This is a genomic window from Tropicibacter oceani, from assembly GCF_029958925.1.
Taxonomy (GTDB): Bacteria; Pseudomonadota; Alphaproteobacteria; order Rhodobacterales; family Rhodobacteraceae; genus Pacificoceanicola; species Pacificoceanicola oceani.
Genome location: NZ_CP124616.1, coordinates 2,422,144 through 2,533,300, shown reverse-complemented (window position 1 = coordinate 2,533,300; position 111,157 = coordinate 2,422,144). Strand labels below are relative to the sequence as shown.

Here is a 111,157-nt window from a genome sequence, read left to right as displayed (position 1 = left end):
AAAATCGCGCGGGTTCGGCACCCCGGCCCAGACCGAGGGCAGCAGCACGCCGCGCTTGTCCCCGTCTCCAAGGATGACGCCGGTTTCATGCGGCACCAATGCCTCCAGCAGATCGGCCTCGGAGGTGATGGCAAGCGGCGCGGGCCGTGTCAGGACTGCGATCTTGATGTCCAGCGCGTCGATTTCATCACCGCTGATCGGCGCAAAGCGCGGGTCCTCGAACCCCGCCTTGACCGCATTGGCCGCCACATCCGCCGCCAGCGGCCGGTGCGGCGCCATCGAGCCGACACAGCCGCGCAGCTGGCCGCTCCGCTCCAGCGTCACGAAACTGGCCATCAAGGTGCGCAGCTGCACCGCAAAGCTGTTCACGTCGATTTCCGGCGAACAGCCGCGCGCCAGCCGCGACCCAAGCGCCGCGCGCGCCAGTGACAACAGCGCCGCGCGCGAGGCATTGTCCAGAATGTCGTCCTGCGGCGCAAAGAACCCCCAGGCGCCATAGCCAACCACCCGCGAGGCATCCTGCGTCGCGGTGAACGAGCTGTGCATGCCCAGCCGCAAGGGCCGGCATCCCGCCCCCGCCTGCGACGCCAGCCAGCCCGACAGCGCCCTTGCGCCGCAGGCATGGGCCGGGGTCAGCCGGGCGCCCTGCCCGGCCTCGATCAATCCGGCGGTCTGGGTGTCGATGCGCAGCGCCTGTTCCTGCGTCAGGAAATGGCTGAGGTCCGAGGACAGCACGAACAGGGTTTCGCCCTGCATCCGGCACAGCCGGTCGATGGCGGCGGCGACCTGGCCTTCGGTGGCATTGCCGATCACCATGGGCACCACGGGCACCTTGGGAAAATGATGCCGGGCAAAGGGCAGCTGGGTGTCGATGCCGTGTTCGCGTTCAAACGCGGCCTCTCGGCCATGCGCCATGTCCGACCGGATCAGCGCGGCGCAGGCGCGGCTGTCGATCCGCACCCGGCGTCGGGGCACTTCGACCGCGTCGTGGATGGTCGGGACCGCGATCCCGTCAAAGGCTTCGTGGTGCGAGGGCGACAGGATGGCGATGCGCGCGGGGTCCGCCCCCGACAGCGCCGCCCAGGCCGCCGCCGCCAGCTTGCCGCTGAAATCATAGCCCGCATGGGGCGCGATCACCGCCCGCGCCGCACTGGGCAGCCCGGCGCGCATGTCCTGCCAGTCGTTGTCATAACCGCCAAGCACGCGGTCCAGCGCCTGCTGATCGTTCGGAAAGAATGTCCCTGCAACGCGGGTCTGCCTGACAGCCATGTAACCAACCTTTTTCCTGCCATCTTGCACTATAACAGCAGTTTTTTCGAATGACGACGCCCCGTCACCGGGGAAATTTCGCGCCGGTTGCGGCATTTCACCCCGCACGGCCACGCCCCCTTGCGCAAAATGTCGCGCCGCAGCCCCGTTCGCGCAACTAATGCAAAGATTTTCCGCCTTCGCGGCAATCTTTTCTGCCTTTTAGCGGTTGACGCCCCGTTTCATGGCTCATAATCTCGCCCCGCACGCAATCGGAGGCCCCGAATGAGCACCCTGGTGGTAATCGTAGGCAAAAGGCGCATGGCCGGGTAACCCGGAACCATAAGGTTCACCCATGCGCCCCCGACCAAAATCGGGGGCTTTTTTGTGCGCACATGGACTGGTGTCGGAAATTGGAGAAGCACGATGACACGTCAGATGACCGGAGCGAAAATGGTGGTTCAGGCCCTCAAGGAACAGGGCGTGGACACGGTATTCGGCTACCCCGGGGGCGCGGTGCTACCGATTTACGACGAGGTGTTCCAGCAAAATGACATCCGTCACGTGCTGGTGCGCCACGAACAGGGCGCCGTGCACGCCGCCGAAGGCTATGCGCGGTCCACCGGCAAGCCCGGTGTCGTGCTTGTGACCTCGGGGCCCGGGGCGACCAACGCTGTGACCGGCTTGACCGATGCGCTGCTGGATTCGATCCCGATCGTGGTGCTGACAGGCCAGGTGCCGACCTTCATGATCGGTTCGGACGCCTTTCAGGAGGCGGACACCGTCGGCATCACCCGCCCCTGCACCAAACACAACTGGCTGGTCAAGGAGACCGAGCAGCTGTCGGCCACCATCCACGAGGCCTTTCATGTGGCGATCTCGGGGCGGCCCGGCCCTGTGCTGGTGGACATCCCCAAGGACGTCCAATTCGCCAGCGGCACCTACCAGCCGAAACCGGCGACCCGCACGCGGCACTACCAGCCGCAGGTCAAGGGCGACATGGAGATGATCGAGGAACTGGTCGAGGCCATCGAGACCGCCGAAAAGCCGGTGTTCTACACCGGAGGCGGCGTGATCAACTCGGGGCCCGGCGCCAGCCAGCTGCTGCGCGAACTGGTCGAGGCCACCGGCTTTCCGATCACCTCGACCCTGATGGGTCTGGGCGCCTATCCTGCGTCAGGCAAGGCCTGGCTGGGCATGCTGGGCATGCACGGTCTGTACGAGGCCAACCTTGCCATGCATGGCTGCGATCTGATGATCAACATCGGCGCGCGTTTCGATGACCGGATCACCGGGCGGCTGGATGCCTTCAGCCCGAATTCGAAAAAGGCCCATATCGACATCGACCCCTCCTCGATCAACAAGGTGATCAAGGCGGACATTCCGATTGTCGGCGACGTCGGCCATGTGCTCGAAGATGCGCTGAAGCTGTGGAAATCGCGCGGCCGCAAGGTCAACCGCGAGGCGCTGGCCAAGTGGTGGAAGCGCATCGAAGGCTGGCGTGCGGTCGACTGTCTCAAGTACAAGCCGTCGGAAACCACGATCAAGCCGCAGTATGCGCTGGAACGCCTTGAGGCGCTGACCAAGGGCATGGACCGCTATGTCTGCACCGAGGTCGGCCAGCACCAGATGTGGGCGGCGCAGTACCTTGGTTTCGAGGACCCGAACCGCTGGATGACCTCGGGCGGTCTGGGCACCATGGGCTATGGTTTCCCGGCCTCGATCGGTGTGCAGATGGCCCACCCCGAGGCGTTGGTGATCAACGTCGCGGGCGAAGCGTCCTGGCTGATGAACATGCAGGAAATGGGCACGGCGATCCAGTACCGCCTGCCGGTGAAACAGTTCATCCTGAACAACGAACGCCTTGGCATGGTGCGCCAGTGGCAGCAGCTGCTGCACGGCGAGCGGTATTCGCATTCCTGGTCCGAAGCCCTGCCCGATTTCGTCAAGCTGGCCGAGGCCTTTGGCGCCAAGGGCATCCTGTGCAAGGACCCCAAGGATCTGGACGACGCGATCATGGAGATGATCAACCACGACGGCCCGGTGATCTTTGACTGCCTTGTCGAAAAGCACGAAAACTGCTTCCCGATGATCCCCTCGGGCGAGCCGCACAACAAGATGCTGCTGGGCGACGCCAATGCCACCAATGCCATCGCCGGCAAAGGCGCGGTGATGGTCTGATCGACCCATGGGCGCGCGGCCCGTCTGCGCGCCCGCCACTCTATCCTCTTCCGTTTCATTCTGATCGGCGAACCCAGTCATGTCCCCCCGCCCCGCCCCCACTTTTGCGCCGCAGGTCGACCCGGTCGCCCATGCCGCAAAGCTGTCGGCCGCTGGCAAACCGGCCGAGGCGGCGGCGCTGCTGCGCCGGGTGCTGTCGCGCGACAGCCGCAATGCGGCGGCGCGCAAGGCACTGGCAGGATTGGGAAAACACGCAAGGCCCGCGCTGAACCTGACACCGCAGGACCGCAAGGATGCCAAGGCGCTGGAACGCGCCGTGTCGGGCGCGAAATGGCCGCAGGTCATCTCAGGGGCGCGCGCGCTGCTTGGCCGCCAACCCCTGATGGGCGATGCCGCCAACGCCCTGGGCACCGCCCTGCGCATGAGCGGCCAGTTGAACGACGCCATGCGCGCCTATGATCACGCGCTGCGCGCCGATCCGGCGCTGCCCGACAGCTATATCAACCTTTCTGCGCTGTTGTTGCAGATGAACCAGCCCGCCGCCGCGCTGGACGCCGCGCAGGCCGCGCTGGATGTGGCCCCGAAAATGGCCGAAAGCCATCTGGCGATGGGGCTCGCGCTCTATGATCTGGACCGGATTTCCGAGGCCGAAGGCCAGCTGCGTCAGGCCGTTGATCTGGGCCCGGAAAACCCGCTGAACTGGGATGCGCTGTGCCGCACGCTGGAACGGCTGAACCGGCTGGACGATCTGGGCCAGACCGTGCAGCAGGCGCTGAAGGCCTGCCCCGATCATCCGCTGCTGCAACTGCATGCCGCCGCCGCGCTCAGCCGCCGCAAGGACAACGCCGCGGCGCTGGCGCTGCTGGACCGGATCAAGGCTGACGCCCTGCCGCCGCACAGCCGCTCGGTTCTTGAGGAACTGCGCGGGCGGGTGCTGGATGCCCTGGGCCACTGCGACGAGGCCTTTGCTGCCTATACCCGGATGAACGATCTGCAACGCCGGTTGCATGTCAAACCGGGCAAGCCGAACAGCTATGCCGCCATGGTTGACGCGCGCCTTGGCGGCTTGGACGACCTGCCCGCCGCTTGGCCGCAAACCCTGGACAGCGGCCCGCAGCCGGTGTTTCTGGTCGGTTTTCCGCGATCGGGCACCACGCTGCTGGATACGATCCTGCGCGGCCACGACCATCTGGCCGTGGTCGAGGAACAGCCCCTGTGCGCCCATCTGTCCAAGGGCATCGCGCCGGACGGTGAAGCCGCGGCGCTGGCCGCGCTGACGCCACAGCAGATCGACCAGCGCCGCGCCGCCTATCTGGCCGATTTCGAACGCCACCTTGGCGCCCCGCTGAACGGCCGCCTGCCCGTCGACAAGATGCCGCTGAACCTGTCCGAGGCCGGCGCCATCGCGCGGCATTTCCCCGGGGCGAAATTCATCCTGGCCCTGCGCCACCCCGCCGACAGCGTCCTGAGCTGCTACATGCAGAACTTCAGGCCCAATGAGGCGATGAACAACTTTCTGGATCTGGAGCAGGCCGCGCGGCTGTATGACCGGGTCTTTACCCTGTTCGACGCATACCGCGCGCGGCTGGGCCTGGACGTGGTGGAAATCCGCTACGAAGACCTGATCACCGACCTGCGCGGCGCGGTCGAACCGGTGCTGACCCATCTGGGGCTGGACTGGCATGACGACATGGCCGATTACCAAAGCGCCGCCCGCGCCCGCCCGGTGATCCGCACACCAAGCTACAAACAGGTCACGCAGGGCCTGTACACCAGCGCGCAGGGACGATGGCACCGCTATCAGGCCCATATGACCCCCGCGCTGGACCATCTGAAACCATGGATCGAGCGCTGGGGCTATGACGCCTGAGCGCAGCACTTGAAATCAGCCAGCCACCCCGGTGGCGGTACTTACGGGAAAGGGAAACCGATGTCGGCGCTAAAGATCAAGAAGGGCTCGAACAAGCATTCCGCCTATAACCTGCGCCCGAGCTTTTCGGACGTGCAGGAAACCCACACCATCGCCGTTCTGGTCGAAAACGAACCGGGCGTTCTGGCGCGGGTGATCGGGCTGTTTTCGGGGCGCGGCTACAACATCGACAGCCTGACGGTGGCCGAGGTCGACCATCAGGGCCACCTGAGCCGGATCACCATCGTCACCACCGGCACGCCGCAGGTGATCGAACAGATCAAGGCGCAGCTGGGCCGCATCGTGCCGGTGCACGAAGTCCACGACCTGACGGTCGAAGGCAGCAGCGTGGAACGCGAGCTGGCACTGCTCAAGGTCGCGGGACAAGGCGACAAGCGGGTCGAGGCGCTGCGCCTGGCGGACATCTTCCGCGCGCATGTGGTGGATTCGACGTTGGAAAGCTTTGTCTTTCAGCTGACCGGCACCTCGGAAAAGATCGACGCCTTTGCTGACCTGATGCGCCCGCTTGGCCTGATCGAGATTGCCCGGACGGGTGTCGCCGCGCTGGCCCGCGGCGCGTAAATCAGGGCCGCGCTGGCCCGCGGCGCGTAAATCAAGGTCGCGCTGGCCCGCGGCGCGTAAATCAAGGTCGCGCTGGCCTGCGGCGCGGCGCATGGCCGAAAAACAACAAGGCCCCGCCTGGCAACAGGTCGGGGCCTTTGTCTTGCAGCGCCCAGCCGGGGATCAGCCGGGCGATGCCATGGTCAACGCCCGCCTCAGCAGGCCCGCGCCTTTGGAAAATTCACGACGTTTCCCGGCATCCCGATCTTGCCCGACCGGCGCAGTTTGTCCGGAAGCCCGGGGGCAAACCCGGAATCCACACGCTGCAGGTTTCGGGCCCGGCGAAAGTCATGCTCTTCGCGAAGATCGAATTGAATCAAATCCCCGGCGTCCAGCGGCTCTCCGTTGTGCGCGCTCGGCTCGGAGCCCGAGTAGAACGCCAGATTGCCATGATCCTCGCACCAGATCACTGCTTTTTTGTCCCGCGCGTCGGCCCACAGGACCACGCCATACATCCGTTCTTCCATAGCGAACCTTTTGGTTTCTGCTTCTTTAACGTGACTCAGACAGGTCGATTTCGACACGATTTTTACCGCGTCTACATCTTGATTTTTGTGTCGTGAAATTGCAGATTTGGCGCTATTAAGCGCCAGAACTGACGCTTAATAGCGTCACATTTGACGCTAACTAGCGTAACTTTTTCTCATAGCGAGTTTTGCGCTATCACTATACACTCTAGACGCGAGGTGAACATGCCAGCTGGAACGTCCAAGGCCCCGTCCCGCCGGCCAAGTCCTGCGGAATTGCGAAACATGCTCGGCGCGAACCTGCGTCAGCTGTCCAGTAACGCTGTCTCGATTTCGGCCTTGTGTCGCGATCTTGGTATCAACCGGACGCAATATAACCGCTACCTGGCGGGCGAAAGTTTCCCCAGACCGGACGTGTTGCACCGGATCTGTTCCTATTTCGGCGTCGATGCCCGGATTCTTCTGGAACCGGTCGAACAGATCCATTCGCCGCAGGCTGGGCTTTTCGAACACCCCGAGGTGGCCGATTTCGTCGGCCATTCCGCCGACACCCTGTCCGAGGAACACTTTCCGTCGGGCTTTTACCGTTTTGTCCGGCGCAGTTTTCTGCATGACGATCAATTCGTTCAGGGTCTGACCTATGCCTATCGCAAGGACGGCCACACCTTTCTGCGCGGATTTGAGGCGAAACAGGCCATGGCCGAACAGGGCCTGCCCACCGCCCCCGCGCAGCGCGAATTTCGCGCCGTCGTGATGCCCCAGGAGGACGGTGTCGCGCTTTTGGTCAGCCGACGCGGAGCGGCGACAGCCACCTTCAACTACATGGCGCGCGTGCCTTCGTTCGAAAACAACTTTTGGGTCGGCTATGCCACCCGCACGGTCCGCGAAGACGTGGCGGGCCGCCGTGTCGAACGCCAGGTGATGGAACACCTGGGCCGCAACACCCACAAGGTGCTGGCCGCCGCGCGCAGCGTCGGGTTCTGCAGCACCGACCAGCTGCTGCCCTACCTGCGCCAGATGCTGAAAAGCGGCGTGCCCTTTACCTGACGCGGCCCTGCGGTCTGGCAGGCGCCGGGCCGCTTGTTTGCGTCAGCCCATGTCGCGTTTCGACGCGCTGGCGCGGCTGCGGCGATGTTACGCGATAGGGTATCCAGGCAAAGGAGGCCCGATCATGGCGCAAAACGTCACCGACCTTTCCCAGGTACGCCTGCCCGTCGACCGGGCCAACGGCCTGCCCAATGCCCATTACATCGACCCCGGCATTCACGCCCAGGAACGCGAGGCCCTGATGGCCACGCAATGGGCCGGGCTGGCGGTGGCCGCCGACGTCCCCGAAATCGGCGATGCCCGTCCGATCGTCTTCATGGACATGCCGCTGCTGCTGGTGCGCGGCAAGGATGACGGCGTGCGCGTCTTTCAGAACATTTGCCGCCACCGCGGGATGATCCTGGTCGATGCCCCACGCAAGATCGAAGGCGCGATCCGCTGCCCCTATCATTCGTGGTGCTACGGCACCGATGGCCGCCTGGTCAGCACGCCGCATGTGGGCGGCCCGGGCCAGAACACCCATGCCGCCATCGACCGCGACAGCCTGGGGCTGGTCGAAGTGCGCAGCCATGTCTGGCGCGATGTCATCTGGATCAACCTGTCCGGCGATGCCCCGCCCTTTGAACAGGCCATGGCCCCGGCCATCGCCCGCTGGGCCGAATTCGACAAACCGCTGTACCACGGCGGCGCGGATTCGGTGATTACGATGACGGTGAACGCCAACTGGAAACTGGCGGTCGAAAACTATTGCGAAAGCTATCACCTGCCCTGGGTGCACCCCGGCCTGAACAGCTATTCGCGGCTGGAGGATCACTACAACATCGAACAGCCCGGCGCCTTTTCCGGCCAGGGCACGCTGGTCTATCGCCAGGTGACCAATGAAAACGGCGAGCCGTTCCCAGATTTCGACGGGCTCAGTGATACCTGGAACACTGCGGCCGAATACCTGGCGATCTATCCCAACGTGCTGCTGGGCGCGCACCGCGACCACGCCTTTGCCATCGTGCTGGTGCCCGAAGGCCCCGAACGCACGGTCGAGAACATCCACCTGTATTATGCCGCCCCCGGCACCGACAGCGGGCTGCGCCAGCGCAACACGCAGCTGTGGAAAACCGTCTTCGAAGAGGACATCTTTGTCGTCGAAGGCATGCAAAGGGGCCGCCATGCCCCCGGCTTTGACGGCGGGCGGTTTTCACCGGCGATGGACGGGCCGACGCATTGCTTTCACGATTGGGTGGCGGGCAAGGTCGATCACTGGCGCGCGCAGGCCAAGGCGGCCGAATGACGCCCCTGGACGACCGGCTGCTGGCGGCGCATGCGCGCGATGACCGCGCGGCGCTGGTGGGCCTGTATACCCAGGCCGCCGACAGCGCCAGCACTCTGGATGCCGCCTGCTTTTACCTGACCCACGCCTATGTCTTTGCGCTGGAACTGGGCGACGCGCGCGCAAGGGACCTGCACGCGCGCCTGGTGGCCGAAGGACGCGAGGCCTGAGGTGCCGAAACGGCCCTGTCGCCCTGACCGTCCTTATTCCTGGATGTTCTCCAGGTAGTAGGCGATCGACAGCACCTTGCCGCGGCTGTACAGCACGTCGCCATAGGCCGAGTCCGAGCCGCTTTCTTCGGTGAACAGCGCCCCGTAGACCGGCATCGGCCCGCCGTGCGACCGCAGCCCCGTGCGCCCGTCGATGATGTGGATCACCTCGAGCATCGGGAAGGCGCCATCGTTGTTGGCGCTCAGCTGTGTCAGGTCCGGCACCACCGAGGTCATCATCTGCGTCAAAGGCCCGTCGCCCTTGCCGCTTTGGCCGTGGCAGGTGGCGCAGTACTGGGAATAGTATGTTTCGCCATGTGCGGGATCCTGTGCGTACCCGGCCCCTGCGGCCAGAACGGCCGCCGCCAAGGTCAGACCTGCAATCGAATTCGTCATCTTCCCCTCCTTGAATATCGGGGCACCCGTGGGGCACCCTGACCCTTCCTGGTTCAGGAAGGGCAACGAGGGTATTCCAGCGCAAAACCGAATGGCGCGCATTTACGCAGGTTAGTGCGGTAGCAAATTCCTTTGACGGATCAATCGCCCTGGCACCCGGGCCGTCAGGCCACGGCGGCCTGTCCGGGTGCGCCGCGTTCGGGCCCATAGGCCAGCATGTCATACAGGTGCCAGGTGGCATGCCCCAACAGCGGCAGCGACAGGAACAGGCCCAGGAACAGCGGCACCATCGACACCAGCGTGAAGACCGCGACAAAGAACGCCCAGCCGAACATCGGTACCGGGTGGCTGGCGACATATTGGAACGAGGTGATCATGGCGGTGACAAAGTCGATTTCGCGGTCCAGCAGCATCGGCAGCGACAGCACCGTGATCATGTACAGCAGCGTCGAAAAGCCCGCGCCCACGATGGTTCCGACCGCCAGCATGGCAAGACCGTTGCCCGACAGGTAGACCTCGAACGAGGTCGAGACATTGGTCATCGTCGACAGCCCAAGGAACAGCGCAAAGACCATGTGCGCCAGGAAGAACCAGAACAAAAACACGACGATGATGATCGCACAGATCGACGGCAACTGCCGTTTCGATTGCCGCAGCACCACTGAAAATATCTGCATCCAGTCCAGCGGCCGCCCCTGTTCGATGCGGCGCGAGATGTCGTAAAAGCCGACGGCGGCAAAGGGCGCGATCAAGGGAAAGCCGATGGCGGCAAAGACCAGCCAATAGGTCTGTCCGGTCAACCAGGTGATCCAGGCCATGACCCAGCCGCCCAGCACGTAGACCCCGGCAAAGACCAGGGCAAAGCCCGGCGCGCGGCGCAGATCCTGCCAGCCGCGGCGCAGGGCCTCGCGCAACAGCGCGCTATCCACCGCGCCCAGATCGGGCACCCCCGGCTTTGGCGTATCTGGCATCGCTCCCTCCCCCTGAACTGATCCGACATTCAGTTAAGGGGATATGACGGGCGCAGGCAACATGCCTCTCAGATACAGCTTTGGATTATCTGGAAAAACCGCCCGCTCCGGACAGGGTCCGGGGGCCTTTGGGCCGATCAGCGCGAAAGGCCCCCGGACAAGCCCGGGGCGCGTGTCAGTCTTCGGCCTGCGCGTCGGCGCGGCTTTTGCCGGCGACCTGCATGGCCAGCGTCGCCTCCATGAAGGCATCCAGATCGCCGTCCAGCACGCCCTGAGTATCGGCGGTTTCGTAGTTGGTGCGCAGATCCTTGACCATCTGGTAGGGCTGCAACACGTAGGACCGGATCTGGTTGCCCCAGCCTGCGTCGCCCTTGGCCTCATGCAGGGCGTTGACCTCGGCGTTGCGGCGGTCCAGCTCCAGCTGATACAGGCGCGATTTCAGGGCCTTCATGGCGATGTCGCGGTTCTGGTGCTGCGACTTTTCCGAACTGGTCACGACGATCCCGGTGGGATGGTGGGTGATCCGCACGGCCGAATCCGTGGTGTTCACGTGCTGACCACCCGCGCCCGACGACCGGTAGGTGTCGATGCGGATGTCGGCCGGGTTCACCTCGATCTCGATGTTGTCGTCGATCACCGGATAGGCGCCCACGGCGGCAAAGGACGTCTCGCGCGTGCCCTTGCCAAAGGGTGAAATCCGCACAAGGCGGTGTGTGCCGCTTTCGGATTTCAACCAGCCATAGGCGTTCTTGCCCTTGATCTGGTAGGTGACGGATTTGATCCCGGCCTCGGTGCCGGGGGTCTCTTCCTGCAGTTCCACCTCGAACCCGCGCTTGTCGGCCCAGCGGACATACATCCGCGACAGCATCTGCGCCCAGTCGTTGGCCTCGGTGCCGCCGGCGCCGGCCTTGATTTCCAGAAAGGCATCGTTGCCGTCGGTCTCGCCGTTCAGCAGCGCCTCGAGTTCCTTTTGCGCGGCCTTCTTGACCAGCCCGCTCAGCGCGGCCTCGGCCTCGGCGACGATCTCGTCGTCGTCCTCCATCTCGCCCATCTCGATCAGTTCGATCTGATCCTCAAGCTCCTGCTTCATGGAGGTGTAAGTCTCCATCGCATCGACAAGCCCCTGGCGTTCGCGCATCAGCTTTTGCGCGGCGGCGGGATCGTCCCACAGGTTGGGGTCCTCGACCCGGGCGTTGAATTCCTCAAGCCGGTGCTGCGCGGTGTCCCAGCCCAGTCGCTGCCGCAACAGGTCCAGCGATTTGCGGATCTTGTCCGCGTTGTTCTGTGCTTCTGCGCGCATCGGAAATGGTCCTGTCTCGTGCCTGTGGGTGCCGCGTGATACCAAGGGCGGAAAGGCGGGGCAAGATGTCCGGCGCCGATCGCCGCAGCGCTTTGCGCAGGCCGCGCCCGCCCGGGTATTCTGCCACCCGGTCCACGGCCCGCGCCGGTGCAAGGCGGGTTTGACCCCGCCCTGCTACGCGATCAATACAGACCGCCCGAGGACAGCGTGCCAAACCCGGCCTTGGGCCCGACAACCGCTTTCTTCCCGGTCGAGGTGGTCACTTCGCGCGCGCCGCTCTCGCCATCGGGGCGGATCAGGTCAAAGCTGCCCGACACCGCAAAGCCGCCGTCGAACTGGATGCCAAAGATCGGCTCTTCGCCCTCGCGGAAACACTCGGACACGACGTTGTCGCCCGAGGCGCCATCGGACAGGCGCGCACCGGAAAAGCGGTCGATGTTGATGAACTGACAGCCCGGAGGCACAACGAATTCGCCGCCCCCGTATTTCGTCACGGCCTTGCGCATGAACCGGTCAAACACCGGCCCGCACATTCCCCCGCCCGAGGCGGCGTTGCCCATCGGGCGCGGCGTGTCGTACCCGATATAACAGCCCGCCACGATATTGCTGGTAAAGCCCACGAACCACACGTCCTTGGCATCGTTGGTGGTGCCAGTCTTGCCGGCGGTGGGCACCGGCAGGTTGACGGTGCCGGCCGCGGTGCCGCGCTCGACCACGCCGCGCATCATCGAGGTCAGCTGGTAGGCGGTCACCGGGTCCATCACCCGTTCGCGATCGTTGACGATGCGCGGGCTGCGGCCCGGCTGGATGCTTGGGTCGTCACAGTTCACGCAGACCCGCTTGTTGCCCTCGGCGGCGTCATGCGAATAGATCGTGTTGCCATAGCGGTCCTGGACCCGGTCGACCAGCGTCGGCTCTACCCGCTCGCCACCATTGGCGAACATGGCATAGGCCGCAACCATCTTGAACAGCGTGGTTTCGTCCGACCCCAGTGCGTTGGCCAGAACCCGGCCCATGTTGTCATAGACACCGAATTTTTCCGCATAGCGCGCCACCGTGTCCATGCCGACCTCCTGGGCCAGGCGGATGGTCATCAGGTTCCGCGACCGTTCGATCCCGGTGCGCAGCGGCGTCGGCCCGTAATACTGTTTCGACGCGTTCTGCGGCCGCCAGACACCCTGCGGCGTGTCGATCTCGATCGGGGCGTCGACGACGATGGTCGCGGGGGTATAGCCACTGTCCAGCGCCGAGGCATAGACAAAGGGCTTGAAGCTGGACCCCGGCTGCCGCAGCGCCTGCGTCGCGCGGTTGAACACCGAATGCTGATAGCTGAAGCCGCCCTGCATGGCGATCACGCGGCCGGTGTTGACGTCCATCGCCATGAACCCGCCCTGCACCTTGGGCACCTGCCGCAGGGTCCAGCGGATGAAGGCGCCGTTGCCATCCTCGACCATCTCGCGCACATGGATCACGTCGCCGGGCTTGAAATTGTCGAACAGGTTGCCCGAAAACCACGAGGTATCGGCGCGCGGAATGCTGTTGCCGCGCGGATCGCCCTGCTCCACACCTTCGATGCCGACCACCAGTTCCTGATCGCGCACCTCCAGCACCACCGCCGGCAGCCAGGGCCGCTCCAGGTCGATGTCGCGCGCGATGCGGGTGTTGGCCAGCGCCTCGCGCCAGGCCTCTTCGCTGGTCAGCGCTTCGGCCGGGATCGTCTTGCCCGATCCGTTCCAGCGCCCCAGCCCGCGGTCGAATTGCTCCAGCGCGATGCGCAGCGATTTCGCCGCCTCGACCTGCATCTCGGGGTCCAGCGTGGCGCGCACTGCGTAGCCCCCGGAAAAGAACTGGTCCTCGCCGAAATCGCTGCTCAGCTGGCGGCGGATCTCGTCGGTAAAGTAATCGCGCGGCGGCAGGGCTTCGGAATAGGGCGCATAGTCGCCGTTCTGCACGCTTTTCAGCGGCTGGGCGACCTCATGTTCATAGGTGGCCTGATCCAGGTACCCGTTCTCCAGCATCTCTTCCAAAACGAAATCGCGGCGCTGCAACAGGCGCTCCTTGCGACGCACCGGATGAAAACTCGACGGTGCCTTGGGCATCGAGGCCAGCATCGCCGCCTCATGCGGGGCAAGCTCGGACAGGGTCTTGTTGAAATAGACCTGCGCGGCGGCCGTGACACCATAGGCGTTCTGCCCCAGGAAAATCTCGTTCAGATACAGCTCAAGGATCTTCTCCTTGGACAGCGCCGTCTCGACGCGGCTGGCCAGGATGATTTCCTTGATCTTGCGCTCGGCCTTGCGGTCACCCGACAGCAAAAAGTTCTTCATCACCTGCTGGGTGATGGTCGAGGCGCCGCGCGTATTGCCACGCGCGGTGTCGATCGCCGCCGACACGATGGCGCGCGGATCGTAACCTGCATGGGTGTAGAACGATTTGTCCTCGGCGCTGATAAAGGCATGCTTGACCAGGTCGGGGATCTCGTTGGCCGGAGTGAACAGACGGCGCTCCTGTGCGAATTCGTCGATCACATGGCCTTCGGTCGAATAGATGCGGCTGATCGTCGGCGGCGTGTATTGCGCCAGGCTTTCATGGCTGGGCAGATCGCGGCCATACATCCAGAAAACCGCCCCGATGGTCAGGGCAATCATCATCGCCCCCAGCGTAAGCACACTGAAGATGGCGCCGAAAAAGGAAAAGATAAAGCGTGTCACGCGCGCCTGCCCCCAAGAATCCTGAACGCTCACTATACTGCAAGCCGCCGGCGGTCAAAACACATCCGGGCGAGTTTTCGCGCAGCCTTGCAAACCCTGCCTTGCCCCGTCCCGCACCCGGACCCAAGGGGGAAAAACCGCGCCCCTGCTTCTTTGTGCCGCAAATATCCCGGGGGGGCCGCCAAAGGCGGCGGGGGCAGCGCCCCCAAGTCCACGCGCGCCGCAGGAATCCGCCCCGTTATTGCCGCCGCAACCCCTTCAACGCCGCATCCTCCAGCGCCCAGGCTTCGATCCCGTCGCGCACCCCGGCGGCCATGCCGGCGCGCCAGATCGGGTCCTGCAGGTTCTTCAGATCCTGCTCGGTCGACAAAAAGCCCAGCTCGATCAACACCGACGGCACATCCGCCGCCTTGAGCACCGAAAACCCCGCCTCGCGCAGCGGGTCCTTGTGGACATGCCCCAGCGCGTTGCGGATCCCCGACACCAGGTGCTGCGCCAGCGCCCTGGATCGCGGCCCGTTGTCCAGGCGCGCCAGTTCCATCAGGACCTGTGCCACCCGGTCGTCCGCCCCCGACAGGTCCAGCCCCGCCAGCAGATCGTCGCGGTCGTGCCGTTCCGCCAGCGCCGCCGAGGCCGCGTCCGAGGCCTCCTGCGCCAGCGTATAGACACTGGCGCCATGCGCCACGCCCTGCTCGATCGCATCCGCATGCAACGACAGGAACAGGTTCGCCCCGGCCTGATGCGCCATCGCCACCCGCGCCTCGAGCGAGACGAACTCGTCGCGATCGCGGGTCAGGTAGACCTGGTAGTTGCCGGTGCGGATCAGCACCTCGGACAGCTCGCGGGCGAATTGCAGCATCAGCGCCGCCTCGCTGATCCCGCCGCGCTCGGCGCCGGGGTCGATGCCGCCATGGCCCGGGTCCAGCACGATCACCAGCGGCGCGCCGGGCGGCGGCGGCGCCGCCTGCCGGGCCGTGGGCGTCGGCAGATCCCATGCCGGATCGCGCGGCAGACCGGCCTGCGCGGCAAAGGCTTCGGGCGTCGTCTTGTCCAGCGTCACCGTCAGCCGGGCCCGCCCGGTCACGGCGTCGATGCCCAGCCCCGCCTGATCGATGCGCGCGGGCTGCGCCAGGTCGGCCACCAGCCGCGACCAGCCGGGGCGAAAGGCCCCCATGCGCACCGCGTCGATCAAATCGGACGCGTCCAGCGCCGCGCCCTCGGCGCCCTGCCAGTCGACTTCGCGGAAATCCAGCACCAGCCGCATGGGATCGTCCAGCGTGAACAGCCGCCAGGGCACCCCCTGGCTCAGCTGCAATTCCAGCGTCGTGCCGCCAAACATCCCGTCGCGAAACCCGCCCTGCTCATAGCGCGCAAGCCCCGAGGCCTCTTGCGCCAGCGCGCCGAACGACCAGAGGCAAAGCCCCAATGCTGCTGTGAATACCCTGCTCATCCGCCTCTTCCCGGCTTGTCTGTTCGTCACCCTACCAGCGGCGTCATGGATTCGCATCACCTGCCTGCGGGGCAAAGCCGCGCTCGGCCATGAAGCGCCGCAGCCGCTCCAGCCCTTCGGCGATGTCCCGGGTGGCGCGGGCATAGGAAAAGCGTAGCGTTCCGGACCCGCGCAGCGGGTCGAAATCCAGCCCCGGCGTCACCGCCACCCCGGCCTGGTCCAGGATCTCGCGGGCAAAGGCGCGGCTGTCGTCGGTCAGGTGGCTGACATCGGCATAGACATAGAACGCCCCGTCCGGCGGCGCGATCCGGTCAAAGCCCGCCTTGGGCAGCCCTTCCAGCATCAGCGCACGGTTCTGGCGGTAAACCTGCATGTTGGCCTGCAGTTCCTCATCGGCGTCCATCGCCGCCAGCGCCGCGACCTGGCTGGCATGGGGCGGGCAGATGAACAGGTTCTGCGCCAACCGCTCGACCTGGCGGATGTTGGCCTGCGGCAGCACCAGCCAACCGGCCCGCCAGCCCGTCATGCTGAAATACTTGGAGAACGAGTTGATCACGCAAACATCGTCGCTGATTTCCAGCGCGGTGACGGCGGGCTGCTCGTATTCGATGCCGTGATAGATCTCGTCCGACAAAAAGGACGCGCCCTGCCCCTGGGCGCAGTCGATCAGCGCCGCCAGTTCCGCCTTGCCCAGCATCGTGCCCGACGGATTCGCCGGGCTGGCCACCATGACCCCCTGGTAATCCAGCCCTTCCAGATCGCCGGGCACCAGCTGTAGGCGATTTTCCGCCCGTGTCTGCACCTCGACCGGGACCAGGTCCATGGCCTTCATGATCTGCCGATAGGACGGATAGCCCGGCGCGCCCAGGGCGATGCGGTCGCCCGCATCGAACAGCGCCGAAAACGCCAGGATGAACCCGCCCGAAGACCCCGGCGTGACCACCACCCGCCCCGGATCGAGGTCGACATCGTACCACTCTCCATAGAGTTTCGCGATCCGCGCCCGCAGCGCCGGAAGCCCCAGCGCCACGGTATATCCCAGCGCATCGTCCTGCATCGCCCGCGCCAGCGCATCGCGCGCGGCGGCGGGCGCCGGGGTGCCGGGCTGGCCGACTTCCATGTGGATGATGTGGCGGCCGGCCTCTTCGGCCTGCCGCGCGGCCTCCATCACATCCATCACGATAAAGGGATCAACTCCGCCACGCCTTGAATTCTGCATTCCGACCTCTCTACTCTGCCCGCCAACAGGCTTATGAGCGACAAAGGTGAAACGTCAATGATCCTTCCCCGCCGACCGGCAGGCTTTCGGGCCCTGCTGCTGCCCCTGATCATGCTGCTGCTGCTGGCGGTGGCCGCCCCGGTGCGCGCGGCGGGCATCTCGCTGCTGCGCGACGCCGATATCGAATACGCGCTGGGACGGATCGCCGCGCCGGTGCTGACGGCGGCCGGGCTGAGCCCTTCGCAGATCCGGCTGATCCTGGTCGATGACAGCAGCCTGAACGCCTTTGTCGCCGATACCTCGCATATCTTCATCCACAGCGGCCTGCTGATGAAACTGGAAAGCGCCGCGCAATTGCAGGCGGTCATCGCCCACGAGGCGGCGCATATCAGCAACGGCCACATCACCCGGCGGCTGGGCAACATGCGCAGCGCCCGCACCGCCGCCGGTCTGGGGATGATCCTGGGCGCCGCTGCCGCCGCCGCGTCGAACAACCCGCAGGCCGGGCTGGGCATCGCCATCGGCACCCAAAGCTCGGCGCTGCGGCTGTTCCTGTCGCACACCCGGGCCGAGGAAAGCTCGGCTGACATTTCCTCGGTGCGGTTCTTGATGCGCGCCGGGATCGACCCCAGGGGCGCGGTCGAGGTACAGGACCTGTTCCGCGGCCAGGAGGCGCTGTCGCTGCAACGCCAGGACCCCTACATGCGTTCGCACCCGCTGTCGCGCGACCGCTATCGCGCGCTTCAGGGGCTGGTGGCCGGGCATGACGCCGGCAAAAGCGATCCGGGGGCGGAATACTGGTTTTCCCGCCTGCAGGGCAAACTGACCGCCTTCAAACGGGCACCCAGCTGGACCTTGCGCCGCGCCAAGGACAGCGCATCGCAGGATATCGCGCTGATGCGCCAGGCGGTGGCCCATCACCGCCAGTCCGACCTGGCCAAGGCGCTGAAAAACATCGACGGCGCCATCGCGCTGCGCCCAAAGGATCCCTACCTGCTGGATCTCAAGGGGCAGATCCTGCTGGAATCGCGCCGCTTTCCCGCCGCCGTGCAGGTCTATGGCGCCGCCGCCAACATGGCCCCGCGCGATGCCATGGTGCTGGGCGGTCTGGGCCGGGCGCTGGTTGCCAACGGCCAGCCGAAACAGGCGCTGAGCGTTCTGGAAAAGGCCCGCAGCCGCGATTTTTCCGACCCGCGCATCCTGCGCGACCTGGCGGTCGCCTATGCGCAGACCGGGCAGAACGGCATGGCGTCGCTGGTGACGGCGGAACGCTATGCGCTGCAGGGGCGGCTCAAGGATGCCGAAGTCCACGCCAAGCGCGCCGACGGTCTGCTGCCGCGCGGATCGGGCCCATGGCAAAGGGCGCAGGATGTGCTAAGTGCCGCCAAGCGCGCCAAGTAACGCAATTCTTTTCACCAGCCGGAGACGACATGACCCACCTTACCTTTCGCCCCTTGCGCCCGCTGGCGCTGATCGCAGCGCTGACCCTTGGCGGGGCGGCCCAAGCCGAGGAAATCGACTTTGGCAACATGAGCCCCGAGCAGGAGGCCGCCTTTGGCGCGAAGGTGCGCGATTACCTGATGACCAACCCGCAGGTCATCATGGAGGCCGTCGCCCTGCTGGAACAGCAAGAGGCCCAGCAGCAAGCCGCCGCGGATGACGCGCTGGTGGAAACCAACGCCGAGGCCCTGTTCAACGACGGCTACAGCTGGGTCGGCGGCAACCCCGAAGGCGACATCACCATCGTCGAATTCATGGATTACCGCTGTGGCTATTGCCGCAAGGCCTTCCCCGAGGTCGAAGAGCTGATCAAGACCGATGGCAACATCCGCCTGATCGTCAAGGAATTCCCGATCCTGGGCGAAGCGTCCTTGGTGTCGTCGAAATTCGCCATCGCCACCCAGATCGTCGCCGGCGACGAAGCCTATGAGCAGGTGCACAACGCCCTGATGGCGCTGGAAGGCGGCCCCGGCAAGCCGGTCCTGACCCGTCTGGCAACCACGCTTGGCCTTGATGCCGACGCGATCCTGGCCGAGATGGACAGCGACGAGGTCCAGCGCCGCATCGCCGACACCCGCGCGCTGGCGCAGCGGATGCAGATCAACGGCACCCCCAGCTTTGTCATGGGCGGCGAGATGCTGCGCGGTTACGTACCGCTGGACGGCATGCGCCAGATCGTCGAGCAGGCCCGCGCCGAGCAGTGATGCGCCGCTGGGCCCTGCCCCTGATGCTTTGCGCCGCCGCCCCGGTGGCGGCGCAGGACGGCGGATTGCGCGACCGCCTGCGCGCCCTGGCGGACCGCGCCCCCACCGCGCAGGTTGATCCCTATGCCGCCGAGAAATCCGCCGACCTGGCCCGCATCGGTGCCGAGGCCGCCCAGCTGTTCGCCGCGCCCGGCGATCTGGGCCCGCCCGATGCACAGGTCCGCATTGCACTGTTCATTTCCAGCGATTGCCCCGACTGCGACCGCGCCTTGCAGGACCTGCGGGCGCTTTGTGCCAGGCTGGGGATTGCGGCGCGGGTCTTTGACACGGCAAAGGATGCCGACAGCGCGCAGGTGATGGCGCGGCTGGGGCTGGATCTGACGCCGTCCTATGTCATGGCCGACAGGCTGATCCGCGGCCAGATGCCCGGCTTTGTGCTGGAACGCTATCTTAGCCCGCCGCCTGCGGATCCTGCGCCGGAAGGTGAATGAACACGGTCGTTCCAACCCCGTAATCCGACGTCAGCTCCAGCTTGCCGCCCGATTGTTCTACGATGCCGCGCGCCATGGCCAGCCCCAGACCGGTGCCCTGCCCCTTGGCCTTGGTGGTGAAATAGGGCTCGAAGACCAGCGGTGCGATCTCGGGGGCGATGCCGCCGCCGGTATCGCGCAGCGCAATGGTCACGCCCGGCGCGCCGGCAACCTGGCTGGCAGTGACGCTGATCGTCAGCAGACCCTTGTCGCCCATGGCCTGCGCCGCATTGTCGATCAGACTGTTCATCACGGTGCAGAATTGACCGGGGTCCATGTAGACCATGGGCAAACCCGCCGGGATACGCTCGACCCGCAGTTCCTGCTCGGGGCGCAGCACAGTGTCGGTCCGGCTCAGGCAGTGGGACAGCATGTCCTCGACCTTCATGTGGCGCGGTCGCAGCTGCGCCTTGCGCGAATAGGCCAAAAGCTGGTTGGTCAGATCGGCGCCATGGCGCGCGGCCTTTTCGGCCTCGTTCAGAAGGCTGGCGCGTTCGACCGGGTTGGCCGTCAGGCGCAACAGTTCGATATTGCCCAGAACCGCCGTCAGCATGTTGTTGAAATCATGCGCGATGCCGCCGCTCAGCTGGCCAATGGCCAACAGGCGTTCGTCCGCGATACGGCGTTCCTGCGCCTGCTGCAAATGCCGCCGCGCCCGCCGGACGTTGCCGCACAAAAGCAGGAAATACAATTGCAGCGCCGCGGCGCAGAAGGTCAGAATGATCTTGTCCTGAAGGCTGATGTCGTCGGGTTGCCCGCCAAATCCCCAGCCTGTCCAAAGCCACTGGAACTGCAGGATCAAGATACCAAGCTGCCCGATCAGGTCATTGACGAAAAACAACCAGACCCGAAGCCGATCGCCAAGCGAATGCAGGTAGAACCCCGCGAACAGGATCATCGCGATGATCTGATAGCTGTCCAGCCCGCTGGTGCCGAAATACAGGATCGTCGCCGAATAGCCAAAGACGCTGATCGCGTCGATGCAGACGATCGCCAGAACCTGCCGCGCCGTGGCGCGCTGCGGCGCCCGCATCTGGACAATCCGCAGCAGCACCGATGTCATCACGTGAAAGGAAAAGAACAAGAACGGAATGGTATCGCCGTGCAGCAGGTACAAGGTCAGGCTGCCCAAAGCCAGAACCGCCATGCGCAGCCAGTATTCCTGGTTCCGAAAGCCATTGACCAATTTGACCACGTCCAGTTGGAACCGGGGATCGCTTTGGCGCAGGGATTGCAGAAGGGTTCCCATAGAAACCCGGTCCGCCGGAATACCCGAATTGTCCAGAGCGTCGTATGTGGCCTGGTCAAAGCCCACGGCGCTATTCCGCGGCTTTCGTGTCTTGGGCGGCCAGGGCGTCCAGCTGGGCGGCCTTCTTTTCGACCTGTTCGACGATGTGTTCGATCATCTGGTCGTTCGACAGCTTGTGGCTGGCCTTGCCCGCCAGATAGACCATGCCCGCCCCCGCGCCGCCGCCGGTAAAGCCGACGTCGGTCATCAGCGCCTCGCCGGGGCCGTTCACGACACAGCCGATGATCGACAGGCTCATCGGGGTCTTGATGTGTTCCAGCCGCTTTTCCAGTGCCTCGACCGTCTTGATCACGTCAAAGCCCTGACGCGCACAGGACGGGCAGGAAATGATGTTCACGCCGCGATGGCGCAGACCCAGGCTTTTGAGGATGTCATAGCCGACCTTGACCTCTTCGACCGGATCGGCGCTCAGGCTGACGCGGATCGTGTCGCCAATGCCCATCCACAGCAGGTTGCCAAGGCCGATGGCGCTTTTGATCGTGCCGGACATCAGCCCGCCAGCCTCGGTGATGCCAAGGTGCAGGGGGGCATCCGTCGCCTCGGACAGGGCCTGATAGGCGGCGGCGGACAGGAAAACGTCGGACGCCTTGACCGAGATCTTGAATTCGTGAAAATCGTTGTCCTGCAGGATCTTGATGTGATCCAGCCCGCTTTCGACCATGGCCTCGGGGCACGGTTCACCGTATTTTTCCAGCAGATGCTTTTCAAGGCTGCCGGCATTGACGCCGATGCGCATGGAGCAGTTGTTGTCACGCGCGGCCTTGATAACCTCGCGCACGCGGTCCTCTGACCCAATGTTGCCGGGGTTGATGCGCAGACAGGCAGCGCCCGCCTCGGCGGCCTCGATCCCGCGTTTGTAGTGGAAATGGATGTCCGCAACGATCGGCACCGGGCTTTCGCGCACGATTTCCTTCAGCGCGCGGGCGCTGTCCTGATCGGGCACCGACACCCGCACGATATCGGCCCCGGCATCCGCCGCGGCCTGCACCTGCGCGATGGTCGCGGCGATTTCTGTGGTGATGGTGTTGGTCATCGTCTGCACCGAAATCGGCGCATCCCCCCCGACGGGCACATTGCCAACCATGATCTGGCGCGATTTGCGACGTTCGATATTGCGCCAGGGGCGCAGGGGATTATGGGTCATTGATGTCTGTCCATCCGTCTGTGGCGCCGAAACCGTTCTGCAGGGCCTCAGCCCTGCACAACATTCACACCGTCGCTATTCAATCGTTTTTAAAAACATGCCCAGGAAAAACAGTCAGTCCTGGGTACTGGTCTGAACTGCATTCAATTCGGCGACAACCTTTGCCAATTCGCGATTTTGCGCAGGATCGGCGGCCGCCATGGTCTGGGTAACGGTGCTGACCGACAGGGCCAGGTTGTCCGCCACGGCACCGTTAGCGCCGTAAGGGCCGTAAGTCTTGCCATTGACCGCAAAGTATACGGCACCCGCATCGCCGGTCCGAATGGTCGGCGGGGTTTCGGTCTGCGGCACCTGATAGGTGTCACCGGGCTGCATGATCGCTTCGTAGATGGTGGCGCCCGAGGGCGCCTTGACCCGCACCCACGCCTCGCGAGAGGCGACAATCGTCACGCCGGGCGTCGAGGCGGCCAGAACCTGCGGTTGCGGCACCTGCGTGCCAACCGGCGCAGCGGCCAGTTGCGTCGTCGGAGCGGCAGCACCAGCGCCGGGCGCCAGCTTGGCCAGCACCGGGGCCAGGTCGGGGTCAGAGGCCGGGGCAACGGCATCGTAACCGGCCACGATCAGCGCCCCGTCCAGCGCCAGGTTGTTGGTCACGGCGCCGCGCGGCCCGGCGGGGCCATGCAGCTTGCCGTTCACGGCAAAATAGACAGCGCCGGATTCGCCGACCTTGATCACCGGATCGGCAGCGCCCTGCGGCACAGCCCAGGTATCGCCTGCGTTCATCACGCCGGAATACAGCACCGCGCCGGTGTCATCCTTGACCTGCACCCAAGCCGGGCGCGCGGCCACGACCCTGACCCCCTGACCAAATTCCAACGGCGCGGCAACCGGTGTCTGGGCAAGGCCCGCATCCAGCGCGGCAACCGCCAGGGCGCTGTCCTGCACCTGCGGCAGACCCGAGCCAGAGCCGGCACCGGCAAACAGCCCGCCACTGTCGGGATCAAGCGTCGAGATCGGCGCATCGCGCGCGATCAGCACCGGCACATCCAGCGCCTGCGGGCGGTAAAGACGGTCAAAGGCTTCGTTCGTCGGCGGTGTAAAGACACCGGCGGCGCCGCTGTCTGCCACATCGACCGCACCCTGCCCGGCGTCGGCCTGCGGCGCGCGGGCGGCATCCAGCGGGTCAAGCTCGCTCAGCACGATGGGGGTCTGTTCCACTGGCGCCAGCTGCACGCGCTGCACCTCTTGCAGGACGGTCCAGCCGCCGTAACCGATGCCCGAGATCAGCGCGATCAGCACCAGCGACGACCCGATCGCCCCCGGCTCGATGCGCGACAGGAAACTGTCACCAGCGGGGGCAAAGGCCAGCTTGGGCTCAGTCAGCGGATCGCGGGCCTTGGGGCGCGCGATTTCGCCGGGCTGCGGCTTGCGGATGGTCGAGGCATCCTTGGACATGCCATGCGCCACGGAAAACCCGCTTTCGGCGCAAAAGGCGGCAAAGGCCTCGTCCGGGTCCATGCCCAGATAGCGGGCGTAAGACCGGACATAGCCGGCGATGAACCCCGGCGTGTCAAAGGCAGAGGGGTCACAATTTTCGATGGCAGCGATGTAACTGGCCTTGATGCGCAATTCGCGCTGCACATCCAGCAGCGATTTCCCCATGGTGGCCCGCTCACCACGCATCACGTCACCAAGACGCAAAGCGAAATCGTCAAAACTCTGAGGAGAGTCCTGAATATCCACCGTTTTGCTTTGGGATTTGCGCCTGATCATGCGGCCTGCCCCATCCTGTCCATCGTTATAACCCTGCCTGCCCAATGCCGACCGTCACGATTCGTGTGCGGCGGTTATTTCCAGCAGGTTAACACAGCGCAAGCGATTTAACAGGATTTACAGTGGTTAACCGGCCATTTCGGCACGATTCAGCGCACAGTGGCTCCACAATTCATCCATTGCGTGAACAAGATGGTCCATCTCTTTCGGACCGTGTACCGGCGAGGGGGTAAAGCGCAAACGCTCGGTCCCGCGGGGCACGGTGGGGAAATTGATCGGCTGAACATAGATGCCATAGCCGTCCAGCAGCATGTCGGACAGCTTCTTGGTATGGACCGGATCACCCACGATCACCGGCACGATATGGCTGCCGTGATCGATGATCGGCAGGCCCATCCCCTTGAGCCGCAGCTTGAGGATGCTGGCCTGGGTCTGGTGCCGTTCGCGCAGCGCCTGATCGGTCTTGAGATGCGCAACCGATGCCGCCGCCCCGGCCGCAACAGCCGGCGGAAGCGAGGTGGTAAAGATGAAGCCCGGCGCATAAGACCTGATGGCATCACACATTTTTGCCGATGCGGCGATGTAGCCGCCCATCACGCCATAGGCCTTGGCCAGGGTGCCGTTGATGATGTCGATGCGGTGCATCAGGTTGTCGCGCTCGGCGACGCCGGCGCCGCGCGGACCATACATGCCCACCGCGTGCACTTCGTCGATGTAGGTCAGGGCGCCGAATTCATCCGCCAGATCGCAGATCGCCTCGATCGGGCCGAAATCGCCGTCCATCGAATAGACCGATTCAAAGGCGATCAGCTTGGGTGCGGCGGGATCATCCTCTTCAAGTTTGGCGCGCAAGTCCGCGACATCATTGTGTTTGAAGATCCGCTTGGCCCCGCCGTTGCGGCGCACGCCCTCGATCATCGAGGCATGATTCAGCTCATCCGAATAGATGATCAGACCGGGGAAAAGTTTCGGCAGCGTCGAAAGCGTCGCGTCATTGGCGATATAGGCGCTGGTGAACAGCAGCGCCGCTTCCTTGGCATGCAGATCCGCCAGCTCGGCTTCGAGCCGCTTGTGATAGACCGTGGTGCCCGAAATGTTGCGCGTGCCGCCCGACCCTGCGCCGGTGGCGTCGATCGCCTCGTGCATGGCGGACAGGACGGCCGGATGCTGACCCATGCCCAGATAGTCGTTGCCGCACCAGACGGTGATCGGCTTTTCCGACCCGTCGGTCTTGCGCCAGGTGGCGTGCGGGAACTGGCCGTTCTTCCGTTCGATATCGATGAAAGTCCGATAGCGGCCTTCCTGATGAAGACGGTTCAGGGCGTCGTCGAGTTTCGCGGTGTAGTCCACCGGGCTCCTCCTTCTGGTCCATGGCCACGCGATTGCGAGCGGCCCGTGCGGTCTTTGTCCGCATTCAATTTCATGAATAACTAGCGTTCACGTCTACTTCTGTAAACCGTTTAGGGGCGGACCAAGGGTCGCAGCTTTGACATGGGTCAATCAAGGCGGCCATTTCCCCCCTCCGATCCGCAAAAATGGAGCATATCTGAAACAGGTTTTGCCGCCCCGGCCGTGATTTCGCGCCCCCGGCCCCCAGCAGGGAATCGCCCCGGGGGCCGGCGAAAGCGTGAAACCGACGCAATTTTCCGCCGATTGTAATCACTTAACGAATTCCGAACCTTACATATCTTAACTTCTCGATGTTAGACAGCCCCCCGAAACGCGCAAGAAACCGACGGAGCAGAAAATAATGAAACCGATGACGACCCTTGCCCTGGCAACCACCCTGGCCTTCGGCACCGCGACTTTTGTCCAGGCCTCGCACGCCAATCCCTGGGCAACGGCCGAGGATACGGTCCTTGAAAAATACCACGACGACAACCAGTCGAAAAGCACCGGCACCCCCGGGCAGGATGAAATGCGCGGCGTGATGAAACGCAGCGCCCATGGCAAGACCAGCGGCATCGCCAGTGACAACAGCGGCCAGGGCGGCAGCGGTGGTCAGGGCGGCGGCCAGGGTGGCGGACGCGGCGGCAAACGCTGAAATGACTAGGGGGCAAGGGCCTGCACGGTCCTTGCCCCAAGACCGGCCGGGGTGCGGGCGGTCACGACCTGACCCTCTGGACAGTGGGCAACGGGGTGCTAGGCTTGGCCGCAAACCCGAGCAGGAGCCCACACTTATGTCCCTTGACCCCGTCCTGTCGCGCATCGACGCCGACCTTTCCGCCGCGACCGACCGGCTTTTCGATCTGCTGCGAATCCCGTCGATCTCGACCGATCCCGCGTATAAATCCGATTGCGACCGCGCCGCCGACTGGCTGGTGGCCGATCTGGCCAGCTTTGGCATCGAGGCCTCGAAACGCCCGACGCCGGGGCATCCCATGGTGGTCGGCCACGTCAAGGGTGACGGCCCGCATGTGCTGTTCTACGGCCACTACGATGTGCAGCCCGTTGACCCGCTTGATCTGTGGGACCGCGATCCCTTTGATCCGGCCATCGAGGACACCGCCAAAGGCAAGGTGATCCGGGCGCGCGGCAGTTCGGACGACAAGGGCCAGCTGATGACCTTTGTCGAAGCCTGCCGGGCCTGGAAATCGGTGCATGGCGCCCTGCCCTGTTCGATCACCTTCTTCTTCGAGGGCGAAGAGGAATCGGGATCGCCCTCGCTGATCCCCTTTCTGAAGGCAAACGCCGAGGAGTTGCGCGCCGACGTCGCGCTGATCTGCGACACCGGGCTTTTCGAATCGCGGGTGCCGTCGATCATCACCCAGCTGCGCGGCCTGTGCGGCGAGGAAATCACCCTGACCGGCCCCGACAAGGACCTGCATTCCGGCATGTATGGCGGCGCCGCGATGAACCCGCTGCGGATGCTGGCAAGGATCCTTGGCAACCTGCACGACGACGATGGCCGCATCCAGGTGCCGCATTTCTATGACGGCGTGCCGGAATTGCCCGAAGAAATTGCCGCCCAGTGGCAGGCGCTGGGGTTCGATCATACCGCTTTTCTGGGGGATGTCGGGCTGAGCGAGCCGGCCGGCGAGGCGGACCGCAGCGCGCTGGAAATGATCTGGTCGCGGCCGACGGCGGAAATCAACGGCATGATCGGCGGCTATACCGGCGACGGGTTCAAGACGGTCCTGCCCTCGAAGGCCTCTGCCAAGGTCAGTTTCCGGCTGGTGGGCACGCAGGATCCGCATGCCATCCGGCGCAATTTCCGCGAATGGGTGCAGGACCAGTTGCCGCATGACGTCACCGCCAGTTTCAAGGCACATGGCGCCTCGCCGGCCAGTCAGATGGAAACCTCGCACCCTGCCTTTGAGGCGGCGCGCGCCGTGCTGGGCGCGGAATGGGGGCACGAGGCGGCCTTTACCGGCTGTGGCGGCTCGATCCCCGTGGCGGGCTATTTCAAGTCCATCCTGGACATGGATTCGATGCTGGTGGGCTGGGGCAAGGACGACGACCAGATCCATTCCCCGAACGAAAAATACGACCTGGAGAGTTTTCACAAGGGCATCCGCAGCTGGGCGCGGATCCTGGAGGCCATCAGCCGCTGAGCCTGCGGCAAAGGACAGGAGTGGGGGCCAGCCCCCACACCCCCGGAGTATTTGTCCCAAGAAGAAGACAGGCGCGCGGCGTCAGTTGGCGGCGGCGGCTTGTTCGCGGATGCGGTCTATCATGGCACGCAGCCCGTTCGAGCGCTGCGCCGAGAGGTGGTCGTGCAGGCCAAGCCGGCCCAGTTCGGCGCGGGCGTCGACGGCGGCGACCTGGCTGACCGGCAGCCCGTCGTAGAGGCGGTGCAGCAGCGCGATCAATCCGCGCACGATCATTGCGTCGCTTTCGCCCTGAAAATGGTAGATGCCGGCATCGATCTGCGGATGCAGCCAGACCTGGCTGGCGCAGCCATCCACCTTGGTGGCGGGGACCTTGAGCGCCTCGGGCAGCGGGTCCATCGCCTTGCCCATTTCGATCACCATGCGATAGCGGTCTTCCCAATCGTCGAGAAATTCGAAGTCCTCGACCACCTCTTCGAATGCTGCCTGCGCCATGTTTCGTCTCCTTTATTGGGGAGTTAGGCAGTTGTGGCGCAAAGGTCCAGTGCTTGCGACTTTTCAAGCCCGCGCAATTGCGGTAACTCAGGTTCAGGCAGGCATAGGGCGGCATTCGCATGAAGAAATCTGTTACGGTCCTCGTTCTTTCCACGTTGGTGTTGACCAGCTGTGGCGGGCTTCGCGACTCGCGCCTCAATCCGATGAACTGGTTCGGGCGCAGCACGTCGCAGCCCGTTGCCAGCGAAAGCGTCGACAACCCGCTGATCCCGCGGCGGCGCGTGTCGATCTTTCGCAGCAACCAGCCCGAGGCCTACCAGGGCACGCTGATCGGTGAGGTCACCGAACTGCTGGTCGAGCGCCGTCCCGGCGGGGCGATCATTCGCGCCACCGGCGTGTCGGACCGCCAGGGGCCGTTCGAGCTGCGCCTCGTGAAGGTCGATGCCGAAAGCGATGCGGATACGCTGACCTATGATTTCAGGGCCTTGCAGATCAACGCGGCCCAGGGCAGCAGCAATTCGCGCACCTTTACCGTGGCGCTTTGGCTGACCGATCAGCAGCTGGCCGGCATCCGTGACATCCGCGTCAAATCGCGCAGCAACATCCGCACCTCGCGCCGCTGAGGCCCCAAACGCGCCCCCGGGCAAACAGCGGGCATTTCGCCCGCGCAGGCGCCTTTGCGCGGCGGTTTGGCTTGCGCCCTGCCCCGCGGCGCACTACCTCTGGGACAGAAACACTCAGGAACCACTCGGAGGCGCCCGGCATGCCAATGCAGGCTCATGAAATCGAACAGCTCTTGCGCGAAACCTTTCCCGACGCGACGATCGAGATCGCCGGCGACGACGGCGTGCACATGTCCGCCATGGTCATCGACGAAAGCTTTCGCGGCAAGAATCGCGTCCAGCAGCAGCGCGCGGTCTATGCGGCGCTGAAGGGCAAGATGGACGGCCCCGACGGCGCCCTGCATGCGCTGGCGCTGACCACCAAGGCGCCCGACTGACATGGACCCGGTTGCCGTCGTGCTGATCCTGGTTGCGCTGATCGTCGTGGTGACGGCGCTGCTGGCGATTTCGGCGGGGCGGCAATCGCCCGGCAGCCGTGGCAGCGCGCCGGGCAAGGGCTTTCACGAACTTCGGTCCGACTATCAATCCGGCATGGGCGGCGGGCATTCGCAAAGCTGGAAAATCCCGCGCGATCCACAGGATTACGCAAAACTCTTCATACCCAAGGACGCAAAGAAATGAGCGACGCAAAGACCCAGATCGACCAGACCGTCAAATCCAACGACGTGGTGCTTTTCATGAAAGGCACCAAAATGGCGCCGCAGTGCGGATTTTCCAGCCGCGTGGCGGGGGTGTTGAACTACATGGGGATCGAGTTCACCGACGTGAACGTGCTGGAAGACGAAACCATCCGCCAGGGCATCAAGGATTATTCCGACTGGCCGACCATTCCGCAGCTTTACGTCAAGGGCGAATTCGTCGGCGGCTGCGACATCATCACGGAAATGACCCTGTCGGGCGAACTGGACCAGCTGCTGGAGCAGAACGGCGTTGCCTATGACAAGGACGCCGCCGACAAGATCCGTGAAGCCAACGCCTGAAGATCACCGCATAACCGTTTGAAATAAAAAGCGCCCCTTCTTCGGGGCGCTTTTCTTTTGGGCCTTGTGACCGGCGCGCGGGCGCGGGTCAGCTGGCCTGGCGCTTTTCATCCACGGTTTCGGCCAGCGCCTCGGCGCGGGCGGCGATTTCGGCCAGCGCGTCGGTGACGTCATCGGGGATCACCGGCACTTCGACCTGCACCGGATCGGGCGGCGGCATGTCGCGCAGTTCCTTCAGCTCGCTCTTGAGCGCCGAAAGGTGGTCTTCGGCTTCGCGCAGGCGCTCTTCGAGACCGGCGGTCTTGTCCGCCAGCATCAGACCGGCCATCAGCAGCATCCGCGCTTCGGGCATACGCCCGATCTGGTTCACCAGCACCTGCGCCTCGGCGTCCAGAAGCGCGGCGGCCGAAACCAGGAACTGTTCTTCGCCCTGCTGGCAGGCCACTTCGAAGGTGCGCCCGCCAATGGTGATCGGGACTTCGAGCTGGATCGACATCAGGCGCTCTCCTCTGCTTGGCCGGGTGCGGGTTCGGCGCCCAACAGCGGCGCCAGCGCCGACAGGACGGCGCGGGCCTCGGCGGTTTCGGTGGCGCGGTCGGCGCGCAGGGCATCCAGTTCGGCCTGCATGGCCTGGTTGATCAGCTCGGCGTCGCCGACGCCCTGGGCATTGGCGGCACGCAGGGCGGCGCTGGTTTCGCGCAGCGCGGCATTGGCGTTGCGCAGCTGTTGCAGATCGCTGTCCAGCTGTGCCAGCCCTTCGCGCTGCGAGGCAACCTGTTCGCGCAGGGCAGCGGTTTCGCCGCTTTGGCGTTCGCCAAGGGTGCGCAGGCGTTCCTCAAGCTGGGCATTGGCCAGCTTTTCATCCTCGAGCGCCTCGCGCAGCTGCGCCAGTTCTTCGGGATCGGCCTGCGGCGCGGAAGGTTCGGGGGCCGGTTCGGGTTCGGGCTCCGGGGCGGCCTCGATGGCGGCCTGCAGTTCGGCCAGGGCATTGCGGGCCTCTTCGGCCTCTTGCATCGACTTTTCGGTTTGCGCCCGCATCGCCGCCAGTTCGGCGTTCACGGCGGCCGGTTCCCACCGGTCCAGACCGGTGCCGATCCTGTCCAGCGCCCGGGTGATCCGCGCCTGCAACTCGTCTATCTGAGCCATTCTGCTCCCCTCACACGTCTTGCGGCCCTTGCACGACCGAATCGCTTTTGGACCTTTGCCCGCAAGTTTAGCAACTGCACGGGAAAATTGCGCCCCCTTGTGTATCAGGGACTTGGGCGGCGGTCTTCAACCGATGTGGCAACCTGCCGTGCCACCGCGCTTGATCTTCCCCGTCACGCTGCTATTGAGCCTGAAACCGCTAACAATCCTGAACCCGCAGCCCTGTAAGGACGACACCCGTGGATATCCAAGAGCTTCGCAGCAGCAATCCCGATCACTGGATGCGCGCCACCGCCATCCGCGCCCTGGCGCTTGACGCCGTGGCCGCCGCCAATTCCGGCCACACCGGCATGCCCATCGGCATGGCCGACGTCGCCACCGTGCTTTATGGCAACCACCTGAAGTATGACGCGCAGAACCCCGAATGGCATGACCGCGACCGGTTCATCCTGTCGGCGGGCCATGGCTCGATGCTGCTGTATGCGCTGCTGTATCTGTCGGGCGACCCCGAGGTGACGCTGGACCAGGTCAAGAACTTCCGCCAGTGGGGCGCCAAGACCGCTGGCCACCCGGAAAACTTCCTGCTCAAGGGTGTCGAAACCACCACCGGCCCCTTGGGTCAGGGCATCGCCAATTCCGTCGGTTTCGCCATGGCCGAGGAAATGCTGCGCGCACGGTTCGGCAAAAAACTGGTCGATCACTATACCTATGTCATCGCCGGTGACGGCTGCCTGATGGAAGGCGTGTCGCAAGAGGCCATCGGCCTGGCCGGTCGCTATGGCCTGGGTAAGCTGATCGTCTTTTGGGACAACAACGACATCACCATCGACGGCAAGGTGTCGCTGTCGGACCGCACCGACCAGGTCAAGCGTTTCAAGGCCTCGGGCTGGCATGTGCAGGAAATCGACGGCCATGACCCCGTGGCCATCGACGCCGCGATCATCGCCGCCAAGAAATCGAAATCCCCGTCGATGATCGCCTGCAAGACGCATATCGCGCTGGGTCACGCGGCGCAGGACACCTCCAAGGGTCACGGCGCGCTGACCAACGCCGATCAGAACACCGCGGCCAAGGACAACTGGGGCTGGAAAACCGGCCCCTTCGAAGTGCCCGCCGACATCAAATCCTGGTGGGAAGCCACCGGATCGCGCGGCGCCGCCGACCGCGCCGAGTGGGAAGCCCGCCTGAATGAGGTCAGCGCCCAGCGTCAGGCCGAATTCGCCCGCGTGATGAACGGCGAAGCGCCCAAGAAGCTGTCGGCGACCATCAAGGCGCTGAAAAAGCAGATCTCGGAAAACGCGCCCAAGGTTGCGACCCGCAAGGCCTCGGAAATGGCGCTTGAGGTGATCAACCCGATCATGCCGGAAACCATCGGCGGCTCGGCCGACCTGACCGGGTCGAACAACACGCTGACCGGTGACATGGGTGTGTTCGACACCGACAACCGCAAGGGCCGCTACATCTATTGGGGCATCCGTGAACACGGCATGGCCTCGGCGATGAACGGCATGTCGCTGCACGGCGGTGTGCGCCCCTATGGCGGCACCTTCATGGCCTTTACCGACTATGCCCGCCCGCCGATGCGCCTGGCCGCCCTGATGAAGACCCCGACGATCTTTGTCATGACCCACGACAGCATCGGTCTGGGCGAAGACGGCCCGACCCACCAGCCGGTGGAACATCTGGCCATCAGCCGCGCCACGCCGAACACGCTGGTCTTCCGCCCTGCGGATGCGGTGGAAACCGCCGAGGCCTGGGAAATCGCGCTGCGCCAGACCGGCACGCCGTCGGTGCTGTCGCTGACGCGCCAGAACCTGCCGACCGTGCGGCTTGAGCACAAGAACTCGAACCTCGTGGAAAAAGGCGCCTATGTGCTGGCCGAGGCCGAGGGCAAGCGTCAGGCGATCATCATCGCCACCGGCTCCGAGGTCGAAATTGCCCTGGCCGCGCGCGACGCGCTGCAGGCGGAAGGCATCGGCACCCGCGTCGTCTCCATGCCCTGCATGGAGCTGTTCGCGCAGCAGGACGAAGCCTATCGCAAGCGCATCCTGCCCGCCGGCCCCGTCCGCGTGGGGGTCGAGGCTGCCGTGCGTCAGGGCTGGGACCGCTGGCTGCTGGGCGAGCGTGGCCGCGAAGCCAAGGCCGATTTCGTCGGCATGGACCGCTTTGGCGCCTCGGCCCCGGCGGAAACCCTGTACGAAAAGTTCGGCATCACGGCAGACAACGTTGCCGCCAAGGTCCGCGCCCTTCTGGGCTGAGGCCTGCCACCAGAAACGACACAGGGCCGGGGATTTCCCCGGCCCTTTTCATTGTCACGCCGTGCCGCGCAAAGCGGCTACGGGGCCTTCGGTCAATGCGCTTCGGACTTTTCGCCGCCAAACAGCGCGCCCCAGATCGGCGCCACGATCTTGACCCCCACGGGGATCAGCACCAGCCCCCAGGCCAGCCCCAGGACAAAGTCGATCCCGGCGGTGATCATCCATTCCAGCGCGGGCTGGTGGTTGCCATAGGCCACGGCAATGTCATGGATCGTCTCTTCGGGCATGTGCCATCCCATCTGCGCCAGCGAATGGATGATGATCGACCCGCCCACCCAAAGCATCGCCGCCGTGCCGACGATGGTCAGCCCCTTCAGCAGCCAGGGCATGAACTTGACGATCCCGCGCCCCAGTGCCCGCGTCAGCCCCAGCCTGCCGACCTGCGACAACCACAGCCCGATGTCGTCCATCTTGACGATCACCGCCACCGCACCATAGACGGCCACGGTGATCATCACCCCGACCAGCGCCAGCGTCGCCGCCTGCATCCAGATGTTCGGGCTGTCGATCACCGAAAGCGCGATGGTCATGATCTCGGCGGACAGGATGAAATCCGTCTTGATCGCGCCCTTGATCTTCTGTTCCTCAAGATGCATCGGATCGCCGATGTCATGGCTGCCATCCGGGCCGCCCGAATGGTCATCATGCGGCATCAGCACATGCACGATCTTTTCCGCGCCTTCGAAACACAGATAGCTGCCCCCCAGGATCAGCAAGGGCGGCACCATCCACGGCGCGAAACTGGCCAGCAGCAAGGCCGCAGGCAACAAGATCACCAGCTTGTTGAAGAACGAGCCGCGCGCAATGCGCCAGATGATCGGCAATTCGCGGGCCGGTTCGAACCCGTGCACGTATTTCGGCGTCACTGCCGCGTCGTCGATCAACACGCCCGCCGTCTTGCTGCCGGCCTTGGCCGCCGCCGCCGCCACATCATCGACCGAGGCCGCAGCCACCTTTGCAATGCCCGCCACATCATCCAGCAGCGCCAGAAGTCCACTCATACCGCGTCTCCAAATCTGTTCCCGGCACCCTAGCGGGCAGACGGCAAATCGCAAGCCGATAGCCGATTCTGCCCACCGCGGCGCAGGCCAGGGATGTTAACGCAAACCCCAAGCAAGCGTTAGCGCCATCAGTCGGCGCGACCCCATGTTTATCGCTAACACGCTGTCAAATCGACATATTTTATCTTTGCAGGTGCAGCATGCCACCGTATACCCCCTTTAACATTTCTTGTTGGAGGCACGCGCATGACCGTCACAGTAGGCATCAACGGATTTGGCCGGATTGGCCGTTGCACCTTGGCCCATATCGCGGAAAGTGCCCGCAACGATGTACAGGTGGTCAAGATCAACGCCCCCGGCCCGATCGAAACCCACGCCCACCTGCTGCGCTACGACAGCGTGCACGGCCGCTTTCCCGGCCAGGTCCGCGTGACGGAAAACACCATGGACCTGGGCCGCGGCCCGATCGACGTGATGTCCTCGTATGATATGGATGAACTGGATTGGGGCGGCTGCGACGTGGTGCTGGAATGCACCGGCAAGTTCAACGATGGCGCCAAGGCCGCGGGCCACATGCAGCGCGGCGCGAAATCCGTGCTGATCTCGGCCCCCGCCAAGAACGTGCAGAAAACCATCGTCTACGGCGTCAACCACCGTGACCTGGTGGCCGGAGATACCATGATCTCGAACGGGTCCTGCACCACCAACTGCTTGGCGCCGCTGGCCAAGGTGCTGGACGAAGCCATCGGCATCGAAAGCGGCATCATGACCACGATCCACAGCTATACCGGCGACCAGCCGACACTGGACCGCCGCCACGCCGACCTGTACCGCGCCCGCGCCGCCGCCATGGCGATGATCCCGACCTCGACCGGCGCTGCCAAGGCCCTTGGCGAAGTGCTTCCGAACCTCAAGGGCAAGCTGGACGGCACCGCGATGCGCGTGCCCACCCCGAACGTCTCGGCGGTGGACCTGACCTTCTATGCCTCCAGGGACGTGACCGTCGACAATGTGAACGAAATCGTGGCCGAAGCCGCAGCCGGCCGCATGGGATCGGTGCTGTCCTACGATCCCGAAGCCAAGGTTTCGATCGACTTCAACCACACGACCCACAGCTCGATCTTCGCGCCCGATCAGACCAAGGTCACCGGAACGCGCCTTGTCCGCGTTCTGGCCTGGTACGACAATGAATGGGGTTTTTCGGCCCGTATGGCCGACGTGGCCGGCGCCATGGGCCGCCTGCTCCACTGAGAAAACCGCATACCTTAAAAACGGTGCCCGGCCAAAAGCCGGGCGCTTTTTTGTTCTGAAATGCAGGGGCTTTGCCCCTCTGCCTGCGGCATTCACCCCAGGATATTTTCAGCACAAAGAAACACCAGTCGCGGCGCCTTGTTTCTTTGTGCCCGAAATATCCCGGGGAGCACGAGGGGCTGGCCCCTCGTTCCGGCAGTTGACACGCGCGATGCGCTCAGAGGTAGTCCGCGCGCTGCAACCCGTATTTGGCCATCTTTTCGTTCAATGTCCGGCGCGGCAGGCAAAGCTCGTCCATGACGGCCGAGATCGAGCCCTTGTGGCGGCGCATGGTATTGTCGATCAGCATGCGTTCGAAGGCCTCGACGTATTCCTTGAGCGGTTTGCCTTCGGTGGTCATCACCGGTTGCATCTGGTCGTGATCGCTCATCAGCAGTGAGGCGATCGTTCCCTGTCCCCGGCGCGATTGCAGGACCGCGCGTTCGGCCAGGTTGATCAGTTGGCGCACGTTGCCCGGCCAGGGCGCTTGCAGCAGTTGCGCAGCCTCCTGGGCCGAGACATTGGGCGCGTCGCAGCCGTATTCCTCGGCGTATTGTTCGGACAGGCGGGTGAACAGCGTCAGGATATCCTCGCCGCGCGTGCGCAGCGGCGGGACGACGATCTTGAGCGCGGCCAGGCGGTAGTAGAGGTCGGGGCGCATGGTGCTTTCGCAGGTGCGGCCTTCGTCCTGGAGGTTGCAGATCGCCACGATGCGGGTTTCGGGCGGGTTGCCCTGTTCATCCAGCACCGACAGCAGCCGGGCCTGGGCACTGTCGGACAGTGCTTCGATATCCTCGAGGACCAGCGTGCCGCCGCGGGCTTCTTCGATGGCGGGAAGGCGGCTGTCTTCGGGCTGCATCGGGCCGAACAGGCGGTGCAGCAGGGTATCTTCGCCAAGCGCCGCGCAGGAGACGAGGACGAATTTCTTGCCGGCCCGGGCGCCGACCGCGTGCAGGGCATGGGCGACCAGGGTCTTGCCGGTGCCGGTTTCGCCTTCGATCAGGACGTGGCCGTCGGCCTGGCCAAGGTCCAGGATATCCTCGCGCAGGCGTTCCATCACCGGGCTGGCGCCGATCAGCTTGCGCATGATCTGTTCGCCCCCGGCCAGTTCGCGGCGCAGCGCGCGGTTGTCCAGCGTCAGGCGGCGCGCCGTCGTGGCCTTTTTCGCCAGCTCCGACATGCGGTCGGGGTTGAAGGGCTTTTCGAGGAAATCGAAGGCGCCGATGCGCATCGCCTCGACCGCGATGGGGACGTCGCCGTGCCCTGTGATCATGATCACCGGCAGCGCCGAATCCGCGCCCATCAGCTTTTTCAGCAGCTGGATGCCATCCATTCCCGGCATCTTGATGTCCGAGATCACGATGCCCGGGTAATCGGCCCCCAGCGTTCCAAGCGCCTCTTCGGCGCTGGCAAAGGTTTCGGTGTCATAGCCCGACAGGGCCAGCCACTGGCTGATCGATTGCCGCATGTCCTTTTCGTCGTCGACAATGGCAATTTTCATGGCTGTGGACATGTCTTTTCTTCCTTATTCCGCCGCCTGGGCGGTTTCGTTCAAGATGGGCAGCTGTACTTCGAAGACAGCGCCGCCGCGTTCGCTGTTGCGGGCGGTAAGCCGCCCGCCAAGGTCGGTCACGATCCCCGATGAGATCGCCAGTCCAAGCCCCACGCCGTCGCCGGGTTGCTTGGTGGTGTAGAACGGCTCGAACAGGGACTCGAGGTTTTCGATCCCGTGGCCATTGTCGCGCACCGACAGGGTTGCAGTCTCCCCTGCCGCCAGAATGATCTCGATCTGCGGGTCATCCACTGACTTGGTGGCGTCCAGCGCGTTGCGCAAGAGGTTGACCAGAACCTGTTCGATGCGCATCCGGTCGCCCATCACCTTAACAGGTTCATCCGGCAAAATCCGCGAAATCTTGACCCGGCGCGATTTCAGCTGGGGTTCCATCATCGACAGGCTGGTGGCCAGCGCGTCGGCCATGTCCACCGGGCTGAGCGTTTCCTGCCCCTTGCGGGCATAGGATTTCAGCTGGCGGGTGATGGCGCCCATGCGTTCGATCAAATCGTCGATGCGGTGAAAGGCGGTCAGCGCCTCGTCGGGGCGGTTGCGGCGCAGCAACAGGCGCGCGCCGGCCAGATAGGTCTTCATCGCGGCCAGGGGCTGGTTCAGTTCGTGGCTGACGGCGGCGGACATTTCCCCCAGCGCGGCCAGTTTCGAGCTTTGGGCCAGCGATTGTTCGGCCACGGCAAGGTTTTCCTGCACCCTTTCGCGTTCGGCCATTTCTGCCTGCAATCGGGCGTTCAGTGCACGAAGCTCCGCGCTTTCGCGCTGGAAAAGCGCCATTCTGAGCGCGGTTTTCCGGGACAGGGCGTAAAAGGCCAGCGCGGCAAGGATGGCAAAGCCCATGATTTCCAGCGCCAGCACCGCGTTCACCCGTTCGCGCACCGAGGCATAGGTGGTAAAGGTGGTCAGCGTCCAGCCGCGGAACGGAATGCGTCCGTCGATGCGCATCACCGCCTCGCCGGACAGGTAGGCGTCGGCCTCGGTGTTGGTCCAGTCCGAGGTGGCGCGGATCGCCCGTTCGATGGCCCCGTCGGGCGGCTGGCGTTGCAGCGCCTCGGGGGTGGTCAGCCCGCGCCAGCGCGGCTCGGTCGCCAGGATGATGCGGCCCTGGCTGTCGGTGACCATCACCGCGTCGGAAATCCCGGCCCAGGCGCGTTCGAACTTGGCCAGGTCGACCTCGACCACGATCACGCCGATGGCCTGGTTCTGGCTTTCGACGCGGCGCGAATAGGTAAAGCGAAAGCCGCCCGCCTCGCGTTCGATGACGGTGAACACCGTGGTGTTCGAGCGCAGCGCCTCGACGAAATAGCCAAGGGTGCGGTGGGTTTCGCCCAGACGGTTGCGGTCGGTGGCGGCGACGGTGCGCCCGTCCCCGTCCAGCAGCATCAACGAGGCCGCGCCGATTTCATCGACGAACGAGATCAGCCGCTGCGAGCTTTGGGTATATTCCCCGGCGTTCAGCGCCCCGATCAGCGCCGGGTCACGCGCCAGAAGCTGCGGCACGATGGCGTTGCGGCGCAGTTCGGAAATCAGGTTGCCGGAATACAGCGCCAGGCGCAGTTCGGCGCGGTTGCGGGTGGTTTCGGTGAAGCGGTCCGCCAGCAGCCGGTTGGTGATCCAGACCGTGGCGATTGCCGCGACCAGCAGAACGCCCAAAGCCATCCGCACCCGCCATGACAGCGGGGCCGAGCGGCGGCCGTCGGGCCGCGGGGATCTGGGAACAGGTTTGCTTTGCGCCATGGCAGGCAGGATAGGCCCCCGCCTGCCCTTGCTCAAGTCACGCTTCGCTCAAAGCCTTGGTCAAATGAGCGAAAAGGCGCGCACCATCGCTGTTGCCATGGGCGGATTCCGACGCACGTTCGGGGTGCGGCATCATACCCAGAACCCGGCGGTTTTCCGACAGGATGCCGGCGATGTCGCGGGCCGAGCCGTTGGGGTTGTCGGTGTAGCGAAAGGCGACGCGGCCTTCGCCCTCGAGCCGGTCCAGCGTGTCGCTGTCGGCATAGTAGTTGCCGTCGTGGTGGGCGATCGGGATGTTGATCTCTTCGCCCTTGGTGTAGGCTTCGGTAAAGACGCTGTCGGTCTGGTCGACCCGCAGGCCGACGGTGCGGCAGATGTATTTCAAACCCGCGTTGCGCAGCAGCGCGCCGGGCAGCAGCCCGGTTTCGGTCAGCACCTGAAAGCCGTTGCACACGCCAAAGACATACCCGCCGCGCTGCGCGTGGGCCGCGACTTCCTGGCAGATCGGGGCATTGGCGGCGATGGCGCCGCAGCGCAGGTAATCGCCAAAGGAAAAGCCGCCCGGAATGCCGACGATGTCGACCTTGGGCAGCACGGTGTCCTTGTGCCAGACCATCTGCACCTGCAGGCCCGCCTGTTCATAGGCGCGCTTGAGATCACGGTCACAGTTCGATCCGGGGAAGACGATGACGGCAGCTTTCATGGGGCTGTTCCTTCAGTTCGCAAAATCGGGGATGACGGCCACCGATGGCGGCGCGGCAGGGTCAAGGGCGGTTGCCGGAGCGCCCGGCAGATGCGGCAGGGCGCGCCCCGGGGGCAGCGCCGGATCGTCCAGCCAGGTCCGGCCGCCGGGCCGCTGGCCCGTGACGGTCAGCCGCGCGGCGCCCATCAGCCAAGCTCGATCGTGTAGCTTTCGATCACCGTATTGGCGAGCAGCTTTTCACACATGTCCTTGACGGTGTCTTCGGTGGTGCCCTCGGCCAGGTCCAGCTCGATCACCTTGCCTTGGCGCACGCCTTCGACGCCGGCAAAGCCAAGGGCCCCCAGCGCGTGGCGCACGGCTTCGCCCTGCGGATCGAGAACCCCGTTCTTCAGCATCACATGTACCCGAGCTTTCATGTCGCCCCATCCTTTCGATCTGCGTCAACCGCGTCCATCGGCCCTGACGCCACCTGCGGTGTCCAAGGCCAAATCCTGAGCGCGGTGGAACCCTATCAAGGCGCAAAATGCAAGCGGGAATCAGCCCGGGGCGCTGATCGGGCGCATTGGCCTACTCTTTATTTCCACGCCGGCTAAGGGTGCCTGCGGCCTTGTCGATGAAAAACGCCGCGCGGTCGTTGCCTGTCAGGTCGTTGTTTTCATACCCGCCGCCGCCGCCTTCGAGGATCTCGACACCGAATTGGCCGTTGCGGGTGATGCGGTTGCCGCGCACGATGGGCGCGCCCTTGGCCTGTACCGCGATGCCGGAAAAGGCGTTGCGGTAGATGTCGTTGTTCTCGATCATGCCGCGGCCGTTATCCAGCACGAAGATGCCGCTTTGCTTGCCGTCGCGGATGGTGTTGCCCTTGATCCAGGGGTCTGCCTCGGTGCGGATTTCGATCGCGGAATAGGCGTTGCCGTACAGGGTGTTGCCCTCGATCCGGGCCAGTGCGTGACCGGCGGCCAGAATGCCGCCTTCCAGGCCGTCGCGGATCACGTTGCCCTTGATCACCGGGTTCTTGGAGCCGTCCAGCGAAATCCCGACAAGGCGGTTGCCATGGATCACGTTGTCCTCGATCTGGCCCTTGCCGCCGGTGTTGACGAAAATCCCCTGCCCCTGGCCATCGCGGATGGTGTTGTCCTTGATCAGCGCCTCGCCGCCGTCGCGCAATTCGATCCCGGCATAGGTGTTGCCATAAAGGACGTTTTCCAGGATCTCGCCCTTGCCGTTGTCAAAGACGAAGATCCCGCCTTCTTTGCCGCCGTGGATTTCGTTGCGGCGTACCACGGCGCCGACATTGCTGCGCAGCACCACCCCCGACAGCCCCTGCGAGCTGATGTCGTTGTCCTCGATCACGACCGAGCCGGCCAGCACGTCGATGCCGAAATAGTCGCCGCCCGTCTGGCGCAGGGTCAGCCCCTTGATCAGCCCCTTGTCGGCCTGCCAGCTGATGATGTTGTCATTGGCCACCTCCAGCCGGATGTCGGCGCGGTTGCCGACGCCGACGATCTCGACGGGTTGGCTGATGTCCAGCCCGGTGGTGTAGGTGCCGGGGAAAACCTCGATCCGGGCGCCGGGCTTTGCCCCGGCCACCGCCTGCGCCAGATCGGTGAAATCGCCGCTGCCATCCTGCGCGACGCGGATCGCGCCGGGGGTGCCGGGAACCGGGATCGGTTGCGCCAGTGTCGCCGGATCGACCAACGGGGCCGCCGCCGCCGCGCATTCGCGTTTCGCCATGACCTTGGCCATCACTGAAAAGGTGTGGCTGGCGCATTGCGACAGGTAGGCCTCGTAGCCGCCGCAGCCCAGTTGCTTGGCCTCGGACCACAGCGCATCGCAGGCGCTGGTTTCAGGCAGGGCGGCAAGGCGCGGCGCGGCGGTTTCGGGTGCCTTGAGCTGCGGCGCGGGGGCGGGCGCCGCCGCGACCACCGCACCGGCAACCGGCAGGGCCGAGTGCAGCACCTTGCTTTGCGCCAGGATGCGCGTCATCGGGATCGCCATGTTGAACCCGGTGCGGTTGTCGCCGGCGTGATGCAGCCCGATCACCCGCTTGTCGCTGATCCGGATGACCGGAGAGCCGGAGTTGCCCTGAAGCGTGTCGCAGCTGTGGATCAGCTTGCCCTCTTCCGAGATCGCCGGCGAGGCCGCCGCACAGCCTTCGCGGCTGATGTGCTGGGACTGGCCCTGCGGGTGGCCGATGATCCACAGAAACTCGGCATCTTCGGGGTCGGCGGCGGCCAGCTCCATGATGCCGTATTTCTCGGACGGATTCCCGAAGACCCGCAGCACGGTGTAATCCAGCCCGCGGTTGGTTTCGACGATCTGCGGCGAGACCGAGTATTTGTCCACCCCTGCCGAGCGCCCCGGCTGGATGTAACCCGCCACGAATTGCGCCGCCTGAATGCCGCTGTCCGCGCCCGACGGATCGCCGTCCATGCCCGGAATGCAGTGGTGGTTGGTGACGATGTGTTTGTCATCGACGATGAAAGCGGTGCAGAACCCGGTCTGGCCATTGGCATAAAGCGTGTCCAGCCGCCCGATGGGCCGCCCCAGCCGCACCGCGGGGCTGTTTTCGCCGTATTCGATGATCGGCTCGTTCTGGTAATCGCCAAAGGCCTGTTCCAGCACAAAGCCGCTGCCTCCGCCGCCGCCCGCCGACTGGCGCGGCTGGATGACGATCTTGCCGAAATCATCCGGATCGAACTGCGCCGGGGCCTGAGCCTGGGCTGCGGGGCCGGTCAGGCAGGTTACAACCAGGGAAACGACGAAAATCGCGCGGCGCATGGCACTGTCCTCAATGGGCAAGATCAATGCCCCAGCCTAGACCCGGCGCCCACCAGCCGCCAAGTAAAGAATTCCATAGCCCCCCCCTGCCCCTGAACCGGTCCCGGCCCCGCGCCGGGGATCACGGCAGCAGCATCCCGCGCAGCATGAAGAAGAAGACCGCCGCAAGCACCGCCGCGATCGGCACCGTGATGATCCAGGCCGCCGCGATGCGCAGCAGCAGCGTGCGCTTGACCAGCTCGACCCGGTGCACCCGCCCCAGCCCGCGCCGCTCTTGTTTGCCCAGCAGACGGTCCGAGGCGCTCTGGGCCTTCATCTGGCGCAACATCTCGCCCTTGGCGGCCACATCGGCGGCCTCGAACCGGTCCAGAAAGCTGGCGATTGCCTCGGGGTCCTTTTCGGCGTGGTGCAGACGGATGTCGTCCAGCATGCGCGCATAGCTGGACTTGATGTATTCACGCAGGAACCCGACGCCAAAGACACCGCCAACGGCGATATGGGTCGAGCTGACCGGCAACCCCAGTTGCGAGGCGATGATCACCGTGATCGCCGCCGCCATGGCGATGCAAAAGGCGCGCATCTTGTCCAGTTCGGTGATCTCGCTGCCCACGGTCCGGATCAGCTTGGGCCCATAAAGCGCAAGCCCCAGCGATATGCCCACGGCCCCCACCGCCATGACCCAGATCGGGATGCCGGCCTTGGTGGAAATGCCGCCCTGGGTGATCGCTTCGTTGATCCCGGCCAGCGGGCCGACCGCATTGGCCACGTCATTGGCGCCATGTGCAAAGCTCAGCAGCGCCGCGGCAAAGATCAGCGGCACGGTGAACAGGTCATTGACGCTGGACTTGTGGTTTTCCAGCTGCGCCGTGCTTCGCCGGATATAGGGGCGCATGATGACGTAAACGGCGCCAGCCACCACCAGCCCGATCAGCAGCGCCCCGGGAAAGGAGATCGCGACGATCTTCTTGAGCCCCTTGAGCATCAGGTAGGTCGCAAAGGCCCAGGCCATGACCGCCACCAGCACCGGCACCACCCGGTTGGCGGCCGCCAGCACGTCGCGCTGATAGGTGATCTTGCGCTTGATGACATACAGGAACCCCGCCGCGATCAGCCCGCCCATCACCGGCGAGATGACCCAGCTGGCCGCGATCTGGCCCACCACGGACCAATCGGCAATGTCCCAGCCCGCCGCCGCGATGCCCGCGCCCAGAACGCCTCCGACGATGGAGTGGGTGGTCGAGACCGGCGCGCCGACAACCGTGGCAAAGTTCAGCCAGACCGCCGCCGCCAGCAGCGCCGCGATCATCAGCCAGACAAAGGTGTCGCGGTCGGCGACCAGATCGGGGTCGATGATCCCGCTTTTGATGGTGCCCACCACGTCGCCGCCCGCGACCAGCGCGCCGCCTGCCTCGAAAAAGGCGGCGATGACGATGGCGCCGGTCAGGGTGATGGCATGCGATCCCACCGCCGGCCCGACGTTGTTGGCCACGTCGTTGGCCCCGATGTTCATCGCCATGTAGCCGCCGATCATCGCCGCCGCGACCAGCAGGATGCCGTCGATGCCGCCATCGGTACGCACGATGGTGAACAGCATGATGCCGACGATAAAGATCAGCGCGGTTCCAAAGCGGAACAATTCGTCTCGGTTGCGCTGAACCGCGCGTTCCAGGTTTTCGGTTCGCAACATGGCACGGGTCCCCCCCAGGATATCTGCGTGAATGTCGCGGCCATCATCGCAGCTGTTCCGGGGGGCAAACTGAGCCATATCAACAAAGGCCCGGCAAATTGCGATATGGTCCAAAATTGCAACGCGACGCAGGGAGGCCGCGACATGACGTGCAGCACAGCCACCGGGCAGGCAAACGGCCCGGATCAGCGATCGGCCACCCCGGCAGGCCCGCCCGCATGAAGCGTTATTACCTGCCCGCCGCGATCAGCGCGCTTTTGCTGGCCTTCTGGTTCAGCCCGGACGCGCAGGAAATCGCGGCCGGGGTCGCGATCTTCCTGTTCGGGATGCTGATGCTCGAGGACGGCTTCAAGCTGTTCGGCGGCGGCACGCTGGAGCGGGTGCTGCAACGGGCCACGGCCTCGACCCCGCGGGCGATCGCCTTTGGCATCGCATCGACGACGCTTTTGCAATCCAGTTCGCTGGTCTCGATCGTCACCATATCGTTTCTCAGCGCAGGGTTGATTTCACTGATCGGCGGTGTCGGGATCATCTTTGGCGCCAATATCGGCACCACCACCGGCGCCTGGCTGGTGGCCGGGCTGGGCCTGAAGGTCAATATCGCCGCCTATGCCATGCCGATGATCGCGGTCAGCGTCATCCTGGTGTTCCAGAAATCCAAGCCGCTGCGCGGCCTTGGCTATGCGCTGGCCGGGCTGGGGTTCCTGTTCCTGGGCATCCACTACATGAAAGAGGGCTTTGACGCCTTCAAGGACCAGATCGACCTGACGCGCTTTGCCCTGTCGGGGCTGTTGGGGCTGGTGGTCTATACGCTGATCGGCACCGCCGCCACGGTGGTCATGCAGTCCAGCCATGCCACCATGGTGCTGATCCTGACGGCGCTGGCGGCCGGGCAGATCAGCTATGAAAACGCGCTGGCGCTGGCGATCGGCGCGAATATCGGCACGACGATCACCGCCGTGATCGGCGCGCTTGGCGCCAACTTTCAAGGTCGGCGGCTGGCGCTGGCGCATCTTGTCTTCAACATGGTCACGGCCATCGTGGCGCTGCTGTTCATCGCCCCCCTGCGCGAGGCGGTGGACTGGATCAGCGCCCTGGCCGGCATCGCCCCGGCGGATTTCGCGCTGAAGCTGGCGGTCTTTCACACCATCTTCAACCTGCTGGGCGTGGGGCTGATGCTGCCCTTTCTGACCCGGCTGATCAGCTTTCTGGAAACCCGCATTCCCGAACCGCAACCCGACATCAGCCGCCCGCGCTACCTGAACGAGGCGGTCGACGAATTTCCCCAGACGCTCGAACTGGCCCTGCGCAAGGAGGTCGCGCACCTGTACGACAACGCCGCCGAGCTGATCCTGCACGGGCTGAACCTGCACCGCGACCAGGTCTTTGCCGCCCGGGACGTGGCCGCCCTGGTCCGCCAAAGCCGCCGCCCGCTGGACCTGGACCTGAACGAAGGCTACGAAAACCGGGTCAAGACGCTGTATTCCGGCATCGTCGAATTCAGCGCCCGCGCCGGCAACAAACAGGTGTCGCCGGACATCGCCGAACGCATCTATGTGCTGCGCGACGTGGCCAGCAACATCGTGCAGGCGGTGAAATCCATCAAGCACCTGCGCAAGAACATCCTGCGCTATACCGTCCGCCCGCAGGGGGCGACGACCCGGCTTTATGACGAATTGCGCACCGAAATCGCCCGGATCGCCATCGAGATCCGCAAACTTGGCCTGGCCGATCCCGAAGACCGCAGCGCGCTGTGGCTGGATCAGGAACGCGCCCGCATCGAAGAGGACGCCCGATCGACCGCCCGGCGCGTTGATGCGCTAATCCGCAAGGGCGATCTGACCCCCGCTGCGGCGACCTCGTTCATGAACGATTCCGCCTATGCCTATGGCGCCATGCGTGATCTGATCAAAGCGGCGCGCGGCCTTTACATTGAACGCGACAGCGCCCTGGCCGAGGTCGAACGCCTGCTGTCTCTGGACGAAGAGGAACTCAAGGAGGCCATGACCGGCGCCGCGCCACAGGCGCCGGCCCGGTCGGACGCGGGGACACCATGACGCACACCAGAAAACACACCCGGGGATGCCCCGCTTGCACGATCAGGAGCACCAGATGGGACTGAAGAAACTGGCCGCCAAGGTCGAAGACTACAACGCGCGCCTCGAAGTCGGCAAAGCCAGCAAGATCAAGCCGCGCCACGTCGAAAAGGTGCTGCAAAAGCTGCGCGCCAAGCAAGCCGCGCTCGAGGCGGAAATCGCCGCCGCCAGCTCGGCCGACAAAAAGGCCCGGCTGGCCGGGAAACTGCAAATCGCCCGCACCCATATCGAACGCGCCGAATGGCTGCGCAGGGAATTGGGCTGACGGGAGGCAGGATTGCCGCGCCCTGCCCCGGTTCAAGCAGGGATTGAGACATGCGCCCGGTTGGTCGCCATATCCAATGAAAAAGGGCGGCCCTTTGCGGCACCGCCCTTGAATGGTCAAACCAAGCGGGGCTTTCAGTTGATCAGCGTCGGCTTGGTCGGGTGGGTCGCCTGTTTGGGCATCACGCCCAGGCGCTTGGCCACTTCGGTATAGGCGTCGGTCAGCGACCCCAGATCGCGGCGGAACACGTCCTTGTCCAGCTTTTGACCGGTCTCGATGTCCCACAGGCGGCAGCTGTCGGGGCTGATTTCGTCGGCCACGATCAGGCGCTGGAAATCGCCGTCATAGACGCGGCCGATCTCGATCTTGAAGTCGATCAGCTTGATCCCCACGCCGAACATCAGGCCGGACATGAAATCGTTGACCCGCAGCGCCAGCGCCACGATGTCGTCCATGTCGTGCTGCGAGGCCCAGCCAAAGGCGGCGATATGTTCCTCGGTGACCAGCGGATCGCCCAGCTTGTCATCCTTGTAGCAGTATTCGACGATCGGGCGCGGCAGTTGCGTGCCCTCTTCGATGCCCAGACGTTTGGACATCGACCCGGCGGCATAGTTGCGCACGATGATTTCCAGCGGGATGATCTCGCAGGCGCGCACCAGCTGTTCGCGCATGTTCAACCGTTTCAGAAAGTGCGTCGGCACCCCCACGGTGTTCAGGCCCGTCATGAAGAATTCCGACAGCAGGTTGTTCAACACGCCCTTGCCCTCGATCGTCGCCTTCTTTTCGGCGTTGAAAGCGGTCGCATCGTCCTTGAAGTACTGCACGATGGTGCCCGGCTCGGGGCCTTCGTACAGTGTCTTGGCCTTGCCTTCATAGATTTTCTTGCGACGTGCCATGGGGGGCCCTCATAATAGAAAAGCGCGCGGAGTTCCGCGCGATAGCCTTCCCATACTCCAAGGGCCGCATCGCCGCAAGCGGCACGGGATGCCGCAGCCTTGCGAGTTGTGCTTGCGTCCGGGCGCAGGGGGCGGCATATCCAAGGGGAACACGAAACTTTCCGCAGGGAGCCTGCCCATGTCCACCTTCGACGATCGTGAAAGCGCCTTCGAGAACAAGTTTGCCCATGACGAGGAAATGAAGTTCAAGGCCGAAGCCCGGTGCAACAAGCTGCTTGGCCTTTGGGCCGCAGAACTGCTGGGCAAGTCCGGCGATGACGCACAGGCCTATGCCAAAGAGGTCGTGCGCGCCGATTTCGAAGAGGCCGGCCACGAGGACGTGGTGCGCAAGGTTGCCGCCGACCTTGGCGACAAGGCGACCGCCGACCAGATCCGCGCCAAGCGCGCCGAGCTGATGATCGCCGCCAAGGGCCAGATCGTCCAGGAACACTAAGACCGCCTGCCAACCGGCAAGACGGATCAAGGCGCCCCGACCGGGCGCCTTTTTTCGTGGCAAGGGCCAGGGCCGGGCCCCGCCTGGCCTGATGCGCCATTAACCCTGTGCTTTCATATCTTTAGTTCCAAATCGAAACGTTAACCCCGGCGCAGTAGCGCTGCGGCTAACGTCCCTGAACGATTTGGCGGGAGATATCGGTGGCCTTTTCAATGCTTGTCCAACAGGCGGCGCAGCTGCGCCGCGTTCTTCCTCTTGTGCTGGGGGGCCTGTGTCTTTGGCTGCTCTGGCAAAAGGGGGGGACGCTGGATTGGCACGCGGTGCGCAGGGCCTTTGCCGACATCCCCGCGCCGCGCTGGATCGCGGCCGCGCTGCTGACTGGCGGCAGTTTCTGGGCGCTGGCGCAATACGATCTGATCGCGCACCGCCATTTCGGCACTGGCACCCGCGATCACGTGGCGCGCCGGTCCGGGGCGTCGGCGATCGCGCTTGGCCAGGTGATCGGCATGGGCCCGGCGGTGGGCGCCTCGGTGCGCTGGCGTCTGATGCCGGGGCTGGGGCATGGGCGCATCCTGCAACTGACCGCCTTTGTGACGCTGACCTTTCTTGCGGCCTGGGCGGTGCTGGCGCTGGTCTTTGCCTTGCCCGTGTTGTCCGGCCATCCCCTGCTGGTGCTGCTCAGCCTGCCGCTGGCGCTGCTGGCCGGGGGCGCGGCGCTGCTGCGCTTTCCGCGGTTGCGGTTGCTGGGGCGCAGCCTGACCTTGCCCAGCCTTCCGGCGGCCGCGCAGCTGCTGGCGCTGTCGTTTTGCGACATGGGCTTTGCCGCGCTGGCGCTGTACGTTCTGTTGCCGCCCGATCTGGGGCTGTCCTTCCTGCCGGTTCTGGCGGTCTACATGCTGGCGCTGGGGGCCGGGCTGGTTGCCGGAACGCCTGGCGGCATCGGCCCGTTCGAGCTGGCCATGACCGGGTTGATCCCGCATGTCGACATCGAACTGCTGGCCGCCTCGCTTCTGGCCTATCGCGCCAGTTACTATGCGCTGCCCTGTCTGGTCGGGGCCGCCTATGCCATGGTTGCGCAGCCTGACCGGTCCGCCCCCGATCCGGCACTGCCCGCGCCGCTGTCCGGGCGCAGGGCCGAACACGCCATCGCCGCGCAGGCCGATGCGCTTGGCCTGCGCACCGATACCGGCGCCGCCTGCCTGCTGCGCAGCCCGCAGACCCTGACGCTCTTCCTGGGGCCGACCCATGGCGATCTGGCGCCGCTGTTGCCGGACCTGCGCGCCATGGCCCGCGCGCAGAACCGGCTGGCCTGCCTGTACAAGGTCGAGGCCCGCGATGCTGCCGCCCTGCGCCGCGCCGGATGGCATGTCGCCCCCGTCGCGCAAGAGGCCGTGCTGAACCCGCAGGGCTTCAGCCTGGACGGTGCCTGCCACCGCCAGTTGCGCCGCTCGATCCGCAAGGCGGAAAAATCCGGCGTCGAGATCCGCCGCCTGACCCGCCCCGACTGGGCCGAAATGGCCCGGATCAACGCGCTTTGGGCGGCGGCGCATGGCGGTGAACGCGGGTTGACCATGGGGCGCTTTTGCCCCGAGTTCCTGGCCGACAAACCGATCTTTGCCGCCTTTGCCGAGGGCCGCATGCTGGCCTTTGCCACCGCCGTGCAGACCCCCGGCGCGCTGTCGCTGGACCTGATGCGCCATGTCCCCGGCGCGCCTTCGGGCACCATGCATGCGGTGGTGGCGGCGATGATCGAACACGCCCGCCTGACCGGCCGCACCGAACTCAGCCTGGCCGCCCTGCCCAATCCGCGCCTGGCGCGTTTTGCCAGCGGCGCCGAAGGGCTGGCCCGTTTCAAGAACAGCTTTGGCCCGGATTGGCGCCCGCTTTACATCGCCGCTCCGAACCGTGTGGCGCTGCTGCTGGCGGGGCTGGATCTGTGGCTGGCGATCCGCTTTCCCGCGCCGCTTGCCCCGCTGCCCGCCGCCGTGCGCGCAGACCCCTGGCAGGCGGACCGCGAGGCCACCGCGCCATCCCGCGCCCCCCTGCGCGAGACCGGCTGACAGCGCGGCCTTGCCAATCCGTCCCGGCTCTGCCACTGCCTAGGGGGCTTTGGGGGGAGTGGACAGATCATGCATCAGACCTTGCGCGCGTCCTTGTGGATGATCGGCACGATCGTATCCTTTACCTTCATGGCCATCGCCGGGCGCGCGGTCAGCCTGGATCTCGATACCTTTGAAATCATGCTGTACCGATCGCTGATCGGCATCGCCATCGTTCTGACGGTTTCCAGCCTGGCCGGAACCCGCCGGCAGATCGGCGTGCGCAAGATGGGCTGGCACTTCCTGCGCAACATCTTTCATTTCTCGGGCCAGAACCTGTGGTTCTACTCGATCACCGTGATCCCGCTGGCGCAGGTCTTTGCGCTGGAATTCACCCTGCCGCTGTGGGTCATGCTGATGAGCCCGCTGATCCTGGGCGAACGGCTGACCCCCAGCCGCGCGCTGGCCGCCGTCGCCGGGTTCATCGGCATCCTGATCGTCACGCGCCCCAGCCCCGACACCTTTCACATCGGTTTGGTGACCGCCGCCCTGGCCGCAATCGGCTTTGCCGGATCGGCGGTTTTCACCCGCCGACTGACCCGGACAGAGCCGATCACCCAGATCCTGTTCTGGTTGACGGCGTTGCAGGCCTGTTTCGGCCTGCTTTGCGCCGGGTACGACGGCGACATCGCCCTGCCCTCGGCCGAAAACTGGCCCTGGGTCATCGTCATTTCCTGCGCCGGGCTGGTGGCGCATTTCTGCCTGACCACGGCGCTGTCGCTGGCCCCTGCCACAGTCGTCATGCCGATCGACTTTGCCCGGCTTCCGGTGATCGCGGTGGTCGGCATGGCGGTCTACCAAGAAGCGCTTGATCCTTGGGTTTTCGTGGGTGCCGTGATCATTTTCGGCTCGAATTACCTCAATATCCTGCACGAGACGCGAAAACTGCCTGTTACAAAAACGTGACGCAGCGTTGCATTGCGTCAAGCTGACGTACCGTCAAAGATTGACCGGAACGACCTGTCGCCAATAGCCTGCCAGCAGGAGACCACCCCCGCTCACGGGGTGTTAACGGGACTTCCCACACGAGGGATGAGGGACAGATGAACAAGACACTTTTCGGGGCAGCCGCGCTGACCCTGACCGCAACAACTGCAATCTCGGGCGGCATTGAACGGTCGGTCATCGACTACGGGCTGATGTTCCAGCCCGGCACGCAGATGACCCTGGGCCACGCGCTGGTCACGCCGCGCGTTTCGGGCAAATACACCGCCGCGACGGGCGGTGGCGACACCGGCAACATGGCCAATTCCTACGGCACCTTCAGCTTTGCCTACAAGAATGACCTGTCCGACAAGCTCGCCTTTGGCCTGTACCACAACCAGCCCTACGGCGCTGGTGCATCCTATACCTCGGGGTTCTACACCGGGCTCAGCGCCGACTGGACCAGCAAGCAGACCGCTGCGGTGCTGAAATACAAGATCGGCGACCGCTTTTCCGTCTTTGGCGGCTTGCGCTATGTGCTCAGCTCGGCTGACATCGTGATCCCCGACCAGATGATCCGCGCCAGCACCGCTGTGCGCGTGGCCGAAACCCAAAGCCAGATCCAGGCCGGCATCACCCAACTGCAGAACGCGGGCGCCCCGGCGACCGATCCGCGGCTTGTGACGCTGCAGACGCAGCTGGCGCAGACCAACGCCTATGGCGCGGCCGTGGCCGCCGCCCCGGCCGGGTCGTTCCAGTATACCGCGCAGGGTGAACAGCGCGGCGATTGGGGTTTTGTCGTGGGCGCCGCCTATGAAATCCCCGACATCGCGCTGCGCGTCGGCCTGACCTGGGAAAGCAAGGTCACGCACAAGTTCGACACCACCGAATCGCTGCCCTTCTTCGGCATTCCCGGCAACAGCGAAACCGAGGTCGAGATGCCGCAATCGGTGGCGCTGGATTTCCAGACCGGCATCGCCGAGGGCACCTTGCTGTTCGGTGGCGTGAAATGGACCGAATGGTCCAAGTGGGAAGTCCGCACCCCGGGGTATGAATCCGTCACCGGCACCGCCGTGACCGGCTTTGCCAATGACGTGATCACCTATCGCGTCGGCCTGGGCAAGAAGTTCAACGACAACTATTCGGCCTTCGCCCAGATCGGTTACGAAGCCTCGGACGGCGAGGTCGCATCGCGCCTGTCCCCGACCGACGGCCGCACCTCGTTCGGCGTTGGCGCGCAGTTCACCGAAGGCGCCCACAAGCTGCGCATCGGCATGGAATACGTCAAGCTGGGCGATGCCAAGGACGCCTCTGGCACCAAGTTCGAAGGCAACTCGGCCATCGGGTTCGGCATGGCCTATACCGCGTCGTTCTGATCGGCGGCCACACCAGGACCAACAATGCGCGAAGGGCAACCTTCGCGCATTTTTCTTTGCCAAAAGCGCAGGATACGGATCGCGGGGCGGCCGTTGACGGGGCAGACTGCCAGCCATGACACAGACATCCCTTTCCCCCCGCGCCTGGGCCGAACTGTTCCTGCTGGGCCTGATCTGGGGCGGGGCCTTTCTGGCGATCCGCACGGCGCTGGACGAAATCGGCCCGCTGACCTCGGTGCTGCTGCGCTGCGGGCTGGCGGCGCTGCTGTTATGGGCCTTTGTCCTGGTGCGCGGCCACAGCCTGCCGCGCGGCGCGGCGATCTGGGGCAGCCTGTTGGTCATGGGCGTGTTGAACAATGTCATTCCGTTTTCGCTGATGGCCTGGGGACAGCTGCACATCCCCAGCGGGCTGACCTCGATCCTGAATGCGACGACGGCGATCTTTGGCGTGCTGGTGGCCGCCGCCGTCTTTGCCGACGAACGCCTGAGCGCGCGCAAGCTGGTCGGCGTGGGCCTTGGGTTTGGCGGCGTGTTGCTGGCGATCGGGCCGGCGGCCTTGCTCAGCTTCAACATCACCTCCACGGCGCAACTGGCCGTGATTGCTGGAACATTCTCGTATGCCTGCGCCGGGGCCTGGGCCCGCAAGCGGCTGTCGCCTTTGCCGCCCGTGGTCGCCGCGGTGGGGATGCTGACCTGCTCGACGCTGGTGATGATCCCGCTGGCCCTGACGCTGGAAGGCGTGCCGAACCTGGCGCTGGCCCCCGCCACCTGGGCCGGCATCCTGTATTACGCGGTGATCGCCACGGCGCTGGCCTACCTGCTGTATTACCGGGTGCTGGCGATGGCGGGCGCCGGCAACCTGATGCTGGTCACGCTGCTGATCCCGCCCGTCGCCATCGTGCTGGGCGCCCTTGTCCGCAACGAGGCGCTGGCCCCCCAGGCCTATGGCGGTTTTGCCCTGCTGGCGCTGGGGCTGGTGGTGCTGGACGGGCGCGCGTTCCGGCGCAACAGGGTTTGACGCGGCCCGCCGCCGCGCGTAATCCATGCCCGACACATTGCCCGAGGGAGCAGGCATGCTTTACGACTCTGCAGACAGCTGGCGCCGCGCCGCGCACAAACGTGTGGTCCTGTTCGCCATGTCGGGGCTGGGAAAATCCCATGTCTCGAAACTGCTGCGCAAGTCGGGTGAGTGGTTCCACTATTCGATAGATTACCGCATCGGCACCCGCTACATGGGCGAACTGATCGCCGACAACGCCAAGCGCGAGGCGATGAAGGTGCCCTTTCTGCGCGATCTGCTGATGTCGGATTCGATCTACATCGGATCGAACATCACCTTTGACAACCTGTCGCCGCTGTCCGCCTACCTGGGCAAACCGGGCGATCCGGCCAAGGGCGGGCTGCCGATCGACGAATACCGCCGCCGCCAGGCCCAGTTCGAACAGGCTGAACGCGCCGCCCTGCTGGACACCGAACATTTCATCGGGCGCGCGCAGGACCTTTATGGCTATCCGCATTTCGTCTGCGACACCGGCGGCAGCATCTGCGAATGGGTCAACCCCGAGGATGACAACGACCCGATCCTGACCGCCCTGTCCCGCAGCGCCCTGATGGTCTGGATCAAGGGCAGCGACGCCCATACCCGCGAATTGGTCCGCCGCTTTGACGAGGCGCCCAAACCCATGGCCTATCGCCCCGATTTCCTGACGCGGACCTGGACCGACTATCTGGATCAGCACGGCTGCCCCGAGGCCGAGGTCGACCCCGATGATTTCATCCGCTGGACCTATGCCCAGGCGCTGGCCCACCGCCAGCCGCTGTACCAGGCGATGGCGCGGCGCTGGGGGATCACGGTCGATGCCTCGGACATGGCCGCGGTGCGCGATCAGGCGGATTTCGCCGAGATCATCGCCCGCGCCCTGCCCGCGGCCCGCAGCCAGGCCAAGGCCCGCGCCTGATCCGGGCACCTTGTCCGGGGCTGCGCGATGCCCTATCTCTCTGACTTCAAACGGAGACCATCAGACATGCCGATCAAACTGCCGTCCGACCTGCCAGCCTTTGCCGTGCTTCAGCGCGAAGGCGTCATGGTCATGGCCGAAGAACAGGCAGCCCGCCAGGACATCCGCCCGCTGCGGATCGGCCTGTTGAACCTGATGCCGAAAAAGATCCAGACGGAAAACCAGTTTGCCCGGCTGATCGGCGCAACCCCGTTGCAGATCGAACTGTCGCTGATCCGGATGAGCGATCACACCGCCAAGAACACCGCCGCCGACCACATGGAAAACTTTTACCGCCCCTTCTGCGAGGTGGCCGAAAGCGGCGAAAAATTCGACGGGCTGATCATCACCGGCGCCCCCATCGAACACCTGCCCTTTGAGCAGGTGACCTATTGGGACGAAATCAGCCAGGTCTTTGACTGGACCCAAAGCCATGTGCATTCCACCTTTGGCGTGTGCTGGGGCGGCATGGCGATGATCAACCATTTCCACGGGGTCCGCAAATACGACCTGCCGCACAAGGCCTTTGGCTGTGTCCGGCACCAGAACCTGGCCCCCGCTTCGCCCTATCTGCGCGGGTTTTCCGACGACATGGTGATCCCCGTGTCGCGCTGGACCGAACTGCGGCGCGAGGAAATCCAGGCCGCCGGGCTGCCGATCCTGATCGACAGCACCGAAACCGGCCCCTGCCTTGTCGAAGATCCGGCGCACCGCGCGCTCTATATCTTCAACCACTTCGAATATGACAGCGACACGCTGAAGCAGGAATATGACCGCGACGTTGCCGAAGGCACGCCGATCAACATTCCGGCCAATTACTATCCGGCCAACGACCCCAGCCAAAGGCCGCAGAACCGCTGGCGCAGCCATGCCCACCTGCTTTATGGCAACTGGATCAACGAAATCTACCAGACCACGCCTTTCGATCTGGCGCGCATCGGGCTGGACTAGGGCGTGCTCAAACTGGGTCTTGCTCTGCTTGTCGTTCTGGTCGTCCTTGCCGGGCTGACCCTGTGGCGCGCGCAGCGCCACGAGGCCGCGGCCGCCCGCGAATACCCCCCGTCAGGCGATTTCCTTGAGGTCGACGGCAAGCGGGTGCATTTCAAGATCCAGGGCAGCGGCCCCGACCTGGTGTTGATCCACGGCTCCAGCGGCAACCTGCGGGACATGACCTTTGGCCTGATGGACCGCCTGGCGCAGGATTACCGGGTGATCGCCTTTGACCGGCCGGGCCTGGGCTATACCGACAGGCTGAACGGCCTGGGCGCCACCATCGACCAGCAGGCGGCGCTGTTGGCGCGCGCAGCGCGGCAGCTGGGCGCCAAGCGGCCCATCGTCATGGGCCAGTCCTATGGCGGCGCCGTCGCGCTGGCCTGGGGCGTCAACCACCCCGATCAGACCGCCGCGCTGGTGCTGGTGTCGTCGCCCGCCTACCCCTGGGACACACCGCTTTCGACCTATTACCAGCTGCTGTCGCACCCCTGGCTGGGTCCGCTGGTGATCCCGCTGCTGACTGCCTGGGTCCCCGAAAGCGTCGTGCAGCGCAATGTCGAAGAGGTGTTCCTGCCGCAATCCGAACCGGCCGGATATGCAGAACACTTTGGCGTCGCGCTGACCCTGCGCCGCGCCAGCCTGCGGGCCAATGCCCTGCAACGGGCCGGACTGCTGGCGGAAATGACCGCGCTGTCGCAACGTTACGACGCGCTGAGCATGCCGATCGAACTGGTGCACGGCGATGCCGACACCACCGTGGGCGCCCATATCCATGCGGTGCCGATGTCCCAGCGCCTGCCCAATGCCCATCTGACGCTGCTTGAAGGCGTCGGCCACATGCCCCATCACAACCGCCCCGGCGCCGTGATCGAGGCGATCCACCGCGCCGCGATCCGCGCGCAATTGCGTTAACGCCCTTAACATTCCATAGTGCGTTCACCCATCCACGAGGCCACCATGACCCTTCCGTTTGATGGCGCCATCAGCGCCTTTTTCGACAATGACGCCCCGCAATCGCTGCGCGATGCCATCAAGCGGGCCGACAACAACGACATCCTGTCCACCAGCTATCCCTACAGCGAAGAGCTGAAGCGCAAGGCCTATGACAAGCAGATGCAGGCAATGCAGATCGAACTGGTCAAGATGCAGACCTGGGCGCGCGAAACCGGCGCGCGCATCGCCTGCGTGTTCGAAGGCCGCGATGCCGCCGGAAAAGGCGGCACGATCAAGCGGTTCCAGGAAAACCTCAATCCTCGGGGGGCGCGGGTCGTGGCGCTGTCGAAACCCTCCGAGCTTGAGGCGACGCAGTGGTATTTCCAGCGCTACATCGACCACCTGCCCTCGGGCGGCGAGATCGTGTTCTTTGACCGGTCCTGGTACAACCGCGGCGTGGTCGAAAAGGTCTTTGGCTTTTGCGATGACGCGCAGCGCGAACATTTCTTTGCCCAGGTTCCCGACTTTGAAAAGATGCTGGTGGACGAAGGCATCCACCTGTTCAAGTTCTGGCTGAACGTCGGGCGCGCCGAACAGCTGCGGCGCTTTCTGGAACGTGAAAAAGACCCGCTAAAGCAATGGAAACTCAGCTGGATCGACGTCGAGGGCCTGTCGCGCTGGGACGCCTACAGCCAGGCGATCGAGGAAACCCTGACCCGCAGCCACACCGCCTCGGCGCCCTGGACCATCGTGCGCTCGGACGACAAGCGCCGCGCCCGGATCGAGGCGATCCGCCATGTGCTGAGCACGCTGGACTACGACCGCAAGGACCCCAAGGCCATCGGCCAGCCCGATGCGGCGATCTGCGGCGGTCCGGATATCTGGAATGCCTAAAAAGCGCGGCTATCACCACGGCAACCTGCGGCAGGCCCTGGTGGATTCCGCCCTTGAACTGATCCGGGAAAAGGGCCCCACCGGCTTTACCCTGTCAGAGGCGGCCAAGCAGGCGGGCGTCACCCCGGCGGCGGTCTATCGCCATTTCGCCGGCCGCGAGGACCTGATCGCCGAGGCCGCGCGCCAAGGCTATGAAATCTTTGCCGACGTGATGGACTATGCCTATCAAAAGGGCCAGCCCTCGGCCCTGGCCGCCTTCGAGGCGACGGGCCGCGCCTACCTGGCCTTTGCGCGCAAATACCCCGGCCACTACATCGCCATGTTCGAAAGCGGCATATCGGTGAACCATTCGCCCGACCTGGCGCTGGTGTCGGCGCGCGCGCGCGGCGTCCTGGAAAAGGCCGCGGCCGAATTGTCCCAGCACATCCCCCCCGAAAAGCGTCCGCCGCCGGCGATGTTTTCGGCGCATATCTGGGCGCTCAGCCATGGCGTGGTCGAATTGTTCGCGCGCAATTCGCCCGGCACGCAATCGCCCTTTCCGCCCGAGGATCTTCTGGAAACGGGCATCGGGATCTACCTGCGCGGGCTGGGCCTGCTGCCCGAGGACAAGTGAGCATGGACAAGACGTTTTTCCTGGGGCTTGGAGGGCAGAAATGCGGCTCATCGTGGATACAGGCCTACCTGGCAGGGCAATCGGGGTCGGATTTCGGGCGTTTGGGGGAGTATCAGGTCTGGGAACACCGGCTGGGCGGGGTTTTCGCCCGCTACCGGGTGCCGGAACCCGGCGCAGCGCAAAAGCTGCGCGCGCGGATCAAACGCGCGGTCGGGGCCGCCGAACCGGTGCCGCATCTGCGCTGGCGCCTGCAAGGTGACGACACCGCCTATTTCGACTATTTCGACGGTTTGCTGACCGCCCCCGGAATCCTGCGCAGCGGCGACATCACCCCGTCTTATGCGGCGCTTGGGCCTGACCTTCTGACCCGCATCAAACGGGGGATGGAAGCGCGCGGCGCAACCGTCAAGGTGCTGTTTTCCATGCGCGATCCGGTCGATCGGCTGCGCTCGCACCTGCGCATGGAAATGGCCAAGGGCCGCCTGCCCGCCGCAAAGGACAACGAAGCGCCGCTGCGCCAGTTCTACGCCAGCGACGAGGCCGCCGCGCGCAGCCGATATGACCGCACGTTGCAGGCCATCGAGCAGGTCTTTGCCCCCGAAGACACGCATATCTGCCTGTTCGAGGAATTGTTCACCCCCGATGGCATCACCGCGCTGGCGCGCTTTGCCGATGTGCCGGTCGACGCCAAGGCCGGGGCGCATCTGGTGAACGCCCGCGAAAAGGGCAGCGGAATCCCCGACAGCCTTGCCGCCGAGATTGCCAATCACTATGCGCCGGTTTACACCGCTGTCGCGGCGCGCCTGCCGCAGATCGCAACGCTCTGGCCTTCGGCGCGCCATCTGACCTGACAGCAAGGGGGCCCTGCCCGTGATCATCAGCCACAAGCACCGCTATATCTTTCTGCATTGCCGCAAGACCGCCGGCAGTTCGATCAGCGTGTCGCTGGCGCGCGATCTGGGCCCTGATGACCTGATGCTGTCGGCGCTCAGCGAAACCATGGCCGAAGGCATCGCCATCCCGCAGCGCGTGACGCAGGCCGCCAGGGATCAGCTGAAAACCCAGCCGCTGTTTCAGGACACCAGCAAACGCCTGGCGCTATGGGGGCTGGGCAGCGAAAAGGCCCGCCAGCACGCGATAAAGAAACTGGCGCTGCAATACTACCGCGACAAACTGGATGAACCGCAGCCGCAGCATTCCTATGCCAGCAGCATCGCCCGCGAATTTCCCCGCGAATGGGCCGAATATTCCAAGTTCTGCGTCGTGCGGAACCCCTGGACCAAGACCGTTTCGGATTACTTCTGGCGCATCAAGAACAGCGCGAATCCCCCTGATTTCGCTGAGTTTGTTGCCGCCATAGAACGCGGGGATTCTCTGGGCGATATCGTGCGCGTGCGCTATCACGACAACTGGCCGCTTTACACCATCGACAATGAAATCATCGCCGATGAGGTGGTCCGGTTCGAAGACCTAGTGCCCGGCCTGACCGCCGCCTGCGCCCGCCTGAACATTCCCTTTGACGGCTGGCTGCCGCGCGCCAAGGGCAATCACCGCCCCAAGTCCGGCAAGAAGGCCGATCCGCTGTCCTTCTACACGCCCGAGCTGCGGGACACGGTCGGGCGGCTGTACGAAAAAGAGATCGAAACCTTTGGCTATACCTTCGGGCCTACCAGCGCATAAGGCCAAGGTCGATCAACTGCTGGGGCCCTTGATAGCGAACGCTTTGCGCGTCGAGAAAGCCGTCGTCCCGCCCCTCCATCGCCTTTAGCAACTGCGCATAGCCGTGGTACTTGCGCGCGCCATGGGCATGGGCGCCCTGCGTGATCGCGCGCGTGATCTTGTCCGCGAATTGCGCGGTAAAGACGAAATGCGCCAGCGTCAGCAGCACAGTCGAAGACGGCGGTTTGCTGGCGTTGTGGCTGCCGACCTGGTGGCAATCGGCGCTGCGCAGGATCAGCGGCGTCTTGTGCCGGGGCGAGGTCTGGCTTTGCTGGTCGCGCCGCACCCGCGCCGGCATCCAGATCTTGTGCCACCCGCGCCGGATCAGCGGCGGCGTCACATTGTACTGCGCATAAAGATGCGCGGTCTTTGACTGGCCCATCAGCCGGGGCCGCAGCGCGCCGGGCGTCAGATCCACCAGCGCCTCGGCCTGGAAATGCGGATAGGCGGCGATCAGCCCTTGGAAACTGTCCGGCAATTCGCCTTTCAGCCCCTGCACCCCGCGCGGGAAAAACTCGACCACCGAGGCAACGGCGGCAAATGCCCCATCGTCGCGCAACCGGTCAACCACCTGAGCAACCGAAGTGACGCCCGGCGGCAGGATCAGGAATTCATCCGCATCGACATAGGCGACAAAGGCATTGTCAAAGAACAGATGCGGCAGCGCGATCTTGAAATAGGTGCCGGCCCGTTCCACCCGGGTCCTGCCCTCGGGGTCGGTAAAGCGCAGCTCTTGCCCGAACCCCAGATCCGAGCGCATGACAATGCAATCGGACTGGGCACTAAGATGTTCAAAGGTGCCGTCCGTGCTGGCGTCATCCCAGATCAGGAACTGTTCGAACCCGATGCTGCGGTAATGCGCCAGGAAGGCGGGCAAAAAGCCCATCTCGTTCTTCATCGTGGAAAACAGGGTCAGCCGGGCCGGATCGACCTGCCCGCTGACCACCCGGGCCAGGCGGCCCGCATCCTTGATCGAAACATCCAGCATGATGCCCCCTTAACGCGAAAAACCCGCCTGTGAAAGGCGGGTTTTTGCAAATCGTATGGCGAAGGTTTAACGCTTCGAGAACTGGAAGGAACGGCGTGCCTTGCGCTTACCGAACTTCTTGCGTTCCACCACGCGGCTGTCGCGGGTCAGGAAGCCAGCAGCCTTCAGCGCGCCGCGCAGGCTGGGATCGTACAGCTGCAGCGCCTTGGAGACACCGTGCTTGACCGCACCGGCCTGACCGGACAGACCACCGCCCTTGACGGTTGCGAAGACGTCGAACTGGTCTTCGACACCGGCGACGGTGAAGGGCTGGCGCAGGATCATCTGCAGCACGGGACGGGCAAAATACTTGCTCATCTCTTTGCCGTTGACGGTGACCTTGCCGGAACCCGGCTTGATCCAGACGCGGGCAACCGCATCTTTGCGCTTGCCGGTTGCATAGGACCGGCCCAGCTCGTCACGGACGGGCTCGCGCGGGGCTTCGAGGACGGGAGCAGCGGCAACGGTGCCTGCGGCTTCGCCCAGCTCTTCCAGAGAATTGATCTGATCAGCCATGATTACACCCGCGTGTTTTTCTTGTTCATCGACTTGACGTCCAGCACTTCGGGCGACTGTGCCTCGTGCGGATGCTCGGCGCCTGCATAGACGCGCAGGTTGGTCATGATCTGGCGCGACAGACGGTTGCCCGGCAGCATGCGCTTGACCGCCTGCACCACGACGCGCTCGGGGTGTGCACCCTCGAGGATCTGCTGCTTGGTGCGGGATTTGATGCCACCGGGGTGGCCGGTGTGCCAGTAAAAGTGCTCATCGCGCTTGTTACCGGTCATCTGGATCTTGTCCGCATTGATGATGATGACATTGTCACCACAATCCATGTGGGGGGTGAACGACGGCTTGTGCTTGCCGCGCAGACGCATGGCAACGATCGAGGCAAGACGGCCCAGAACAACGCCCTCGGCGTCGATCAGGATCCATTTCTTCTCGATGTCTGCCGGAGTCGCAGAGAAGGTTTTCATGGGTATATCCGTTTTTCGTTGGAGAAGAGCCGCGCCCAGCGGCACGCCCCCAAATTCCGATGGGCGGGTTATATAGACGCCAAACCCACAGTCAAGCGCGACTTTTCCGGATTTTTCATTGCAAAACAATGACTTGAAATTACGGTATCAGAATACCTCATGTTTTCGCGCAATTTCCAAGCCGCCGCCCCGAGTCAGCCATCACGCTGCGCCCGGCAACGCCCCGGCGTTCATACCGCGATGCGTTCGGGCGGATGATCCAGCAGATGGCGCAGGCGCTGCATCGCCGCCTCGAAACTGGCGTGCGACACATGCGCGTTGATCGCCAGCCGCACCGCATGCGGGGCCTGCCCATCCCGCAGCGCGAATTCATCGGCATTGCGAAGCTGTACGCCTTCGGCCTCGGCGGTCTGGACAAAGGTGCTGGCGCGCCAGCCATCCGGCAGGGTCAGCCACAGAAAGGGCACATCCTCGTGCCAGCGCAGATCATACCCGCCAAGGGTGTTCACCGCGATCCGCACATAGGCGCCAAAGGCCTCGCGCACCTTGTCCATCAGACCATAGGTTTCGTCCCGGGTCAGGATGTCCTGGGTCAGATGCGCCAAAGGCAGGGCCAGGCCAAAGAACCCGTGTTCCGCCGTGCGGCGCAGGTCGGCCCGCCGGCTTTGCGGCGCCACGGCAAAGCCCACCCGCAGCGACGGCGTCAGGCATTTCGAAAAGGACGACACGTGCCAGCCCTGGTCCGGCAACAAGGCCCGGTACGACGGCGCCCGCGCCATGCCCAACCGGTAACAATCGTCCTCAAGCACGTGGAACCCGTTGCGCCGCGCCACATCCGCAATCTGCTCGCGCCGCGCCTCGGGGGTGCAGATCCCGGTCGGATTGTGCACTTCGGGACTGGTACAAAGCAGCTGCGCCTTGTGCCGCTGCGCGATTTCCTCCAGCGCGGTTGGTACAATCCCCTGCCCGTCCATCGGAACCGCGACCACTTCGGCGCGCAGCAGCTCGGCCGCGCGGCGAAACCCGGGATAGCTCAGCTCCTCGACCATGACCACCGGGCGGGGCCCTTCCAGAACCGCCTGCATCACCAGCGAAATCGCCGACTGGCCGCCATGGCTCAGAACGATATCCTCGTTGGCCACATGCCCCAGAACCGCCCCCTCAAGCCAGCGCAGAACCGCCTGCCGCGCCGGAGCAAAGGCCTGGGCGCTGGGATAGTTCAACAGATCCTCGGGCGGCCGTCCGGCCAGCCGGGCAAAGGCATCATGCAGCATCGCAACCTGCCCGACATCGGGAATGCGCGGCGTGAAAAGCCTCACCTGGTCGGTATCTTGCGCAGTATGATTGGCCGGCCAGGACACCCCTGAGCGGGCGCGGCGGCGCTGTGCCACAAAGGTGCCGCGCCCCACCGAGGCCTCCAACACCCCCTCGTCGGTCAGGATGGTATAGGCCCGCGCCACCGTCCCCGGCGTGATCTTGAGCGTCCAGGCCAGATCCCGCACCGGTGGCAGCTTGTCACCCTGCCCCAGACTGCCGCCATCAATCGCCCCGCGGATCGCCTCGGCGACCGCGCGATATTTCGGACCAGCCGTCTGCAAATCATAAAGACGTGAAATTGTATCCATCACAATTATTCTCTCGACCCGGTACAATTGCCAGTGTATCCCAATTTGTACCCAATACGTACAACTTGTGTCAATACAATTAACAGGAGTTTCCCATGTCACACATCGCAACGCGTGACGCGCTGTCCTTCCTCGATGCGGCCCATCCCCTGCCGCCGCTGACGACATTTGCCCTTCGCGTTGCCGTGGTCACTGCCAAATGGGCCCAGCATCGCCGAACCCGAAAGGCCCTCGGCCAGCTGGACGACCACTTGCTCAAAGACGTGGGACTGGATCGGCGCTCAGCCCAAAGGGAGGCGCGTCGCATGTTCTGGCAAGGGTAAATCCCTGCCCTGCCAGACCTCTTCCTTGGGCGCGGGGTCTTCCTGCGCCCCTTTTTCATGCTACAAGAACCGCATGAAGGACAGCCCTCCCGCCGATCCGCGGCCCGATCACTTCCGCCTCGAAGGCGGCGCGCTTTTCGCCGGCACCCACCTGATCATCGATCTGCTGGGCGGCAGCGGGCTGGACGACGAACAGCGCATCCAGCAGGCCCTGCGCGACTGCGCCGATGCCTGCGGCGCCACCATCTTGCACCTGCACACCCACCGCTTTTCCCCGCAAGGCATCACCGGCATCGCGGTTCTGGCCGAAAGCCACATCTCGGTGCACACATGGCCGGAAATCGGCTACGGCGCCTTCGACATCTTCATGTGCGGCGATGCCGAACCGCAAAAGGCCCTTCCCATCCTGGCCCGCGCCTTTGCCACGACCGACCTGCGCGTCACCCCGCTGCGGCGCGGTGAAAATCTTGGCCCATCACATCAACACCGCCTGCCAACCCCTTGATCTTCTTCTTGGTCCCAATACTCCTGGGGTGAGGCCGCAGGCCGAGGGGGCAGCGCCCCCTGTGCGCCCCGCATCAACCGCGCGCCGGCGGGATCGAATAGGTCAGGCTGGCATGGGCCACCGGCTTGTCACTGCCTTCGCTGAACAACAGCACATCGGTGACCGAAAGGGCGCGCCCCAGCTTCAACACCTTCGCTTCGGCCAGCAAGTCCTTGCCAGCCTCGGGTTTTCGCATGAAATCGATCGAACAATGCGTGGTCACCGCCAGCGCCTGTTTGCCGACAAAGGCCATGGTCGCCACATAGGCCGCCACATCCGCCAGGCTGAACATCGCCGGCCCCGACACCGTGCCTCCGGGCCGCAGGTGCCGGTCGTCCGCATGCAACCGCATCACCAGCAGGTCCTTGTCCAACCGGTCGATCCCGAACATGCCCCGCACCTGGGGAAACACCTCGTCGAGATAGGCCGCCATTTCCTCTGCGTCGATCTTGATATCCACCGCTTGTCCTTTCGCTTTCATGACAGCTAAGCTGCCCCAAACGAGGAGGACAAGATGCAACTTCTGGAACGTCGCGATACCAACGGGGTCGCCCACCTGCGCATGAATGCGCCCGAACGGCTCAATGCCCTCTCGGACGAGATGCTGGCCGCCTTGCAGGCGCAGATCGACGCCCTGAGCCAGGACCGCGACACCCGCGTCGTGGTGATTTCCGGCGCGGGCAAGGCGTTCTGCGCCGGACACGACCTGAAACAGATGCAGGCCGGGCGCCAGGCCGAGGATGGCGGCAAGGCCTATTTCGCTGATCTGTTTGCCCGCTGCGCCAAGGTGATGACCGGGCTGCAGCGCCTGCCGCAGCCGGTGATCGCCCAGGTCCATGGCATCGCCACCGCCGCCGGGTGCCAGATGGTCGCCTCGTGCGACATGGCGGTGGCGGCACAGGGCACGCGCTTTGGCGTAAACGGTGTGAACATCGGGCTGTTCTGCTCGACGCCGATGGTGGCCCTGTCGCGCAACATCGGGCGCAAGCGCGCCTTTGAAATGCTGACCACCGGGCAGTTCCTGTCGGATACCGAGGCGGAAAAGCTGGGGCTGGTCAATCGCATCGTCGCCGCCGACCAGCTGGACAGCGCCACGCAAGAGCTGGCCGAAACCGTCGCCTCAAAGCTGACCGCCGCCGTCAAGATCGGCAAGGCGTCGTTTTACGACCAGCTCGAAATGGGGCTGGACGACGCCTATGCCTTTACCGGCGCGGCAATGGTGGAAAACATGCTGTGGCGCGATACCGACGAAGGCATCAGCGCCTTTCTGGAAAAGCGCAAACCGGACTGGGCGTGACACCTTGGCAGGGCGCGCGCCTTGCTCTACATGCGGCGCATGACACATACACTTCATATCGTCGGCGGCGGAATGGCCGGGTCCGAGGCCGCCTGGCAGGCCGCGAACATGGGCGTGCAGGTTGTCCTGCACGAGATGCGTCCAAAGGTGAAGACCTTTGCGCATCAGACTGGAAACCTTGGGGAAATGGTCTGCTCCAACTCGTTCCGGTCGGATGACCATGAACAGAATGCCGTGGGCCTTCTGCACTGGGAAATGCGCCAGGCCGGCGGGTTGATCATGCGCACCGCGCAGGAACACCGCCTGCCCGCAGGCGGTGCGCTGGCCGTCGACCGCGAGGCCTTTGCCGAAAAGGTTACATCCACGCTAAGGGCCCATCCCAACATCTCGATTTCCCACGAAGAAGTGGTTAACCTGCCAGACGACGGCCAATGGATCTTTGCCACCGGGCCGCTGACCTCGGCCGGGCTTGGCGAAGCGATCCAGCGTGAAACCGGTGCCGACCGGCTGGCGTTTTTCGACGCCATCGCCCCCATCGTCTATGCCGAAAGCATCGACATGTCCGTGGCCTGGCGCCAGTCGCGCTATGACAAGGGCGAAACCGAGGAAGAGCAGAAGGCCTATATCAACTGCCCGATGACCAAGGACCAGTACGAGGCCTTCATCGACGCCCTTCTGGCGGCTGACAAGACCGAGTTCCACGAGGGCGAGACCGCCGGTTATTTCGACGGCTGCCTGCCGATCGAGGTCATGGCCGAACGCGGCCGCGAAACCCTGCGTCACGGTCCGATGAAGCCCGTGGGCCTGACCAATGCGCACAAGCCCGATGAAAAGGCCTATGCCGTGGTGCAGCTGCGCCGGGACAATGCGCTGGGGACGCTGTACAATATCGTCGGCTTCCAGACAAAGATGAAGTACGGCGCGCAAACTGCTGTTTTCAAGACGATTCCCGGACTGCAGGATGCCTCTTTCGCGCGACTGGGCGGCATTCACCGCAACACCTTTCTGAATTCCCCGACGCTGCTGGACAACCAGATGCGCCTGCGCTCACGGCCGAACATCCGCTTTGCCGGTCAGGTCACGGGTGTCGAAGGCTATGTGGAAAGCGCCGCCATGGGACTGCTGGCGGGCCGTATGGCGGCCAGCGAGATCCTGGGCCGCGCCTTGCCCGTCGTGCCGCAGGACACCGCCCACGGCGCCCTGATCCACCACATCACCGGCGGAGCCGAGGCCAAGACCTTTCAGCCGATGAACGTAAACTTCGGCCTGTTCCGCCCGCTCGAAGCCAGCGGCATCAAGGGCGGTCGCCGGGGCCGCAAGGACCGCTACAAGGCCTACACCGACCGCGCCAAACAGGCCTGGACCGGCTGGCTGGCCGATCAACATGAAGGCCAGGCCGCAAGCACCTGATATGACATTCGTTACGCGGTTTGCCCCTTCGCCCACCGGACCCTTGCATCTGGGCCACGCCTATTCCGCCTTGTTGGCGCATGACATGGCGCGCAAGGCCGGCGGGCAGTTCAGGCTGCGGATCGATGATCTGGATCAAAGCCGGTCGCGGCCCGAGTGGGAAAGCCAGATCCTGGACGATCTGAGCTGGCTTGGCATCACCTGGAATGGCCCGGTGCGCCGCCAGTCGGACCACTTTGACGACTACCGCCAAGCGCTTGAAAACCTTGCGGCCAAGGGCGCGGTCTATCCTTGCCGCTGCAAGCGCCGCGATATCGAGGCCGCGGTTTCCGCCCCGCAAGAGGGCGTGCGGCAATATGGCCCCGACGGGTTGATCTATCCCGGAACCTGCCGCCATCGGCCCTATGCCGACCGTCAGCCGGGCGATGCCTTGCGGCTGAACCTGGACAAGGCCTGCGGGCGGCAGATGCCCGCCTTTGACGAAACCGGCCCCGCCCACGCCGGGCGCCACGAGGTCACCGCCGAGTTCCTGAAAACCCGTGTCGGCGATCCCGTTCTGGCGCGCCCCGGGATGGCCGCATCGTACCATTTCGCCGTGGTTCTTGATGATGCCTCGACCGGGGTCACCCATGTGATCCGGGGCGAAGATCTGTTTGAAGCCAGCTACATACAGCGGTTTCTTCAATGGGAATTGGGGCTGCCGTCCGTGCAATACCATCATCACCGACTGATCCGCGACGATGCCGGCAAGCGACTTGCCAAACGCGACGACGCGCGTGCTATCGCCAAGTACCGCGCCGACGGCGCGACCCCCCAAGACATCCGCCAAATGGTCGGGCTTTAGACCATCGGCGCCATCAGCTCGGTCTCTTCTCCGACCACCGAAGTATAGAAACACGACCGGCGGTTGGTGTGGCAGGCGGGCCCGGTCTGGCGCACAACCGCCAGCAGGCAATCGCGGTCGCAATCGACCCGCAAGTCGACCAGTTCCTGCACATGGCCCGAGCTTTCGCCCTTGACCCAGAACGCCTGCCGCGAGCGCGACCAATAGGTGACCCGCCCGGTCCCCAGCGTCCGCGCCACGGATTCGGCATTCATCCAGGCCATCATCAGCACCTCGCCGGTGCCCTCTTGCTGGGCGATGCAGGGGATCAGCCCGTTTGCGTCATAGACCAAGGTCGAAGGATCGAAGGACATGTGTAAAAACCATTTTGCTTGTGGCACCTGCGCGCCTATCTAGAAGGAAGACGGAAGAAGGGAAAGTCGCCATGGCCGAAACAGACCTGATCAAGCTGTATTCCAGCCGCATATTGGAACTGGCGGCGGATATCCCGCATCTGGAACGACTTGAAGATCCGGACGCAACCATAAAGAAACGCTCGCCTCTTTGCGGATCGACCGTGACAGTCGACATCAAGATGACTGATGGGCGTGTCAGCGCATTTGGCCAGGACGTCAAGGCCTGCGCCCTGGGCCAGGCGGCTGCCTCGGTGGTCGGCTCGGCGATCCTTGGCTGCACCGAGGCGCAGATCACCCAGGCCCGCGACGCCCTGCGCGCCATGCTCAAAGAGGACGGGCCAACGCCGCCTGCGCCCTTTGACGGGCTCGAGGTGCTGCGCCCCGCCGCCGCCTACAAGAACCGCCATGCCTCGATCCTGCTGTCGCTCGACGCCGCCTGTGAAGCCAGCGCCAAGGCCCGCGAGGCGCACAGCGCTTAATCACTTGTTTGCGAAAGCCCTGTATCCATCCTGCTGACGTTTTCAAAGGCAGACGGATGCAGCAGCCCAATAATCTATCCCTTCCCGACGCCGCCCAGCGGCTGGCCAAACTGACCGAGGACGCCACCGGCCTTGGCCGGGAAACCGTTGATATCGGCGGGTTTCTGCACGATCTGGATGATCGCTGTCGCAGCCAGATCGAACGCCTGGACCACGTCAAACGCAACACCGGGGATCTTGCCGCAACCAGCGCCCAGATGCTTGAGGCGGTGCAGCGCATGGCGGGTGCGGCGGATGACGCGCTGGAACGGGTGCGCCTGTCGACCGGGTTGCTGGGCGAAACCGGTGAAAAATCGCAGGCCTTGGCCGAATGGGTCCGTGCGGTGCACGCCCAGGGCCCCGAGGTCGAGGATATGCTGCTGGCGATCCAGGTCTCGAATTCCGAGATTTCGGATATTTCCTGGCAGGTCAAACTGTTGGCCGTCAACGCCAAGATCGAAGCGGCGCGCGCCGGACACGCCGGCAAGGGGTTTTCCATCGTCGCCGATGCGGTCAACGAGCTTAGCCAAAAGACAACCACCGCCGCGGATGCAATCTCTGGCACGGTCAAGAAGCTGTCGGAATGGATGGGCGCGCTGCACCGCGGCGCCGAAAGCACGTCAAAAACCGCCGAGGCCGTGCTGAACCGCAGCGCCGATGCCGACACCGCCCTGACCAATATCGAATCCCGCGTGGCCGAGCTGCAGGGCGACGCGCACGAACTGACCAAGGCCGCCAGCCGCGCCCAACAGGCGGTGGATTCGGTGGCCCCCGCCATCGAGGACATTGCCAATTCGGTCACCGATGTGGCCGCAGGCGTCGACCAGGCCAGCACGCGCTGCGACAGTCTGGTGGACGGCTCGGAATCGATCTTGCAAGAGGTGGTCGCCCTTGGCGGCAACGGTCAGGACGGGCCGATGATCACCATGGTTCAGGACCTGGCCGGGCGCATCAGCGAAGCCTTTGAAAAGGCCGTTGCGACCGGACAGATAGGAATGAACCAGCTGTTCAGCAGCGACTATCGCCCCGTCCCGGGCAGTGATCCGGAACAGGTTCTGACCCCCTTTACAGCGCTGACCGACGCCGTTTTGCCGGACATCCAGGAACCCGTTTTGGCGCTGGATCCGCGCATCGTGTTCTGCGCGGCGGTCGACCGGAACGGCTATCTGCCGACGCATAACACAAAGTTCGGCCAGCCACAGGGCGATGACCCGGTCTGGAACGCCGCGCATTGCCGCAACAGGCGCATCTTTGACGACCGCGTCGGGTTGAAGGCGGGGCGCAGCGAACAGCCCTTTCTGCTTCAGGTCTATCGGCGCGACATGGGCGGCGGCACCTTTGTCATGATGAAGGACCTGTCGGCGCCAATTTTTGTCCAGGGGCGGCATTGGGGCGGGCTGCGATTGGCCTACAAGTTCTGAAGCCCAAAAAAAACCGCCGCGCTCTGGAACAGAGGCGGCGGAAAGTGGCGCGTTGTCAGACGGCCGGGGCCAGGATTTCGGCCGCAGGCAAGCAGACCGAAGGGGACAGGCGGAACGCATCGGGACAGGATGATGCGGCCCAGGGCCCAGGCACGTAACGCAGGCAGAAACTCAGACGAGCGAAGGCAGGTGAAGCACCCCCATGAGGATCACCAGCAAGGACAGGGCGCCCACCGCATCCTGCCACAGGGTGGCATTCGGGCGATTCAGGGCAGTCTTGACAGTGTCGATCATGTTATGTTCTCCCACGTTCCCTTGAGTTGCCTCTTTGTTCCCATATTGTTTACCTGTTGTAAAGAACTTTATGAGAACAAAGAGGAACAAACTGGAACCATCCCATGGATGCCGCTGTTCAGTTCACTTCCCCTGGCGGTCCCGGCTTCCCCCCGGACAATCGCCAACGCGCGCGCCAACTTCCCCTTGGCGCGCGCGTTTTGCTTTGCAAATCCAGTGGGTTGTCAGCCGACACCGATCAGGCGGATCGCCTCGTCCTGGCGCATCAGCCACAAAAGGTGGCGCGCCGCCTTGCCGCGGGGGGTTTCCAGCGCCGGGTCTTCGGCCAGCAGGCGCCGCGCGTCGCTTTGCGCCACCGCCATCAACGCCGCCTGCCGTTCCAGATCCGCCACGCGGAACCGCGGCAGGCCTGATTGCGCGGTGCCGATCAGGTCCCCCGCCCCGCGCATTTCCAGATCAACCTCGGCGATGCGGAACCCGTCATCGGTTTCGCGCAGGGTGGTCAGACGCTTCAGCCCACCTTCGGACAAGGGCGATTGATACATCAGCAAACAGGTCGAAGCCGCCTCGCCGCGCCCGACGCGCCCGCGCAGCTGGTGCAGCTGCGCAAGGCCAAAAATCTCGGCCCGCTCGACCACCATGATCGAGGCATTGGGCACGTTCACGCCAACCTCGATCACCGTCGTCGCCACCAGCACGCTGGTCTTGCCGGCGACGAAATCGGCCATGGCGGCGTCCTTGACGTCATGCGGCATCTGGCCATGCACCAGCCCGACAACGCCGTCCCCAAGGGCGGCGCGCAATTGCTTGAACCGCGCTTCGGCGGCGATCAGGTCCGAGGCCTCGCTTTCCTCGACCAGCGGGCAGACCCAATAGGCCTGCCGGCCCTCGGCGATGGCGGCGCGCAGGTGATCGACCACCTCGGCCATCCGCTCGGTCGAGACAAGCGCGGTCTTTACCGGCGTCCGCCCGGGCGGCTTTTCATCCAGAACCGACACATCCATGTCACCATATTGGGCCAGCGCCAGGCTGCGCGGGATCGGCGTGGCGGTCATCACCAAAACATCCGCGCCCTGCCCCTTTTTGCCCAGTTCAAGCCTTTGCCGCACGCCAAAGCGGTGCTGTTCATCGACAATGGCCAGGCGAAGATCATGAAATTCAACGTCTTTCTGGAACACAGCATGGGTGCCGACCAGGATCTGGATGTCGCCGCGCGCCAGCGCCGCCAGCTTGGCCTTGCGGTCCGCGCCCTTGTCGCGCCCGGTCAAAAGCTCGAGCACGACACCGGCCGATTCCGCCAGCGGTTGCAGCCCTTCAAGATGCTGGCGCGCAAGGATTTCCGTAGGCGCCATCATCACGCCCTGCCCGCCCGCCTCGACCGCGACCAGCAGCGCCATGAAGGCCACCAGCGTCTTGCCGGCGCCGACATCGCCCTGCAAAAGCCGGTTCATCTTGTCGGGTTTGGCCATGTCCTCGGCGATTTCGCCCATCGCACGCAGCTGCGCGCCGGTCGGCTTGTAAGGCAGGCTTTTCAACACCTTGGACTGCAAACGCCCGGTCCCTTTGGTGACGATCCCGCGGGTCTTGCGACGATCCGCCCGCGCCAGCGCCAGCGTCAGCTGATGCGCCATCAGCTCGTCATAAGCCAGGCGTGCGCGTGCAGGCGCCGTGGCGGTCAGATCGTCCATGGATGACGGCGCATGGGCGCGGCGCAGCGCCTCGGCCCAGCCGGGCCAGCCCTCTTGTCGGGCCTGCGCCCCGTCGATCCATTCCGCAAGCTCTGGCAGCCGGGTCAGCGCATCCGCCATCGCCTTGGCCATGGTTTTCTGCGTCACCCCGGCGGTCAACGGATAGACCGGTTCGAACTGCGGCAGATCCCCCGCCTCGTCCGGCGTCAGCACGTGTTCGGGGTGCACCATCTGCGGCACGCCATCGAACAGCTCGACCCGCCCGGACACGATGCGCTTTTGCCCGGTTGGCAGGATGCGCTGCAGGTAATCGGGGCGCGGATGGAAGAACACCAGCTGAAACCGTGTCTGGGCGTCGTCCACCTCGATCCGGTAGGGCGCGCCGCGTTTTGACGGCACCCGGTGCTGGGCCACCGTCACGGAAACGGTGACCACGCCGGGCAGATCGGCCCCCTGCACCGTGTCGCGCAGCCGCCGGTCGATGATCGCATAGGGCAAGGTGTACAGCAGGTCGCGCGGCGCCAGGATGTCCAGATGTTCCAGCGCCTGCGCGGTCTTGGGGCCGATGCCCTCAAGCCCCTTGATGTCGGCAAACAGCGGCCACAGGATTTCCGGCCGCCCCGTCATCCGCCGATCAACTCCAGCCAGCCGTCTTCATCCAGAACCGTAAGCCCCAGTTCCAGCGCCTTTTTTTCCTTGCTGCCCGCGCCCGGGCCCGCCACCACGATATCGGTTTTCTTCGAAACCGAACCGGCCACCTTGGCGCCCAGGGATTCGGCGCGGGCCTTGGCCTCGGCGCGGGTCATCTTTTCCAGCGATCCGGTAAAGACCACGGTCTTGCCGGCCACCGGGCTGCCCTCGGTCGCGGGGCGTTCGGCGGGTTGGATATCCAGATGCGCCACCAGCCGGTCGATCGAGGCGCGCTCGGCTTCCTGGTTCATGGCAGAGACCAGCGACTGGGCCAGGACCTTGCCGACCCCGTCGATCGACAGCAGTTCGTCCCAGGCCGGGCCTTCCAGCGCGGCGGCGTCAACCATGGCCTGTTCGAACTGCGCCCAGGTGCCATAGTGACGCGCCAACAGGTTCGAGGCGCTTTCCCCCACATGCCGGATGCCAAGGGCAAAGATCACCCGGCCAAGCGCGATCTTGCGGCGTTCATCAATGGCGTCGAACAGGTTGTTGGCGGATTTCTCGCCCCAGCCTTCGCGGTTCTTCAGCTGCTGCAGGCCGCTGCCGTATTTCTGTTTCAGATCAAAGATATCGGCGGGTTCCTTCACCCAGCCGTCGGTGTGGAACTGTTCGACCTGGCGGGCGCCCAGCCCTTCGATGTCAAAGGCCGCGCGCGATACGAAGTGCCGCAGCTTCTCGATCGCCTGGGCCGGGCAGATCATCCCGCCCGAACAGCGCCGCACCGCGTCGCCCTCTTCCCGGATCGCGTCCGAGCCGCACTCCGGGCAGGTCTTGGGAAAGTCATAGGGCTGCGCGCCCTCGGGCCGTTTCGACAGGTCGACATCGGCAATCTTGGGGATCACGTCGCCGGCGCGGTAAACCTGCACCCAATCGCCGATGCGAATGTCCTTGCCGTCGCGGATCGGCTGGCCTTCGCTGTCGCGCCCGGCGATATAGTCTTCGTTGTGCAGGGTGGCGTTGGACACCACGACGCCGCCGACGGTCACCGGCGTCAGGCGCGCCACCGGGGACAGCGCGCCGGTGCGGCCGACCTGGATGTCGATGGCTTCCAGCCGGGTCCAGGCCAGTTCGGCCGGGAATTTATGCGCGATGGCCCATCGCGGCGTGGTCGAGCGAAAGCCCAGCCGCCCCTGCAACGCCAGATCGTCGAGTTTGTAGACCACCCCGTCAATGTCATAGCCAAGGGTGGCGCGTTGTTCCTCGATCCGGGCATAATGCGCCAACATCTGCTGCGGGCTGTCGCAGCGGACGGTCAGGTCATTGGTTTCAAAGCCCAATTCCGCCAGCCGTTCAATCGCGCCCATCTGGGTTTGCGCCAGCGGGGCGGAAACCTCTCCCCAGGAATAGGCGAAAAAGCGCAAGGGGCGTTCGCGCGTGATGGCGGGATCAAGCTGGCGCAGGCTGCCGGCGGCGGCATTGCGCGGGTTGGCAAAGGTCTTGCCCCCCCGCTCGGCCTGGCGGGCGTTGAGCGCGGCAAAATCCGCGTGGCTCATGTAGACTTCGCCGCGCACTTCCAGAACCTCGGGCGCGCCGGTCAACCGGTGCGGGATATCGGCGATGGTGCGGGCATTGGCCGTGACGTTTTCGCCCTCGGCCCCATCGCCGCGGGTGGCGGCCTGCATCAACACGCCGTTTTCATAGCGCAACGACAGGGACAACCCGTCGATCTTGGGCTCGGCCGTGTAATGCAGCGGATCGGTCTCGGCCAGCCCCAGGTAGCGGCGGATGGATTTGTCGAAATCCACGATATCGGCATCGTCGAAGGCATTCGACAGCGACATCATGCGCACAGCATGACGAACCTTGGAAAAGCCTTCGGCAGGGGCCGCACCAACCTGATCTGACGGGCTGTCGTCGCGTTTCAGATCGGGAAACAGCGCCTCGATCGCGGCATTGCGCTGTTTCAGCCGATCATAGTCGGCATCCGAAATCTCGGGGGCATCCTGCGTGTGATAGGCTTGGTTGGCTTGCGCCAGAACCTGCGCAAGCCGGGCCAGTTCGGCACGCGCCTCGTCCTCGCTCAGCGCCTCTACGGTCTTTTCGGCCATGTCTTTGCCCCTTACGCCCTATCACTCATCCGAGTGATAGGCGCGCAACAAGGCAAGGTCCAGTATCAGGCGCTGGCAGCCAGCCGCTTGGGTTCATCCTGGCTGGGATCGGGATCGCGCAGCACATAGCCGCGGCCCCAGACGGTTTCGATATAGTTGTCGTCACCGGTCGCCTCGGACAGTTTCTTGCGCAGTTTGCAGATGAAGACGTCGATGATCTTCAGCTCGGGTTCGTCCATGCCGCCATACAGGTGGTTCAGGAACATTTCCTTGGTCAGGGTCGTCCCCTTGCGCAGGCTGAGCAGTTCCAGCATCTGGTATTCCTTGCCGGTCAGATGCACCGACTTGCCGGCCACTTCGACCGTCTTGGCATCCAGGTTGACCGAAATCTTGCCGGTGCGGATGACCGACTGCGAATGCCCCTTGGAGCGGCGGATGATCGCGTGGATGCGGGCAATCAGTTCGTCCCGGTGGAACGGTTTGGTCATGTAGTCATCGGCACCGAACCCGAATCCCTTGATCTTGCTCTGGGTGTCATCCTCGCCCGACAGGATCAGGATCGGCGTTTCGATTCGTGCGACACGCAGCTGGCGCAACACCTCGTGGCCGTTGATGTCCGGCAGGTTCAGGTCAAGCAGGATCAGATCGTAATCATACAGCTTGGCAAGATCGATTCCCTCTTCGCCAAGGTCGGTCGCGTAGACGTTCAAATTGGCATGGGACAGCATCAATTCGATGCTTTTGGAGGTCGTGGGGTCGTCTTCCACCAGTAGGATGCGCATTGATTGTCTCCGGGCTTGTTCCTCAGGGTTGAACATACCCTGTCGGATAATAGTTAACGCGACATTACCATATCCATCAGTATAGAAACAAAATTTCCTTTGCAACTTATGGTTGACGATATTTTTGCACCCGGGTGGCTTTAAGCGCATCCTCGCCATGGCGGGCCGAGGCGCGAACCCAGGCCATCAGTTCCTCGGCGCTCAGACCATAGCGTTCCATGGCGTGATCGCTGGTGATCAGGCCAAATTGCACGGCCTTGACCACGGCAGCCTTGCGCGAGGCGACCCAGCGGCGCGTTTCGGCCGGGGGCAGATCGGCCCGTGTCATGACGCTGCCGTCGGGCAGCTTGACGGCGCGCGGTCCTTCGATCTTTTTCAGGTACATTCCAGTCATCCCCTAATTCGGATTGGGGCCATCAAGCCACGGACGACTTAACACCGACTAAAAGCGCCTCTTGAGAGTAGGTCGAATTTTCCTATATTCCGGGCTAATCCCAAGGAGATCGCCATGCCTCTTGATCCGGCCCCCCTGAATTCGCTGGGCCTGCCCAAGCCCCCGTCCGAAACCCGCGTCGTTGTCGCCATGTCCGGCGGCGTCGACAGTTCGGTCGTGGCCGCGCAGCTGAAGGACGAAGGCTATGACGTCATCGGCGTGACGCTGCAATTGTATGACCACGGCGCGGCGCTGGCCAAAAAGGGCGCCTGCTGCGCCGGGGTCGACATCCACGATGCCCGCCGCGTCGCCGAGGAAATGGGCTTTCCCCACTATGTCCTTGATTACGAAAACATCTTCAAGGATGCGGTGATCGAGGAATTCGCCGAAAGCTATCTGGGCGGGGCCACCCCTGTGCCCTGCATCCGCTGCAACGAGCGGGTGAAATTCAAGGATCTGCTGGAAACCGCCAAGGATCTGGAGGCCGATTGCATGGCCACCGGTCACTATATCCAGCGCAAGATGGGCGCGCATGGGCCCGAGCTGCACAGCGCCGCCGATGCCAACCGCGATCAAAGCTATTTCCTGTTTTCGACCACGCCGGAACAGCTCGATTACCTGCGCTTCCCGCTGGGCCACCTGCCGTCCAAGGACGCCACGCGCGCTTTGGCGGCGAAATATGGCCTGGCAGTGGCGGACAAACCCGACAGCCAGGACATCTGTTTCGTGCCCGATGGCGATTATGCCAAGGTGATCGAGAAACTGCGCCCCGGTTCGGCCGAACCCGGCGAAATCGTGCATGCGGACGGGCGCGTTCTGGGCACCCACCGCGGCGTGATCCACTATACCATCGGGCAAAGGCGCGGCCTGGGCATCGGCGGGCTGTCAGAGCCGCTTTATGTCGTGCGGCTGGACGTGGACAGCAAGCAGGTGGTCGTCGGGCCAAAGGACATGCTGGCGACCCGCACCATCCCCGTGCGCGAGATCAACTGGCTGGGAGACGAGGCCTTTACCTCTCGGGCCGAATGGCACCTGGCGGTCAAGGTCCGCTCGACCCGTCCGCCGCGCGAGGCAATCGTGCGCCCGATTTCGGACACCGAGGCAACGGTCGAGCTGCTGAGCCCCGAAGAAGGGGTAAGCCCCGGACAGGCCTGCGTTTTCTACGACCCGGACAGCAGCCGCATCCATGGCGGCGGCTGGATCTGGCGCGGCTACTGAAAGCGTTCGAGTCCAGTCCAGACGGCGGAGCGAGGGGCGCTGCCCCTCGCGCTCCCCGGGATATTTTCGGCAATTGGAAGCAGGGACGCGGGCCTGTAACGGGCCGAAACGCCAGCCACGGGCGGCCCGAGGAGAAGGCCGGAGGCCGTCGACGAGACAGTCTGTGCGCGTCAGCGCGCCATCAGGTCAGACCCGGCCAAGCGCGAGCACGGCGTTGAGGCCACCAAAGGCAAAGGCATTGGTCAGCACGACGTCGACCTGCGCATCGCGGGCCTCGTTCGGGACCACGTCGAGGGCGCATTCCGGGTCCGGTTCCTCGTAGCCGATGGTGGGCGCGATCACCCCGTCGCGCAGCGCCATGATGCAGGCCAGCAGTTCCACCGCCCCGGTGCCGCCGATCAGGTGGCCGTGCATGGATTTGGTCGAAGAGATCATCAGGCTGTCCGCGTGGGTGCCAAAGACATCCGCCACAGCGGCGCATTCCGTCTTGTCATTGGCGGTCGTGCCGGTGCCATGGGCATTGATATATCCGACCCGGTCCTTGTCGATCCTGCCATCCGCCAGCGCGCCGGAAATGGCGCGCGCGGCCCCCTGTTTCGAGGGCATGACAATGTCGGCGGCGTCCGAGGTCATGGCAAAGCCAAGCACTTCGCACAGGATATCCGCGCCGCGTGCCCTGGCGTGTTCGTAATCTTCGAAGACGAAGATCCCCGCGCCTTCGCCCTGCACCATGCCGTTGCGGGTGGCCGAAAACGGCCGGCAGGCGTCCTTGGACATGACGCGCAGCCCTTCCCAGGCTTTGACCCCGCCAAAGCAGAGCATGGATTCCGACCCGCCGGTGATCATGGCGCGGCACATGCCGCTGCGGATCATCTGAAAGGCCTGGCCCATGGCGTGATTGGACGACGCGCAGGCCGTCGCCACGGTAAAGGACGGACCCTTGAGGTTGAATTCCATGCTGACATGGCTGGCGGCGGCGTTGTTCATCAGCTTGGGCACGACAAAGGGGTGGACGCGGTTCTTGCCCTCTTCGTAGACGGCGCGATAATTTTCGTCCTGGGTGGTCAGACCGCCGCCCGAGTTGCCCAGCACCACGCCCGAGCGATGCGCCAGTTCGCCCTCGAAGCAAAGCCCCGACTGCGCCATCGCCTCGCGGGCGGCAAGCAGGGTGAACTGGGTAAAGCGGTCATAAAGCGACAGCTGCTGGCGGTTGAAGACCGCTTCGGGTTCGTAGCCCTTGACCTGGCCGCCGATGCGTATGGCCAGGCGTTCAACGTCGCGAAATTCCAGCGCGCTGATGCCGCAGCGCCCTTCGCGCATCGCCTGCAAGGTGTCGGGCACGGTCTGGCCCAGGGCGTTGATCGTCCCGGCCCCGGTGATGACGACGCGGTTCACCCGGTCTTCTCGGCGATCAGCTTTTCGATCCCCGCGACGATGCTGGCCACCGTGGAAATGTCGAAATCGCTTTCGGACGGATCGTTGGCGTTGAACGGGATCGAGATGTCAAAGGCCTCTTCGATGGCAAAGATGGATTCGACCAGGCCCAGGCTGTCGATCCCCAGGCTTTCCGGAGTGCTTTCAAGCGCCACGTCGGACGGCTCGAGCATGGCTTGCTCGGCGATGATTTCGATCACCTTGTCTGTGACTGTCATGATCTTGCCCTGTCTGCATGTGATGCGGGTGATTTAGTGCTTCACCATCAGGTTGGAAACCGCTTTCTTCAACTCCGCGACGTCGCGGAACAGGCGCGGCAGGCGGCGCAGACCCTTGTAGGATTCGATGTGGCTGTCCATTTTCATCGCCGGATACCCCAGCATGACGCGGCCCGCCGGCACGTTCGACAGGACCACCGTGGCGCCCCCCAGAATGGCGCGATCGCCAATCACCAGGTTGTCCGACACCCCCGACTGGCCGCCCAGAACCACGCCGTCACCGATGCGCGTGCTGCCCGCGACGCCGACCTGGGCGCAGATCATGCAATCCTTGCCGATCTGTACGTTGTGGCCGATCTGAACGAGGTTGTCGAACTTGCAGCCATCGCCGATGCGCGTGGCGCGCACGGTGCCGCGGTCGATGCAGCTGTTGGCGCCCAGCTCGACATCGTCGCCGATCTCGACCCCGCCAAGGCTGTGGATGCGCGCCCAGCTTTGGGTGACGTCGGTGCCATCGGCGCCCAGCGTGGCGCGCGCCTTTTCGACGCCCGAGGGCTCTGGCGTGACAAAGGAAAAGCCGTCGGCGCCAACCACGGCGCCCGGCTGGGCGATGAACCGCGCGCCGATGCGCACCCGCGCGCCGATGCGCACGCCGCTGTGCAACAAGGCGCCCTCGCCCAGCTCGGCCTCCCAGCCGATCAGGCATTGCGGGCCGATCACGCTGCCGGCGCCGATGCGCGCCCCGGCGGCGATCACCGTCATCGGACCAATCGACACATCCGCGCCAATCCGGGCCGAGGGATCGACGACGGCGGTGGGATGAATGCCTGTGCCATAGCCCTGCCCCGGGTCCATCATCGCCGACAGCCCGGCCATGGCAAAGCGCGGACGCGGCGCCATCAGGGCCGCCTTGAGGCCCATCGCGCGCCAATCCGCCCCTTGCCACAGCATGGCCGCCTGGGCCGCGCCCTGCGGCAGCGCCTCGGCGAATTCCGGTTTCATGGCCAGCGCCAACTGGTCGGCGCGGGCGCTGGCGGGCTCGGCCAGGCCGACAACCTCGATCGTGCCGTCCCCTTCAAGCAAAAGCCCGAGGGACGCGGCAATCTGGGACAGGGTATAAGGCATGGCGACTCCGGACTATGCGCGCCAGACCGGGTTTAGCTGCGTCCCGTGCGCAGCGCCACCCCCGCGTTGGCCAGGGCCTGCCAGATCAGCGTATCGCGGCCATAGACGTCGGGGCGATAGTTCATCTGCCCTTTGGCCTGGGTAAAGGCGGTGCTGTAGATCAGGTGCACCGGGATCTGCGTCTTGAGCGGCACATTGGTTTCCTGACCGGTGCGCAGGATGCTTTGGAAATACCCCTCGGGGTCGTTTTCCTGCGGGGCCAGCAGCGCATAGGCAAAATCATGCGGGTCATCCAGGCGGATGCAGCCATGGCTGAAGGTCCGCACCGTCTGCGAGAACAGGTGCTGCGACGGGGTGTCGTGCAGGTAGATGTTGTACTTGTTCGGGAACAGGAACTTGACCGACCCCAGCGCGTTGCGCGGCCCCGGCGGCTGGCGCATCGAGAACGGGAAGGTGCGCGCCGAATAGCCGGCAAAGCTGCGGCCACGGCCAACCACCTGGCCACGGCTGTCGACCACCTGCAGGTGCCCGACCGCTCCGGGGTTGGAGCGCAGCAGCGGCAGGTATTCGTTCACGATGATCGAGCGCGGCACATACCACGACGGGTTGATCACCATCCGCTCCATCACGTCGGAAAACTCCGGCGTGCGGCGGTCGCGGTCCTGGTGGCCGATGACCGAGCGGGTTTCAAAGGTCAGCTTGTCGTCGTCGATGATTTGGGCGTGGTAGTCCACCAGGTTGACCAGCACGTGACGCTTGCCGCGCCCTTCGGGCAGGTTCAGCCAGCGTTCACGCTCCATCGCGACGATGATGGATTTCAGACGCTCTTCGGGGCCGGTGTTGATCTGGGCCATGGTGGTCGGGCCGGCGACGCCATCGGGTTCGATGCCGTGATCTTCCTGGAAACTTTGCACCGCCATCTGCATGGCGCTGTCATAGGTGCCGCTGAGCGAGGATTTGAGATAGCCCATCGCCGTCAGGCGGTTGCGCAGGGCCACCACCGCATTGCCGCTGTCGCCCGGACGCAGGCTGCCAGCCGGCACGACCTGGCCCCAGCCACCATGGGCGATGCGGTGTTCCAGCTGCAGCTTGGCCCGCATCAGGCGGGTGTATTCGGCGGTCGTCGGCGCAAGGCCGCGCATCACGGCGACCGGGTCCTCGGTGGTCAGGCGGGCCAGCAGCTCGGCGGGATCGCGGCGCGGCGCCTTGCGTTTGATGCCATCATCAATCTTGCCCGGGTCAAGGATGCCCGATTGCAGGTCATGGGCAAAGCTCAGGAACAGGTCGGTCAGTTCGACCTCGAGAAGGCCGCGGTCACGCCCGTTTGTCGCGCTGGCCATGCGCGCCAGCAGCGCGTCTGCGTCATAGCGTTTCGCGGGCAGACCGTGATCGCCCGCCATCGACAGGGCATCGAACAGCGCGGCGCGGCGCTGGCGGTCTTCGTCCGATGCGCTGGTCCAGATCGGTTCGAACCCGCGCGCCCGGTAGAACGATGCCACGTCGTCGTCTTCGCCGACGCGTTCGGCCACCGCCTGTTTGTAGGCCGTCAACTGAAAGGAAAAACCGTCCTGGGCCGAAACCAATTGCGCCGATCCCATCAGCACTCCGGCGGCCAGCAATGTCCGGATCGACGCCCCGGCCCGTCTTTTCAAATTCCCATTCATCAAAAAATCCCTCGTCATGCGCGCGCTTTTGTTTGAATTCACTTTGTAAACAACACTCTGCCCCTGTCCACTCACTTTTGCGCCAAGTCGCAAACATGTTGCTCAACCGTTAAGGGACCCGGCCAAAGGCGCATTCCCGCCACAGTTAAACGGCATTTGAGCAGGAATCTGCCAATTCCCCCTTGATCCCTCGAATTCACCATAAAACGCCCTTTTTGTCGTCACCGATTCGTGTCATACGGGCTGTGCATCTGAGGATAGATGGCAGGGCGCACAACGTTGCGCAAAGACAGTTGTAACAGCGACCACGGGACAGGCGCTTTCGATATGGCAGACATGACCTCAAGCAGCTTTTCGCGGCGCGCCCTTCTTGGTGCGTTTGCCGCAACCACGGTAGCCGCGGCACCGACCTTTTCCCATGCAGCCGGATTTCTGCGCGGTGCAGGCGACATTCGCCGCCTTCGCATGTTCTCCGGGCGCACCGGCGAACGCATCGACATGATCTACTGGATCGAGGGCGATTACATCGCGGACGCCGTGAAGGAAGTGAACTACTTCATGCGCGACTGGCGCTCCAATGACGTCAAGGCGATCGACACCCGGACGCTGGACATCATGGCGGCGGCGCACAACCTGATGGATGTGAACGAACCCTACATGCTGATTTCCGGCTATCGCAGCCCGGCAACCAACGCCATGTTGCGCTCGCGCTCGTCCGGCGTGGCCAAGAATTCGCGCCACCTGCGCGGTCAGGCCGCCGACCTGCGGCTGTCGTCCCGCTCGGTCCACCAGATGGCCAAGGCCGCCCAGGCCTGCCACGGTGGCGGCGTCGGTCGCTACTCCAAGTCGGATTTCGTCCACATGGATTGTGGTCCCGTCCGCAGCTGGGGTGGTTGATCGCCTTTTCCTTTGCATCACACCAAACCTTGTCCCGATCAGGCGCCCCATTTCGGGGCGCTTTTGATTTCTAGGGCAGAGCCTTCGCCCGGCACAGTCAGGAATACCCAACTGCCTTTCCCTTTCCTCCCCAACCCCGGGGCAGGAAAAAGGTTCCGCAACCCTGCGCGATTTTCGGCACGACGACAAAACCCACAGACAGGGTGCCCCCTTAAGGGGTAATTCTATGACATTCTGACAGGAAGGAATGGCGCGGTTGACGGGGCTCGAACCCGCGACCCCCGGCGTGACAGGCCGGTACTCTAACCAACTGAGCTACAACCGCGTTGTCGCCTGTGGCATGGTTCGGGGCAGTGGTGGCGCGGTTGACGGGGCTCGAACCCGCGACCCCCGGCGTGACAGGCCGGTACTCTAACCAACTGAGCTACAACCGCTCACTGACCCCCGAAGCATGCCGCCTCGGCGTGTGGGGCCTTTTAGGCACAGGCCCATGCGCCGTCAAGCGCTTTCAATCCCGAAAAGCCATCAATTTTCTGGCGGGCGCAAACTAACCGTGGCCGATAGGTCACGGGGCCCCTGCCCGCTGCCGCAAACACGGGAAAAACCCTTGCGCATCAAGCCCCTGCTCCGCTTCCTTGCGGTACTGCTGCTTGTACTGCCAGTCTGCCAAAGGGGGGTAGGCCCATATGTTTGATTTTTCTCGACGGACATTTTTGTCCGGCGGAGCTGCTGCGCTGTGTCTGACACAGCCACAGCAAGCCTTTGCCGCGCCGACGATTTCCTTGCCCGATGATATTGCCCAAAGGGATGCCGCCACGGTGATGGCCGTGCGCACGCCTTCGCCCGTGGTCAGCATGACCTTTGACGACGGGCCGCATCCGAAACTGACGCCGGTCCTGCTGGACATGCTCAAGGCGCGCGGGCTGCGCGCGACCTTCTACCTGATCGGCAACCGCGTGGTGACCTGGCCCGACATCGTGCGGCGCATCGCCGACGAAGGCCACGAGATCGGCAACCACAGCTGGACCCATCCGAATCTGGCGAAATATTCCAACGCCAACGTGCTGGACCAGATCGACCGGACTTCGGATGCGATCTTCAAGATCACCGGCCGCCCGCCGGTGACCTTTCGCCCGCCTTACGGCTCGTTCACCCGGCGCCAGCGCATCATGCTGTACGAGGAACGCAACCTGCCGACGATTCTGTGGTCGGTCGATCCGCAGGATTGGCGCCGCCCCGGCGCCAGCGTGGTCGCCAGCCGAATCCTGTCCGGATCGCGCCCCGGCGCCATCATCCTCAGCCACGACATCCAAAGCGGAACGGTCAAGGCAATGCCCCAGACGCTGGACGGGCTCAGCCAACGCGGCCTGCGCTTTGCCACGGTCAGCCAGATGATGGGCTGGCCGCTTTGGCAATCGCGCAGCTTTCGGCGGGCCACCGCAAAAGGCTGACACGGCCGTCATCACCCCTGTTGAGTAGCACCCGGGAAAGCGTTACCTGTGTGCCTCTCCAACAGGGATGACGCGATGACCGAGACTGAGAATACCGACCCGAACCTGCTGCGCTTTGGCTGGGAGGAATGGGTTGCCTTGCCCGATCTCGGACTGCCGGCCCTGCGTGCCAAAGTCGATACCGGCGCGCGGACCTCGGCGCTGCATGCCTTTGACATCGAAACCTTTGGTCCGGCCAGCGCCCCCAAGGTGCGTTTTACCATCCATCCGGTGCCCGGGCGCGAAGACCTGGTGATTCCCTGCTCGGCCCGTATCGTCGACCGGCGTGTCGTCACCAGTTCGAACGGCGAATCCGAAAGCCGCTATGTCATCGCCTCGACCCTGCGGGTCGGCGAGGAAAGCTGGCGGGTCGAACTGACGCTGACCGACCGCTCTTCGATGGCCTCGCGGATGCTGCTGGGGCGCGAGGCGCTGAAGGATCATATCACCATCGTCGCCACCGACCGGTTCCAGCAACCCAAGCTGAGCTATGACGTCTATAACACCGCCCGCGTCCGCCAGGCCGCGCCCAACCGCGCCCTGCGCGTGGCGGTGCTGTCGCGCGAGGACAATTATTCCACCCGCCGCCTGGTCGAAGAGGGCGAGGCCCGCGGCCATTCCGTCGAGGTCATCGACACCACCCGCTGCTACATGGCGATCAACGCGCTGAACCCCGAAATTCACTATGACGGCAAACGCTTGCCGCGCTATGACGCGGTGATTCCCCGCATCGGAGCCTCGGTCACCAATTACGGCACGGCGGTGGTGCGCCAGTTCGAAACCATCGGCACCTATTGCCTGAACGGATCGGACGGAATTTCTTCGTCGCGCGACAAACTGTTCGCCCACCAGCTGATGGCCCGGCACAAGATCGGCATGCCGAACACCGCCTTTGCCGCCTCGCCCAAGGACACCGACAGCCTGATGCGGCTGGTGGGCACGGCGCCGATGATCGTCAAACTGCTGGAATCGACGCAAGGCAAGGGTGTCGTGCTGGCCGAAACCAAGAAGGCCGCGCAATCGGTGATTGACGCCTTTCGCGGGCTCAAGGCGAATTTCCTGGTGCAGGATTTCGTCAAGGAATCGGCCGGAGAGGACATCCGCTGCCTGGTCGTGGGCGGCAAGGTCGTCGCCGCGATGAAACGCACCGGGGCCGAAGGCGATTTCCGGTCGAACCTGCACCGCGGCGGATCGGCCACGGTCGTCAAGATTTCCAAGCAGGAACGCGATGCCGCCGTGCGCGCCGCCAAGGCCTTTCGCCTGAACCTGGCCGGGGTCGACCTGCTGCGCTCGGAATCGGGGCCCAAGGTGCTCGAGGTGAACTCGAGCCCCGGGCTGGAAGGCATTGAGACCGCGACGAAAAAGAACATCGCGGGTCTGCTTTACGATCACGTGGAATCAATGGCGCGCCCGACCCCCGTGCGCCGCCGCATCGCCTCCGAAGACTAGGTCCATCAGCCTACCATGGGTGGCAGCCGCCCGCCGGCCTGCCACCTAGGCGCGTGTTTCTTGACGCCCCGGCAGCCGCCCTTTACCAATTTCTCTGTTTTCAGAGGAGGATCGGCTGATTTCAGGTCGAGAGTGGGGCCGCTCGGGAGGGCGCGTCAAAAGGATTTTGATCACGCAGCGGGCGCTGCAAAGTTACAGCGGCACCGAAATGTACACGGCCGAGATTGCCCGCGCCTTGAAGGCGCGCGGGCATGAGGTCGCGGTATTCTGCCCCCTTCCCGGCAAGATCGGCAACCTGATCACACCCAGCGGCATCACCGTCAATGAACGGCTCGAGGATGTGCCCTTTCGACCCGAGGTGATCCACGGCCACCACCACCTGCCGCTGATGGCGGCGCTGGCGCATTTTTCACGCACGCCTGCGGTGCATCTGTGGCACGGCGCACGGCCCTGGGTCGAACAGGTGCCGCGTCATCCACGCATCGCCCGCCATATCGTCACATCCGAACGCATGGCGCCGCGCATCCAGGCCGAATTCGGCGTTCCCGCGAACCTGGTGCGCACGGTGCCCAATTTCGTCGATACCGGGCGCTATTCGCATGTGCGCGACCCCTCTGCCCGGCCCCTGCGCGCCGTCCTGTTCGGCCAGGGCGGGTTTTTCCCGGCCGAGCTGAGCGTTCTGGAAAAAGCCTGTGCCGACAATGGCCTGACCCTGGACAAGGTCGGGTATGCCTATGGCAACCCGCGGCCGCGGCCGGAATACTTTCTGCCCGATTACGACATTGCCTTTGCCATCGGGCGCTCGGCGCTCGAGGCACTGGCAAGCGGCTGCGCGGTGATTCCCATCGTGCCGCAACTGGCCGGGCATCGCATCACGGCCGAAACGCTGCGCGAATGGTCAGCCTGCAATTTCAGCCCGCGCTACTATACCAGCGCCGACCGTTTTGACAGCGCCTGGCTGGCGCGCCAACTGGCCGACTGGGACCCGGACGACGTGGCACAGGTCACCGCCGAGGTGCGGCGCGTCTATACGCTGGAGCGCGGCATCGACCAGCTGGAGGCCCTGTATGACGAAGCGATCGCCCTGCCAGGCTCCGGCATCGACGCGGTGTCGGGCTATGCCTCGTACCTGGGCTGGATGGCGCGCGAGGCCGATGCGCTTTGGGCGCAGACCATCACGGACCGCCAGGGAATAGAAACTTTGCGCAGTGAAAACAAACGGCTAAAGGCCGAACTTCAAGCGCGCACCAAACCGCCCCCCATCGCCAGGCCTTTTGGCCCGCCTGCGCCCCTGCCGTCCCCCGTTGGCGGGCGCAACGCGCCACGGCTGACCATCGGGCTAGAGGCCGCGCGCCGCGCCCGGATCGAGGCCTCGGGGCTGTTCGACGCGGTCTGGTATCGGCGCTGCTATCCCGACGCCATCGGCCAGGGCACTGACCCGCTGGCCCATTACCTCAACGATGGCTGGCGCGAAGGCCGCAGCCCTTCGGCGTTCTTCGATTCGAACGCCTATCTGACCGCCAACCCCGAACTGATGGGCCAGACGGTTTCGCCGCTCGAGCATTACCTGAGCAAACTCGACGCGCTTGGCGCCGCGCTTCGGCAAGAACCCGGGCTTTGACATGGCGGACGGGGATCTTCTTCTGACGCGGCGTCCGCCCCTGGCCCAGTCCGGCCCCCCGGTCAGCCGTTTCGATCCCGCGCTCGAGGCCTGGCTGAACGCGATGTTCCATTACTGGGGCTGCGATGAATGCGTCGTGCTGCCCAAGGTCGCCGTCAACGCCATGCGCACCGTGGGCAACTGGCGGCGCGGGGCGTCGGTGATACGCACGGTGCTGCCGCCCGGCACCCCGGTGGCCACCTTCCTGACCCGGCAGGGCGCCCCGTCCGATCGCTGGGATGGCGGCCAAGGGCTTGGGATCACGGGGAATTTCACGACACATTCCGGGGTTCTGGCGGGCTATCTGCTGGATGCGCACGGCGCGCTGATCGGCATCAAGATCTGGGAGCTGTATCCCGGCTGCGGCCGGGTCAGGCGGCGCATCTATCCTTTGGATGACACCCGTTTCGGCACCGCGAACGCGCGCAATTACCACGCCATCCACGATCTGGACGGCGCGCCGCTGGGCGGGCCGGACAATCCCAGCTTTGCGCTATGGCAGCAAAGCCTTGCCCCTCCGCCGCGTTCCGCGCCGCCCCTTTACCCGGGCGCATGAATTCCCTATATCTTCGCTCAGGAATGCGACGAGGATATCATGACCGAACAAAGTCCCCAGCTTGAAGGCGCGCCGCTGATCGCCCCGTCAAGCACCGAGCACGCGCTGTACGATTCCGTGGTCGAGGCCTGCCGTACGGTCTATGACCCTGAAATCCCTGTGAACATCTATGATCTGGGGCTGGTCTACACGGTCGAGATCAATGACCAGAACGAAGTGCGCATCATCATGACCCTGACCGCCCCCGGCTGTCCCGTCGCCGGCGAGATGCCTGGCTGGGTCGCCGATGCGGTCGAACCCCTGCCCGGGGTCAAACACGTCGATGTCGAGCTGACATGGGAGCCGCCCTGGGGCATGGACATGATGTCGGACGAGGCGCGTCTGGAACTGGGCTTCATGTAAAGGCAAGTCAATTTACTTGCTTTTTGCCAAGGCAAGCGCTATGACTTGCGCATGCTGTTTGCCGTTCTCACTGGTGATATCGTCAACTCCGGCGCGCTCAGCGCCGAAGAACTGGATCGCACGCTTGCCGCGCTGAACGACGCTTGTGTCGAAGCGTCGGGGTGGCGCGACGGCACGGTTTCGGGCTTTGCCCGGCGCGGCGGCGATGCCTGGCAGATAGCGCTCAGCTCTGCGGAATTCAGCCTGCGGCTCGCGCTGCTCTGCCACGCCCATGTGCGGCGTCTGGACAAGGCCCGCGCCACCCGGATCGCCGTGGCCACCGGCCCCGGCACCCTGCCCGGCACTGACCCCAACTTTGCCCACGGCCCGGCCTTTACCGCCTCGGGGCGGTTGCTGGAAACGCTGTCCGATCCGGTCACCATGGACCACGGCGCAGGCGGCAGCGCCTCGGCGACCTTTGTCCTGGCCGATCACATCGCCCGCGGCTGGACCCCCGCCCAGGCCCGCGCCATGGCCGAAGTCCTGCCCCCCCACAGCGGCCCGCGCAGCGAGGCCGCAAGGCGGCTTGGCATTTCGCGGCAGGCGGTCGATCAGGCCCTGTGGTCCGCCGGATACCCCGCATTGCTCAGTGCCCTGACCGCATGGGAGGCCCAGCCATGAAAGCCAATTCCCTTTCTTTCCCGAAAAGCAAGCCAAAATGCTTGCGTTAAGCGCCCAGATCACCCCGGCCATGCTGCAAAGCTTTGCCGCGCTGCTGCTGGCCCATTGCCTGGCCGATTTCACCTTTCAGACCCGCTGGATGGTGGACCGCAAACGCAATCCGCTGGTGCTGGCCCTGCACATCGCGTTGGTCTTTGTCTTTTCAACCGCGCTGCTGGGGGGCGTCTGGCAGGTGGCGCTGGTGGTCAGCCTGGCGCATTTCGTCATTGATGGCACCAAGGTCTGGGTCCTGCCCGCAAGCCGGCGCAACACGCTTGGCGCCTTTCTGGGGGACCAGATCGCCCATCTGATGACCCTGATCGCGGCGGCCCTGTGGTGGCCCCGCGCCGTCGCCCAAGGCAGCTGGAGCGCCTGGGCCGATCTAGCCCTGATCCCGACGCTGACCCTGTCGGGCCTGATCCTGACGGTCTGGGCGGGCGGCTATGCGGTCGGCATGTTGACCGCCCGGTTTCGCGCCAACCCCGGCCAAAGTGATCTGACCGACACCGGCCTGCCGGACGCCGGCCGCCTGATCGGCCAACTGGAACGCGCGCTGATCTTCTTGCTGATCCTGGTGGGGGAACCTGCTGGCGTCGGGTTTCTGATCGCGGCCAAATCCATTTTGCGGTTCGACACCAAGGAAGGCCAATATGTGATCATCGGCACGCTGGCCTCGGTCACCTGGGCGATGGTTTTGTCCTACGCGACGCTGGGCCTGCTTGAGATTGCCGCCCTGACACCCTAGATTGAGGGCAGGACAAAAGAGGTATTCCATGTTCAGCATTCCCGGCAAACAGGCCGTGACCATCACCGCCCCGGCGGTGAAGCAGATTCGCAAGCTGATGGAGCGGGATTCGCGTCACGGGCTGCGCATTGGCATCAAGAAGGGCGGCTGCGCGGGCATGGAATATACCATGGACTATGTCGACGCCGCCGATCCGCATGACGAGGTGGTGGAACAGGATGGCGCGCGGGTGCTGATTGCACCGATGGCGCAGATGTTCCTGTTCGGCACCGAAATCGACTATGAAACCAGCCTGCTGGAATCGGGCTTCAAGTTCCGCAATCCCAACGTCGAAGACGCCTGCGGCTGCGGCGAATCCATCAAGTTCAAGCACATAGACGCCCTGCGCGCCGAACAGGGCCAGGGCTGATGGGCCTGTCCGCCGATCAGATCGAATTCGCCAAGGATCTGTTCAGCGAGCTGGGGGACATCACCACGCGGCGCATGATGGGCGGGCTGTGCCTGTACCACGAGGGCACGATCTTTGCCCTTGTCCATTCCGACGGCACGATCATGATCAAGGGCGCGGGTGATTTCATTCCCCGGCTCGAAGCGATGGGCTGCACCCGCTGGGCCTATACCCGCAAGGACGGCTCGCCCACCTCGATGCCCTACTGGACCCTGCCACCCGAGGCACAGGACGACCCGGCCGAGGCTGCCGCCCTCGCCCGCGAGGCGCTGCGCCACCTGTGACGGACCGCCCGGCGTTCAGCCGGTCTTTTTCATGTGCAGATAGGTTTCGTTGAACCGCTTTTGCAGGTGCGCCCCGGCCAGGATCACCTGACCCGACCCCATCGGCGCGACGTTGGTGTCATGGTTGGGGTTGAAGAACAGCGGCACGGAAATCCGTTCCTCGGCCGATCCCCTGACCCGGTGCAAGGTCGCCTTGACCCGGCCTTTGGTCCACATTTCCAGCATTTCGCCAAAGTTGATCACGAAATCGCCCGGCCCCGCCTGCACGGCAATCCAGTCGCCATCGCGGTTCAACACCTCAAGCCCGGCCACGCCGTCGGTGCCCAACAGGGTCAGACAGCCGTAATCGGTATGGGCCGCGATGCCGAAATCCTTGTCGCCCGCCCAATCGGGGCGCGGTGGGTAATAGTTGCCCCGCAGCAGCGCCATGGGCTGGTCGAACTTGTCGTCAAAATAATGCGCATCCTCGCCGATCGCCTCGGCGACGCCGCGCAGCAGGGTCATCGCAACGGCCAGCGCATCGCGGTAATAGGCCTCGATCACCTCGCGAAAACCCTCGGGGCGGTCGGGCCAGAGGTTGGGCGCATAGACCGCAAGGCCGGTGTCCGGCGCCTCGAACCCGCAATCAAAGACCTGTTTGTAATCGGGGTTGGCCTGCGGGTCGACCTGTTCGGACCCCGGCGCGCCCCAGCCCCGGTTGGCCCCGGTCACGGCCATGTCCACCGCCTGTTTTTCCGCCATCGGCAGGTCGAAAAAGGCGCGGTAGGCCGCCAGCACAAAACGCATGCGCGCGGCGCTGATGCCGGTGTTGTGCACGGTCAGAAAGCCGATGCTTTCGGCGCCGTCGCGCAACTGGTCCAGCGTCTCGGGATCACGGGCCACGATCTTTGCGGCGTCCAGTCTCGGGATCATCTTTGCCCCCTTGGTCAACTCAGGTCCCCCTTGTCAGAACGCCGCGCCCCGTGCAAGCGGCCTTGACGCCGCGCCGTCCCCCGCGATGATACCCCAAACCGCGAAAGGGAGAGACGATGCGACGCAAACTTGCCGCAGGAAACTGGAAGATGAACGGCACCCGCGCCGCGCTGGCCGAAATCGCCGCCATGGCCGAGGCCGCCAAGGGCGGTGCCGAAGTGCTGATCTGCCCCCCCGCCACACTGCTGGCCGAAGCTGCGCAGAACGAGGCCGGCGTCGCGATTGGTGGGCAGGACTGCCATGCCAAGCCATCGGGCGCCCATACCGGCGATCTCGCGGCAGACATGCTGCACGACGCTGGCGCGCGTTATGTGATCCTGGGCCACTCGGAACGCCGCCAGGACCATGATGAGCACAACGAGGACGTGCGCGACAAGACCCGCGCCGCCTGGGATGCCGGTCTGACAGCCATCGTCTGCGTCGGTGAAAGCCTGGCGGAACGCGATGCGCAGAACACGCTGGACATCATCGGCGGCCAGCTCGCAGGCTCGATCCCGGATGGCGCCACCGGCCACAGCCTGGTTGTCGCCTATGAACCGATCTGGGCCATCGGCACCGGCAAGGTGCCCACCCTCGACCAGATCGGCGACGTGCATGATTTCATCCGCGCAAGACTGGAACGCCGCTTTGGCGCGGGGGTCGGCCGCTCGGTCCGGCTGCTGTATGGCGGATCGGTCAAGCCGTCGAACGCGGCCGAGATCTTTGCGGTGTCCAACGTCGATGGCGCACTGGTGGGCGGCGCGTCGCTGAAGGCCGCGGATTTCGTGCCGATCATCCAGGCCCTGAACGCCAGCACGGATTGAACCGCCCCGATTGGGGGCCAGCCCCCAAACCCCCGGAGTATTGAGACCAAGAAGAAGCACAAAGACCCCTGCCCTTCTTCTTGGGCGAAATACTCCCGCCGGAGGCATCCGACAGAAAACAAGACAGGCGGCGCCCGGATCGGAGCGCCGCCTTTGATTTTTGGTGTAGGGCGGGTTTCAACCCGCCCCCGCGCTATTTCGTGATGATCTCTGGCCCCATGAAGGTCGTGGGCAGCCAGGTCGACAGGATCGGGATGTAGGTCACCATGATCAGGAAGACGAAGAGCACCGCGAGGAAGGGCAGCGAGGCCTTGACCACGCGCATCATCGGCATGCCGGCAACGCCCGAGGTCACGAAGAGGTTCAGACCCACCGGCGGTGTGATCATCCCGATTTCCATGTTCACCACCATGATGATGCCCAGGTGGATCGGGTCGATCCCAAGCTCGATCGCAATCGGGAAGACCAGCGGCGCCACGATCACGATCAGCCCCGAGGGTTCCATGAACTGACCGCCGATCAGCAGGATCACGTTGACGATCACCAGGAACATAACCGCCCCGAAGCCCGCGCTGAGCATCATGCCCGCGATCTGCTGCGGGATCTGTTCATCGGTCAGCACGTGCTTGAGGATCAGCGCGTTGGCGATGATGAACATCAGCGTGATGGTCAGTTTGCCCGCCTCGAACAGGGTGTCCTTTGTGTCCTTGTGAAAGAAGGCAGTGACCAGCGCGATGGGTTTGCGCAACAGGCTCAGGTTCGGCGCGCCGTCCTTGCCTGCAAGCGGGCCCATGTCGCGGTAGATGAAGTTCGCGATCAGGAAGGCATAGACCGCGGCCACCGCGGCGGCTTCGGTCGGGGTGAAGATCCCGCCATAGATGCCGCCCAGGATGATGACGATCAGGAACAGCCCCCAGATCGCGTCTCCGCCCGACTGGGCGACCTCGCCCCAGCCTTTCCATTCGCCCTTTGGCAGGTTCTTGACCACGGCGATGACATAGATCGTCGTCATCAGCATGGTACCCGCCATCAGGCCCGGGATGACACCGGCCAGGAACATCCGGCCGACCGACACATCGGTGGCCGAGGCGTAGACCACCATCACGATGGACGGCGGGATCAGGATGCCAAGGGTGCCCGCGTTGGCGATGACGCCCGCCGCAAAGTCCTTGGTATAGCCGACCTGCCGCATCCCGGCGATCACGATGGACCCGATGGCCACCACGGTTGCGGGCGACGATCCCGACAGCGCCGCGAACAACATGCAGGCAAAGACGCCCGCAATGGCCAGGCCGCCCGGAAGATGGCCGACAATGGCAATCGAGAACCGGATGATCCGCGCCGCCACCCCGCCCGTCGACATGAACGACGAGGCAAGGATGAAGAAGGGGATCGCCAGCAGCGTATAATGCCCTGCCATCGCCTGGAAAAAGCTTTGCGCAATCGAGGCCAGCGAGGTTTCCGACAGCACCAGCAGGAAGATGATCGAGGAAAAGCCCAGGCTGACCGCAATCGGAACGCCGATCAGCATCAGGCCGACGATCATGGCAAACAGGATGAAAACGTCCATGACCTCAGTCCTCCTTGTTCAGGTGGGCGACATCGCTCACCGCGTCTTCGGCTTCGTGGCTGACGATCAGGCTTTCGGCATCGCCGGTCCAGATCCGCCACCCGGCCTGGCAAAAGCGCAGCAGCAACAGGGCTGTCCCGAAGGGCAGCATCGCGTAGGGAATGAACCGCGGGATCTTTTCATAGGCTTCGCCTTCGTTGATCCAGGGTTCGATAAAGCGCAGCCACTCCGGCATCCGGATGTCGACCACTTCGTACCAGGACCGGTACGAGGTGCGGGTCATTTCCTCGAACCCCGTGGGGAACCAGCGGCCGGTGGTCTGCGGCAGGTTGGCGAAGTTGGCCCAATAGTCCCAGGCCCCCTTGAACAGCAAGAAGGCGTAAAAGATGCAGATCGCGGCGGCGGTCAGGCTCATGGCGCGGCGCACCGGAGGAGACATGATGTTCAGCACGGCATCGACGCCAAGGTTGGCCGTCTTCTTGACCGCATAGCTGACCCCGAACAGGACCAGCCATGCAAAGAGAAAGGTCACGGCCTCGAGCCCCCAGATGAATCCGGTGTTGAAGCCATAGCGCAGGACGACGTTGACGAAGGTGATCAGTGTCATCAGCCCAAGGATGATGGCGATGACGGTTTCTTCCAGCTCGTCAATGAAGCCGCCGAGCAGGGAAGGTGATGAGTGGTGCGCAGACATGGCCCCTCTCCCTTGTTAGCGGATGAACGGTGCAATGCGGGACCCGGGGCCGAAGCCATCCGGACAGGCCGGCAATTGCGCGAGGAATTGGAAAGCCCGGCAGACCGGCGGCCATGATGGCCGGCAATGGCTGCGGGAACAGGTGCCCGGCCCCCAGGCGTATTGCAGGGGGCCGGGACATCCGGCAAGGCCGGGATCAGTTGGCGGCGTTGAATTCCTGCGCCGCGTCGATGTTTTCCTGGCCGACGTCGTCGCGGAACTGCTCCCACACCGGCTTCATTGCATCGACCCAGGCCTGACGCTGTTCGGCGTTCAGCTCGACGATGGTTGCGCCGGTATCCAGGATTGCCTGACGGGCATCCGCATCGACCTGGCCGACGGCGGCGTTACGCTCGACGGTCACCTCTTCGAGGATGGTCGCCAGCTGGGTGCGCACGTCCTCGGGAAGGCTGTCCCACCAGTCGGTCGAGGTCACGACCATATAGTCGATGATGCCGTGGTTGGTCTCGGTGGTGCCGTCCTGCACCTCAAAGAACTTCTGGCCATAGATGTTGGACCAGGTGTTTTCCTGACCGTCCACAACGCCGGTCTGCAGCGCGCCGTAAACTTCGGAGAAGGCCATCGGCTGCGGGCTGACGCCGATCGCTTCCATCTGGGCCTTGATCACGTCCGAAGGCTGAACGCGGAACTTCAGGCCAGCGGCGTCGGTTGGCAGGACCAGCGGCTTGTTCGCCGACATCTGCTTCATGCCATTGTGCCAGAACTGCAGGCCCAGAAGGCCGCGGCGGGTCATCGATTCCTTCATCGCAACACCGGTTTCCGAGGTCTGGAAGGCGTCGACAGCAGCGATGTTCTTGAACATGAAGGGCAGGTCGAAAATGCGGAACTGCTTGGTGAACTGTTCGAACTTGGACAGCGAGGGCGCCGCCAGCTGGACGTCGCCGTTCAGCATCGCCTCGAGCACCTGGTCATCGTTGTACAGGGTCGAGTTCGGGAAAACCTCCATGCAGGCCTTGCCGTTCATCTCTTCGTTGACGCGCTCCATCAGCAGCGAGGCGGCCAGACCCTTGGGGTGCTTGTCCGAGTTGGTGACGTGGCTGAACTTGATGACGATCTCGCCATCGTCACAGGCGGCCTGTGCCCCGGTGGCGGCGGTCATCAGCGCGGCTGCCGCCACGGCGGACATCAGAAACTTTTTCATGGGTATCCTCCCAGATACTTTTTGAATGTGCAGGGCACGCCTCCTCAGGGTGCCCGATGCCGTCACAAGAGCGTGAGCCGCCCTTCCCGCGCAAGTCCCCGCTTGAAAATTCAGCATCGGCGCCAAAAGGTGCCGGGTTTTCAGGGCATTGGCGGAAATCCGCGCATCGCCCCCGGCCCCGGCGCCGCAGTTTTGTGCGAAATCCCGCACAAATGTTAGCGCCTGACGTGCGAAAATCCGCACAACGGGGCGAATCCTCAGCGCCGGAAATCCTCGGGGCGCAGCCCGTACTTGGCCAGCTTGTCGTAAAACGTCTTGCGCGGCAGCTTCAGCGCCTTGGCCGCCTCTGCGGCCTTGCCATTGTGCCGCCCCAGCGCCGCCGCCAAAAGCGACCGTTCCACCTGCGCCATCTGCTCGGCCAACCCCAGGTCGCGCGCCCTGGACAGGTCCTCGGGCATGCCCAGGACAAACCGCATGGCCGCCGACATCAGGGACCGCGCATTGCCGGGCCAGTCCTGCGCCATCAGCGCGGCCAGATGCTCGGGCGTGACGTCGGGCGCGGCAATGCCCGATTGCTCGGCCGCCTGCGCGACATATTGGCGAAACAGGACGGGGATGTCCTCGGGGCGCTCGGACAGCGACGGAATGTGGATGCGGCACACTTCCAAACGATAGAACAGATCGGCCGAAAAGCGCCCCGCCTCGGCCGCCTCGGCCAGGTCCTCGGTGCTGCCGCCCACCAGCACCGCGCCGCCGCTTTCGATCAGATCGATCAGCGCCAGCTGCGCATCGACCGGCAGCGCCCCGATCTCGTTCAGGAACACGGTGCCACCCTCGCTGGCCTCCCACAGCGCGCTCAGGCTGTCACGGCTCAGCCCACTGGCGGCGCGCTTTTCAAAAGGGCCCTTGGCACGGGCCGAACTCAGATGGATCACCTCGGCCACCTTCGACACCCCGGTGCCGGGCGCGCCGGTCACAAGCGCCTCGGTCCCGGCCCGCGCGGCGGCGCGCACATTGGCCCGCAACCCCTCGGCCAGGTCAGACTGACCAAAGATCAGACGATCCGCCGGATCCCCCGCCTCCAGCTGCTGCTTGAGCGCGCGGTTCTCCAGAACAAGCGTCCGCGTCCGCAAAGCCCGCTCCAACACCCGCAGCAGATCGCCGGGACTGCAGGGCTTTTCCAGAAAATCAAAGGCGCCCTGCGACATCGCCCGCACCGCCATGGGAATATCCCCCTCGCCGGTCAACAGGATCACCGGCAGATCCGCATCCTGGGCGCGGGCGTAATCCAGCAGGTGAAACCCGTCGCGCCCCGGCATCCGGATATCCGACAACACCACCCCGGCAAAGCCCGCCCGGATGTGGTCCTTGGCCTCGATAAAGGACCCGGCCGTCACCGCCTCGAACTCGGCCAGATCCAGGGTCTGGCGCAGCGCCTCGCGCACCGCCTGGTCATCATCCACCAACAACACCCGCCGGATCATGCCGCTTGCCCCCGCTTGCCCTTCCAATTGCCCAAAATATCCCGGGGGGGCGCGGAACGCGCCGGGGGCTGGCCCCCACCTGCGGGATGGCGGGCGGGGCGATGTTCGCCGCGCGAACGAGCGCCGGACACCATCCTCATGCCGCCGCCTCCTCGCGCCAATAATCCAGATCCACCGTGAACATCGCCCCGCCTCCCGGCGCATTGCTGCCGCGAATGTTGCCGCCGAAACTCTGCACCAACCCGTAGGAAATCGACAACCCCAGCCCCATGCCGTCGCCGCCAACCTGCTTGGTCGTATAGAACGGCTCGAATATCCGCTCGGGGTCGGCAATCCCCGGCCCCGTGTCGCGCACCAGCACCGTCAGCCGCTCTGCCGCCTCCAGCGCGATCGAAATCCGCTTGTCCGACTGCCCCGCCATGGCATCGGCGGCGTTGTTGATCAGGTTCACGAAAACCTGGCTCAGCCGCACCTCGCCCCCCAGCGCAAAGACCGCCGCCTCGGGGCGCTGCCAGTCCAGTGCAACCCCCTCGCCGCGCAGACGCGCCTCGGTCAGTTCGACCGCCGTGTCGATCACCGCCACCAGATCGACCTTGCCCATCGGCTCGCTTTCGTTGCGCGCAAAGGCCCGCAGGTTCTTGATGATCCGCCCGGCCCGCGCCGCCAGCTGCGAGATCCGGCCAAGGTTATCCGCCGCCGCCCGCGTGTTGCCGCGTTCCAGAAAGGCCGCGCCGTTCTCGGCAAACTGCCGGATCGCCATCAGCGGCTGGTTCAGCTCGTGACTGATCCCCGCGGACATCTGGCCAAGGGCGCTCAGCTTGCCGGCCTGCACCAGATCGTCCTGCGCCCGCTTCAGTGCGGCCTCGGCCTCCATTCGCTCGCGCACCTCGCGGCGCAGGGCGACGTTGGCGTCGGTCAGATCCTGCGTGCGCGCCCGCACATGTCCCTCCAATTCCGCGTTGGCCTGGGTCAACGCCTGCCGCCGTGCCGTCGCCATCAACAATAGCGCCCCGAAAAACAGGCACAGCGCCGCGACCGACGCTGCCTGCAGCGCCGCCAGCCGCCGCGCCGGGGCCACGTCAACCAGCACATCGCCCGTCAGCCCGATCACCGGCAGATCCTGCGACAGGTGCAGCGCCATTTCCGGCACATAGGGGCTCAGCTTCTGGGTCCAGACCTCGTGCGCCCCGACAAGATGCGTCGCCACCGGCCGCACCGCCTGTCCCGGGGGGGCCATCCCCTGCGGGCCGACCTGCCAGAACAGCAGCTCGGACCGGTTGGTGACAAAGATCGCGCCATTCGCGTCGCGAAAGAACACCGCCGGGGTCGAACCGCGCCAGTCCTCCTCCAGATCGTCGATATCCACCGCCACCACCAGCACGCCGCGCACCGCCCCGCCCGGCTCGAACGATGGCGCGGCATGGACATAAGTGCGGCTGCCAAAGCCAAGGTCCGTACCCTGCGCCACCCCAAGCGCGCCCTGCAAGGCCCGCCCGAAATAACCGCTTTGCGCAATCCCATCGGGCGCCCGCCCGTTGGCCGAGGCCAGAACCCGCCCCGAGGCATCGAGGTAAAAGGCGCTCTGCGCCCCGGTCTTGTCGACGGTTTCAAGCAACAGCGCGTCGGCCTCGGCCTTGCTGCCGCCCGCGTGCAGCGCCGCCAGTGCCGGGTGATCCGACATCAGGACCGCCGTCATGCGATAGCGCTTCAGCTCGGTCACCAGCCGGTCCGAGGCCAGCGCCAGGTCGGACGCCGCCCGCGCCGACACCTGATCCAGCGCCTGGGCATAGCCATAGCGCCAGACCCCCCAGCCCAGCCCGGCCACCGCCGCAAGGGACACCAGCGCGACGAGCCCGCGTGTGATCGGTTTGCTTACCATGACGCTGTTTCTAATTCGGAAATCCTCCGGGGGCGATCCCCCTCTTGCGTCGCCTGCGCGCCCGCATCACTGTATGCCCATGCAGCGCCTGTCCCAATCCCCCACAAATCCCGGGTTTGTCCAGAACCCCTATCCGTTCTACGACCAGCTGCGCGAGGCTGGCGATCTGACCTGGTGGGAGGAATACGCCATGCCCTGCGCCGCCTCGCACCGCGCGGTGCATGCGCTGCTGCGCGACCGGCGCTTCGGCCGCGAGATCCCGGCCGAACTCGCCCAACCCATCCCCGACCACCTGCGCCCCTTTTATGCCGTCGAAGCCCATTCGATGCTCGAGTTGGAGCCGCCCCGCCACACCCGGCTGCGCGGGCTGGTGCTGCGCGCCTTCACCTCGCGCCGGATTGCCGCGCTGGGGCCGGAAATCGCAACTCTGGCGCATGAGCTGATCGCGGCCTTCCCAAGCGGCGAATTCGACCTTCTGACCCGCTATTGCCAACCCCTGCCGGTGATCGTCATCTGCCGCCTGCTGGGCGTGCCGCAGGACATGGCGCCGCAACTGCTGCGCTGGTCGAACGCCATGGTCGCGCTCTACCAGGCGCGCCGCGACCGCACCATCGAAGAGGCCGCCGCCAGCGCCGCCGCCGCGTTTTCGGACTTCATGCGCCGCTATATCGACGAGCGCCGCAAATCCCCCGCCGATGACCTGATCAGCCACCTGATCGCCGCCGAGGAACAGGGTGAAAAACTGTCGACCGACGAGCTGATCACCACCTGCATCCTGCTGCTGAACGCCGGGCACGAGGCAACGGTCCACACCATGGGCAACGGCATCAAGGCCTTGCTTGAAACCGGCACGCCGGTCACACCCGCCAATGCCGAGCCGGTAAGCGAAGAGATCATGCGCCATGACCCGCCGCTGCATATGTTTACCCGCTACGCCTATGAAGAGCTTGAGGTTTTCGGCCACCGTTTTCGGCGCGGCGACCAGGTGGCGCTGCTGCTTGGGGCGGCGGGGCGCGACCCGGCGGTCTGGCCCGATCCCGCCCGGTTCGACCCGGCGCGCCCGGTAACGGCGCATCTCGCCTTTGGCGGCGGGCTGCATTTTTGCGTCGGGGCGCCGCTGGCGCGGCTCGAGCTGCAGATCGCCCTGCCGATCCTGTTCGAACGCTGCCCCGGGCTGCGCCTGACACAGCCGCCCGAATACGCCAACCTCTACCATTTCCACGGGCTGGACCGGCTGACGGTACACAGCTGACCCCTGCTTCTTCTTGGCCAAAATACTCCCGCCGGAGGCGGTCCGCCGCCTACAACGGCAGAACCGTCGTCGCCTTGATTTCCTCCATCGACAAAAGCGCCGTGACGTTGTGCACCTTCACCTCGGAAATCAGCGCCTGGTAAAACACGTCATAGGCGCGGGCATTCCTGACGCGCACCTTGAGGATATAGTCGATGTCCCCGGCCAGCCTGTGGGCCTCTTGCACCTCGGGGCGGTCGCGCAACGCCTTGAGAAAGGCCGCCTGCCAGTCGGCTTCGTGTTCCGAGGTGCGGATCAGCACGAAAAACGTCGCCTCGAATCCCAGCGCCTCGGCGTCCAGCAGAACGGTCTGCTGACCGATCACCCCGGCCTCGCGCATCTTGCGGATTCGGTTCCACACCGGGGTCTTGGACGACCCGATTGTCTTGGCAATCTCGTCCAGCGACTGCCCCGCATCGCGCTGCAATTCGCGAAGGATTTTCCGGTCTATCTCGTCGATCTTCATCTTTGTTCCTATTTCGCATGGCGGCTGGGAAAACGCCCCGAAACCGCCACCTGAATAGAACATATGTCCTTATATTGGCAAGCATATAGCCATTGTTAGGGACAATTTCCTATATTGCAGGGGAAGAAAGCGCTGACTGAAAGGCTTTGACATGACCGACACGCTCCGCCCCGCCCCTTTGCGCCCCGCAACCGTTCCGGCCGGGCAGGTCTGTTTTGTCGGCGCAGGTCCGGGTGACGCCGATCTGCTGACGCTCAAGGCCGCGCGCGCCCTGTCCGAGGCCGAGGTCATCCTGTACGATCGGCTGGTCAGCGACGAGATCCTGGCCCTGGCCAATCGCGATGCACACCTGGTCAGCGTCGGCAAAGAGGGGTTCGGCCCCTCGATGACGCAACAGGACATCAACCGCCTGCTGGTGCTTCATGCCCTGTCCGGCGCCCGCGTGCTGCGCCTGAAGGGCGGTGATCCGGCGATCTTTGGCCGCCTCGACGAGGAAATCGAGGCACTGGAGGCCGAGGGCATCGGCTGGAGCGTGGTGCCCGGCATCACCGCCGCCTCGGCCTCGGTCGCGGCGATCGGCCAGTCGCTGACCAAGCGCGGCCGCAACGCCAGCCTGCGCATTCTGACCGGCCACGTCATGGAAGGCTTTGCCGATCAGGACTGGCGCGCGCTGGCCCGCCCCGGCGAGGTCGCCGCGATCTACATGGGCAAGAAGGCCGCGCATTTCATCCAGGGCCGCCTGATGATGCACGGCGCATCGGCCGACACGCCCGTCACCTTTGTCGAAAACGCCTCGCGCGCGGACCAGCGTATCGTGGCCTCGACTTTGGGCACACTGGCCCAGGATCTGGCCCAGGCCGATCTGAGCGGCCCTGCCCTGACCCTTTTCGGCCTTGCCCCGCGCGCCGCGCGGCAGGCTCTTCCCGCAATCCGCAAACAAGAGGTGTCCTGATGCCCCGCGCCTTTACCCCCAAAGTCATCACCGCCAACGCCCTGATCGAAGGCGACGTGATCTACCTGACCGCCAATGACGACTGGACCCGCGATCTGGCCCGCGCCGAGATCCTGACCGACGAGGCCCACGCCGAGTTGCGCCTGATCGAAGCCAGCCAGCGCCACCACGAGGCGGTCGGCGTTTACCTCGCCGACGTCGCCAAGGGCGACAAGGGCCCCGAGCCGACGCATTTCCGCGAGGATTTCCGCCGCACCGGCCCGTCGAACTATGCCCACGGCAAACAAGAGGAGCGCGTCTGATGTACCGTTACAACGATTTTGACGCCGATTTTGTCGCGCAGCGCAACCGCCAGTTCCGCCAACAGGTCGCACGCCGCATCGACGGCAGCCTGACCGAGGATGAATTCAAGCCGCTGCGCCTGATGAACGGGCTGTACCTGCAACTGCACGCCTACATGCTGCGCGTCGCCATCCCCTATGGCACGCTGAATTCCGCCCAGATGCGCCAGCTGGCCTATCTGGCCGAGCGGTTCGACAAGGGCTATGGCCATTTCACCACGCGCCAGAACATCCAGTACAACTGGCCGAAACTGCCCGACGTGCCGGACATGCTGGACGCGCTGGCCGAGGTCGAGATGCACGCCATCCAGACCAGCGGCAACACCATCCGCAACGTGACCGCCGACCATTTCGCCGGCGCCGCCGCCGATGAAATCGCCGATCCGCGCCCGGTGGCCGAGCTGCTGCGCCAGTGGTCCACCGACCACCCCGAATTCCAGTTCCTGCCGCGCAAGTTCAAGATCGCCGTCACCGGAAGCCCGAACGACCGCGCCGTGATCAAGGCCCATGACATCGGTATTCAGGTCGTCGAGCAAGATGGCCGCATCGGCTATCGCGTGCTGGTGGGCGGCGGCCTTGGTCGCACCCCGATGATCGGCAAGGAACTGGCCGACTTTGTCAGCCAGCAAGAACTGCTTCCCTACGTCGAGGCCGTGGTCAGCGTCTGGAACCTGCTGGGCCGCCGCGACAACAAATACAAGGCCCGCATCAAGATCACCGTGCACGAACACGGGATCGAACAGATCCGCGGGCTTGTCGAAGAGCGGTTCAAGGAAACCCGCGCGGCCTTCAACGGCGCCGATCTTGCGATCTTCGAGCAGATCAAACCGCAATTTGCCCCGCCCGCGTTTCGCAACGCACCGACCGATGCCTTTGACCGCGCCTATGAGGCCGATCCGGTCTTCCGCTCCTGGGCCGACACCAACCTGGCGCAGCACCGCGCGCCCGGCTATGCCATCGCGCAGATCAGCATCAAGGCGCATGGCCAGACCCCCGGCGACGCCACGGCCGAGCAGATGCGCGTGATGGCCGATATCGCGTCAGAATTCGGGCATGATGAATTGCGCATCAGCCACGAACAGAACGTCATCCTGCCGCATGTGCACAAATCCGACCTGCCGGAAATCCACGCCCGGCTCAAGGCGCACGGACTGGCGACGGCCAATATCGGCAAGATCAGCGATATCATCGCCTGCCCCGGCATGGATTACTGCGCGCTGGCCACCGCGCGTTCGATCCCCGTCGCCCAGCAGATCGCCACCCGCTTTGACGAGCTGAAGATCGAGAACGACATCGGCGATCTCAAGATCAAGATTTCGGGCTGCATCAATGCCTGCGGGCACCATCACGTGGGCCATATCGGCATCCTTGGTCTCGACCGCGCGGGGGTGGAAACCTACCAGATCACCCTTGGCGGCGATCACACCGAAAACGCGGCCATTGGCCAGCGCACCGGCCCCGGCTTTGGCTATGACGAAATCGTCCCGGCCATCGAACGGCTGGTCGGCGCCTACCTGGAGCATCGCACAGACCCCGCCGAAACCTTCCTGCAAACCTATCGCCGTCTTGGCATGGCCCCCTTCAAGGCCGCGCTTTACGACAGCGAACAATCGCGCGTCGCGGCCGAGTAAGGACAGCGCCATGTCGCTTCTTCTTGGCAAAAATACTCTCGCCGAAGGCGCAGCAACGGTTCAGCCGGATCATCTGGCGGACCTGCGCGCGCGCGTCGCGGCGTTGAACGTGCGCTATCGCCACCACGGGGCGACGGCGGTGCTCGAAGGGGCGCTGCGCGATCCCGAGGCGGGCAAGATCGCCATGGTGTCGTCCTTCGGGGCGGAATCCGTGGCGCTCTTGCACCTTGTGGCCATGGTTGATCGCAAGACGCCGGTGCTGTTCATCGACACGCGCCTGCTGTTTGCCGAAACCCTGGCCTATCAGCAGGAGCTCGCCGAACGGCTGCACCTGAGCAACCTGCGCATCATCCGCACCGCGCAGGAAACGCTGGACCAGCGCGACCCCTACGGCGCGCTGCGCCTGTCCGACACCGACGCCTGCTGCGCCCTGCGCAAGACCGAGCCGTTGCAACAGGCGCTGGACGGCTTTGACGGCTGGATCACCGGGCGCAAACGCTATCAGGCCAAGACCCGCGCCGAGATGGAGTTCTTTGAGCTGGAGGAGGCCACCGGCCGGATCAAGGTCAATCCGCTGGCGCATTGGGGCCCCGAAGACACCCGCGCCTACATGGAGGAAAACCGCCTGCCCAAGCACCCGCTGGTGGCGCAGGGCTATCCCTCGATCGGCTGCGCGCCCTGCACCAGCAAGGTCGCCCCGGGCGAAGACCCGCGCGCCGGGCGCTGGCGCAACCAGGACAAGACAGAATGCGGCATCCACTTTGTCAACGGCGTGGCCGCACGCAAGAAAACATAGGGCGGGTTGCAACCCGCCTCTCCCGAAAGGACCCATGACATGCCCATCGTCACCGATACCGGCTTTGCCGCAGACACCTATGACGGCGAGATCCTTGATCTGGCCTCGGACACCGATCCCAATACCCTGACGGCCCCTGATGCCCCGCTGGTGCGCATTGATTTCCCCAGCTTTGCCGATGGCCGGGGCTTTACCCTGGCCCGGCTGTTGCGCATGCGCGGCTACAAGGGGCGGCTGCGGGCGCGCGGCCATGTGATCGCCGATCAATACGCCATGGCCCGCCGCGCCGGTTTCGACGAGGTCGAGATCGACGACACCCTTGCCAAACGCCAACCCCAGGACCAATGGGTTTTCCGCGCCGATTGGCAGCACAACGACTACCAGGCCCGCATGCGCGGCTGATTTCCCGGGCGGTCCGGGCGCGTGCGGGGCGGCAAATGGCCCCCGCGCGCCCATGCCGCCTTTTTCCTGACCTAGATCAAAGCTAAATCCAAGGTGTCGGTTATCCAGACCGGCAAGAGAGACCATGACAGAGTTGAAGCCCGTGACCCAAAGCACAGCGACCAAGGCCCCCGAGGCCAAGAAACTGGCCATCCCCGACGCGCAGACCGTCACCGAGGTCAAACATTACACCGACCGGCTGTTTTCCTTCCGCTGCACGCGGCCCGCGACCATGCGGTTCCGGTCGGGTGAATTCGTCATGATCGGCCTGATGGGCGATCCCGATCCCAAGACCGGCAAGCAAAAACCACTGCTGCGCGCCTATTCCATCGCCTCGCCGTCCTGGGACGAAGAGCTGGAGTTCTATTCGATCAAGGTGCCCGACGGCCCGCTGACCTCGCGCCTGCAACACATCAAGGTGGGCGATGAAATCATCCTGCGCCCCAAACCCGTCGGCACGCTGGTGCATGACGCGCTGCTGCCGGGCAAGCGCCTGTGGTTCTTTGCCACCGGCACCGGCTTTGCGCCCTTTGCATCCCTGCTGCGCGAACCGCAGACCTACGAGGATTACGACGAGGTGATCATCACCCACACCTGCCGCGAAGCCGCCGAGCTGACCTATGGTGCCGAGCTGATCGAGGGCCTCAAGGAAGACGAGCTGCTGAACGAGGTGATCGGCGAAGGCTTCTGGAAGAAGATCAAGTATTACCCCACCACGACCCGCGAAGAGAGCGCCAAGATGGGCCGGATCACCGACCTGATGCGCTCGGGTGAGGCCTTTGCCGATCTTGGCGTGACGCCGCTGACCCCGGAAACCGACCGGGCGATGATCTGCGGCAACCTGGCCTTCAACCTTGAACTCAAGGAAATGCTGGAGGAATTCGGTCTTGAGGAAGGCGCCAATTCCGACCCCAAGCATTACGTGGTGGAAAAGGCCTTTCTGGACTGACGCCGGCGGGCAGCGGGGCATCGCCCCGCCCTACAGGACTCGCGGCGCAAGCCGGCCAGACCGTGAATATTTTTGGCAGGGCGGGTTTCGACCCGCCCTTTCCTTTGTCCGGCGCCAGGACGGCCCCAAAGAAAAGGGCCGCAGGGTTTCCCCCGCGGCCCGAATGCCGAAAACGGCCGGGTTCTTTACAGACCCAGCGTTTCCTTCAGCTTGTCCAGAACACCCTGCAGCGCCTCGGGATTGTCCTTGGCCTGCTCAAGCCCGGTCTTGGCGACGTTCTTGGCCAGCATGTTCAACTCCGAGTTGTCGATGTATTCGACAACCTTGTCGTAATCAAAGCCTTCGACGGTCAGCAGTTCGGTGATCGACACCTCGCCCGCTGCATCCGCGGCAGCCTCGGCCGAGGCGGTTGCCTCGGCGGTGGTGTCCGCAGCGGCATCGGTTGCCGCATCGGCGGCGCCTTCAACGGCGGCCTCTGCTTCGGCAGCGGTATCGGCAACCGCATCGGCAGCATCGGCAGCGGTGTCAGCAGCTGCATCCGCAACATCGGCAGCGGTGTCGGCAGCTGCATCCGCAACATCGGCAGCGGTGTCGGCAGCCGTATCAGCGGCCTCCGCAGCAGTGTCGGCAGCAGCAGCAGCCGTATCGGCAGCGGCCTCGGCGGTTTCCGTGGCGGTCCGGGCAGCGGCATTGGCCGTGCCGGTTGCGGTTTGCGCCGCTTCGGTCCCGGCCTGCTCGGCGCCTTCGACAGCGCCGGTCACGGCGTCCGCGGCGGCATTGGCCGCTTCGGTCGCGGTTTCAACGGCAGCCGCGGCGGCATCGCCCGCCGCATCGGCAGCGGCCTCGACAGCGCCTTCGGCAGCTTCGACGGCGGCGCCAGCGGTTTCGGTCACGGCCTCAGCCGCTGCAGTGGCGGTATCCGCCGCCGCATCCGCAGCCGCCGCAGCGGTTTCGGTTGCCGCATCGACAGCCTCGCCAGCCGCTTCGGTCGCGGTCTCGACGGCATCGCCCGCCGCTTCGCCCGCCGCGTCGACCGCTTCGCCTGCGGCCTCGACCGCTTCCTCGACAGCCGCTTCAGCCGCTTCGGCGGCCTCTTCGACGGCTTCGACCGCGCCTTCGGCGGCTTCGGCAGCGGCATCAGCGGCCTCGCCGACGGCGCTGGTGGCGCTGTCCAGCGCCTCGGGGGCGCCGATCGTCTCGCCGGCCTGTTCGACGGCCTGTTCCGGCGTCTGGCCAGTGTACCAAATATAGCCCACAATCGCGACAACCGCCGCAACACCTGCAAGGATCAGATTTCTCATGACTCTTCCTTCACACCCTTCTTGAGGCCCTGGCGGAGGTGCCACGGGCCAATCGACGCCTGATGTGACCTCCGAATGCTGCAACTGCAAGGGGAAAGCTGCCTCAAACGGCCCATCTTGGCTGAAATGCCGCTTGAATCGGCTCTCGGGCAAGTCTAGTTTGCGCATCAAATCGTTCAACGGAAATCATCAGGAGCAAACCCATAGCCCGTAGACCGCACAACGCGCCCCCCCAGCGTGACACAGGACCCCGCATCAATGGACGCATCCGGGCCCCTGAAATCCGCCTTATTGGCGCTGATGGTGAAAACGTAGGTGTCGTGACACCTGCCCGCGCCATGGACATGGCAGAAGAAGCCGGGCTCGACCTTGTCGAGATTTCGCCCAACGCGAACCCGCCGGTCTGCAAGATCATGGATTTCGGCAAGTTCAAGTACGAACAGCAAAAACGCGAATCCGAAGCCCGCAAGAAGCAGAAGATCATCGAGGTCAAAGAGGTCAAGTTCCGTCCCAACACGGATACCAATGACTATGAGGTCAAGATGCGCAACGTCTTCCGCTTTTTGGAAAACGGCGACAAGGTAAAGATCACCCTGCGTTTCCGCGGCCGCGAAATGGCGCACCAGAACCTGGGCCGCGAATTGCTGGAACGGGTTGCCGAGGACGTCAAGGAAATCGGCAAGGTCGAAAACATGCCGAAGATGGAAGGCCGCCAGATGGTCATGATGATCGGCCCGCTGTCCAAGTAAGCGCCAGACCATGACAGACATAGAAACCCGCCGCACTCCGGCGGGTTTTTCTTTGCGCCCTGCCCGGCCGCAGCCCCCTTGCGCCCAAGCTGGCGGGTCAGCCCGCCTCGCGCAGCCGTCCGCGCTGGGGGATCTCCTTGAGCAATCCGCCCACGCCCATGGCCGCGATGTCTCCGGGGCGGACCGGCACGCCGCACAGCAGCCGTTCCATCACCCAGTCGGCCCCGTTCAGCGCGGGCGAGCGGGCGCAGCCCGGCAGGCCGATCACCGGGCGCGCGCCCAGATGACCAAAGAACAGCAGGTTGCCGGGATCGACCGGCATGCCGAAATGCACCACCGTGCCGCCCGCCGCGCGCAGCGCCTCGGGGGCGACGTCATGCAGGTCTGAGGTGGCCGAGGCGGTCAGGATCAGGATCGCATCCGCCGTGCTGGCCCGGATCGCCGCCGCCAGCCGGTCGGTGTCATGCGGCACGATCTGCTTGTCGCCCAGTTCCACACCCAGCCGCTCCAGCCGTGCGCGCGTGACCGCATGGCCCTTGTCACCGTTTTCGGCGGCATCGGTGCTGGTCTGGATCAGGTCCGCGGTGTTGGCCTGCGGGCTGCGCAGGCGCAGCGCCGATTGCCCGGCCAGGCAGGCCGCCTCGAGCGCGGCCTCGGGGACGGCATAGGCGATGATCTTGACCGTGGCGACCATGCCGCGCGCCTCGATCCGCTGCCATTGCGGCACGGTGGCCACGGTGATCATCGGGTGCAGGGCGTTCAGCGCATGGATGCGGTCGGCCAGCACCTCGACCACACCGGGGCCGGTGGCATGGATGTTGACACGGCCGGTCGCCGCCTTGCCCAGCCGCAGCCCGGCGCGTTCCGGATCGGGGACCAGCGCCTGCGCCAGCCGTTCGGCGGCCCTGTCTTCGGCCACATCGCCGGGTTCAAGGCGGGCGACGGTGACGGTGTCGCGCCCCTCGGCGCGCAGCAGGGCGATATCCGCCTCTGACAGCACCCGGCCCTTGCGCAGGCGTCCGGTGTCCAGCGCCACGGAATGGGCCAGCACCGCGCCGAACGCATCCTTCAGCGCGACGGCGCCGAACTTCATGCGCCCTTCCTCAGCACGCGGGTCATTTCCGCCAGCACCGACACGGCGATTTCCGAAGGCCCCGAGGCCCCGATATCCAGCCCGATGGGACCATGGATGCGCGCGATCTGGTCGTCGTCAAAGCCCGCCTCTTGCAGGCGCGCGACGCGTTTGGCGTGGGTGCGGCTGGACCCCAGCGCCCCGATGTAGAAACAGGTCGCGCGCAGGGCGCGGTGCAGCGCCGGGTCGTCCAGCTTGGGGTCGTGGGTCAGCAGCACCAGCGCGGTGCGCGCATCCAGACCCAGTTTGTCCAGCGCCTCGTCGGGCCAGTCATGCAGGATGGTCTCGCCCGGGAACCGCTCGGGCGAGGCAAAGGCCTCGCGCGGGTCGACGATGACCGGATCATAGCCCGCGATGCGCGCCATCGGCAAAAGCGCCTGCGCGATATGCACCGCCCCCACCGTGATCAGCCGCAGCGGCGGGTTGTGGATGGCGACAAAGACGCGGCTGTCCGGTTCAAAGCCCGATCGGTCCATGCGGAACCGGTCGGCGTGGCCGTCACGGTCCAGCCGGCGCGCACCGCTGTCCAGATCGGCGATATAGGCCACCGGTTCGCGGCTGGCGCGGGCCTGGCACAGCTGCGCCAGCACCTCGGCGGGCAGCGCCTGTCCGACCGGTTCGACCAGCACCCGGATGGTGCCGCCACAGGCCAGCCCGACGGCAAAGGCATCCTGATCGGAAACGCCGAACTCCAATTCGCGCGCGCCGCCGTCTTCGAGCGCCTCGAGCGCCTCGACGATCACCGCCCCTTCGACGCAGCCGCCCGAGACCGAGCCTTCGATCTGGCCGCTGCCCGAGATCGCCAGCTGGCTGCCGACGCGCCGCGGCGCCGAGCCCCAGGTTTCGATCACCGTGGCCAGCGCCGCCCCCTGCCCGGCCTGGTGCCAGGCCAGCGCCTGTTCGGGAATTCCGTCAAATCGATCCATCCGCCACTCCTCCTTGCGTGATGTTCTAGCACGTCTGGCGGCGGCGTCTCCCCCTTCCAAGGTATTGGCCTAGGGGGCGGTCACGTCATGGGCATACAGCCAGTCGAACTGGTGCAGCATGCGGTCCGGCGCCATGCGTCCGATGACGCCCAGCCCCAGATGCGCCGCGCCGCGCAGCAGCGGGTTGCGCAGGTGGTATTTCCAGGCATTGCCATTGGCCGTGGCGATGGCCCGCGACACCCGCGGGCGGCGCCGCGCCTGGTATTGCGCCAGCGCCTGATCCTGATCGGGGTGCGAAGCCAGGCAATCGGCCAGCACCCAGGCGTCTTCCAGCGCCATGTTCGCGCCCTGCGCCAGGAACGGCAGTGTCGGATGCGCCGCATCGCCCAGCAGCGCCAGCCCCGCGCCATGCCAGCGCTGTGCCACCGGATGGCGGAACAGCCCCCAGACCCCGACCTGCCCGACCTGCTCCAGCAGCGCGCGAATCGGCCCGCCAAAACCGGCAAAGACCGCGCGCATCGCGTCCGGATCGCCCTGGTGCGCCCAGCCTTCGGGCGCCCAGTCGCGGCGTTCTTCGGCGCCGACCAGGTTGACCCAGTCACCGCCGCGCAGGGGATAGCTGACGACGTGGCGCCCCGGCCCCATGTGCACCCATGCCTCGTCGGGGTGGCCGGTGACGTTGGGCACGATGGCGCGCCATGCGACCTGACGGGTAAAGAAGGGCTTGGCCACGCCATTCAGCGCCGGGCGCACGACCGAATGCAGGCCGTCGGCGCCAAGGATAAGCGCCTCTTCGACGCGGTCGCCATTGGCCAGATCGACCATGGCGGGGGCACCGGCCGTCACGCTGACCGCCTTTTGCAGCAGCCGCACCTTGATCCCCGCCTCGCGCGCCGCCTCGGCCAAAAGCTCGATCAGGTCGGCGCGATGCACAAAGCGATAGTCCTGCCCGGCCGGCAGCCGCCCCAGATCCAGCCGCAGCACCTCGCGGCCCTGCGCATGATCGCGCAGCACGACCGCCCTGCCCCGAACCGAGATGTCGCGAAACGCCGCGCCCAGCCCCAGCGCCTCGATCACCCGCAGGCCGTTGGGGCTGACCTGGATGCCTGCCCCGACCTCGGAGATCGCCTCGGCCTGTTCGAGCACCCGCACCGCGGCACCGCGCCGCGCGCAGGCCAGCGCCGCGGCCAGCCCGCCGATACCGCCGCCCAGGACCGTGATATGCCTGTCGTCCATGTTCATGCGCCTGTTCTTGACGCAAAAACGCCGGAGCGAAAGCCCCGGCGCCCTGCAAATTGCATCTGCGCGCTGCGCCTTGTCGCCGCGCCCGCCCGGCGATCAGTCGTCGCGGTGCACCTTTTCGCGGCGCTCGTGACGTTCCTGCGCCTCAAGGCTCATGGTTGCGATCGGGCGCGCGTCCAGCCGTTTCAGGCTGATCGGTTCCCCGGTCACTTCGCAATAGCCATATTCGCCATCGTCGATGCGGCGCAGGGCCGAATCGATCTTGGCGACCAGCTTGCGCTGGCGGTCACGTGTACGCAGTTCCAACGCGCGGTCGGTTTCTTCGCTGGCACGGTCGGTGACGTCCGGAATGTTCCGTGTCCCTTCCTGCAGCGCCTCGATGGTATCCCGGCTGTCTTCCAGTATCTCGTGCTTCCACATGATCAGCTTGCGCCGGAAATACTCCAGCTGCTTCTCATTCATGAAAGGCTCATCCTCGGCTGGACGATAGTCATCGGGAAGAAAACTCTCGGCTTTCATCTTCGCTTCCTCGTCAAAGCCAATAT

General features: G+C 64.7%; 108 protein-coding genes, 2 tRNA genes and 1 pseudogene (1 of these 111 cut by a window edge). 58 read left to right on the top strand and 53 right to left on the bottom strand.

Features of this window, described 5'->3' with window-relative positions; genetic code table 11:
* Positions 1 to 1,269, bottom strand: partial view of an AmmeMemoRadiSam system protein A gene (gene amrA, locus QF118_RS12260; protein WP_282299342.1) — the 5' portion only. The gene continues 120 nt to the left of window position 1, outside the view; only the first 1,269 of its 1,389 coding nucleotides appear in the window; its start codon is at positions 1,267 to 1,269; the stop codon falls past the left edge of the window.
* Between the two features lie 405 nt (positions 1,270 to 1,674).
* Here amrA and QF118_RS12255 point away from each other — a divergent pair, with 405 nt between their 5' ends.
* The 3 genes from QF118_RS12255 (at position 1,675) to ilvN (ending at position 5,920) form a co-directional block, all read left to right on the top strand.
* Positions 1,675 to 3,429 (top strand): acetolactate synthase 3 large subunit, encoded by a 1,755-nt coding sequence (locus QF118_RS12255; protein ID WP_282299341.1) that lies wholly within the window; start codon positions 1,675 to 1,677, stop codon positions 3,427 to 3,429.
* 79 nt (positions 3,430 to 3,508) lie between these two features.
* Positions 3,509 to 5,299 carry a tetratricopeptide repeat-containing sulfotransferase family protein gene (locus QF118_RS12250; RefSeq protein WP_282299340.1) on the top strand — a complete coding sequence of 597 codons (1,791 nt, stop codon included), beginning with the start codon at positions 3,509 to 3,511 and terminating at the stop codon, positions 5,297 to 5,299.
* Positions 5,300 to 5,359: 60 nt separating this feature from the next.
* Entirely contained in the window at positions 5,360 to 5,920 is a 561-nt protein-coding gene (gene ilvN, locus QF118_RS12245) for an acetolactate synthase small subunit (RefSeq protein WP_282299339.1), read from the top strand.
* Positions 5,921 to 6,114: 194 nt separating this feature from the next.
* Here ilvN and QF118_RS12240 read toward each other — a convergent pair whose 3' ends face one another.
* Positions 6,115 to 6,483, bottom strand: coding sequence for a hypothetical protein (locus tag QF118_RS12240; protein WP_282299338.1), 369 nt, complete (start codon positions 6,481 to 6,483; stop codon positions 6,115 to 6,117).
* A gap of 228 nt (positions 6,484 to 6,711) precedes the next feature.
* On the opposite strand from QF118_RS12240, the gene QF118_RS12235 reads away from it, so the two are divergent.
* The 3 genes from QF118_RS12235 (at position 6,712) to QF118_RS12225 (ending at position 8,967) form a co-directional block, all read left to right on the top strand.
* Entirely contained in the window at positions 6,712 to 7,473 is a 762-nt protein-coding gene (locus tag QF118_RS12235) for a helix-turn-helix domain-containing protein (protein ID WP_282299337.1), read from the top strand.
* A gap of 124 nt (positions 7,474 to 7,597) precedes the next feature.
* A complete protein-coding gene (locus tag QF118_RS12230; protein ID WP_282299336.1) occupies positions 7,598 to 8,758 on the top strand; it encodes an aromatic ring-hydroxylating oxygenase subunit alpha in 1,161 nt (386 codons plus the stop codon).
* Positions 8,755 to 8,967 (top strand): hypothetical protein, encoded by a 213-nt coding sequence (locus QF118_RS12225; protein WP_282299335.1) that lies wholly within the window; start codon positions 8,755 to 8,757, stop codon positions 8,965 to 8,967. The genes QF118_RS12230 and QF118_RS12225 overlap by 4 nt, the downstream gene beginning before the upstream one ends.
* A 33-nt stretch (positions 8,968 to 9,000) precedes the next feature.
* Here QF118_RS12225 and QF118_RS12220 read toward each other — a convergent pair whose 3' ends face one another.
* From QF118_RS12220 to QF118_RS12195, 6 genes are all read right to left on the bottom strand, one after another.
* Positions 9,001 to 9,402: a c-type cytochrome gene (locus QF118_RS12220; RefSeq protein WP_282299334.1), complete on the bottom strand. Its 402-nt coding sequence runs from the start codon at positions 9,400 to 9,402 to the stop codon at positions 9,001 to 9,003.
* Between the two features lie 164 nt (positions 9,403 to 9,566).
* Positions 9,567 to 10,373 (bottom strand): DUF2189 domain-containing protein, encoded by an 807-nt coding sequence (locus QF118_RS12215; protein WP_282299333.1) that lies wholly within the window; start codon positions 10,371 to 10,373, stop codon positions 9,567 to 9,569.
* Positions 10,374 to 10,548: 175 nt separating this feature from the next.
* Positions 10,549 to 11,673, bottom strand: coding sequence for a peptide chain release factor 2 (gene prfB / locus QF118_RS12210; protein WP_282299332.1), 1,125 nt, complete (start codon positions 11,671 to 11,673; stop codon positions 10,549 to 10,551).
* A gap of 182 nt (positions 11,674 to 11,855) precedes the next feature.
* Entirely contained in the window at positions 11,856 to 14,384 is a 2,529-nt protein-coding gene (locus tag QF118_RS12205; protein WP_282299331.1) for a penicillin-binding protein 1A, read from the bottom strand.
* Between the two features lie 238 nt (positions 14,385 to 14,622).
* Positions 14,623 to 15,834 (bottom strand): N-acetylmuramoyl-L-alanine amidase, encoded by a 1,212-nt coding sequence (locus QF118_RS12200; RefSeq protein ID WP_282299330.1) that lies wholly within the window; start codon positions 15,832 to 15,834, stop codon positions 14,623 to 14,625.
* Between the two features lie 43 nt (positions 15,835 to 15,877).
* Positions 15,878 to 17,053 carry a pyridoxal phosphate-dependent aminotransferase gene (locus QF118_RS12195; protein ID WP_282299329.1) on the bottom strand — a complete coding sequence of 392 codons (1,176 nt, stop codon included), beginning with the start codon at positions 17,051 to 17,053 and terminating at the stop codon, positions 15,878 to 15,880.
* A 57-nt stretch (positions 17,054 to 17,110) separates the two neighbouring features.
* Between QF118_RS12195 and QF118_RS12190 the strand changes: the two genes are divergently transcribed.
* From QF118_RS12190 to QF118_RS12180, 3 genes are read left to right on the top strand one after another with little or no spacing between them, the layout of a single operon-like run.
* Positions 17,111 to 18,454, top strand: a complete 1,344-nt coding sequence (locus QF118_RS12190; RefSeq protein ID WP_394357058.1) for a M48 family metalloprotease — start codon at positions 17,111 to 17,113, stop codon at positions 18,452 to 18,454.
* Between the two features lie 29 nt (positions 18,455 to 18,483).
* Positions 18,484 to 19,257 carry a DsbA family protein gene (locus QF118_RS12185; RefSeq protein WP_282299328.1) on the top strand — a complete coding sequence of 258 codons (774 nt, stop codon included), beginning with the start codon at positions 18,484 to 18,486 and terminating at the stop codon, positions 19,255 to 19,257.
* The gene (locus tag QF118_RS12180) at positions 19,257 to 19,748 is read left to right on the top strand and encodes a thioredoxin domain-containing protein (RefSeq protein ID WP_282299327.1); all 492 of its coding nucleotides are present in this window, start codon (positions 19,257 to 19,259) and stop codon (positions 19,746 to 19,748) included. The genes QF118_RS12185 and QF118_RS12180 overlap by 1 nt, the downstream gene beginning before the upstream one ends.
* Here the strand turns inward: QF118_RS12180 and QF118_RS12175 are convergent.
* The 4 genes from QF118_RS12175 to hemA form a co-directional block, all read right to left on the bottom strand.
* Entirely contained in the window at positions 19,708 to 21,036 is a 1,329-nt protein-coding gene (locus QF118_RS12175; RefSeq protein WP_282299326.1) for a sensor histidine kinase, read from the bottom strand. The genes QF118_RS12180 and QF118_RS12175 overlap by 41 nt on opposite strands.
* A gap of 70 nt (positions 21,037 to 21,106) precedes the next feature.
* Positions 21,107 to 22,240, bottom strand: coding sequence for a flavodoxin-dependent (E)-4-hydroxy-3-methylbut-2-enyl-diphosphate synthase (ispG, locus tag QF118_RS12170; protein ID WP_282299325.1), 1,134 nt, complete (start codon positions 22,238 to 22,240; stop codon positions 21,107 to 21,109).
* 114 nt (positions 22,241 to 22,354) lie between these two features.
* Positions 22,355 to 24,013, bottom strand: a complete 1,659-nt coding sequence (locus tag QF118_RS12165; RefSeq protein WP_282299324.1) for a helix-turn-helix domain-containing protein — start codon at positions 24,011 to 24,013, stop codon at positions 22,355 to 22,357.
* Positions 24,014 to 24,139: 126 nt separating this feature from the next.
* Positions 24,140 to 25,363: a 5-aminolevulinate synthase gene (gene hemA, locus QF118_RS12160; RefSeq protein WP_282299323.1), complete on the bottom strand. Its 1,224-nt coding sequence runs from the start codon at positions 25,361 to 25,363 to the stop codon at positions 24,140 to 24,142.
* A gap of 400 nt (positions 25,364 to 25,763) precedes the next feature.
* Between hemA and QF118_RS12155 the strand changes: the two genes are divergently transcribed.
* Both QF118_RS12155 and QF118_RS12150 read left to right on the top strand, forming a co-directional pair.
* Entirely contained in the window at positions 25,764 to 26,057 is a 294-nt protein-coding gene (locus QF118_RS12155; RefSeq protein ID WP_282299322.1) for a hypothetical protein, read from the top strand.
* Between the two features lie 136 nt (positions 26,058 to 26,193).
* A complete protein-coding gene (locus QF118_RS12150) occupies positions 26,194 to 27,567 on the top strand; it encodes a M20/M25/M40 family metallo-hydrolase (RefSeq protein ID WP_282299321.1) in 1,374 nt (457 codons plus the stop codon).
* Positions 27,568 to 27,648: 81 nt separating this feature from the next.
* Here QF118_RS12150 and QF118_RS12145 read toward each other — a convergent pair whose 3' ends face one another.
* Complete coding sequence (locus QF118_RS12145) at positions 27,649 to 28,059, bottom strand: SufE family protein (RefSeq protein WP_282299320.1); 411 nt, start codon at positions 28,057 to 28,059, stop codon at positions 27,649 to 27,651.
* 119 nt (positions 28,060 to 28,178) lie between these two features.
* Between QF118_RS12145 and QF118_RS12140 the strand changes: the two genes are divergently transcribed.
* From QF118_RS12140 to grxD, 4 genes are all read left to right on the top strand, one after another.
* A complete protein-coding gene (locus QF118_RS12140; protein WP_282299319.1) occupies positions 28,179 to 28,682 on the top strand; it encodes a hypothetical protein in 504 nt (167 codons plus the stop codon).
* A 140-nt stretch (positions 28,683 to 28,822) separates the two neighbouring features.
* Positions 28,823 to 29,059, top strand: a complete 237-nt coding sequence (locus QF118_RS12135; protein ID WP_282299318.1) for a BolA/IbaG family iron-sulfur metabolism protein — start codon at positions 28,823 to 28,825, stop codon at positions 29,057 to 29,059.
* 1 nt (position 29,060) lies between these two features.
* Positions 29,061 to 29,303 carry a hypothetical protein gene (locus QF118_RS12130; protein WP_282299317.1) on the top strand — a complete coding sequence of 81 codons (243 nt, stop codon included), beginning with the start codon at positions 29,061 to 29,063 and terminating at the stop codon, positions 29,301 to 29,303.
* The gene (gene grxD, locus QF118_RS12125) at positions 29,300 to 29,662 is read left to right on the top strand and encodes a Grx4 family monothiol glutaredoxin (RefSeq protein ID WP_282299316.1); all 363 of its coding nucleotides are present in this window, start codon (positions 29,300 to 29,302) and stop codon (positions 29,660 to 29,662) included. The genes QF118_RS12130 and grxD overlap by 4 nt, the downstream gene beginning before the upstream one ends.
* 88 nt (positions 29,663 to 29,750) lie before the next feature.
* On the opposite strand, the gene QF118_RS12120 is transcribed toward grxD, so the two are convergent.
* Together QF118_RS12120 and QF118_RS12115 are read right to left on the bottom strand one after the other, a co-directional pair.
* Positions 29,751 to 30,158 (bottom strand): cell division protein ZapA, encoded by a 408-nt coding sequence (locus tag QF118_RS12120; RefSeq protein WP_282299315.1) that lies wholly within the window; start codon positions 30,156 to 30,158, stop codon positions 29,751 to 29,753.
* The gene (locus QF118_RS12115; protein WP_282299314.1) at positions 30,158 to 30,808 is read right to left on the bottom strand and encodes a hypothetical protein; all 651 of its coding nucleotides are present in this window, start codon (positions 30,806 to 30,808) and stop codon (positions 30,158 to 30,160) included. The genes QF118_RS12120 and QF118_RS12115 overlap by 1 nt, the downstream gene beginning before the upstream one ends.
* Positions 30,809 to 31,089: 281 nt before the next feature.
* On the opposite strand from QF118_RS12115, the gene tkt reads away from it, so the two are divergent.
* Positions 31,090 to 33,066, top strand: coding sequence for a transketolase (gene tkt, locus QF118_RS12110; protein WP_394357093.1), 1,977 nt, complete (start codon positions 31,090 to 31,092; stop codon positions 33,064 to 33,066).
* A 92-nt stretch (positions 33,067 to 33,158) separates the two neighbouring features.
* On the opposite strand, the gene QF118_RS12105 is transcribed toward tkt, so the two are convergent.
* A complete protein-coding gene (locus QF118_RS12105) occupies positions 33,159 to 34,127 on the bottom strand; it encodes a DUF808 domain-containing protein (RefSeq protein ID WP_282299312.1) in 969 nt (322 codons plus the stop codon).
* 246 nt (positions 34,128 to 34,373) lie between these two features.
* On the opposite strand from QF118_RS12105, the gene gap reads away from it, so the two are divergent.
* A complete protein-coding gene (gene gap / locus QF118_RS12100; RefSeq protein WP_282299311.1) occupies positions 34,374 to 35,378 on the top strand; it encodes a type I glyceraldehyde-3-phosphate dehydrogenase in 1,005 nt (334 codons plus the stop codon).
* Positions 35,379 to 35,595: 217 nt separating this feature from the next.
* Here gap and QF118_RS12095 read toward each other — a convergent pair whose 3' ends face one another.
* The 7 genes from QF118_RS12095 to QF118_RS12065 all read right to left on the bottom strand — a co-directional run bounded on the left by QF118_RS12095 (position 35,596) and on the right by QF118_RS12065 (position 43,889).
* The gene (locus QF118_RS12095) at positions 35,596 to 36,930 is read right to left on the bottom strand and encodes a sigma-54-dependent transcriptional regulator (RefSeq protein ID WP_282299310.1); all 1,335 of its coding nucleotides are present in this window, start codon (positions 36,928 to 36,930) and stop codon (positions 35,596 to 35,598) included.
* Between the two features lie 12 nt (positions 36,931 to 36,942).
* Positions 36,943 to 38,718: a sensor histidine kinase gene (locus tag QF118_RS12090; RefSeq protein ID WP_394357057.1), complete on the bottom strand. Its 1,776-nt coding sequence runs from the start codon at positions 38,716 to 38,718 to the stop codon at positions 36,943 to 36,945.
* A gap of 37 nt (positions 38,719 to 38,755) precedes the next feature.
* Positions 38,756 to 39,421: a phosphoribosylformylglycinamidine synthase subunit PurQ gene (purQ, locus tag QF118_RS12085; RefSeq protein WP_282299308.1), complete on the bottom strand. Its 666-nt coding sequence runs from the start codon at positions 39,419 to 39,421 to the stop codon at positions 38,756 to 38,758.
* Between the two features lie 12 nt (positions 39,422 to 39,433).
* Positions 39,434 to 39,607, bottom strand: coding sequence for a hypothetical protein (locus tag QF118_RS12080; protein ID WP_282299307.1), 174 nt, complete (start codon positions 39,605 to 39,607; stop codon positions 39,434 to 39,436).
* On the bottom strand, positions 39,607 to 39,837 hold the full coding sequence (gene purS / locus QF118_RS12075; protein WP_282299306.1) for a phosphoribosylformylglycinamidine synthase subunit PurS: 231 nt from the start codon (positions 39,835 to 39,837) through the stop codon (positions 39,607 to 39,609). The genes QF118_RS12080 and purS overlap by 1 nt, the downstream gene beginning before the upstream one ends.
* A gap of 151 nt (positions 39,838 to 39,988) precedes the next feature.
* The gene (locus QF118_RS12070; RefSeq protein ID WP_282299305.1) at positions 39,989 to 42,202 is read right to left on the bottom strand and encodes a right-handed parallel beta-helix repeat-containing protein; all 2,214 of its coding nucleotides are present in this window, start codon (positions 42,200 to 42,202) and stop codon (positions 39,989 to 39,991) included.
* A gap of 121 nt (positions 42,203 to 42,323) precedes the next feature.
* A complete protein-coding gene (locus QF118_RS12065) occupies positions 42,324 to 43,889 on the bottom strand; it encodes an inorganic phosphate transporter (protein ID WP_282299304.1) in 1,566 nt (521 codons plus the stop codon).
* Positions 43,890 to 44,107: 218 nt separating this feature from the next.
* Between QF118_RS12065 and QF118_RS12060 the strand changes: the two genes are divergently transcribed.
* Positions 44,108 to 45,946, top strand: coding sequence for a Na/Pi cotransporter family protein (locus QF118_RS12060; protein WP_282299303.1), 1,839 nt, complete (start codon positions 44,108 to 44,110; stop codon positions 45,944 to 45,946).
* Positions 45,947 to 46,001: 55 nt separating this feature from the next.
* Positions 46,002 to 46,250, top strand: a complete 249-nt coding sequence (locus QF118_RS12055) for a hypothetical protein (RefSeq protein WP_282299302.1) — start codon at positions 46,002 to 46,004, stop codon at positions 46,248 to 46,250.
* Between the two features lie 134 nt (positions 46,251 to 46,384).
* Here QF118_RS12055 and purC read toward each other — a convergent pair whose 3' ends face one another.
* Positions 46,385 to 47,146 carry a phosphoribosylaminoimidazolesuccinocarboxamide synthase gene (gene purC, locus QF118_RS12050; protein WP_282299301.1) on the bottom strand — a complete coding sequence of 254 codons (762 nt, stop codon included), beginning with the start codon at positions 47,144 to 47,146 and terminating at the stop codon, positions 46,385 to 46,387.
* 178 nt (positions 47,147 to 47,324) lie between these two features.
* Here purC and QF118_RS12045 point away from each other — a divergent pair, with 178 nt between their 5' ends.
* The 12 genes from QF118_RS12045 to QF118_RS11990 all read left to right on the top strand — a co-directional run bounded on the left by QF118_RS12045 (position 47,325) and on the right by QF118_RS11990 (position 59,148).
* On the top strand, positions 47,325 to 47,639 hold the full coding sequence (locus QF118_RS12045) for a DUF1476 domain-containing protein (protein ID WP_282299300.1): 315 nt from the start codon (positions 47,325 to 47,327) through the stop codon (positions 47,637 to 47,639).
* 212 nt (positions 47,640 to 47,851) lie between these two features.
* Positions 47,852 to 49,699 (top strand): phosphatidylglycerol lysyltransferase domain-containing protein, encoded by a 1,848-nt coding sequence (locus QF118_RS12040; protein WP_282299299.1) that lies wholly within the window; start codon positions 47,852 to 47,854, stop codon positions 49,697 to 49,699.
* Positions 49,700 to 49,768: 69 nt separating this feature from the next.
* Positions 49,769 to 50,644 (top strand): DMT family transporter, encoded by an 876-nt coding sequence (locus QF118_RS12035; protein WP_282299298.1) that lies wholly within the window; start codon positions 49,769 to 49,771, stop codon positions 50,642 to 50,644.
* Positions 50,645 to 50,781: 137 nt separating this feature from the next.
* Positions 50,782 to 52,038: an OmpP1/FadL family transporter gene (locus QF118_RS12030; protein ID WP_282299297.1), complete on the top strand. Its 1,257-nt coding sequence runs from the start codon at positions 50,782 to 50,784 to the stop codon at positions 52,036 to 52,038.
* Between the two features lie 115 nt (positions 52,039 to 52,153).
* Positions 52,154 to 53,056 (top strand): DMT family transporter, encoded by a 903-nt coding sequence (locus QF118_RS12025; protein WP_282299296.1) that lies wholly within the window; start codon positions 52,154 to 52,156, stop codon positions 53,054 to 53,056.
* A 55-nt stretch (positions 53,057 to 53,111) separates the two neighbouring features.
* Complete coding sequence (locus tag QF118_RS12020; protein WP_282302473.1) at positions 53,112 to 53,996, top strand: ATPase; 885 nt, start codon at positions 53,112 to 53,114, stop codon at positions 53,994 to 53,996.
* Between the two features lie 66 nt (positions 53,997 to 54,062).
* Positions 54,063 to 54,986 carry a homoserine O-succinyltransferase gene (locus tag QF118_RS12015; protein ID WP_282299295.1) on the top strand — a complete coding sequence of 308 codons (924 nt, stop codon included), beginning with the start codon at positions 54,063 to 54,065 and terminating at the stop codon, positions 54,984 to 54,986.
* A 3-nt stretch (positions 54,987 to 54,989) separates the two neighbouring features.
* Complete coding sequence (locus tag QF118_RS12010; RefSeq protein WP_317133877.1) at positions 54,990 to 55,940, top strand: alpha/beta fold hydrolase; 951 nt, start codon at positions 54,990 to 54,992, stop codon at positions 55,938 to 55,940.
* A 45-nt stretch (positions 55,941 to 55,985) separates the two neighbouring features.
* Entirely contained in the window at positions 55,986 to 56,855 is an 870-nt protein-coding gene (gene ppk2 / locus QF118_RS12005) for a polyphosphate kinase 2 (RefSeq protein ID WP_282299294.1), read from the top strand.
* Positions 56,848 to 57,468, top strand: a complete 621-nt coding sequence (locus QF118_RS12000; RefSeq protein ID WP_282299293.1) for a TetR/AcrR family transcriptional regulator — start codon at positions 56,848 to 56,850, stop codon at positions 57,466 to 57,468. Before ppk2 ends, QF118_RS12000 begins: the two co-directional genes overlap by 8 nt.
* A gap of 2 nt (positions 57,469 to 57,470) precedes the next feature.
* On the top strand, positions 57,471 to 58,319 hold the full coding sequence (locus tag QF118_RS11995; protein WP_282299292.1) for a sulfotransferase family protein: 849 nt from the start codon (positions 57,471 to 57,473) through the stop codon (positions 58,317 to 58,319).
* 19 nt (positions 58,320 to 58,338) lie between these two features.
* On the top strand, positions 58,339 to 59,148 hold the full coding sequence (locus QF118_RS11990; RefSeq protein ID WP_282299291.1) for a sulfotransferase family 2 domain-containing protein: 810 nt from the start codon (positions 58,339 to 58,341) through the stop codon (positions 59,146 to 59,148).
* Here the strand turns inward: QF118_RS11990 and QF118_RS11985 are convergent.
* The 4 genes from QF118_RS11985 to QF118_RS11970 form a co-directional block, all read right to left on the bottom strand.
* Positions 59,135 to 60,175, bottom strand: coding sequence for a glycosyltransferase family 2 protein (locus QF118_RS11985; protein WP_282299290.1), 1,041 nt, complete (start codon positions 60,173 to 60,175; stop codon positions 59,135 to 59,137). The two genes, QF118_RS11990 and QF118_RS11985, sit on opposite strands and share 14 nt — an antisense overlap.
* 66 nt (positions 60,176 to 60,241) lie before the next feature.
* A complete protein-coding gene (gene rpsI, locus QF118_RS11980) occupies positions 60,242 to 60,730 on the bottom strand; it encodes a 30S ribosomal protein S9 (RefSeq protein ID WP_282299289.1) in 489 nt (162 codons plus the stop codon).
* A gap of 2 nt (positions 60,731 to 60,732) precedes the next feature.
* Entirely contained in the window at positions 60,733 to 61,191 is a 459-nt protein-coding gene (gene rplM / locus QF118_RS11975) for a 50S ribosomal protein L13 (RefSeq protein ID WP_282299288.1), read from the bottom strand.
* A gap of 230 nt (positions 61,192 to 61,421) precedes the next feature.
* Positions 61,422 to 62,816 (bottom strand): aminotransferase-like domain-containing protein, encoded by a 1,395-nt coding sequence (locus QF118_RS11970; RefSeq protein WP_282299287.1) that lies wholly within the window; start codon positions 62,814 to 62,816, stop codon positions 61,422 to 61,424.
* Positions 62,817 to 62,911: 95 nt separating this feature from the next.
* Here QF118_RS11970 and QF118_RS11965 point away from each other — a divergent pair, with 95 nt between their 5' ends.
* Both QF118_RS11965 and speD read left to right on the top strand, forming a co-directional pair.
* On the top strand, positions 62,912 to 63,139 hold the full coding sequence (locus QF118_RS11965) for a DUF1127 domain-containing protein (protein ID WP_282299286.1): 228 nt from the start codon (positions 62,912 to 62,914) through the stop codon (positions 63,137 to 63,139).
* 73 nt (positions 63,140 to 63,212) lie between these two features.
* A complete protein-coding gene (gene speD, locus QF118_RS11960) occupies positions 63,213 to 63,644 on the top strand; it encodes an adenosylmethionine decarboxylase (protein WP_282299285.1) in 432 nt (143 codons plus the stop codon).
* Positions 63,645 to 63,717: 73 nt separating this feature from the next.
* On the opposite strand, the gene QF118_RS11955 is transcribed toward speD, so the two are convergent.
* Entirely contained in the window at positions 63,718 to 64,164 is a 447-nt protein-coding gene (locus QF118_RS11955; protein WP_282299284.1) for a PaaI family thioesterase, read from the bottom strand.
* Between the two features lie 24 nt (positions 64,165 to 64,188).
* On the opposite strand from QF118_RS11955, the pseudogene QF118_RS11950 reads away from it, so the two are divergent.
* The 3 genes and pseudogenes from QF118_RS11950 to gluQRS all read left to right on the top strand — a co-directional run.
* Positions 64,189 to 64,980: pseudogene (locus QF118_RS11950) on the top strand (enoyl-CoA hydratase); the annotation flags it as partial.
* A 39-nt stretch (positions 64,981 to 65,019) separates the two neighbouring features.
* The gene (trmFO, locus tag QF118_RS11945) at positions 65,020 to 66,390 is read left to right on the top strand and encodes a methylenetetrahydrofolate--tRNA-(uracil(54)-C(5))-methyltransferase (FADH(2)-oxidizing) TrmFO (RefSeq protein ID WP_282299282.1); all 1,371 of its coding nucleotides are present in this window, start codon (positions 65,020 to 65,022) and stop codon (positions 66,388 to 66,390) included.
* Between the two features lies 1 nt (position 66,391).
* On the top strand, positions 66,392 to 67,234 hold the full coding sequence (gluQRS, locus tag QF118_RS11940; protein ID WP_282299281.1) for a tRNA glutamyl-Q(34) synthetase GluQRS: 843 nt from the start codon (positions 66,392 to 66,394) through the stop codon (positions 67,232 to 67,234).
* Here the strand turns inward: gluQRS and hisI are convergent.
* A complete protein-coding gene (hisI, locus tag QF118_RS11935) occupies positions 67,231 to 67,587 on the bottom strand; it encodes a phosphoribosyl-AMP cyclohydrolase (RefSeq protein WP_282299280.1) in 357 nt (118 codons plus the stop codon). The two genes, gluQRS and hisI, sit on opposite strands and share 4 nt — an antisense overlap.
* Positions 67,588 to 67,658: 71 nt before the next feature.
* Between hisI and QF118_RS11930 the strand changes: the two genes are divergently transcribed.
* Both QF118_RS11930 and QF118_RS11925 read left to right on the top strand, forming a co-directional pair.
* Positions 67,659 to 68,108 (top strand): iron-sulfur cluster assembly scaffold protein, encoded by a 450-nt coding sequence (locus QF118_RS11930; RefSeq protein ID WP_282299279.1) that lies wholly within the window; start codon positions 67,659 to 67,661, stop codon positions 68,106 to 68,108.
* 56 nt (positions 68,109 to 68,164) lie between these two features.
* Entirely contained in the window at positions 68,165 to 69,568 is a 1,404-nt protein-coding gene (locus QF118_RS11925; RefSeq protein WP_282299278.1) for a methyl-accepting chemotaxis protein, read from the top strand.
* Positions 69,569 to 69,739: 171 nt separating this feature from the next.
* Here QF118_RS11925 and QF118_RS11920 read toward each other — a convergent pair whose 3' ends face one another.
* The 5 genes from QF118_RS11920 to sciP all read right to left on the bottom strand — a co-directional run bounded on the left by QF118_RS11920 (position 69,740) and on the right by sciP (position 75,455).
* The gene (locus QF118_RS11920; RefSeq protein ID WP_282299277.1) at positions 69,740 to 69,862 is read right to left on the bottom strand and encodes a hypothetical protein; all 123 of its coding nucleotides are present in this window, start codon (positions 69,860 to 69,862) and stop codon (positions 69,740 to 69,742) included.
* Positions 69,863 to 70,086: 224 nt separating this feature from the next.
* Complete coding sequence (recG, locus tag QF118_RS11915) at positions 70,087 to 72,177, bottom strand: ATP-dependent DNA helicase RecG (RefSeq protein WP_282299276.1); 2,091 nt, start codon at positions 72,175 to 72,177, stop codon at positions 70,087 to 70,089.
* A complete protein-coding gene (gene ligA / locus QF118_RS11910) occupies positions 72,174 to 74,288 on the bottom strand; it encodes an NAD-dependent DNA ligase LigA (protein ID WP_282299275.1) in 2,115 nt (704 codons plus the stop codon). Before ligA ends, recG begins: the two co-directional genes overlap by 4 nt.
* 65 nt (positions 74,289 to 74,353) lie before the next feature.
* Positions 74,354 to 75,070, bottom strand: a complete 717-nt coding sequence (gene ctrA / locus QF118_RS11905; protein ID WP_282299274.1) for a response regulator transcription factor CtrA — start codon at positions 75,068 to 75,070, stop codon at positions 74,354 to 74,356.
* Positions 75,071 to 75,176: 106 nt separating this feature from the next.
* Positions 75,177 to 75,455: a CtrA inhibitor SciP gene (gene sciP / locus QF118_RS11900; RefSeq protein WP_282299273.1), complete on the bottom strand. Its 279-nt coding sequence runs from the start codon at positions 75,453 to 75,455 to the stop codon at positions 75,177 to 75,179.
* A 123-nt stretch (positions 75,456 to 75,578) separates the two neighbouring features.
* On the opposite strand from sciP, the gene mnmA reads away from it, so the two are divergent.
* Positions 75,579 to 76,721: a tRNA 2-thiouridine(34) synthase MnmA gene (gene mnmA / locus QF118_RS11895; protein WP_282299272.1), complete on the top strand. Its 1,143-nt coding sequence runs from the start codon at positions 75,579 to 75,581 to the stop codon at positions 76,719 to 76,721.
* 186 nt (positions 76,722 to 76,907) lie between these two features.
* Here mnmA and QF118_RS11890 read toward each other — a convergent pair whose 3' ends face one another.
* The 4 genes from QF118_RS11890 to QF118_RS11875 are packed head-to-tail and all read right to left on the bottom strand — an operon-like array spanning position 76,908 to position 81,162.
* Positions 76,908 to 78,116 carry a beta-ketoacyl-[acyl-carrier-protein] synthase family protein gene (locus QF118_RS11890; protein ID WP_282299271.1) on the bottom strand — a complete coding sequence of 403 codons (1,209 nt, stop codon included), beginning with the start codon at positions 78,114 to 78,116 and terminating at the stop codon, positions 76,908 to 76,910.
* Complete coding sequence (locus QF118_RS11885; protein ID WP_282299270.1) at positions 78,113 to 78,373, bottom strand: acyl carrier protein; 261 nt, start codon at positions 78,371 to 78,373, stop codon at positions 78,113 to 78,115. The genes QF118_RS11890 and QF118_RS11885 overlap by 4 nt, the downstream gene beginning before the upstream one ends.
* 33 nt (positions 78,374 to 78,406) lie before the next feature.
* On the bottom strand, positions 78,407 to 79,498 hold the full coding sequence (gene lpxD / locus QF118_RS11880) for a UDP-3-O-(3-hydroxymyristoyl)glucosamine N-acyltransferase (RefSeq protein ID WP_282299269.1): 1,092 nt from the start codon (positions 79,496 to 79,498) through the stop codon (positions 78,407 to 78,409).
* A gap of 32 nt (positions 79,499 to 79,530) precedes the next feature.
* Positions 79,531 to 81,162 (bottom strand): L,D-transpeptidase family protein, encoded by a 1,632-nt coding sequence (locus QF118_RS11875; protein WP_282299268.1) that lies wholly within the window; start codon positions 81,160 to 81,162, stop codon positions 79,531 to 79,533.
* A gap of 327 nt (positions 81,163 to 81,489) precedes the next feature.
* Here QF118_RS11875 and QF118_RS11870 point away from each other — a divergent pair, with 327 nt between their 5' ends.
* Positions 81,490 to 82,059, top strand: coding sequence for a peptidoglycan L,D-endopeptidase MepK (locus tag QF118_RS11870; RefSeq protein ID WP_282299267.1), 570 nt, complete (start codon positions 81,490 to 81,492; stop codon positions 82,057 to 82,059).
* A gap of 248 nt (positions 82,060 to 82,307) precedes the next feature.
* Here QF118_RS11870 and QF118_RS11865 read toward each other — a convergent pair.
* Together QF118_RS11865 and QF118_RS11860 are read right to left on the bottom strand one after the other, a co-directional pair.
* Positions 82,308 to 82,384 (bottom strand) — tRNA-Asp (locus QF118_RS11865).
* Positions 82,385 to 82,416: 32 nt separating this feature from the next.
* A tRNA-Asp gene (locus QF118_RS11860) sits at positions 82,417 to 82,493 on the bottom strand.
* Positions 82,494 to 82,841: 348 nt separating this feature from the next.
* Here QF118_RS11860 and QF118_RS11855 point away from each other — a divergent pair.
* The 9 genes from QF118_RS11855 to QF118_RS11815 all read left to right on the top strand — a co-directional run bounded on the left by QF118_RS11855 (position 82,842) and on the right by QF118_RS11815 (position 89,792).
* Positions 82,842 to 83,510 (top strand): polysaccharide deacetylase family protein, encoded by a 669-nt coding sequence (locus QF118_RS11855; protein ID WP_282299266.1) that lies wholly within the window; start codon positions 82,842 to 82,844, stop codon positions 83,508 to 83,510.
* 75 nt (positions 83,511 to 83,585) lie between these two features.
* Positions 83,586 to 84,998, top strand: coding sequence for a 30S ribosomal protein S6--L-glutamate ligase (rimK, locus tag QF118_RS11850; protein ID WP_282299265.1), 1,413 nt, complete (start codon positions 83,586 to 83,588; stop codon positions 84,996 to 84,998).
* Positions 84,999 to 85,164: 166 nt separating this feature from the next.
* Positions 85,165 to 86,619 carry a glycosyltransferase gene (locus QF118_RS11845; RefSeq protein WP_282299264.1) on the top strand — a complete coding sequence of 485 codons (1,455 nt, stop codon included), beginning with the start codon at positions 85,165 to 85,167 and terminating at the stop codon, positions 86,617 to 86,619.
* Between the two features lies 1 nt (position 86,620).
* Entirely contained in the window at positions 86,621 to 87,214 is a 594-nt protein-coding gene (locus QF118_RS11840) for a hypothetical protein (protein ID WP_282299263.1), read from the top strand.
* A 39-nt stretch (positions 87,215 to 87,253) separates the two neighbouring features.
* On the top strand, positions 87,254 to 87,616 hold the full coding sequence (locus QF118_RS11835) for an SUF system Fe-S cluster assembly protein (protein WP_282299262.1): 363 nt from the start codon (positions 87,254 to 87,256) through the stop codon (positions 87,614 to 87,616).
* Positions 87,617 to 87,667: 51 nt separating this feature from the next.
* Positions 87,668 to 88,276 (top strand): MarR family transcriptional regulator, encoded by a 609-nt coding sequence (locus tag QF118_RS11830; protein WP_282299261.1) that lies wholly within the window; start codon positions 87,668 to 87,670, stop codon positions 88,274 to 88,276.
* A gap of 37 nt (positions 88,277 to 88,313) precedes the next feature.
* A complete protein-coding gene (locus tag QF118_RS11825; RefSeq protein ID WP_282299260.1) occupies positions 88,314 to 89,060 on the top strand; it encodes a DUF3307 domain-containing protein in 747 nt (248 codons plus the stop codon).
* A gap of 28 nt (positions 89,061 to 89,088) precedes the next feature.
* A complete protein-coding gene (locus QF118_RS11820) occupies positions 89,089 to 89,469 on the top strand; it encodes a HesB/IscA family protein (protein WP_282299259.1) in 381 nt (126 codons plus the stop codon).
* On the top strand, positions 89,469 to 89,792 hold the full coding sequence (locus QF118_RS11815; RefSeq protein WP_282299258.1) for a TfoX/Sxy family protein: 324 nt from the start codon (positions 89,469 to 89,471) through the stop codon (positions 89,790 to 89,792). The genes QF118_RS11820 and QF118_RS11815 overlap by 1 nt, the downstream gene beginning before the upstream one ends.
* A gap of 15 nt (positions 89,793 to 89,807) precedes the next feature.
* On the opposite strand, the gene QF118_RS11810 is transcribed toward QF118_RS11815, so the two are convergent.
* A complete protein-coding gene (locus QF118_RS11810; protein ID WP_282299257.1) occupies positions 89,808 to 90,704 on the bottom strand; it encodes an isopenicillin N synthase family dioxygenase in 897 nt (298 codons plus the stop codon).
* A 116-nt stretch (positions 90,705 to 90,820) separates the two neighbouring features.
* On the opposite strand from QF118_RS11810, the gene tpiA reads away from it, so the two are divergent.
* Positions 90,821 to 91,567 carry a triose-phosphate isomerase gene (tpiA, locus tag QF118_RS11805; protein WP_282299256.1) on the top strand — a complete coding sequence of 249 codons (747 nt, stop codon included), beginning with the start codon at positions 90,821 to 90,823 and terminating at the stop codon, positions 91,565 to 91,567.
* Positions 91,568 to 91,760: 193 nt separating this feature from the next.
* Here tpiA and QF118_RS11800 read toward each other — a convergent pair whose 3' ends face one another.
* The 5 genes from QF118_RS11800 to QF118_RS11780 form a co-directional block, all read right to left on the bottom strand.
* Positions 91,761 to 93,137: a TRAP transporter large permease gene (locus QF118_RS11800; RefSeq protein ID WP_282299255.1), complete on the bottom strand. Its 1,377-nt coding sequence runs from the start codon at positions 93,135 to 93,137 to the stop codon at positions 91,761 to 91,763.
* A gap of 4 nt (positions 93,138 to 93,141) precedes the next feature.
* Positions 93,142 to 93,831, bottom strand: a complete 690-nt coding sequence (locus QF118_RS11795; RefSeq protein WP_282299254.1) for a TRAP transporter small permease — start codon at positions 93,829 to 93,831, stop codon at positions 93,142 to 93,144.
* A 196-nt stretch (positions 93,832 to 94,027) separates the two neighbouring features.
* Entirely contained in the window at positions 94,028 to 95,032 is a 1,005-nt protein-coding gene (locus tag QF118_RS11790; RefSeq protein WP_282299253.1) for a DctP family TRAP transporter solute-binding subunit, read from the bottom strand.
* Between the two features lie 257 nt (positions 95,033 to 95,289).
* Positions 95,290 to 96,516 (bottom strand): sigma-54-dependent transcriptional regulator, encoded by a 1,227-nt coding sequence (locus QF118_RS11785; protein WP_282299252.1) that lies wholly within the window; start codon positions 96,514 to 96,516, stop codon positions 95,290 to 95,292.
* A gap of 136 nt (positions 96,517 to 96,652) precedes the next feature.
* On the bottom strand, positions 96,653 to 98,395 hold the full coding sequence (locus QF118_RS11780) for a sensor histidine kinase (protein WP_282299251.1): 1,743 nt from the start codon (positions 98,393 to 98,395) through the stop codon (positions 96,653 to 96,655).
* A 79-nt stretch (positions 98,396 to 98,474) separates the two neighbouring features.
* Between QF118_RS11780 and QF118_RS11775 the strand changes: the two genes are divergently transcribed.
* Complete coding sequence (locus QF118_RS11775; protein ID WP_282299250.1) at positions 98,475 to 99,647, top strand: cytochrome P450; 1,173 nt, start codon at positions 98,475 to 98,477, stop codon at positions 99,645 to 99,647.
* 49 nt (positions 99,648 to 99,696) lie between these two features.
* Here QF118_RS11775 and QF118_RS11770 read toward each other — a convergent pair whose 3' ends face one another.
* Positions 99,697 to 100,152 (bottom strand): Lrp/AsnC family transcriptional regulator, encoded by a 456-nt coding sequence (locus QF118_RS11770; RefSeq protein ID WP_282299249.1) that lies wholly within the window; start codon positions 100,150 to 100,152, stop codon positions 99,697 to 99,699.
* A 151-nt stretch (positions 100,153 to 100,303) separates the two neighbouring features.
* Between QF118_RS11770 and cobA the strand changes: the two genes are divergently transcribed.
* From cobA to QF118_RS11740, 6 genes are all read left to right on the top strand, one after another.
* On the top strand, positions 100,304 to 101,104 hold the full coding sequence (cobA, locus tag QF118_RS11765) for a uroporphyrinogen-III C-methyltransferase (protein ID WP_282299248.1): 801 nt from the start codon (positions 100,304 to 100,306) through the stop codon (positions 101,102 to 101,104).
* Complete coding sequence (locus tag QF118_RS11760) at positions 101,104 to 101,406, top strand: DUF2849 domain-containing protein (protein WP_282299247.1); 303 nt, start codon at positions 101,104 to 101,106, stop codon at positions 101,404 to 101,406. The genes cobA and QF118_RS11760 overlap by 1 nt, the downstream gene beginning before the upstream one ends.
* A complete protein-coding gene (locus QF118_RS11755; protein ID WP_282299246.1) occupies positions 101,406 to 103,076 on the top strand; it encodes a nitrite/sulfite reductase in 1,671 nt (556 codons plus the stop codon). Before QF118_RS11760 ends, QF118_RS11755 begins: the two co-directional genes overlap by 1 nt.
* Before the next feature lie 10 nt (positions 103,077 to 103,086).
* Entirely contained in the window at positions 103,087 to 103,872 is a 786-nt protein-coding gene (locus QF118_RS11750; RefSeq protein WP_282299245.1) for a phosphoadenylyl-sulfate reductase, read from the top strand.
* A 39-nt stretch (positions 103,873 to 103,911) separates the two neighbouring features.
* A complete protein-coding gene (locus tag QF118_RS11745) occupies positions 103,912 to 104,274 on the top strand; it encodes a DUF934 domain-containing protein (RefSeq protein ID WP_282299244.1) in 363 nt (120 codons plus the stop codon).
* Between the two features lie 124 nt (positions 104,275 to 104,398).
* The gene (locus QF118_RS11740) at positions 104,399 to 105,262 is read left to right on the top strand and encodes a ferredoxin--NADP reductase (RefSeq protein ID WP_282299243.1); all 864 of its coding nucleotides are present in this window, start codon (positions 104,399 to 104,401) and stop codon (positions 105,260 to 105,262) included.
* Between the two features lie 185 nt (positions 105,263 to 105,447).
* Here QF118_RS11740 and QF118_RS11735 read toward each other — a convergent pair whose 3' ends face one another.
* Positions 105,448 to 106,563 carry a hypothetical protein gene (locus QF118_RS11735; protein WP_282299242.1) on the bottom strand — a complete coding sequence of 372 codons (1,116 nt, stop codon included), beginning with the start codon at positions 106,561 to 106,563 and terminating at the stop codon, positions 105,448 to 105,450.
* A gap of 137 nt (positions 106,564 to 106,700) precedes the next feature.
* Here QF118_RS11735 and infC point away from each other — a divergent pair, with 137 nt between their 5' ends.
* A complete protein-coding gene (gene infC, locus QF118_RS11730; RefSeq protein WP_449441509.1) occupies positions 106,701 to 107,312 on the top strand; it encodes a translation initiation factor IF-3 in 612 nt (203 codons plus the stop codon).
* 97 nt (positions 107,313 to 107,409) lie between these two features.
* On the opposite strand, the gene QF118_RS11725 is transcribed toward infC, so the two are convergent.
* The 4 genes from QF118_RS11725 to dksA all read right to left on the bottom strand — a co-directional run bounded on the left by QF118_RS11725 (position 107,410) and on the right by dksA (position 111,131).
* Positions 107,410 to 108,405, bottom strand: a complete 996-nt coding sequence (locus tag QF118_RS11725; RefSeq protein WP_282299241.1) for a molybdopterin-binding protein — start codon at positions 108,403 to 108,405, stop codon at positions 107,410 to 107,412.
* Positions 108,402 to 109,370, bottom strand: a complete 969-nt coding sequence (locus tag QF118_RS11720) for an XdhC family protein (protein WP_282299240.1) — start codon at positions 109,368 to 109,370, stop codon at positions 108,402 to 108,404. The genes QF118_RS11725 and QF118_RS11720 overlap by 4 nt, the downstream gene beginning before the upstream one ends.
* A gap of 69 nt (positions 109,371 to 109,439) precedes the next feature.
* Positions 109,440 to 110,612 carry an FAD-dependent monooxygenase gene (locus QF118_RS11715; protein WP_282299239.1) on the bottom strand — a complete coding sequence of 391 codons (1,173 nt, stop codon included), beginning with the start codon at positions 110,610 to 110,612 and terminating at the stop codon, positions 109,440 to 109,442.
* Positions 110,613 to 110,708: 96 nt separating this feature from the next.
* Positions 110,709 to 111,131: an RNA polymerase-binding protein DksA gene (gene dksA / locus QF118_RS11710; RefSeq protein WP_282302470.1), complete on the bottom strand. Its 423-nt coding sequence runs from the start codon at positions 111,129 to 111,131 to the stop codon at positions 110,709 to 110,711.
* Positions 111,132 to 111,157: the final 26 nt, after the last annotated feature.

What these genes read in the sequence shown, in the direction of transcription:
- QF118_RS12255 (WP_282299341.1), top strand. Translation starts at nt 1,675, where the DNA reads ATGACACGTCAGATGACCGGAGCGAAAATGGTGGTTCAGGCCCTCAAG.
- QF118_RS12250 (WP_282299340.1), top strand. Translation starts at nt 3,509, where the DNA reads ATGTCCCCCCGCCCCGCCCCCACTTTTGCGCCGCAGGTCGACCCGGTC.
- ilvN (WP_282299339.1), top strand. Translation starts at nt 5,360, where the DNA reads ATGTCGGCGCTAAAGATCAAGAAGGGCTCGAACAAGCATTCCGCCTAT.
- QF118_RS12235 (WP_282299337.1), top strand. Translation starts at nt 6,712, where the DNA reads ATGCTCGGCGCGAACCTGCGTCAGCTGTCCAGTAACGCTGTCTCGATT.
- QF118_RS12230 (WP_282299336.1), top strand. Translation starts at nt 7,598, where the DNA reads ATGGCGCAAAACGTCACCGACCTTTCCCAGGTACGCCTGCCCGTCGAC.
- QF118_RS12225 (WP_282299335.1), top strand. Translation starts at nt 8,755, where the DNA reads ATGACGCCCCTGGACGACCGGCTGCTGGCGGCGCATGCGCGCGATGAC.
- QF118_RS12220 (WP_282299334.1), bottom strand. Translation starts at nt 9,402, where the DNA reads ATGACGAATTCGATTGCAGGTCTGACCTTGGCGGCGGCCGTTCTGGCC.
- QF118_RS12215 (WP_282299333.1), bottom strand. Translation starts at nt 10,373, where the DNA reads ATGCCAGATACGCCAAAGCCGGGGGTGCCCGATCTGGGCGCGGTGGAT.
- prfB (WP_282299332.1), bottom strand. Translation starts at nt 11,673, where the DNA reads ATGCGCGCAGAAGCACAGAACAACGCGGACAAGATCCGCAAATCGCTG.
- QF118_RS12200 (WP_282299330.1), bottom strand. Translation starts at nt 15,834, where the DNA reads ATGAGCAGGGTATTCACAGCAGCATTGGGGCTTTGCCTCTGGTCGTTC.
- QF118_RS12195 (WP_282299329.1), bottom strand. Translation starts at nt 17,053, where the DNA reads ATGCAGAATTCAAGGCGTGGCGGAGTTGATCCCTTTATCGTGATGGAT.
- QF118_RS12190 (WP_394357058.1), top strand. Translation starts at nt 17,111, where the DNA reads ATGATCCTTCCCCGCCGACCGGCAGGCTTTCGGGCCCTGCTGCTGCCC.
- QF118_RS12185 (WP_282299328.1), top strand. Translation starts at nt 18,484, where the DNA reads ATGACCCACCTTACCTTTCGCCCCTTGCGCCCGCTGGCGCTGATCGCA.
- QF118_RS12180 (WP_282299327.1), top strand. Translation starts at nt 19,257, where the DNA reads ATGCGCCGCTGGGCCCTGCCCCTGATGCTTTGCGCCGCCGCCCCGGTG.
- QF118_RS12175 (WP_282299326.1), bottom strand. Translation starts at nt 21,036, where the DNA reads ATGGGAACCCTTCTGCAATCCCTGCGCCAAAGCGATCCCCGGTTCCAA.
- ispG (WP_282299325.1), bottom strand. Translation starts at nt 22,240, where the DNA reads ATGACCCATAATCCCCTGCGCCCCTGGCGCAATATCGAACGTCGCAAA.
- QF118_RS12165 (WP_282299324.1), bottom strand. Translation starts at nt 24,013, where the DNA reads ATGATCAGGCGCAAATCCCAAAGCAAAACGGTGGATATTCAGGACTCT.
- QF118_RS12155 (WP_282299322.1), top strand. Translation starts at nt 25,764, where the DNA reads ATGAAACCGATGACGACCCTTGCCCTGGCAACCACCCTGGCCTTCGGC.
- QF118_RS12150 (WP_282299321.1), top strand. Translation starts at nt 26,194, where the DNA reads ATGTCCCTTGACCCCGTCCTGTCGCGCATCGACGCCGACCTTTCCGCC.
- QF118_RS12145 (WP_282299320.1), bottom strand. Translation starts at nt 28,059, where the DNA reads ATGGCGCAGGCAGCATTCGAAGAGGTGGTCGAGGACTTCGAATTTCTC.
- QF118_RS12140 (WP_282299319.1), top strand. Translation starts at nt 28,179, where the DNA reads ATGAAGAAATCTGTTACGGTCCTCGTTCTTTCCACGTTGGTGTTGACC.
- QF118_RS12135 (WP_282299318.1), top strand. Translation starts at nt 28,823, where the DNA reads ATGCCAATGCAGGCTCATGAAATCGAACAGCTCTTGCGCGAAACCTTT.
- QF118_RS12130 (WP_282299317.1), top strand. Translation starts at nt 29,061, where the DNA reads ATGGACCCGGTTGCCGTCGTGCTGATCCTGGTTGCGCTGATCGTCGTG.
- grxD (WP_282299316.1), top strand. Translation starts at nt 29,300, where the DNA reads ATGAGCGACGCAAAGACCCAGATCGACCAGACCGTCAAATCCAACGAC.
- QF118_RS12120 (WP_282299315.1), bottom strand. Translation starts at nt 30,158, where the DNA reads ATGTCGATCCAGCTCGAAGTCCCGATCACCATTGGCGGGCGCACCTTC.
- QF118_RS12115 (WP_282299314.1), bottom strand. Translation starts at nt 30,808, where the DNA reads ATGGCTCAGATAGACGAGTTGCAGGCGCGGATCACCCGGGCGCTGGAC.
- tkt (WP_394357093.1), top strand. Translation starts at nt 31,090, where the DNA reads ATGCGCGCCACCGCCATCCGCGCCCTGGCGCTTGACGCCGTGGCCGCC.
- QF118_RS12105 (WP_282299312.1), bottom strand. Translation starts at nt 34,127, where the DNA reads ATGAGTGGACTTCTGGCGCTGCTGGATGATGTGGCGGGCATTGCAAAG.
- gap (WP_282299311.1), top strand. Translation starts at nt 34,374, where the DNA reads ATGACCGTCACAGTAGGCATCAACGGATTTGGCCGGATTGGCCGTTGC.
- QF118_RS12095 (WP_282299310.1), bottom strand. Translation starts at nt 36,930, where the DNA reads ATGTCCACAGCCATGAAAATTGCCATTGTCGACGACGAAAAGGACATG.
- QF118_RS12090 (WP_394357057.1), bottom strand. Translation starts at nt 38,718, where the DNA reads ATGGCGCAAAGCAAACCTGTTCCCAGATCCCCGCGGCCCGACGGCCGC.
- purQ (WP_282299308.1), bottom strand. Translation starts at nt 39,421, where the DNA reads ATGAAAGCTGCCGTCATCGTCTTCCCCGGATCGAACTGTGACCGTGAT.
- QF118_RS12080 (WP_282299307.1), bottom strand. Translation starts at nt 39,607, where the DNA reads ATGGGCGCCGCGCGGCTGACCGTCACGGGCCAGCGGCCCGGCGGCCGG.
- purS (WP_282299306.1), bottom strand. Translation starts at nt 39,837, where the DNA reads ATGAAAGCTCGGGTACATGTGATGCTGAAGAACGGGGTTCTCGATCCG.
- QF118_RS12070 (WP_282299305.1), bottom strand. Translation starts at nt 42,202, where the DNA reads ATGCGCCGCGCGATTTTCGTCGTTTCCCTGGTTGTAACCTGCCTGACC.
- QF118_RS12065 (WP_282299304.1), bottom strand. Translation starts at nt 43,889, where the DNA reads ATGTTGCGAACCGAAAACCTGGAACGCGCGGTTCAGCGCAACCGAGAC.
- QF118_RS12060 (WP_282299303.1), top strand. Translation starts at nt 44,108, where the DNA reads ATGAAGCGTTATTACCTGCCCGCCGCGATCAGCGCGCTTTTGCTGGCC.
- QF118_RS12055 (WP_282299302.1), top strand. Translation starts at nt 46,002, where the DNA reads ATGGGACTGAAGAAACTGGCCGCCAAGGTCGAAGACTACAACGCGCGC.
- purC (WP_282299301.1), bottom strand. Translation starts at nt 47,146, where the DNA reads ATGGCACGTCGCAAGAAAATCTATGAAGGCAAGGCCAAGACACTGTAC.
- QF118_RS12045 (WP_282299300.1), top strand. Translation starts at nt 47,325, where the DNA reads ATGTCCACCTTCGACGATCGTGAAAGCGCCTTCGAGAACAAGTTTGCC.
- QF118_RS12040 (WP_282299299.1), top strand. Translation starts at nt 47,852, where the DNA reads ATGCTTGTCCAACAGGCGGCGCAGCTGCGCCGCGTTCTTCCTCTTGTG.
- QF118_RS12035 (WP_282299298.1), top strand. Translation starts at nt 49,769, where the DNA reads ATGCATCAGACCTTGCGCGCGTCCTTGTGGATGATCGGCACGATCGTA.
- QF118_RS12030 (WP_282299297.1), top strand. Translation starts at nt 50,782, where the DNA reads ATGAACAAGACACTTTTCGGGGCAGCCGCGCTGACCCTGACCGCAACA.
- QF118_RS12025 (WP_282299296.1), top strand. Translation starts at nt 52,154, where the DNA reads ATGACACAGACATCCCTTTCCCCCCGCGCCTGGGCCGAACTGTTCCTG.
- QF118_RS12020 (WP_282302473.1), top strand. Translation starts at nt 53,112, where the DNA reads ATGCTTTACGACTCTGCAGACAGCTGGCGCCGCGCCGCGCACAAACGT.
- QF118_RS12015 (WP_282299295.1), top strand. Translation starts at nt 54,063, where the DNA reads ATGCCGATCAAACTGCCGTCCGACCTGCCAGCCTTTGCCGTGCTTCAG.
- ppk2 (WP_282299294.1), top strand. Translation starts at nt 55,986, where the DNA reads ATGACCCTTCCGTTTGATGGCGCCATCAGCGCCTTTTTCGACAATGAC.
- QF118_RS12000 (WP_282299293.1), top strand. Translation starts at nt 56,848, where the DNA reads ATGCCTAAAAAGCGCGGCTATCACCACGGCAACCTGCGGCAGGCCCTG.
- QF118_RS11995 (WP_282299292.1), top strand. Translation starts at nt 57,471, where the DNA reads ATGGACAAGACGTTTTTCCTGGGGCTTGGAGGGCAGAAATGCGGCTCA.
- QF118_RS11985 (WP_282299290.1), bottom strand. Translation starts at nt 60,175, where the DNA reads ATGCTGGATGTTTCGATCAAGGATGCGGGCCGCCTGGCCCGGGTGGTC.
- rpsI (WP_282299289.1), bottom strand. Translation starts at nt 60,730, where the DNA reads ATGGCTGATCAGATCAATTCTCTGGAAGAGCTGGGCGAAGCCGCAGGC.
- rplM (WP_282299288.1), bottom strand. Translation starts at nt 61,191, where the DNA reads ATGAAAACCTTCTCTGCGACTCCGGCAGACATCGAGAAGAAATGGATC.
- QF118_RS11970 (WP_282299287.1), bottom strand. Translation starts at nt 62,816, where the DNA reads ATGGATACAATTTCACGTCTTTATGATTTGCAGACGGCTGGTCCGAAA.
- QF118_RS11965 (WP_282299286.1), top strand. Translation starts at nt 62,912, where the DNA reads ATGTCACACATCGCAACGCGTGACGCGCTGTCCTTCCTCGATGCGGCC.
- speD (WP_282299285.1), top strand. Translation starts at nt 63,213, where the DNA reads ATGAAGGACAGCCCTCCCGCCGATCCGCGGCCCGATCACTTCCGCCTC.
- QF118_RS11955 (WP_282299284.1), bottom strand. Translation starts at nt 64,164, where the DNA reads ATGAAAGCGAAAGGACAAGCGGTGGATATCAAGATCGACGCAGAGGAA.
- trmFO (WP_282299282.1), top strand. Translation starts at nt 65,020, where the DNA reads ATGACACATACACTTCATATCGTCGGCGGCGGAATGGCCGGGTCCGAG.
- gluQRS (WP_282299281.1), top strand. Translation starts at nt 66,392, where the DNA reads ATGACATTCGTTACGCGGTTTGCCCCTTCGCCCACCGGACCCTTGCAT.
- hisI (WP_282299280.1), bottom strand. Translation starts at nt 67,587, where the DNA reads ATGTCCTTCGATCCTTCGACCTTGGTCTATGACGCAAACGGGCTGATC.
- QF118_RS11930 (WP_282299279.1), top strand. Translation starts at nt 67,659, where the DNA reads ATGGCCGAAACAGACCTGATCAAGCTGTATTCCAGCCGCATATTGGAA.
- QF118_RS11925 (WP_282299278.1), top strand. Translation starts at nt 68,165, where the DNA reads ATGCAGCAGCCCAATAATCTATCCCTTCCCGACGCCGCCCAGCGGCTG.
- QF118_RS11920 (WP_282299277.1), bottom strand. Translation starts at nt 69,862, where the DNA reads ATGATCGACACTGTCAAGACTGCCCTGAATCGCCCGAATGCCACCCTG.
- recG (WP_282299276.1), bottom strand. Translation starts at nt 72,177, where the DNA reads ATGACGGGGCGGCCGGAAATCCTGTGGCCGCTGTTTGCCGACATCAAG.
- ligA (WP_282299275.1), bottom strand. Translation starts at nt 74,288, where the DNA reads ATGGCCGAAAAGACCGTAGAGGCGCTGAGCGAGGACGAGGCGCGTGCC.
- ctrA (WP_282299274.1), bottom strand. Translation starts at nt 75,070, where the DNA reads ATGCGCATCCTACTGGTGGAAGACGACCCCACGACCTCCAAAAGCATC.
- sciP (WP_282299273.1), bottom strand. Translation starts at nt 75,455, where the DNA reads ATGTACCTGAAAAAGATCGAAGGACCGCGCGCCGTCAAGCTGCCCGAC.
- mnmA (WP_282299272.1), top strand. Translation starts at nt 75,579, where the DNA reads ATGCCTCTTGATCCGGCCCCCCTGAATTCGCTGGGCCTGCCCAAGCCC.
- QF118_RS11885 (WP_282299270.1), bottom strand. Translation starts at nt 78,373, where the DNA reads ATGACAGTCACAGACAAGGTGATCGAAATCATCGCCGAGCAAGCCATG.
- lpxD (WP_282299269.1), bottom strand. Translation starts at nt 79,498, where the DNA reads ATGCCTTATACCCTGTCCCAGATTGCCGCGTCCCTCGGGCTTTTGCTT.
- QF118_RS11875 (WP_282299268.1), bottom strand. Translation starts at nt 81,162, where the DNA reads ATGAATGGGAATTTGAAAAGACGGGCCGGGGCGTCGATCCGGACATTG.
- QF118_RS11870 (WP_282299267.1), top strand. Translation starts at nt 81,490, where the DNA reads ATGGCAGACATGACCTCAAGCAGCTTTTCGCGGCGCGCCCTTCTTGGT.
- rimK (WP_282299265.1), top strand. Translation starts at nt 83,586, where the DNA reads ATGACCGAGACTGAGAATACCGACCCGAACCTGCTGCGCTTTGGCTGG.
- QF118_RS11840 (WP_282299263.1), top strand. Translation starts at nt 86,621, where the DNA reads ATGGCGGACGGGGATCTTCTTCTGACGCGGCGTCCGCCCCTGGCCCAG.
- QF118_RS11835 (WP_282299262.1), top strand. Translation starts at nt 87,254, where the DNA reads ATGACCGAACAAAGTCCCCAGCTTGAAGGCGCGCCGCTGATCGCCCCG.
- QF118_RS11830 (WP_282299261.1), top strand. Translation starts at nt 87,668, where the DNA reads ATGCTGTTTGCCGTTCTCACTGGTGATATCGTCAACTCCGGCGCGCTC.
- QF118_RS11825 (WP_282299260.1), top strand. Translation starts at nt 88,314, where the DNA reads ATGCTTGCGTTAAGCGCCCAGATCACCCCGGCCATGCTGCAAAGCTTT.
- QF118_RS11820 (WP_282299259.1), top strand. Translation starts at nt 89,089, where the DNA reads ATGTTCAGCATTCCCGGCAAACAGGCCGTGACCATCACCGCCCCGGCG.
- QF118_RS11815 (WP_282299258.1), top strand. Translation starts at nt 89,469, where the DNA reads ATGGGCCTGTCCGCCGATCAGATCGAATTCGCCAAGGATCTGTTCAGC.
- QF118_RS11810 (WP_282299257.1), bottom strand. Translation starts at nt 90,704, where the DNA reads ATGATCCCGAGACTGGACGCCGCAAAGATCGTGGCCCGTGATCCCGAG.
- tpiA (WP_282299256.1), top strand. Translation starts at nt 90,821, where the DNA reads ATGCGACGCAAACTTGCCGCAGGAAACTGGAAGATGAACGGCACCCGC.
- QF118_RS11800 (WP_282299255.1), bottom strand. Translation starts at nt 93,137, where the DNA reads ATGGACGTTTTCATCCTGTTTGCCATGATCGTCGGCCTGATGCTGATC.
- QF118_RS11795 (WP_282299254.1), bottom strand. Translation starts at nt 93,831, where the DNA reads ATGTCTGCGCACCACTCATCACCTTCCCTGCTCGGCGGCTTCATTGAC.
- QF118_RS11790 (WP_282299253.1), bottom strand. Translation starts at nt 95,032, where the DNA reads ATGAAAAAGTTTCTGATGTCCGCCGTGGCGGCAGCCGCGCTGATGACC.
- QF118_RS11785 (WP_282299252.1), bottom strand. Translation starts at nt 96,516, where the DNA reads ATGATCCGGCGGGTGTTGTTGGTGGATGATGACCAGGCGGTGCGCGAG.
- QF118_RS11780 (WP_282299251.1), bottom strand. Translation starts at nt 98,395, where the DNA reads ATGGTAAGCAAACCGATCACACGCGGGCTCGTCGCGCTGGTGTCCCTT.
- QF118_RS11775 (WP_282299250.1), top strand. Translation starts at nt 98,475, where the DNA reads ATGCAGCGCCTGTCCCAATCCCCCACAAATCCCGGGTTTGTCCAGAAC.
- QF118_RS11770 (WP_282299249.1), bottom strand. Translation starts at nt 100,152, where the DNA reads ATGAAGATCGACGAGATAGACCGGAAAATCCTTCGCGAATTGCAGCGC.
- cobA (WP_282299248.1), top strand. Translation starts at nt 100,304, where the DNA reads ATGACCGACACGCTCCGCCCCGCCCCTTTGCGCCCCGCAACCGTTCCG.
- QF118_RS11760 (WP_282299247.1), top strand. Translation starts at nt 101,104, where the DNA reads ATGCCCCGCGCCTTTACCCCCAAAGTCATCACCGCCAACGCCCTGATC.
- QF118_RS11755 (WP_282299246.1), top strand. Translation starts at nt 101,406, where the DNA reads ATGTACCGTTACAACGATTTTGACGCCGATTTTGTCGCGCAGCGCAAC.
- QF118_RS11750 (WP_282299245.1), top strand. Translation starts at nt 103,087, where the DNA reads ATGTCGCTTCTTCTTGGCAAAAATACTCTCGCCGAAGGCGCAGCAACG.
- QF118_RS11745 (WP_282299244.1), top strand. Translation starts at nt 103,912, where the DNA reads ATGCCCATCGTCACCGATACCGGCTTTGCCGCAGACACCTATGACGGC.
- QF118_RS11740 (WP_282299243.1), top strand. Translation starts at nt 104,399, where the DNA reads ATGACAGAGTTGAAGCCCGTGACCCAAAGCACAGCGACCAAGGCCCCC.
- QF118_RS11735 (WP_282299242.1), bottom strand. Translation starts at nt 106,563, where the DNA reads ATGAGAAATCTGATCCTTGCAGGTGTTGCGGCGGTTGTCGCGATTGTG.
- QF118_RS11725 (WP_282299241.1), bottom strand. Translation starts at nt 108,405, where the DNA reads ATGAAGTTCGGCGCCGTCGCGCTGAAGGATGCGTTCGGCGCGGTGCTG.
- QF118_RS11720 (WP_282299240.1), bottom strand. Translation starts at nt 109,370, where the DNA reads ATGGATCGATTTGACGGAATTCCCGAACAGGCGCTGGCCTGGCACCAG.
- QF118_RS11715 (WP_282299239.1), bottom strand. Translation starts at nt 110,612, where the DNA reads ATGAACATGGACGACAGGCATATCACGGTCCTGGGCGGCGGTATCGGC.
- dksA (WP_282302470.1), bottom strand. Translation starts at nt 111,131, where the DNA reads ATGAAAGCCGAGAGTTTTCTTCCCGATGACTATCGTCCAGCCGAGGAT.